This is a genomic window from Halorientalis sp. IM1011 (assembly GCF_001989615.1).
Lineage (GTDB): Archaea > Halobacteriota > Halobacteria > Halobacteriales > Haloarculaceae > Halorientalis.
This window is the reverse complement of sequence record NZ_CP019067.1, coordinates 1,166,131-1,277,460: the sequence shown is the minus strand read 5'-3', so window position 1 is coordinate 1,277,460 and position 111,330 is coordinate 1,166,131. Positions and strand designations below refer to the sequence as shown.

The window sequence follows — 111,330 nt, the reverse complement described above, 5'->3', positions numbered from 1 at the left end:
TCGATCCGGTCGATGACGCGCTGGTAGTCCATGTTAGCGGAAGCGCATGTAGCCGCCCACGGCGACGACGATCACGACGCCGACGCCCACGAGCGACAGCGGGAAGCTGCTGCCGTCGTCGCTCGACTCGGTGACGTCGACCGAGATCCGATAGCGATCCGACAGCAGCGTGTCACCGTCCTCGTCGTCGTACTCGAAGTCCAGCGACAGCGGGTACTCCTTGGGCAAGGCGCCGCTGGCACTGGTGCTGAACGTCATCGTCGCCGACTCTCCGGGTTCGAGTTCGTCGATGTACGCCTCCGAGTCGGAGACGCTGATCGGGCTGTCGGCGAACAGCTTCGCCGAGATGGAGGAGAGCGTCTCGTTTGCCGTGTTGGTCACCTCGACCTCCAGGTTCGTCGAGCCGCCGTTCTCTAAGCTCCCGTTGGCGACGGTGACCGCGAACGCGTCAGAGCCGGGGGTCACGTCCTGCCGGGTGGGGAGGTCGTCGCTCGTCCGCGAGTCGCCGTTGTCGTCGCGGTAGTCGGCGACGAAGGTGAACTGCTTGGGGCCGCTCTCGGCGCTGTCACTGATGTCGACACTGATCTCGAAGTCGGCGCTCGCGCCCGGTTCGAGCGTCCCGACGGAGTACTCGCGGTCGGTGACGTCGAGGTTGGCGTGCTCGCTGGCGAGGCGAACGACCACGTCGCGAGCGGTCCGGTCGCCGTCGTTGGTGATCGTCCCGGAGATGGTCCCGTCTTCACCCACTCGCAGCGAGGAACTGGCGTCGAGGGAGAAGGCCATCTCGGGCAGGGGCCGCACGCCCATCGAGAGGGCCTTCGACTCCTGAGGGACGCCGTCGGCGTCCTCGTAACTCGTCGTCGCACGGAAGGCGTATCGCTGCTGTTCGGCGTCGTCCGATGCGGTGACCGTGTACTCGACGGTCTTTCGCTCGCCGGGCTCCCACTCGCCGGCGTAGCGGGTCCCCGAACTCGACTTGCCGAAGGTGAGATCGGAGTTCAGCGATTCGAGTTTGACGTTCGTGTCACTGGCCGTCTGGGTCCCCGTGTTCTCCATGGTCACCGCGACCGTCCCCGAGGAGCCGATCTGTACGTCGGATTCGGTGTCGACGATCTCGAACTCGGCGTTGTCCTCGACGCGGAGCGTGACCTCGTAGGTGTCGCTCGTGGTCCGCTCGTTGTACACCCGCCGACCCGAGTCTGTCTGAGTGATCTGTGAGTAGTAGCTGTACTCCACGTCGACCTCCATCGTGTAGGTGCCCGGTTCGGCACCGTCGTCGACAGAGATCTCGTAGGGGAGATCCGCCGACTGTTCGCCGGGGAGTTGCCCCACGGTCTGCTCGGCGGTCTCGACGGTCACGGGTGCGTCACCCGCCTGCAGGTCGACCGTCATCCCACGGGCCTTGGTGACCTGCGATTCCAGACCGGAAGCCGAACCCTGATCTATCTCCCCTCGATTGTTGATCTGGAGGGTGAGCTGGGTGTCTTCTCCGGGTGTGACTCTGTTGTCTCCGATGGCGGCCGAAAGCTCGGGGTTACCGGACACGACGAATCCGCCGAGGACCGTCATCGGGACCAGGACCAGTGCGACGACGCCGAGAGCTGCGAGTAGTGACCGTCTCATGCTTGATTGAACGTTCAGTCAGTTAGCGTACTTGATTGAACGTTCATTCAGCACAAGTATCTTTCCATTCAGTAGCGCAACGGTTGCTCAGTTCCGGCGAGCCGAAAGGCTATTCACGGGTGATTGAATATTCAGTCAACAATGGCGAAGCGGACGGATCTGTTCGAGGCGGACCCCGACGACACGCGAGAGGCCATCATGAAGGCGACCTACGAGGCGCTCTCGAAACACGGGTACGCCGACCTGACGATCCAGCGGATCGGCGACGAGTTCGACAAGAGCAAGTCGCTGCTGTATCACCACTACGACAGCAAGGACGCGCTGCTGGTCGACTTTCTCGGATTCATGCTCGAACGAACGGAGGGTGCGATCCCCCTGGAGGAAGCCGACGCCGTGGACGAACGGTTACGGATCGGACTGGATCACGTGTTCACCGAGATCATCGGGGGCAACCGTGAGGAGTTCAACCGGGCCATAACGGAACTGCGCGCCCAGTCCGCACACGACGATTCCTTCTGTGAGCAGTTCACGAAAAACGACCGGTACTTCAAACAGCGAGTCCAGGGCATCCTCGAAGCGGGTATCGAACAGGGTGTCTTTCGCGAGGTCGACACCGAACAGGTCGCGGCGATGATCGTCACCATCATCCAGGGTGCGACCTTTCAGTCGACGACGAGTACCGAACCGGATCTCGAGGCGGTCCGTGCGGAACTGGACGCCTACTTCCAGGCGCGACTCCTCGCCGAGGAGTGAGCCGTCCGATTCGCCGACACCGGTTCACCCCCGTCGCTCCCGCTCTCGTTCGGCCCGCTCTTTCCAGGTCCGTTCCTGTGCCCGCTCGGCGGCGTGGCGCTGTCCGTCCGCCACGACCTCGCGGACCTCGGTCTCGAAGTCCTCGATCTCTTCGAGAAACCCCTCCTGAAAGCTCTCCAGCACGTCGTAGGACCAGCGGTCGTCGTCGATGACGCCGTGGGGGAGATACCGATCCCGAACCGCGTCGGCCAACTCGTCGTACCCACACTCCCGCAACAGCGGTTCGGCCTCCGCCAGGTGGTCCATCGCGTGGCCGGTGTTGTGGTGGAACTCCACGAGGTGTCCATGTGCCCGGTGGAGCCACTCCAGCCCGAGTTCGACCTGGTGTAACGCCGCCCGCTCGTCCTCGCTCAGGTCGGCCCCTGACGGTTCGTCCGTGGTCATGCGTATTGCTACCGTGCCACCATTGTTGAACCTGTCGCGGCTGGCGGACCACAATCCATAGATGCGAGAGGCCCGAGAAACGGGTATGCGCCGCCGCCAGTTCCTCGCAGCGACGGCCGGAGTCGGCCTGCACCCGGTCGCCGTCGCCAGCCCCCGCACGCAGTCCGCGTCGTTCGCCCCGCTTGGCACCCTCGACGTCGAGGGCATCGCGGAGGCCGTCGTCGGTGACGACGATTCCACCGTCTACGCGGCCGTCTCCGACGGGTTCGCCACCCTCGATATCTCCGACCCGACCGCGCCCGCCCTGCTGGCCGAGCGCCGCGACGTGCTCGCCGACCGCGACGGTGGCCCACTCAGTCAGATCTGGGACGTGAAGGTCGACGGCGACCGCCTGCTCGTCGTCGGGCCAGCGAACGGCACGGGGGGCGATCAACTCCGGGCTGCCGTCGTCTACGACGTGAGCGACCCCGCCGCCCCCGAGCTGCTGGGCGTCCACGAGACCGAGTATCCGATCCACAACAGCGACCTCCGGGACGGCGTGGCCTACCTCACCGCCATCGGGACGGACGGAGCCGAACTCGCGACGGTCTCGGCCGATCCCGACCCGGAACGCCTCGGCGGCTGGTCGCTCACCGACCGCGACGAGCGGTGGGCCGACGTGTCATTCGCGCTCGCGAACCTCCACGACGTGTACGTGCAGGACGACCGGGCCTACCTCGCCTTCTGGGACGCCGGCACCTGGATTCTGGACGTGAGCGACCCCGCGAACCCGACGTTCGTCTCGCGAGTGCGGGGCCGATCGGTCGAGAAACTTCGACAATTCGGTGCAAATGGCGCGCAACGCGACGGGCTCCGGCTTCCCGGCAACGATCACTACGTCGCCGTCGACGACAGCGGCGACCTGCTCGGCATCGGCGTCGAGGCCTGGTTCGAGTCCGGTCCGGGCGGGATCGAACTCTACGACGTATCCGACGAGGCGAACCCCGAGCACCTCGCCCGGATCGACCCGCCGCCGATCCCCGAGGACGAGAACGCGAGCTACAGCGAGGGCGTCTGGACGACCGCCCACAACTTCGAGTTCGACGGCGACCGGCTGTACACCTCCTGGTATCAGGGCGGCGTGAAGGTCTTCGACGTGAGCGACCCCGCGAACCCGACCGAGATCGCCGCCTGGCGCGATACCGACGACGCCTGTTTCTGGACCGCCCGGACCGCCGGCGACGTGGTCGTCGCCTCCAGTAGCAGTCAACCACCGAACCTGGACATCGAAGAGCGCCTCTACACGTTCCCGGATCCCGGTGCCGAGGTGACGACACCGACAAGCGAGCGACCAACCACGACCGACGCGAGCGGCCCCGGCTTCGGCGTTCTCGCGGGGCTGGCTGGCCTCGGCGTGGGTGCGTGGCGGTACGGACGGGACTGCTGACGGCGACGGCTACAGCGCGTTCTCCACCGCGCTCGCCACACTCCGGGCCTTCTCGGCCAGTTTCTCGGGCACGTTCCCGGCCTCGACGGCATCGTCGAGTTCGTCGTCGTCGACGCGCTCGACCCGGCCGTCGCCGTGTTTCACCACGTCGACGTGGAGGTCGACGTAGCGGACGGTGTCGGGGAACACCTCCACGGGGGTACAGACGTTGACGTAGGTCCCCTTCCGCCGGTCCTCGGCGTCCCGGTAGACCGTCGCGTACCACCACCGGCCCTCCTTGAACTTCGTGACCGCCACGTCGCCGGCTTCGATGGGTTCGCCGATGGCGTCCAGCGTCCCGCCCGGCGAGAGCTCGCGAGAGACCGTTACGGTCCCGTCGGGATCGTACTCGGCGACCTCGCCCCGGCCGAGGCTGATGTAGCGGCCGTCGGGTTTGCCGTGGCCGATCTCGACCCGATCCCCTTCGCGGGGGCCGAACTGCCGGGTCACCACGTCGAAGGGGAAGTCCGCGTCGTCGCTGGCCGCGGGGCCGCAGACGGCCTCGGCGAAGTCGACGGCGGCGCTGGCGCGGTCGTCGCCGGCCTTGATGCGGTGGTGGCCGGCCATCGTCGGCGCGGCCTCGCGGCGGCGCTCGTCCAGAGCGAAGCGTGACTCCCGGCCGAACCAGAGCCACCTGGTCGCGGTCCCGGCCCAGCGTCGCGCCAGTTTCCCCTCGCCGGGGTCAGGGGCGTCTTCGAGGGACGCATCCAGCGATTCGGCCTGTTCGTTGTAGGTCGCGAGCACGTCGTCGAGCGTGTCGAAGTCGGCGTCGTCGGCGCGGCGACCCCAGCGGACGCCCCACCCCTCGCGGGGATCCGTGGGGATGAGGTCGACCACGTCCGCCGGGCCGCCGCCGCGGGTCGTCTTGCCGCCGCGGACCAGCCGCACCAGTTCGCCCGGGAACCTGATCTCGGTGTCGAGCACCGGCCGATCGGACCCCCAGGGCGGGGTCGGCTCGCGCACCTGGACGCGCAGACGGTCGCCTGTCTCGATCCGGTCCTCGGCCCTGTCGTAGGGGAGAAACCCCTCCCGGTCGCGCGGGCTCCCGTGCTCGGGCCCGCTCCCGAGGTCGACGACCGCGCCGCTGCCCAGCGTCTCGCTCACGCGCCCGTCGAACACCGCGTCCCGCGGCATCGAGTCCCGCCAGCACAACGCGTCCCGACCGGTGTCGGCGAGCAGTCCCGCGAGCGTCTCGACGGCATCGGGGTCGCCGACCACGCCGACGCCCTGTCGGTCGCCGGTCGTCTCGACGCTGGCGTCCGCAGGCGCGAGCGGGAACGACCCCTCGAAGCGGTCACCGATGGCCTCGGAGGCCTGGACGACCGAGATGTCCTCGTGGTCCGCGAAAGCGGCGGTCAGGGCCGTGCTGTAGATGCCGCGAACGCGGACGTTCATAGGGAGTCGGGGTCGGTCGTGAACCGCACCCGGTCGTGGACGGTCGGCCCCAGCGTCAGTTCGACGGTGTCGTCGGTGAGGACGCGGCCCCCCTCGACGTAGACGCCCCAGCCGTCGAACTTCAGATAGCCCCGGAGGTCGTCGGCGTGGGTGTAGAGGTCGACGTACTCGACGTCGTGTTCGACGATCTCGCTGGCGCTGTGGGCGATATCCATGTCCGAGTGGACGGTGTCGAGGCCGTCGAAGAACTCCTCGATGGCGTCGGCCGCGTCGGCCGTCGCGTCGACGACGCGCTCGGAGGCCGCGTCGATCTCGTCGGTCGACAGGCCGGCCTCGCGGAGTGCTCGCTGTGTCCGCTGGTCGAAGTGCATGTCCGGCCGTTGGCGGGCCGGGGTCCTAAAGAATCAGGTTCAGGATCTGTACGAAGATCCCGAAGAACGCACCGAAGGCGACGATCGTCTTCGGATCGATCCGGATGGCGTTGTTGTCCTCGGCGTCGAAGTACCGGACCAGCCCGGCACTCGACATCAGCCCCCCGCCGTCGTTGCTGCTCATACTCGAACGTGGCCGGCCACCCGGCGTAAGTGTTTCGCCTCGCCACTCCCACCTAAACGACCCCGATTATCCGGTAACTTAAATTAGTTCAGATGCGGCAGACAATCCTGACACTCGATAACACGATAGTACGTGACACTGGGGGAAGCGATGACAGACGAGACCACTCACCAGGACGAACGGGACGGGGTACAGGGACTGAACAGGCGGAGTGTGCTGAAAGCGACGTCCGCGGTGGCGGTCGGGACGGTCGGACTCGCCGCGGCGACCGGGACCGCCACGGCCGAGGAGGCCGAAGAGGAGTTCCTCGGGAACTGTCTGGGCGACCTGCCACAGGCACCCGAAGACGCCGCCATCGTCGACCTGACGGGCGAGGGGCTGGCGACCCGCGGCGACCTGCCGTCGGGCGAGGACGAGGTGCTGTTCTACATCCACGGCTGGCTCGAAGACGCCTCCGGCGGCGGCGAGAATCAGGGACAGGCGCTCGCGAACGCGCTCGAAGCCAACGGCTACGACGCGCCGGTCGTCTCGGTCCTCTGGGACTCGAACACGCTCAACTGGTGGGGCGGCAAGGACGCCGCCGAGTCGGCCGGCGAGGAGTTCGCCGACTGGCTCGACGGCTACATGAGTGACAACCCCGACACGACGATCCGCGTCGTCGGCCACTCGCTGGGCGGCCGGGCGTCCTACGCGATGCTCGACGCTCTCGACGGGTCGATCGCGTCGGTGTCGGCCATCGGGGCGGCAAACGACCCCGACACCGTCTGTGAAAACGGTCGGTTCGGCGACGGCATCGCGAGTTCGGCCGACGCGGTGTACAACTTCCACTCGAAGAACGACGACATCGTCTGTAGCGCCTACAAACTCCTCGAATTCACGGAGGGCGTCGGCTGTGTCGGCGCGGAGTGTGACGGCGGCTGGTTCGACGAGGGATCGACGCCGGACACCTACACCGACGTGGACGTCTCCGAGGCCGTGCTGAACCACTGCGACTACTTCCGGCTCGACAGGGGCTGTGTCCCGGAGATCGTCGCCCGGTTCGACGACGGGAGTAGCGGTGACGGGAGTAGCGACGACGAAACGGACGACGGCTGGTGATGAGCGGGTTCCGGCCGGCCTGATCCGGGCCTGTGCCGGCTACTGGATCTCGGCGAGCGTGTCGTGAAACTCCCGCATCGCCCGGTCGGAGACGGTCGACTCGACGAGTTCGATCTCGATGCGCCGGAGGTGTTTGCCGACGGCGCTGGCCGAACAGTCCAGATCGGCCGCGATGTCGTCGTAGGTCGCTCTGCGGGGCGACTCGTAGTAGCCCTTCTCGACGGCGACCAGCAACACTTCGCGCTGGCGCTCGGTGAGCGCGGCGAAGCGGCGGTCGGTCCCCGGGTCGTAGTCGCCGATCCGTTCGATGGTCACGTCGATCTCCTCGCGCGTCGCCGCGATCTGTGCCTGGAGTTGCTCTTTCGCGCCGATCACCGACACCCGCAGGCTGGACGTGGCGGGGTCGACGAACTCCAGGGGAAAGTCCAGATGGGTCGCGTACGATCTGTGGAGTTCGATCAGGTTCCTGATGAGGTCGCTGGGGTGGTAGTGGACCTGGAGCATGACGTGATCGCCGGCGTCGGCGACCCGGTAGTCGATCACCTTGCCGGCGTTCGCGAGGCTCTCGTCGATCCGGTCGCGAGTCGCCTCCGCCTCGTACAGCATCACCGCCGAGCCGTCCGTCAGCAGATCGAGATCCTGTATCGACCTGAGGACGACCCCACACTCCCGGAAGATCACCTCCCCGGGATCGAAGTACCCCCGCTCGGGCGTCAGCGCGTACGTGACGTATCTCACAGTTCGTGTAGTGCGAACCGTTCAATAGTGATTGTCTCCGTTTCGAGGCTCAATACGTCGCCCCGGCCGCCGAGCTTTCGGCAGTGGAAACTCTTATCGGGAACCGAGGGTAACATCCGTCGTAGATCTATGACAGTCACGCTCAAGGACTTCTACGCGGACTGGTGCGGTCCGTGCAAGACCCAGGACCCCATCCTGGAGGAACTGGAGACGGAGTGGGAATCGGTCGAGTTCGAGAAAGTGAACGTCGACGAGGAACAGGACGTGGCCAACGAGTACCAGGTCCGCTCGCTGCCCACCCTCATCGTCGAGAACGACGACGGCATCGTCGACCGGTTCGTGGGCGTCACACAGGCCGGCGACATCGAGGACGCACTCGAGAAAGCCGGCGCATAACTCCGATCCCGCTGTTTTCGGGTCCCCGTTTCAGAGAACCTGCCGCTGGCAGGTGCCACAGAGGTTCTCCTCTTTCACGTCCACCTCGCGGACGGTCGGCGAGAAGTTCATCACGCAGCGTTTGTTGTCGCAGTGTTCCAGTCCGAGCGTGTGGCCGATCTCGTGTACTACCTCCTTGCGCACGCGGTCGGAGAAGATGTTCTCGGCCGAGCGGTTCGAGAAGCCGCCGTCAGAGGAGGTCTGGAGGCGGTAGGTGGAGATGACGCTACCGTTGCCGTCCAGATAGGCGAGTCCGAAGACGTAGTTGCGGCGGCGATAGAAGAGGTCTTTCGGAGTGATGGCGATGTTTTTCTCCCCGGAGCCGACGTGACTCGCGAGTTCGATGAACTCCTCGGCTCGGAACTGGTCCCGGTTGGCGTCGTAGGACCCGTCGGGGACCGACTGGGCGTCGTGGACCGTGACTTCGCAGTCGTAGACGGTCCGCAATCCGGCGGAGGCCTCCCGTTTGACCGGGGCGTCTACCTCGCCGACCGGCACGATGTCGACGTGCATGCCAACGCATATGACCGGCCCACCCATAAACATCCCGCCGTGTCCGACGTTCGTCACGCCGCCCTCGCCGACAGGTTGGCCACCTACGACCGGCTGGTCGAGGTGGGAGTCGGCAACCGCCCCGCCGTCGCCGCCGCCCTCGCGAATCGGGGCTGTGCCGTCACCGCCACCGACGTGCACGACCGCGAGATCCCCGCGAGCGTCGACTTCGTCCGTGACGACGTGACCGACCCCGACCCCACCGTCTACGCCGACGCCGACGCCGTCTACGCCCTGAACCTCCCCCCCGAACTCCACCGACCCACCCGCTCGGTTGCCCGCGACGCCGACGCCGACTTCCTCTTTACCACCCTCGGTGGCGACCCGCCGCTGATCCCGGTGGCCCGTGAGACCCTGCCCGGGACGACGCTGTTCGTGGCCGCGGACGGCCCCGGGTAATGTGGGCCCTGTTCACGGGTGACACGCTTCGTGGCTCGACAGGTCAGAAGCGGTTTTCAACTCGGACCCGTATTGGATCAGTATGCAGGTAGATGCGGTCGTGCTCGACATCGACGGCGTGCTCGTCGACGTCGCCGACTCCTACCGCCGGGCCATCGTCGAGTCTATCGAACACGTCTACGGGGACACGGTCGACCGGGCCGCGATCCAGCAGTTCAAGGACGCCGGTGGGTTCAACAACGACTGGGAACTCACCTACGCCGCGGCGCTGTACGTGCTGGCCACCCAGTACGGACTCGACCGCGATCTGGAGTCGTTCACCGACATGATCGCCGCGACCGGCGGCGGCCTCGACGCCGCCGAGACCGTCGTCGTCAACGCCGTCGGTCCGGCCGAGCGCGAACGCATCTACGAGGCCTGGGACCGCGAGCGCCTGCGCGAGGTCTTCCAGCAACTCTACCTCGGCGGCGATCTCTACCGCGACCTCGAGGACGCGGATCCCGACGCCGACCTCGACACAGAGGGGTTCATCAACGACGAACCGAAACTCGCCGACCCCGAGGCACTCTCCCGGCTCGAGCGCGGTTTCGACGTGGGCGTCCTCACCGGCCGCCCCGCCGCCGAGGCCGATATCGCCCTCGATCGGGTCGGTCTCGAAATCCCGGACGAGCACCGCTTCACGATGGACGACTGGGAAGAGGGGAAACCACACCCGCGCGCGCTGACGACGCTGGCCGAGCGGTTCGGGGCCGAATCCGTCGCCTTCGCCGGCGATACCCTCGACGACGTGCGTACGGCCGTCAACGCCGCCGAGGCCGACCCCGACCGAACCTACTACGGCGTGGGCGTCCTCACTGGCGGCCTCACCGGCGAGTCCGGGCGGGAGAAGTACGAACGCGCGGGCGCGGATCTGGTGATCGACTCGATCAACGATCTGCCCGGTCGGCTGGACTGACGCCGGCAACGTCGGCCGCTCGCACAACGCTTTTCGGAGTCTCGCCGTACCTACGAGTATGCAAATCGCACTGCTGGGCGGCACCGGCGACATCGGCGAGGGACTGGCGCTTCGGTTCGCCTACGACACCGATCACGACGTGGTGATCGGGTCCCGCGAGGCGACCCGCGCCGAGACCAAGGCCCGGGAGTACGAGACGGAACTCGACAGTCGCGGCGTCGAGGTCGAGGTCACAGGCCAGGACAACGCCGAGGCCGCACGCGAGGCCGACGTGGTCGTCCTCGCGGTGCCGGCCTACCACCTCGCCGACACCGTCGACGCCATCGCGGACGAACTGGGCGAGCACACCGTCCTCGTCACCCCCGCCGTCGGGATGAAACGCGACGAGGACGGCTTCCACTACAACCGGCCCGGCGCTGGCAGCGTCACCGCGCTGGCCGCCGAGGCCGCCCCCGAGGACGTGCCCGTCGTCGGCGCGTTCCACAACCTCCCCGCGGGCCGCCTGGCCAACCTGGACGCCGACCTGGGCATCGACACCGCCATCGTCGGCGACGACGCCGACGCCGTCGACACCGTCACCCGCCTGACCGAGGAGATCGAGGGCCTGCGCCCCGTCGACGCCGGCCCGCTCGCCAACGCGGCCGAGATCGAAGCGATCACGCCCCTCCTGATCAACGTCGCCAAGAACAACGAGAAGATGCACGATCTGGGCGTGCGGTTCCAGTGACCGTCGCTGGCTGACTCCTCTTACAGCGACAACTCCACCGGCTCGATCCCCCGCGCGTCGAGATACCGCTCCAGGTGGGGGACGCGCTCGCCGATCTCCTCGGGCCGGTGGGCGTCGGTCCCGACGGTGACCGGCACGTCGTACTCGGCCAGCACGTCCAGGAACGTCGGTGCGGGGTGGAACTCGCCGTACTCGTCGAGGGCGCGGCCGGCGTTGAGTTCGGGGATCGTCGGGGAGTCGGCGAAGGCCTCGGCGACCCGGCGGTAATGATCCTCGGTCGCGATGTCGCGGAGCGCGGGGTTGCGCTCCACGAGGTCGACGTGGGCGGCCACGTCGAACAGTTCGGAGTCGATCAGGGCGACGAGGTGGTCGAAGTAGCGGTCGACGGCGGCCGCGCGGTCGCACTCGGACTGGTCGGCGAAGTAGGGTTCGACGTGGACGTTGACGCCGTCGAGGTAGTGGACGCTCCCGATGGCGTACTGGAAATTGGCTTCGGCCAGAAACTCGCGGATGGCGGCTTCCTCCTCGGGGTGGTAGTCCATCTCGACGCCGTCGTAGATGGCGATGTCGCTCTCCTCGCGGAGCCGGTCGATGGCGTTCCGACGGCGCTCGTAGGTCTCGTCGAGGTTGAACCCGAGCAGGTGTTTCTGCTCTCGGATCTCCTCGCGGGCTGAGACGGTGCAGTGGTCGGCGATCCCCACGCCCGCCAGGCCGGCCTCGGTGGCCGCCCGGACCATCTGGAACAGGAAGCGTCCGTCGGAGTACGTCGAGTGGACGTGATAGTCCCGGTCCATCTAACGTGTGTGCTACCGTCTCGCGCTCTATAACCCCCGGTTGCGTTTCGGCGTTCGATGTCGGCCAGGCCCCTGCCGGCTGACTTTGCGTGTCGAATGGGCGATACCACCACGCATTTTTGACCGGTCCGCGAAGGGACGCCTGTGAACGCGCTCGAACTGTGGATTCGACTGGGGGCGGGCCTCGGGTTGATCCTCGCGAACGGCTTTTTCGTCGCCATCGAGTTCGCCCTGACTCGCGTCCGCCAGTACCCCAAAGCGGAGTTCGACAAATCCGGGTTGCGCCGCGCCTGGGAGATGACCGACGACCTGGAGATCTACCTGACCAGCTGTCAGGTGGGGATCACCGCCTCCTCCATCGCGGTCGGGATCGTCGCCGAACCGGCGCTGGCGGCCATCTTCGAGCCGTACCTCGAAAACACCGCGCTGGCATCCATCGGTGCCGGCGGGATCATCGCCTTCCTGATCATCAACCTCCTGCACCTGACCCACGGCGAACAGACGCCGACCTATCTGGGCGTCGAGCGCACGAAGTTCGTCACCCGCTGGGGTGCGACGCCTCTGTACTGGTTCGCCTGGCTCATCTCGCCGATCATCAAGGTCGGTGACGGCATCGCCAAGTGGACCCTCAAACTCTTCGGCGTCGAGATGACCGGCGCGTGGCTCGAAACCGAAGAGGAGATCATCGAGTCCCGCGCGGACCTGCGCAACCGGCTCGATTACCTGCTCGAACGGGGCGACGTCTCCGAGGAACGCCGCGAGGAGATCAACAACGCCCTTCGGGTCGGCGAAGAACCCATCAGCGACGTCATGACGCCTGTCGAGGACGTGGTCTTCCTCTCGACCGACCTGTCCGTCGCGGAAAATCTGGAGCGCATCGGCTCCAGCCCCCACACCCGCTTCCCGCTGGTCGGCGAGGACCCCGAGGATTTCCTGGGTATCGTCTACGTCCCCTCGGTCATCGACCGGGTCGACGACCTCCGGAACGGCGACGCGGCCTTCGAGGAGATCGCCGCCCCGCCGACGACGATGACCCCCGAGACGATCATCAGCGACGCCGTCGACCAGTTCCAGGCCGAGAGCCAGGAACTCGCGCTGGTCCTCTCGGAGGGCGAGGTCGTCGGCCTGCTCACCGCCACCGACGCGCTGGAAGCCGTGATGGGCGACATCGAGGACCCACTCGACGAGGACGCGGACCTCTCGGCGGAAGGCCGGCGGCAGGACTAGTTCAGTCGAGCCCCGTCACGGGGACAGAACTCGTACTCGTCGGCAGTCGTCTGGAATCCACACTGCGGGCACTCCCGGACGCGACGCTCTGTCTCACCGTTACTACGGTCCCGAAACAGGAAGGGGACGAACGGCAGAAACAGGAAGAACACGAACGTCTCGAAGTACCACCACAGCGCGACGCTGACGAGGAGACTCACGACCAGCCCGGCCGTGGCGGTCACCGTCCGCGAACTCACCATGCCCGTCGAAGGGCCGGCGCGGCGAAAAGGGCCGCGGTCCCGGTCCGCTCGGTCAGTGACGGCGCCCCCTCAATCGCTCGGATTCGACGCCGTGCTCTGTCGGTTGCGTGCACGAAGGCTCGCGATGCTGGCCCAGACGATCGCGCCGCTGACCAGCAGCGCCGCCCCGAAGATGAGGACCATGCTGACCGTGTTCAGGAGGTCGATCCCGAGGGCGTTCCCGAGGTTCTTGCTCGCGACCGCGGCCGACCCCGCCAGGAGCATGGCCGCGAAGTAGGTCGTGATCTCCGATTCGTCGACCAGCGCCGTCGCGCCCGCGCCGATGCGGGCGCCCATCGCGCTCCCGGCCAGCAGCGGCAAGACGATGGAGAGATCGACCGCGCCGGACATGCCGTAGGTGAACGCACCGAAGGCCCCGGAGGCGGTGATCTGGAATACGTCGGTCCCGACGGCGACGGCCGCGGGGACGCCCAGGCCGTACATCATCGCGGGCATGAGCAGGAAGCCACCGCCGACGCCGAGGAACCCGGAGAGGACGCCGATGGCAAGCGCCATGGCGAGGGTCAACCACAGCGACACTTCGGTCCCGCCCTTGAGCGACACCATCGGCGGGAGTTCGATCGCCTGGAGTTTCCGTGCGATCGCGGGTTCCTCGTCGCTCTCGCTTGCGTCGTCCGTGAGCGAGTCACGGAGCATGAGCAGGCCGACCGTCGCCAGCAGGCCGATATACGAGATGCTGACGATCAGGTCGGCGATGCCCAGCGACTTGAGGTGAAAGACCAGTTCCTTCCCGACCTCGATCCCGGCGGTCATCCCCACGATGAACAGCAGGCCGAGTTTGTAGTCGACCTGTCCGTGGTCGCGGTGTCTGAGCGCCGCGATGACGGAGGTCCCGAACACGAACGCCAGGCCGCTCCCGACCGCCGTCGTCGAGTCATAGCCCATGACCAGCAGCGCCGGCGTCACGAGGAAGGAGCCGCCCATGCCGAAGAAACCGAACAGGATGCCGATGAGCAGGCCGAACCCGACGAACGCGGCCAGCTGGGTCGCTGCGATGCCGAACAGTTCCATCGCCACGACTACTCGCCCCCGACGACGCGTTCGAGTCTGTCACTGACCGCCGTCGTGAGTGCCCCGTAGGCCACGTACAGGACCATCGCTTCGGCCAGGACGGCCCCGATGTCGACGAGACCCTGTCCTGCCGCACCGAGGGACTCCAGTCCGATCATGCGTCGATCACCGCCGTCCAGTCACGCGCGTCGTTCATTGACGGTCGCTTCTCACTAACCGATCTATAAGAGTATTGTGGGTCCCGTACAAGATAGAATACGCGTAGGATTGGAATCACGTCGTCGATAATGGGCATAACTTATCGGATATCGAACAGAGGTGGACTGGCGGGTGGCTTCGGTGGATCTATCCGAGGGGGCTTAAACCCACGTCAGTGTCACTACTACACACGTTCGATCGCGCGCACTCACCACCCGGGACGCGGTGAGATGGCCCAGCGGTGACTGGCCTCGGCTCGGAACGGTCGGCGGAACGGTGCCGACTCGAACCGGGTGTAGCGCTGTCGCTGGCGAGTCGTCGTGTCGCGGTCACCGACCGAACAAGGGCTCGTCAGTCGGTGTAGTAGTACTCGCCGTCCTTCTTCTGCTGGCGATCGAGTTGCGAGCCGGGTTTGTTGACCCGCGGACGGCTGGTCCGTTCGTCACGGCGGAAGGTCACGTCGAGGTTGGCGAGGAACTCGTTCATGCCCTCGCGCATCCCCTTGGGCGCGGAGGCGTGGCCGTGCTGGGCGGGTTCGCCGTCGAAGACGAGCAGGCGGTCGGCCAGCAGATCGATCATGTAGATGTCGTGGTCGATGACCAGCGCGGTGGCGTCGTGGATCTCGGTGTAGCGCCGGATCGCGTCGGTCGCCAGCACGCGCTGTTCGACGTCGAGGTGGGCCGACGGCTCGTCGAGCAGGTAGAGGTCGGCGTCCTTCGACAGACAGGCCGCGATGGCGACCCGCTGGCGCTCCCCGCCCGAGAGGTCGGTGAGGTTCTGCTCCATCACCCGGTTCAGCTGGAGCGGTTCGGCGATCTCGGTCTTCCAGTAGGAGGACCCGAAGTCGTCGGTGATCGACCGGAGGAAGGCGTCCACCCGCATGTGCTGGTCGATCTCGATGTACTGGGGCTTATAAGAGATGTCCAGTTCCGCGTCGACCGCACCCGTGTCGGGTTCGAGGCGACCGGCGAGCAACTGGGCGAACGTCGACTTCCCGATCCCGTTGGGGCCGACCACACCGAGGACTTCGCCCTCGTGGATCTGGCCGCTCTCGGCGTCGAGGCTGAACTCCCCGTCGCCGTAGGACTTGGTGAGCTCGGGGTACTCGGCGACGACCTGCCCGCTCGTCACGGTGCGCGGGGCGTGTTCCTCGAACTCGATGGCGTCCTGACGGATCCGCATGTTCTCGTTCTCCAGGTAGCCCGAGAGGTACTCGTTGATCCCGTTACGCACCGACTTCGGCGGCGTGATGATCCCGAACGCGCCCGGGCTCCCGTATGCGAGGTGGATGTTGTCCGCGAGCAGATCGAGGATCGCGAGGTCGTGTTCGACGACGAGCATCGAGCGATCTTCTTCCTCGGCGAGTTCCCGGACGATCCGGGCCGCCGTCACCCGTTGGCCGATGTCGAGGTAGGGCGTGATCTCGTCGAGGAAGTAGAAGTCGGCGTCGCGGGCCAGCGTGGCCGTCATCGCGACGCGCTGGAGTTCACCGCCGGAGATGGAGTCGATGTCCTGATCGAGGACGGCCTCGATGCCGAACCGCTCGACGAGGTCGTCGAGTGCGCCGCGTTCGTCGGTCCGTTCGAGCAGCTCGCGGGTCTTCCCGTCGAACTGGTCGGGGATCTGGTCGACGTACTGGGGCTTGCGCGCGACGGTCACGTCGCCGTCGCGCAGGTCCTCGAGGTAGTCCTGGAGTTCGGTGCCCCGGTACTCCTCCAGAATCCGCTCCCAGTCCGGCTCCTGATTGAACAGCCCGAGGTTGGGGCGCATCTCGTCGGCGAGGATGTGGACGGCGGTGGTCTTCCCGATCCCGTTCGGGCCGAGGATGCCGGTGACCTGCCCCTCTTCGGGCGCGGGGAGGCCGTAGAGGGAGAACGCGTTCTCGCCGTAGCGGTGGACGGGTTCCTCGTCGAGTTCCTGCGGGAGGTTGATGATCTCGATGGCGTCGAAGGGGCACTTCTCGACGCAGATGCCACAGGACTCGCCCAGACAGAGCTCTTCGCTGATCGAGATCTGGTCGGGGCCGCCCTCGTAGAGGTCGGGGTCGTCGTAGCGTTCCTCGCGAGTGACGATGCACTCTTCGCCCGTCCGGTTGGGGGGACAGAAGTTCGCGCACTCGTAGTTACACCGGTCGGGCTGGCATCTATCGAGGTCGACGACGGCGATGCTGTCTTCGGCCATGTTAGAAGGGGAGCGAGGTGTTCGCGGTCAGCAGGACGCCCCAGGAGACGAACCAGAGCGAGAAGGTCATGAAGCCGACGTAGAGGTAGTCCTTCGCTCCGAAGTCGTCGACGTCGACGCCCAGTCCCTTCAGGAGCGGGAACTGGACGAGGATCGCCCCGAGGACGACCAGTAGCGCGGTGTCGTTGGTCGCGGCCGCGTCGACGGACATCCCGGCAGTTACTGCCGAGGACGCGACGGCCGCCCCGATCCCGGCGATCGCGGACAGCGTCGTCACTTTCAGCCCACGGAGGTGGGCTGCCCGCCGTTCGGCCGTGTCCGTTGCCATACCAGTCCCTCCGCCATCGGGCCTCAAAAACCGTTCGTTGTCGGGTCGAGGCGGCCCACCGTCGCCGACCGAGTGTGTCGCGTTCGTCACGGACTGACACACGCCGAGCGGCCGCTACGAGGCGAGATTCGGCCAGTTGCGCCAGTCTGTGCATCAATCTTTATGGCCCCGGCGCGCCACCATCTACGCGATGGCAGAATCCGATGGGGAGACTATCGCGGACCTTCCGCCGAGCGCCAAGCTCGTGTACAAGGTACTCGAGTACAACGGGCCGCTCACCCAGAAGGGGATCGTCGAGGAGTCCATGTTGTCCGCACGTACCGTCCGGTACGCCCTGGAACGGCTCGAAGAGGTGGGGGCCGTCGACGAGGACGTCTACTTCGCCGACGCCCGCCAGAACCTCTACGAGATCGTCGACGACACCGAGGAACAGCCCTCCGAACAGACCGAATCCGCCGTCTCTGACTGACTCGCCGGCCCCGGTCTCCCGACGGTCCTCGCCGTCTGCATCTCTGGGGGTGTGCCGTCGGTTCCGGTCCCGCCGTCGAGCCACTGCTCTACTCCATCGTCGCGCGCGCCACGTCGTTGTCCTTCGACAGAGACCGATCTGTACCGGGCGCACTCACCGCGACAGTGCCGGTCCAGCAGGTAGCGACCCCCCTGGCCCGGTCTCGCCGTCGCGGACTACTCTGTGCTGACTTTCGCCTTCTCGCCCGTCTCTTTGACTCGCTCGACGACCGCGTCGACGTCCTCGCGTTTCTCGCCGGCCGCCGCGCCGAGCAGGGCTCCCACTGCGGCCCCCGTACTCGCCGCGTTGCGACTGAACAACCCACCCACTGCACCGCCGACGGCACCGCCGATAGCTGCGTAGCGAGCACGACCGAGTGCACGTTTGATGCGTCCCATATCGTTACAGACGAGACTCCGTCGGATAAACTTCGCGCCACCACCTTTTTCCCGCTCGGGTGGCCTGCGGCCACCATCTGCTCACGGGCGCATCGCGCCCGTTCGCATGGTATGCGGGAGTGGTTCGAGAGAGCGAAGCTCTCTCGTCATCACGAGGGACTTCGTCCCTCGAACGACTTTCCTCCCGCACTACTCGCAGCAACAACGTGGGCGAAAAAGACCCGCGGCGTCACTTCGTTCCGCCGCGGTGAACCGGTTCCCTCCGGTCACCGGATGCTTGCTTACGACGGGACGACCTGAATCGTCTTCCCGCGGTCGATGGCCTGCTCCAGTTCCTCGGCGATGGCGCTGCCACGCGAGACCTGGATCTCGCCGCCACGGGAGACCGTAGCCGTGAACAGGTACTTCCCGTCGGCCTGGACCTCGACGGTCTCGCCCGAATGCCCCTCCATCGGGACGATGACGTGCCGGGAGGTCACTTCGGGCGTGACGATCTGGCCGGGTTGGCCACCGCCACCGCCGCCACCGCCGCTTCCACCAGCGCCGCCGGATCGCCCGCCGGGTTTCTCCGAGAGCGTGCGCACGTCGATGTCGATGCCCAGCCGATTCTCCACGTCGGAGATGCGGCCGCCGCCCTTCCCGATGACCTGCGAGATGTCGTCGTCCTCGACCCAGACGACCGCGGTGTTGGAGTCCTGCAACTCGACCTCGACGTGGCCGTGGGCGATCGACCGGATCTCGCGTTCGACTTCCTGTTTGGCGATGCGGTCCACGCCCGTCTCGCGGCCGCCGCCGTCACCCTCCTCGCCGATGGGGACGGTGACGACCTGCCGGTTGAAGGTGTAGATCTCGTACTCGGGCTGGTCGGTCTCGAAGTCCCGGATCATGATGACCGGCCGGGCCAGGTCCTCCTCCATCAGCCCCTCGGGCACCTTGACCTCCGTCGTCACGTCGTAGACCTTCTCGACGCGTCCCTCCTCGATGTAGACCACGGTGTCGACGACCTGCGGGATCATCCCCAGCTCGACACGCCCGACCAACCGCTGTAGCGAGTCGATCGCGCGGGTGGCGTGAACGACGCCGATCATCCCGACGCCCGCGAGGCGCATGTCCGCGAAGACCTCGAAGTCGTCCGTTTTGCGGACCTCGTCGTAGATGGTGTAGTCGGGCCGGACCATCAACAGCGAGTCGGCGGTCTTGGCCATCTCGCCGCCCAGCTCCGTGTACTGGGTAATCGACGGCCCCACCTGCAGGTCCCGCGGTTTCTCCATCGTCTTGACGGCGAAGTCGGCGTCGGCGAGGAACTCCGCGACCGCCTGCGCGAAGGTGGACTTCCCGGCCCCGGGCGCACCGGAGATCAGGACGCCGCGCTGGTGGTCGGTGAGCCGCTCGCGGAGTTCGTCGGCGAACTCGTAGTCGTCCAGATCTGTCTTCACGATCGGTCGGACGGCGGTGATCTCGTGGCCGTCGGCGAACGGCGGGCTGGCGATGGCGATCCGCATGTCCCGGAACTGGACGATGGTCATGCCGGGCTCGGAGAGTTCGATGAACCCGTCCGGGCTGGCCCGGGCGCTGTTCTCGATCTCCTGGGCCCACTCCTTGAGTTGGGCTTCGGTCGAGGGCTCGTCGCGGATCTCCTCGTAGTGCATCTCGCCGAGTTCGCCGCGCTTGGCCATCGGCGGGACGCCCGTCTTCAGGTGGAGGCTCATCGTCGTCTCGTCGAGGAACTGCTCGATCGAGAGGTTCTCGACGGCGGTCTCCTCGACGATGGGTTCGACGTACTCCACGTCGATGCCCTTGGCCGTGGCGACCTCGCTCTGGACGATGTCGGAGGTAAAGAGGGTCGCGTCGTGCTCGGCGGCGGTGTCGCGGATGAGGGCGTCGATCTCGCCCTCGCCGGCGTCGCCGATCTCGCCCGCGTCGGGGCGGCGGCCGACGTATTCGATGTCGATCTCCCCCGCGTCGGCCAGGTCCGCGAGCGCCTGGAGTTCGGTCAGTCCGTCCCAGCCGCTGTCGCGGCCCTCGTTGGCCTGTGACTCCAGTTCGCCGACGACGGCCTCGGGTACGTGGATCGTCGCGCCGGCGAATTCGCCGGACTCGACGTGGTCGGACACGCGGCCGTCGATGACGACGCTGGTGTCCGGTACAACGTTCATACCTGCAATAGGAACCGGTTGCCTGATAAGGGTCGTGATGCTGTCGGCGGTCTGGACGGCAGGTCGCCCGACCCAACCGACCGGACACCATCTCGCAGATACACTCACTCCCGCGCGGACCGAACCGTCACTGTGTCAGATCCCGGTCCCGACCCCGACGCCGACCTCGAAAGCCTCCGGACGACCCTCCAGCACGCCCGCGACGACGCACCGCGGGATATCGCGACGACACTCGACGACCTCACCGACGCCCTCGGGCGGCTCGACGCCGACGGGGACGCGCCCACACAGGACGACCTCGAATCCGTGCGCGGGGAACTCGCCCGCCTCGAAGAGTCGACCGAGGGCGACACGCGAAAACAACTCGAACGGGCGAGGGACGAACTCCGAACGGTCCTGAAAGAACGGCTGGCGGGCGAGGGGTCCGGCGAGTCCCGCTAGATCTCCTCGATCTCGAAGTCGGCGGCGTAGTAGTCCAGCGCGAGGACGACGACCGCGCCGACGATCGAGACGCCGAGGAAGGTGATCAGCACGTCCGGCGAGAACCCCACCTCCGCCCGGACCGTCGCGACGGGAGCCCGGAGTGCCCCGACGACCAGCGCGACGAGGAAGGCGAGCGTCACCTCGCGGTTGCGGTTCAGGGCGTACCGGACCGCCCGTGAGATCGTGAACAGGCCGATCAGTCCGCCGCCGATGAAGGTCACGACGATCGTTCCGGGCTCGACGAGCGTGTCCACCGAGCCGCCCGTGACCAGCCCGGCGAGCCCGTTGACGAAGTCCGAGAGCGTCTCGGACAGCCGTGCGTGCTGACCGAGGATCACGAGGATCAGCGACCCGGAGAGCCCGGGGAGGATCATCGCGCTCACGGCGAGCGTCCCGGCGACGAAGACCAGCCCGAGTCCACCCCCGAACAGTTCCTCGGCCTGCCCGGACATCACGAAGGCCAGCAGGAAGCCCGCGACGGCGGCGACGCCGGCACTCACCGTTCGAATCGAGATCGCCCTGAGGAGCACGACCGCCGAGGCTGCGATCAGCCCGAAGAAGAAGCCATAGAGGACGACCGGCGCGCTCTCGTTCAGGACCGTGATGATCCGGGTCACGACGATCACGGCCGTGAGGATCCCCAGCAACAGCGTGAGCAGGAACCAGCCGTCCACGTCGTCGAAGATGGCCTCGGCCCGGCGGACCGAAACCCCACCATCGAGAGGGGTGAGCGCCTTCAGGAAGCCGAGCACTGCCTGCGGCGTGACGGCGGTGATTGCGGTGATGAGTCGCTCGTAGATCCCGACGATCAGTGCGATGGTTCCGCCCGAGACTCCCGGGACGGCGTCGGCGCTCCCCATGAACATCCCGATCAGGTACGTCGACGCCCACTCCCTGAGCGGTGGCACCGACGCCCCGAGTGTCGGCGTCTCGTCGGTCGCGTGGTCCGGCGATGAGGGCATTCACTCGCAGTTTCACGAACAGCGTCAAGTCTCTTGGGAAACCGAGCGGCGGGGGTTTCAAGCGCCCGCTCCTCCTGTCCCCGGGCATGGACGCCATCGCGTTGACCCGGGATCTGGTCGCCATCCCGAGCCACGACTCGGAAGCCGCCGCCGGCGACTACGTCGAGGACTGGCTCCGCGAGCACACCGACGCCGACGTGCGCCGGGACGAGGCCGGAACCGACGAGGGCCGAGGGGGGAACGTGTTCGCCCGCAAGGGATCCGGCGAGACGACGCTCGCGCTGGTCGGCCACCACGACGTGGTGCCGCCGGACGAGTCGCAGGTCGAGGGCGGGGAGAGCGGTGGGACGGAGTCCCACCGAGACGGAGGCGGTGCAACCGCCGGAGCGTACGTGATCGAAGAACGGGAGGGCCGCATCTACGGCCGCGGTACCGCCGACATGAAGGGCGCGCTGGCCGCGGCGATGGTGGCCTTCCGTGATGCTGATCCAGCTTGCGAACTCGTCTTCGCCTCCTTCGTCGGCGAGGAGGTCGGCGGCGTCGGGGCACGCCACGCCATCGACGACGGCTTCGCGCCGGACTACGCCGTCGTCACGGAGGGCTCGACCGGGTATTCGGGCCCCCAGACCACCGACGTGGCCGTCGCCCACAAGGGCCGCCGTGGGAGTACGATCACCGCCAGCGGCGAGGCCGCTCACGCCAGCGAGACCGAGGAGGGCGAGAACGCCATCTACCGCGCGACCGACGCCGTCGGGATCGTCAGGAACCTCGATTTCCCGTCGACCGAGGTACTGGGTCACGACATGCGTGGATCGGTCGCCGTCACCGAGATCGAAGGTGGGTCGGCGATGAACGTACTCCCCGAGCGCTGTGAGCTCACCGTGGACGAGCGCACGGTCCCCGGCGAGCGCGCGCCGCTTTCGCGTGTCGAGGAGGTCACGGGCGTCGAGTGGACCGTCGATCAGGACCTCCCACCGATGGCCTGCGGCGATCCGGACTTCGCCGACGCCGTCCTCGAGGCGGCCGACAGCGCACAGGAGAGCACGCCAGCACACGTCGTCAAGCCCCACGCGACCGACGCCGGGTGGCTGTCCGAGGCGGGGACCGACTGCGTGATCTGTGGCATCGCCGAACCAGGGGAGGCCCATACCGCCGACGAGAGCGCGTCGCTCGCGGTGATCGAGCGCTGTGAACGGATCTATCGGGGGCTGGCCGAATCGCTCTAGAACAGGTCGCTCGGGTCTGCGTCGGTCTGGTCCTTTCGTTCGACCGCGAGCGCCTCCAGGGCCGCGCCGAGGTCGGCCTCGTCGGGGAGGGCGTGGATCTCGCAGGTGAACGCGACGTCCTCGGTCTGGAGCGTCGACTCGATGGTGAACGCGTGGGTCTGGAACGGCCCGAGTTGCTCCGTGATGATCTCGACGAAGGCCATGTTCATGTCGCCGACGTACTCGGGCGGGCTGTGTTCGACGCCGGTCTCGAGGACGTTCGCCCAGCCGTCGATGAACCCGCTTGTCATGACGTTGCCCAGTTCCTCGATGGCGCTCTCGTGCATGCCGGTGAGCCCGTCCTCGTCGGGATCGACGGGCAGCATCTCCTCGGCGATGTTCTCGGCGGAGTCCTCGTCGAAGAGGATGACCAGCGAGCCGCTGGGCGTCCCCTCGAACTCGACGGTCGTCCCGACGTAGTCGCCGTCTTCCAGTTGCGCGGCGATGTCGTCGATGGGCGTGAAGGTGATCCCGGCGGTCTCCGTGCTGGTCTGGATGCCGGTCATCCGGGTCACGCGCTGGGCCGCCGCCTCGGTGCCCTCCTTCGTCAGGTCGCTGAACACCGACAGCTTCTCCAGCGGGATCGACTCGGCTCCCTCGGCACCGTCGTCGAAGCCGAAGAGGTCGTCGTCGGCGGCGGGATCGAACGATCCGGTGTCGTCACCCGTCGAGTCGTCGGCTCCGAAGCCGCCGGCGTCGCCGCTCGCACCGAACGCACCCTCGGCGTCACCGCCGAAGGGATCGTCCGCCGTCGCGTCGGCGTCTTCGCTCCCATCGTCGGCCGCCGGGTCCGCGGTCGCCGGTTCCGCGATCCGCTCTGCGGTCGCGTCCGCTTCGGTCGATTCGTCGCCGGGTTCGACCAGTCCGTCGAGTTCGGCTTCGTCGGTCCCTTCGGCTCCCTCGCGCTCGGTCTCGGCGAAGACGGGGTCGAGCGCCGCACGGTCGGGCGCGAGGTAGATGTCGATGCGGCCCTCGCCCGACCGCCAGGTGATCGAACTCTGGAAGACGAGCGTGCTGTCGGTCTCGGGGCCCGTGGGATCGAGCTGGAGGGTGTCCGCGTCCGGGTCGTCGAGGTACGTCGGCGCGGTCATCGAGAGCCCGGTACGCAGGTGGTCGCCCCAGTCGGTGGTGAACGCGCCCATCATGATGTTGGCCATCTCCTGCAGTCCCGCCGAGGCCATCGCGTCGTCGGCCTCGCCGGGGACCAGCGCGTCGACGACGGCTTCGGTCGCCGGCCGGTCGAACAGGAGGAGGGCGGTCCCGGAGAGCTTCCCCTCGATGTCGAACCGCACGACCTCGTAGCCGCCGCTGTCGATGCGTTCGATGACGTCCTCGTGGTTCACCAGCAGAATCTTGGTCGTCCCGATGGCGGTGCTGGCGGCGGTCATCTCCGTGAGTGCGCCGTTGGCTCGCTCCGTCCCGTCGCGGGTGAGCAGATTCAGTTCCTCCAAGGCGTCGATGTCGATTTTCATCGTTCAGTCCCCGTCCGCGTGAGTCCCGCCGACACTGCCATCGACCGGGTCTGTCAGTGTATCTCGCGAACCACCCCGAATAGCTGTTACGCCGCGATTATCAATGCTTGAACTGGTGTGGGGGTGTCTGCCGGGGAACCAACCCTTTTGCCGCGTCGGCCGAAGGTCCGCGCATGGCAACGGATCAGGCCGAGCATCCGGACGCGTACGAGTCTCTCACAGAGCACGTCCGCCGGATGACCAACGTCGGCAACGCCGCCGGGATCCTCAACTGGGACCAGCAGGTGACGATGCCCGAGGGCGGCACGCCCGCCCGCTCCCAGCAGACCGCCGCGCTGTCGGCGTTGCACCACGAACTGCTCACCGACGACGACCTCGCCGCCTATCTGGACGCGCTGGACGACCAGGAACTGGACGGCGAGCAGGCCGCCGTCGTCCGCGAGGTCCGCCGGGAACACGAGCGCGCGACCCGCGTCGACGGCGATCTGATCGAGGAGATCTCCGAAACCACCTCGAACGCTCTCCCGGTCTGGGAACAGGCCAAGGCAGAGGACGACTGGAGCGAGTTCGCTCCGACCCTCGAACGAATCGTCGAGTTGAAACGCGAACACGCCGCCCAGATCGACCCCGACCGGGACCCCTACGAGGTCCTCTTCGAGGAGTACGAACCCTATCTCGGGATCGACACCGCCGAGCGCATCCTCGAACGCCTCCGTGAGGAACTGGTGCCCCTGATCGAGGATATCGAAGCGAGCGACGCCGATCTCGCCGATCCCTTCGAAGGCACCTTCGACGACGAGACCCAGGAGGAACTCGTCCGGGACGCGCTGGACACGCTCGGCTACGACTGGGATCGGGGCCGACTGGACACAGCTGCCCACCCGTTCTCGATGGGGACGCAGTTCGACGCGCGCGTGACGACGCGGTTCAAGCCCGACGATCCGCTCGATGCACTCGGTTCGACCATCCACGAGTTCGGCCACGCCACCTACACGCTCGGACTCCCGCAGGACGAGTACGGGACGCCGCTGGGTCAGTCCCGCGACCTCTCGGTCCACGAGTCCCAGTCCCGGCTCTGGGAGAACCACGTCGGGCGTTCCCGGCCGTTCTGGGACCTGTTCGGGGAACCGGTGAACGACCACCTCGGGACGGACGTGCGTCCCAGCGAACTGTACGAGGCCGCGAATCGGATCTACCCGGACAACCTCATTCGAGTCGAGGCGGACGAACTCACCTACCACCTCCACATCATCCTCCGGTTCGAGATCGAGCGCGACCTCGTGCGCGGGGATCTGGAGGTCGACGAGATCCCGCAGGTCTGGAACGACAAGATGGAGGAGTATCTCGGGATCCGACCCGACACCGACGCCGAGGGCTGTCTGCAGGACATCCACTGGACCCACGGCAACTTCGGCTACTTCCCGACCTACTCGCTGGGGAGCGTGCTGGCCGCCCAGCTCTTCGCCGCAGCCGAGGACGACCTCGGAACCCTCGACGAGGACATCCGCGCCGGCGAGTTCGACCGGCTCCACGACTGGCTCACCGAGAACGTCCACCGGCACGGCTGTCGGTACACGACCGACGACCTGATCGAGGAGGCCACCGGCCAGGCCTTCACCGCGGACTACTTCGTCGACTACGCCCGCGGGAAGTTCGGCGATCTCTACGATCTGTAGTTCGCCGCAACGTCGGTTCGACCGCACGCTTAACCGCCCCGCCCGCCAAACCCGGATATGAGCGACCTCAATCTCGACCCCACGCAACTGGACCGGTACTCCCGGCACATCATCATGGACGACATCGGGCCGGCCGGACAGAAGGCCCTGCTCGACGCCGACGTGCTGGTGCTCGGGGCCGGCGGGCTGGGCTCGCCGATCATCCAGTACCTCGCGGCCGCGGGCGTCGGCCGCCTCGGCATCGCCGACGACGACGTGGTCGAGCGTTCCAATCTCCAGCGCCAGATCGTCCACGCCGACGCCGACGTGGGACGGTCCAAGGCCGAGAGCGCCGCCGAGTTCGTCGCCGACCTCAACCCGGACGTGACCGTCGACACCCACGAGCTCCGAGTCAGCGCCGAAAACGTCGACGAGTTGATCGCCGACTACGACTTCGTCGTCGACGGCAGCGACAACTTCGAGACGCGCTTCCTGGTCAACGACGCCTGCACGCTCGCCGGCGTCCCCTTCTCCCACGGCGCGATCTACCGCTTCGAGGGCCAGATCACCTCCTTCACCGAGGGTCGGCCCTGCTACCGGTGTCTGTTCCCCGAAGCGCCGCCGGCCGGCGAGATCCCGGACTGCTCGGAGGCCGGCGTCCTCGGCGTGCTCCCCGGCACCGTCGGCTGCATCCAGGCCACCGAGACCGTGAAGTGGATATTGCAGGACGCCGGCCTCGTCCCCGAAGCCGACACGCTGGACGGCCGGATGGTGTTCTACGACGCGATGGACATGACCTTCGAGGAGATCCCCGTCCAGCCCGACCCGGACTGCCCGGTCTGTGGCGACGATCCGGCCATCTCCTCGGTCGCCGACGTGGAGTACGTCGAGACCTGCGCGATCGGCGCGGACTGACCTCCAGATTTCATCTTCTATAATTGGGCGCGTATATTTATGGTGTATTTTCGACAACCTGTAGCCAGTCAGGTGGCCTCCCTTCGATGTCGATCTCATCACCCGAAACTGGACTGCCGGCGTTCGGACTCGCAAAGCCCGGCTACGTCGAGTCGGTGTTCGCGCTGGTGTTCGTCTGGGGTTTCGGCGACGCCGTGTCGACGCTGATCGCGCTCGCCTTCACCGGCGACGTGGGGATGGAGGCCAACCCCTTCGTCCGGCAGTTGCTCGTCGCCCACCCGCTGTTCATGCTCGCGATGAAAGCCGCCGTGGCCGTGATCGTCGGCGTCACGCTGCTGACCTACCGCGACACCATCGAGCAGGTGCCGCTGTGGCGCTCCTGGATCCTCTCCGTTACGGGGCTCGGGACGTTGATCGTCGTTACCAACGTCTACGTCGGACTCGCCGCGCTCTGAATCGCGACCGCTTCCTGCTGGAATCCCACACTCGTCCAGCGCCAGGACCCCACGAACGGTTCTGCCCCACCGAGCGTGACGATCACGTAGGGGTAGTCCGTCCACGTCGCCTGCCGCTCGTCCGTCCGACTCGGTGCCGGCGGCCCCGCCGGGTGTGAGTGGACGAACCCGACGACCTCCCGCCCCGAATCTTCGATGGCCTGCATGTGCGCGAGTTGCTCCTCCGGGTCGATTTCGTAGGCCCGTCTGGGATCGCTCGCGACGTTTTCCGCCCGGCGGTAGCGGTCGGCGTTGCTGGTCTCACTCTCCCCGTTGCCACCCTTTTCGCCCCCCAGAACACCACAGCACTCCTCGGGCGCGCTCTCGCGAGCGTGGGCGATCATCTCGTCGTACACTTCCCGAGTCAGTTCGAGCATCTCAGGCCAGCGCGCCCGGGAACGGCCGGACGACCGAACTCGGCGGCACGTCGAACAGATCGGGGTGGAGACAGGCCGCGAGGTGTTCGAGCGTGTCGACCAGCCGCGGCCCGGGTCGGTTCACGTAGTGGTGGCCGTCCATCGCGAAGACCTGTCCCTCACGGACCGCAGTCAGGTCCTCCCATACCTCGCGGTCGGTCAGGTCCTCACGGTTGCGCTCGGTCTGGTCCAGCCCGAACCCGCAGGGGGCGGCCACCAGCACCTCGGGGTCGTACTCCCGCACCTCGGTGAACTCCCGGGGTTCGGACCGCGCGCCGGGCTCGGCCATGCCGTACTCCCCGCCGGCCATCTCGACCATCTCGGGGATCCAGTGGCCAGCGACCATGACGGGGTCGAGCCAGTCCAGTACCGCCACGCGCGGACGCTCCTCGGCGGCGGCCGTCGTTCGCTCGATCGCCTCGACCCGCTCGCGGAGGTCCGCGACGAGTTCCGTGGCGCGCTCGCTCGTCCCCGTTGCGTCCCCGATCCGTCGGATGTCTGTGAACACGTCGTCGAGACTGTGGGGATCGGTCGTCAGGACGGCGGCGTCGAGGTCGAGCCGTTCGACCGCGTCCCGGACCAGCACCTCGTCGACGGCGCAGACGTCACAGATGCCCTGCGAGACGATCAGGTCGGGGTCCAGTCGCTCCAGCGTGTCGTCGTCGATCGCGTAGACGCCGTCGCCGCTCCCCTCGGCGTCGGCGACCTGTTCGTTGATCTCCCGGCTGCTCGCCTCGGGATCGACCCGCGAGCGGTTGACGGCCGGTTGCTCCGTGGCCGCCGGCGGGTAGTCACACTCGTGGGAGACGCCGATGGGCTCCAGTCCCAGGGCGTAGACGATCTCCGTCGCCGAGGGGAGCAAGGAGACGATGCGCATGGGCCGGCTACGGACGCCACCCTCAAAAATCAGAGGTCCCGGGGGTTGTCGATCGGTTCGTCGACCGCCTCGACGTGGCCGACCACCCACTCCAGCGGGACGAGTTTGGTCCGCTCGCCCACGTCGAGGCGGATCTTGTCCGGTTCGTTCTCGCGATGCTGGTGTTCGATCGGCGGCGCTTCGGCGACGATTCCCTCCGTCGTGTAGCCGTAGACCGTGCTGTCCGGGCCGCCCTCGTAGTAGACCAGATGGTCGCCCTCGACGTACCGGGAGGACCGGCCCACCGCTTCCGCTGTCGCCTGCCCCGACGCGGCGTCCTGTTCGTCGGGATCGACCAGTACCGCCTCCTCTCCCGCGTCCGGTGTCTCGCCGCCGCGGCGCGCGAGTTGTTCTTCGACGACGGCGAACCCCGTCACCTCGGCCACGTCGCGGCCATCGGCCCACTCGGTCAGTGCCGCCGACACTGCGTCGGTCGTCAGGTCCGAGCGCGAGTCGACAGCGAGCGTCGATCGCTCGACGGATCGGTCCCCGCCGGCGGTCTCGTACTCGACGACGAGTCGGAAGGTGACCTGTTCGCCGCGCGAAACGACGTCGATCTCGAACTCACTCCCGGCGATTGAAACCTTGCCCATGCGCGTTCACTCTGCCTCTCCGCAAGGTTCCGCGTTCCGGGTAATAGGGTTCCGGGTCGTATCACATCCGCGAACCTAAATGCTCGGGCGGGCAAGTATCGACGATGACGGCGACCGAGTCCGGGACCTATCGCGTCTACGGGAGCGACCGCGACGAGGGGGAGTTGAGCTTCGTCGAGCGTGGGACTGAACAGCCGACCTACGTCCGGACCGACGGGTACGACGAGCCCCTGGCAGAGGCCGTCGCCGACCTCCGGCCGGGACACCTCGTGGAGGCCACGCTCGACTGGAGCGGGGAACCGGCCGCGATCACCGACCTGACCGTCCTCTCTCGCACCCGCTTGTTCGTCGCCGACGGCACGCCCGACATCTTCGAGCGCGCGAAAGAAACCTTCCGGCAGGCCCGCACCGAGGAGATGCCGATCTATCCGACGGAGACCCACGATACCGACGGCGAGCCCAACGGCGTCCTCTACGTCGTGGCCAAACAGCCCGGCGAGCGGGACCTGTTCGCCGAGTTCTGCGACGGCCGCAAGACCATCGAACCGATGCTCGGGAAGGTCGAAGAGGGCGGCGTCGACCCGCCCTACGAGGTGTTCTGTATCCGTCCCGCGACCGAACCGTTCTTCGTGATCTACATCGCGCTGGACGCTGGCGGCCTGCTCGCCGAGACGCTCCACGACGAGTACGACCCCGAGCAGCCCTGACCGCCCCAAGACCCAAGCCCGTCTCCCGCCTACCCGGTGGCATGTCCGCCCCCGAGGATGTCTACGAACGCATCGAGAACCGCCTCGTGAGCCACGGGCTCTACGTGACCGACCTCGACCGGGGCGATCCCCTGACGATCACCTACGAGACCGTCCACGCGGACGCGGATGCGGACGCGCCCGGCGTCCCCGACCGGGACATCGGCCGCCTCTGTAACGTCCTCCGGGACTTCCGCGAGGAGGGGTGGGACCCGGTCGACCTCCGGGCGGTCGTCACCGACCTCGACGGCGACCGACTCGGTTCGTGGGAGGCCGAGGCCGCGTGGTTCCGGGAACTCGGCCGCGACGAGATCACCGAGACGGAGTTCTCCCAGCGGGTGCTGGAGACCGTCGAGACGGCCTGACTGCGCTCACCGGCAGGGTTAACTGCCGGGCGCTCGCGGACTGTCGGCATGGACGTACCCGTCGTCTGGGAGAACCGCGTGCGCTTCGAGGAGACCGACATGCAGGGCGTCGTCTTCTACGCCAACTACGTCACCTTTCAGGACGAGACCTTCTCCGCCTTCCTCCGGGCGGTCGGCTACAGCTACGAGGACGTCGAGGACGCCGGCTGGGACATGCACGTCGTCAACGTCGACATGGACTACCGCGGGCAGGCCTCCTTCGCCGACGAACTCGTCCACGGCTACCGGATCGAGCGCATCGGCGAGTCGAGCATGACCGGCGAGTACGTCGCCCGCCGCGCCGACGACGGCGAACTCCTCGCCGAGGGGACCGTCACCCACGTCGCCGTCGACGGCGAGACCGACGATCCGACCCGGATCCCCGACGAGTTCCGCGAGGCCGTCGCCGACTTCCAGGAGACACCGCCCGAGAGCTAGCACACCGGTTTCGGGTCGATTCCCAGCCGGTCCAGCCGCTCGACGTACTCCTCGTAGGCCGCCGCGATGGCCTCCTCGGCCGCCGTCGCTGCTCGCTCACACTCGTCGTCGGTCTCGCAGATGTCGTCCAGCAGCGCCAGCCCCGCGTCCCGCCGGTCGTCGACCCCGCTCCGGACCTCCCTGATCAGATCGGCCCGGCGCGCGTCGGCCTCGTTGACGAAGAAGCTGACCGCCTGCAACAGCGTCCGATCCAGCACCAGCGACGCCCCGACCAGCCCGGCCGCCGCCCGCTCGACGTCGCCGTCTTGCCCGCCGACCCCCGTTTCGACGCCGCTCCCGTCGGGGACTTCGTCAAGGTCCGCCGCGAGGCGGTCGGCGTGATCGCTCGCGGTCTCGGCGGCGGACCCGAAGGCGTCGACGGCCCGGTCGTCGTCGGTCGCCTCGGCCCACCGCTGGACGGTGTCGGCGTGGAACAGTTCGGTCGCGGCCAGCACCCCCAGTACGGTGTCGGTGTCGAGTTCGGCACCGGTCGCGGCCAGCAGCGCCTTGTCCGAGCCGAGTCGTTCGAGGGCCGTCCGTTCGTTCTCGCGGACCCGGTCGAGAAACCCCTGTTCGTCCATGCCCTCGAATTGGTGAGCCGGCGGCTTAGCTTCCCGGGCCGGTCAGGACTGCTCGTCGCGTCGTTTATTCCGACTGCCGACTTACCCACGGACATGAGCGACTACCCCGAACCCGAGGTGGCCGTCGAGTCGCGGTCGCCCGCGTGGCTGGCCGACCGCCTGGCCGCGGACGATCCCGTCCGCCTGCTCGACGTGCGCAACCGCGACGAGTTCGAGGACTGGCAGATCGAGGGCCCGTCGGTCGAGGCCACCCTGCTCCCGTACATGCGGTGGCTACAGGCCGACGCACAGGACACCGTCGCCGACCGCGCCGCCGAGATCGACGGGGAGGGCCCGATCACCGTCGTCTGTGGCAAAGGCGAGGCCAGCGCCTACGTCGCCGGCCTGCTCACCGAAGCCGGGATCGACGCGCACAACCTCGCCGAGGGGATGGAGGGCTGGGCACGTGTCCACCGCGCGCTCGAACTCCCATGTGACGCCGCCACCGTCGTCCAGATCCAGCGGCCCGCGAGCGGGTGTTGCTCCTACCTCGTCGTCGTCGACGACGAGGCGGCCGTGATCGACCCGCTCAGAGCGTTCACCGACCGCTACGTCGAGGCGGCCGCCGAACGCGACGCCGCAATCACGACCGTCGTCGACACCCACGTCCACGCCGATCACGTCAGCGGCCTCCGGGAGCTGGCCGCCGAGACCGATGCGACGCCCGTGCTGCCACGCATGAGCGACCAGCGCGGGGTCGAATTCGACACCGAGACGATCATCGACGGCGAGACGCTGACCGTCCGCGACGCGACGCTCCGGGCGGTCCACCTGCCGGGTCACACGACGGGGATGACCGCTTTCACCGTCGGCGACGTGTTGCTCTCGGGGGACAGCCTCTTCGTCGAGTCGGTCGCTCGCCCGGACCTCCAGCGCGGGGAGGGTGGCGCGGAGGCTCTGGCCGCCCAACTGTACGAGTCGCTGACCGAACGGCTGGCCGACTTCCCCGACGACACGCTGGTCGCGCCGGGCCACTACAGCGACGACGCGACGCCTGCCGACGACGGCACCTACGCCGCGAGGCTGGGCGAGTTGCGCGACTGCCTGCCGGTCTTCGGGATGGACAGGGTGGAGTTCACCGCGCGGATCATGCGGGACATGCCGCCCCAGCCGGACAACTTCGAGCGCATCGTCGCCGCCAACCTCGGACTCGAACGGCTGGACGACGACGCGGCCTTCGAGGTCGAACTCGGCCCGAACAACTGCGCGGCCAACCCGTCGCTGGGCGAGTGACGGCACAGAAGATATTTAGGACGAGCGACAGCTTCTTCGGCAACCGGTGATCGACGACGACAGTCGGTCACGGCCCTCCACGGATGTCTCTGGAACGAACCACGCACCTGTTCGTCGGCGTACTGCTCGCTCTCACCCTGTTCTCGGCGTCGGCCGTCACAGCCGCTGGCGCGCCCACACAACCCGCGGGACAGACGACGAATGTGACTGCGGCCAACGGAACGACCACCGACTCGACCATGAACGAGACGGTCGGGAATCTGACCGTCTGGACCGCGCCAGGGGACGACTTTGGGAATTTGACCTCACCGGCGGCCGTGGAGATGGCGAAACGCGAGGACTGGCTGGTCCGGACTCGGACGGTCGCGGAGGGGGATACGCTCCCGTCCGCGCCGGGTGACGCTGTCGTGTTCGGACTGCCCGCACCGGGACTGGTCGAGGCTGTCGGTGCGATGAACGAGAGTGAATCCGACGCGGCGGCGTTCGTCGAGGTCCTCACTCGGTCGGACACCTACGACTTCCGGATGGAACAGACGCCAGACTCGACGACGCCCGAAATGGCACCCAAGGAGCTGAACCTCTCGGCGACGCTGGCCGCCGACGGACTCCGCGTCGTGCCGGACCAACAGAACGGGACGCTGTCGGTCGTATTCCGGACGGATCGGACTGTCGTCGATTACGGGGGTGACCGCGATTTCTCGCCCTCCGACGGCGAGGACTACCGCGTGAACCTCACCGTCACCGACGGAAACGTCACCACCAGCTCGTCGGTCGAGTGGGAGCTGGTCGAGCGTTCAATCGATTTCGACGATCATGGCAGCGAGGGTCCGGTCCCGGTTCGGCTCGGCCAACGATGTACGGTCGTTTCTGGCGAGACTGCGGTCGCACCCGGCACGGAAATCCAGTTGCGCCTGCGTTCGAACGAGACCGGTCCAGTCCGGGCGACGGCGTGGACCACCGTGGACACGGCCCGCCAGTTCGCCACCTGTGTCGACACGACCGGATTCGACCGGAACGCGACGCTGTTCCTTGGGGCCGCCGAGTTCGACCCCGACTACGACCACCCGGTCGTCGACAGGCAGTTCCAGCCAGCCGCGCTCTCGGCCGACATTCGGGGTGTCTGGACCGCCCCGACCGAGCGGTTCGGGGACCTCACGTCGCCGGCTGCGGTTCAAACTGGCAGACGTGATGGTTGGTTGACCCGGAACCGGTCGGTCGCGGTGAACGACACCGTGATGGTCGCCATCAACGCTCCGGACCTGGCGACCCGGATCGAACTGACACGCGGGAACGACTCGGCCACCGAGACGTTCGTCCGGCTGGTGAACCGTTCCTCGGCCTACCACTTCGGGATGGAGCAGACCGAAGATACGACCCTCACCGAGTACGACGAGAAGGAGTTGAACCTCTCGGAGACATTCGCCAAGGGCGCGATCCGTGTCCTGCCCGACCAGCGCAACGGGACACTGTACGTCGCACTCAGGACGGACACCGTCGCTATCAGGTACGGGTCCCGTACCGATCAACCGACCGCTGGCGGCGAGGACTACCACGTGAACTACACGGTCGGAACGGGCTCGAATGCGAACACGTCCACCGTCAGATGGAGCGCCGTCGAGCGGAGGGTGACCTTCGACGACGAGCAGTCCCACGGGATCGTCGTCGACGACCTCGGACAGGAGTGTACGCGTCTCTCTGGGACGACGACCGCAGCGCCCACGACGACGCTCCGGGTCACGCTTCGCTCGCAAGACGGTGTCGTCCAGAGGACCAACCGCACGGCGGTCGATCAGTCCCGCCGATTTGCCGTCTGTGCCGACACGACCGATATTCCGGCCGACGCGGTGCTCTCCCTGTCCGTCGATTCGGTGCCCGACTTCCGGGGTGTTCTCGTCGAGAATCGGACCGGGCCACTACTCGTGTCGGTCGAGAAGGTCACCGACGACCGGGTCGGAATCACGAGCGCTTCCCGCAACACCTCTGGTTTCGTCGTGCTGTACGCCGCGCCCGAGGACGCCTGGGCGCTCACCGATCCGAGTCGACCACCCGACTGTACGCCCACCGAGATCGACCGAACGGTCGCGAACTGGACCCGACTCGCCGAGAGCTACGACCTCTCGCCAGGCTACTATACCGAGTATTTCGACCGTCCCACTATCGAGGACGATCAGGTACTGATCGCCGTTGTTCATCCCAACGAGGACGGGGAGTTCGACCTCGACTTCCCGCCGAACGATCGACCGGTCTGTCACGACGGGGCGCTCGTCGGTACCGCCGTCAACCACTCGACCCCACCGTTCGCGAACGATTCCAAAGGACCGACCAGAACCACCCTGGGGTCGACGACCGGAAGCACCGACACGACCGAAACCGGACAGTCCACCGCGACCGCTCCGACGACCTCTCAAGTGGACGGTCCCGGCTTCGGTGCGCTCGGCACCGTCCTCGCCGTGTTCACGGTCGTGCTGATCGCACGCCGACGGAACTGATCACCACCGATGCAACTGAAACCACTACTTTCAGGACTCGCGCTCGTGGCACTGCTGGCGGCCGTCCTGGCTGGGTCGTCGGTCGCTGCGGCGGCCGGGTCCTCCACGATCGACGTAACACAGTCGACGAACGAGACGGTGACTAACGACACGGCGAACGGGACGACCGCGAACGCGACCGTCGGGAGCCTGACCGTCTGGTCCGCATCGACCGACCGGTTCGCGGAGCTCTCAGCGGTCGCTGCGATTCAGGATGGAATACAGGCGGGGTGGCTGACCCGGGATCGTACGGTCGCGAAGGACGATACGGTCGTGTTCGCGTTGTCGGCACCCGACCTGACAGCGACAGTTGGGGCGGCGAACGCGATCGATCGGGAAAGGGCGTTCGTACAGGCGGTGACCGACTCCGAACGGTACAGCTTCCGCGTAGAGCAGACCGTCGAGTCAACACTGGCCGAGAAGCGGCCGAAGATGTTGAACCTGTCGGCGACGCGGCTCGGCGGCGCGCTACAGGTCACACCGGACGAGCGCAACGGCACGCTGTACGTTGCTCTCCGGACCGACCGGGCCAATTTCGAGACGGAGTACCGGGACGTGGTCTCGGCCCGGACCGGTGACGCATACGTCGTGACCGTCACTGCCGGAAACGTGTCCTCGACAACCAACATAGAGATCGTCGACCCACCGATTTCGTTCGATACCGACGCCGGTTCTGTCGTCCGGTTCGGTATCGAGCGCTGCGGACTCGTGACTGGACATGCCTATCCCGGTGCGGACGTGGAGATCGACGCCAACGTGGTGTCTCCAGAGTCAGGTACGTTTGTGGTGGAAACGACTACCAGGACGACCGAAAACGGTCGATTTGCGGCCTGTGTCAACACGACCGACCTCCCCTCGAACGCGACGCTCCGGCTGACGGCTGACGGGTTCCGTGGTGCGGTGACGGGGGTCATCGGTTCGAGTGAACCGCCGTCCATCTCTCTGGAAGATCAGAACGCGACGAACGGGACCGTAACGGCCGACGTCACCCTCTTCGACCCGGGATTCGTCGCGCTCTATCGTGCGTCGTCGATCGACGCACTCTCCCCCGCGAACGACACAGGAAGGTGCACCTTCCCGCCGTACCTCGACCGTCGCGCCGCCGAGTCGCGGCTCGTCGGCGTGAGCGACCACCTCGGTCCCGGGCAGGATACCGTCTCGGTCGAACTCACGGGAGATCTAAACCGGTCGACTCGACTGCTCGCCCTCGTTCACTACGACCGGGACGACGACGGCCAGTTCGACTATCCGGGTGTCGACTACCCCGAGTGTGTCAGTGGTGGTGACCCGGTCTCCGATACCGCGACGATCTCGCCAGCCGGGCAGTCTCCGTCGGACTCTGGGTCCGCGAACGGGACAGCGTCCGACGCGTCACCGTCGACCGTGACGACCGCCTCGAACACGACCACCGCCGACGGCCCCGGCTTCGGCCCCGCGGTCGCCGTCCTCGCGTTGCTCGCGGCCACGCTGCTGGCACGCCGTCGGTTCTGACCGCAGTCCCTCTCGGCAGTTTCGTTTCCAGCCAGTGCTGAAAAACCACTTCGAGCTAACTCTGGAAACCCGAAGCCCCTCACTGCTAATTCTGGTAGATTTATGCCGGAGGAGCGAATCGTTGGTGCCATGCGACTGCAAGACAAGACGGTGTTCATCACCGGTGCCGGGTCGGGCATCGGGCAGGCCACCTCCCTGCGGTGTGCGGAAGAGGGTGCCTACGTGATCGCGACGGACATCGACGAGGAGAGCGCCGAGGAGACAGCCGAGAAGGTCCAGGACCTCGACACGGGCGGGGCCGAGGCTCACCGCGTCGACGTGACCCAGGCCGACGAGTTTCAGGCGGCCGTCGAGGCCGTCCACGAGGAACACGGACTCGACGTGATGGTCAACAACGCCGGGACGGGCCACCCGCCCGCGGTGATGGAGGACATCAACGAGTCGATGCGTGACTTCGTCATCGACGTGAACCTCAAGGGGGTCTGGAACGGCTGTCACGCCGCGCTCCCGCTCATGAAAGAGCAGGGCCACGGCGCGATCGTCAACGTCGGCTCGCTGGCTTCCGTGTTCGGCCTGCCGCGCAACGCCGCCTACTCGATGACCAAGGGCGCGGTCCTGAACTTCACACGCGCCGTCGCCGCCGAGGCCGGCCGCGACGGCGTCCGGGCAAATACCGTGTGTCCGGGCTTCACCGACACGCCGCTGGTCGAGCAGATGCTCGCCACCTCCGACGATCCCGAGGCCGCCCGCGAGAAGATGGAGGACGGCTACCCGCTCGGCCGACTCGGCGAACCCGAGGAGATCGCCGACGCCATCCTCTTTTTGGCCTCCGAGGAGGCCTCCTGGATCACCGGCGAAGGCCTGCTCGTCGACGGCGGGTACCGCGCCTCCGGCGGCGGATAACGCTGTTCGATCACTCCGGACGCGTGCCGTTCGGATCGAACTCTTTCCCGAAGACGAGGAACACGCCAGTGCCGACCAGTCCGATGGCCGTCGCCACGCCGAAGGCCAGTTCCGGCGAGACGGCGTCGTAGAGGTACCCGCCCACCAGCGCGCTCGGGATGACGAGCGTGTTGCGCAGGAGATAGTACGCACCGGTCACCCGCCCACCGGCGTCCTGTTCTGCTGGTCCGACGATCAGCGCCTTGTGGGCCGGTAGGCCGGCGAATCTGAGCCCCGAGAACGCAAAGAGGAGGCCGAAGACCAGCGGATCGGCGGGTGCGTTGATCAGCAGGACCGGGAATATCGCGTAGACGGAAAAGCCGAGCGCGACGACGGGTTTCAGTCCCACGCGATCGGCCAGCCGTGACATCGGAACCATCGAGAGCAGCGCGACGACCATCTCGACCGCCAGCAGGACGCCGAAGAGCGCGTCGGGCGAGAGGTAGCCGACCACTGGCAGGGTCACGTCGACCGCCCGGAACTCCGTGACGACGATGACGAAGAAGACGTACACCATGCCGTTGGCGAACCGCACGAGCGTATCGCCCGCCAGCAGCGGTGGGAGCGCGGGCGGCATCGACCGCAGATCCTCGGCGACGGCCGAAATTCCCTCGAAGGATTTTCCGACGGTGTCCTCGCTCGCGTCGTAGAGGACGTGCTGGGCGAGCGTCGCGAGCAGTCCGAACGCGGCGGCGACGAGGAGGACGGCTCGAAACCCGAGATCGAACCCGAAGACGGCGATCAGCGTGGCGGCGAGCAGCGGGCCGAGGAGGAAGGCCAGTCGGCGAACAGTTTCGGTACTCGCGAAGCCGGTCGCCAGTCGCTCGGGCGGAACGGCCTGTTTGACCACCGCGAAGGTCGCACCCAGCCCGAAGGACTTCCAGGCCTGCGCGAGGAAGAGGCCGAGGAAGATTCCGACCGGGAGGACGACCCCCTCCACGTCGACGAGTGGCAGTGCGGTCAGGTCGACCGTCACGGTGCCGAACAGGGGTGCGGCCAGCCACACCAGAAACCCGACCGTCGAGGCGAGGCCGAACGCCGTCAGCGCCACCCGCGACCCGATCCGGTCCGAGAGCGCGCCGCCGGGGTAGGGATAGACCGCGCTGATGAGGTTGCCCACCGTCCCGTACAGCCCGATGGCCAGCCCGCCGGCCCCCAGCAGGCTCATGTAGCGGGGGACGTACCGCCCGGTCATCTGGAACCCCAGACTGAACGCGAACATGGCCACCGAGAGGACCAGCACGTCCCGTTCCAGCGCGAAGAACGCCCGGAGCGTCCCCAGGGCGCTCGTGCCCTCGTCGTCGACCCGGCCCTCTCCGGTGGCGTCGGCCATAGACTCGCTTGGAGCGTGCCCGAGTTAAATCCGGATACCGAACGCTACCCTGGGGTACGTTGCCACCCGAAAACAGGTCGGCAGTCGATCGCGGTGTCGGTCGCGGTCCGCCGCCGGGGATTCAGGCTCGCCGGCGGAGAACGAGGGCGGCGACCAGTGCGGCGACGACGGCGGCGACGGGCGTGAACCCGGGGCCGATGCCGCTAGAGGTCGTCGTCTCGTCGGCCGTCTCGGCGTCGGAGGCCGTCTCCGTGGGCGTCGGGCCGCCCGGGCGGATGACCTCGACGGTCGCGCTGTCGGCGAGGTCCTCGGACTCGGCGCGGATCGTGTGTTCGCCGGGGTTCGCGATCCGGATTTCGAGTTCACCGCTGCCGTCGGTCTCGCCGACCTGCTCGCCGTCGAGCGTGACCGGAACCCCCTCCTGTGCCGTTCCGTACTCGTTGGTGAGCGTGACCCGGATGCTGCCGTTCACGAGGATCTGTGCGTCCGAGATGGCCATGTTGAGCGCCTCGGTCTTCCGGATAGTGGCCTCGAGTGACGTGTCCCGTTCGTCCACTTCGAGGGTATCGTTCACCGTCTCGTAGCCTTCTTTGGTGATCTGTACTTCGAGATCGGAGTTGACGGGGACGCTGGCCGTCGCCTCACCGTCCGCCAGCGTCGTGGACTGGTCGGGGATTGCGGGAATCGAGACCGTCGCACCCTGAACCGCCCGCGGCGGATCGTAGTGGCCGTCTCGAACGGTGAACGTCGCCAGCACCGACCCCGTCTGGATGCGGGTCGTGATGCTCACGTCACCGTCCACGTCGAACGTGGTGCTGTTACTGTAGTAGCTCGATTTGAGCGCGCGGAGCCTGTACTCGCCCTGTTCGATGGTGTCGCTCTGGTAGAACCCGTTGGAGTCCGTCCGGGAGTTCACGACGATCTCGCCGTCGTGGAACAGCTGGACGGCGGCCCTGTTGACGGGCACGCCGTTCCCGTCACGCACCTGGATTTCGGCGGTCCCCTTCTCAGCGACGGTGATGGTCACCGACTCCTGGCTGGCGTCACTGATCTCGTAGGGCGTGTTGCGGACGTAATCGTCGCTCTGTACCTCGATGTCGACATCGGCGCCGCGGGGCACGTCCATCAGCGCCTGTCCGTTCGAGGCGGTCGTCGCGGTTCGGTTCCCGCCGTCCCAGTTCGCGGTCAGCGTCGCGCCGCCGACCGCCTGTCCGTCCTCGTTCTCGACCGTCACGGTGACCGTGACGAGATCACTCTGTGTCCGCTCTGCGCTCGCTGTTGTCGGAACAACTGATAACACGACGACAGTCACGAGAAGCAGGGTCGCTATCCGGTTCATGTTCAGTGTGTCGGAACACTTCCATATACGTTTATCGGCTGTTACCGATCGACGCCACCTCGGAGCAGCCGCTGTCCGGGGCGGAACCGCCCTCTCGACCCGCTTCGGGCTATCTCAGCGGGCCGCCGCTGGCACCCGGCGAGCCGTCGTCGAGGTCGGCGATGACGGACTCGACTTCCGCGGTGTCGATGGTCGGGACCGGCCCGTGGATCGTGCGGGTCAGCGCCGCCGCCGCGATCCCGTGGGCCAGCGCGTCGCCCACGTCGTCGCCGGCCAGTCGGCGGCCCAGAAACGCGCCGACGAAGGCGTCGTGTTGTCCGGTCACGTCGACGGCCTCGGTCTCGACGGCGTCGCGCTCGTGGATCGTCGCGTCGTGCCAGACCAGCGCCCCGTGCTCCCCCCGAGTCATCACGACGGTCTCGAAGTCACCCTCGTTTGCCAGCTGGTGGGCCATCTCGGGCGGCTTCCCGGTCTGTTTCAGCACGCGGTTCGCGTCGTCTGTGCTGGTCACGAACACGTCGACGGCCGGGAACAGCCCCGTGATCGTCTCCCGGGCCTCCTCGGTCGACCACAGATCGGACCGGTAGTCCAGCCCCAGCACCGACTTCCCGCCGGCGGCCCGCAACACCGCCTGTGTCGTCTCGACCACGGCTCCGGAGTGGGCCAGCGACTCACCGCTGGCGAACACTGCGCCGGCATCCTGCACCGTATCCATCGGCAACCCGCCCGGCTCGACCGTCTCGATGGACGTCCGCTCGCGGTCGTCGACGGTCGTACTCCCCCGCGGCGTCGACCCGTGTTCGTAGAACGTCAGCCCCTGTCGGCCCTCGTCGCCGTCGACCCAGGTCACGTCGGTCGTGAGTCCGTGGCCGCGCAGCGCCGCGACGGCTCGCCGTCCAAGCGGTGTGTCAGCGAGCTTCGAGATCCACGCCGTGTCGGTCCCCAGTCGACTCGCCGCGACCGCGACGTTGCTCGCTGCACCGGTCGTCCACACGTCGAACTGATCCGCCGTCTCCAGTCGCGCCGTCGGCGGCGGCGACAGCCGCAGAATCGCCTCCCCGAACGTCACCAGCTGTGTCATATCCCCAACATCGGAGTCGGGGGGTTTAATTCGTGTGGTGGGTTCGCACGCCGACACCCCCCGACCGCCCGCCGTCGCGGTCGCCGACAGCGTTCCCGGCCGTCACTCCCGGCCGCCGTGCCCCGGGTAGTCCCGTTCGAACCGGTCTTCGATCTCCCCGTGCTCGAACTCGATGACGACCGGCCGGCCGTGCGGGCAGGCCCAGGGGTTCTCGCAGTCGTCAAGCGCCGAGAGCAGGGACACTACCGACCCCTCCGTCAGCGACGTGTTGCCCGTGATCGAGGGGTAGCAGGCCAGATCCGAGAGCAGGTCGTCGGCGGCCGCGTCGACGGTCTCGGCGGCCGCCGACTCGCCCGTCACGAACGCCGACAGCACCTCCCGGATCAGTTCCGGGCCGGCCGCCTGCGCGACCAGTTCGGGCACGGTCCGAACTTCTACCGTCCTGTCGCCGGTCCGTTCAGCCCTGAACCCCAGCCGTCGCAACGCCGGCTCGTACTCCGTGAACAGTTCGGCCTCGCGGGCGGTGAGCGACAGCTCGACGGGATCGGCCAGCGCCTGACTCGTCGCCCCCTCGGCGAAGCGCTCGCGCAACCGCTCGTAGTTCACCCGCTCGTCGGCCGCGTGCTGGTCGATCAACACCAGCCCGTCGTCGGTCTCGGCCACGAGGTAGGTGTCCCGGTACTGGCCCAGCACGCGCATCGACGGCAGCCGGTCGAACGACTCACGTTCGTCGGTCGCCGCTTCCCCGTCGCCGAGGCGGACCTGGTCGGTCCCCGGTCGGAATCGGCCGTCGCTGGCGTGGCGGTCGGACCGGGCGTCTCCGTCGTCCGCCGACTCCGGATCGACTCGGTGGCCGGGAGTCGGTTCCGCACTCGTTTCGTCGGTTCGCTGCTCGACACCACTGGTTCGGGTCCGCTCGGTGTCGTGGCTCTCGACCGCACCGTCGTCGACTGCTGTGTCGGGCGCAGTCCCGACGTCACCGGCGCGTGACTCCCCGGTCGGTCGCTCCGGGTCCGCGTCCCGCACGTCGTCGGGCCCGATGGGCGAACGGGTCGTGGTCTCCGGTTCTGCGGGGGTGTCGCTGTCGGATTCGCTTCCGTCTCGCCCCGCTGCCCCGTCCGATGCGGACGCTTCGCCCCCTCCATCATCGCGGTCGGGCGCGATCTCGGTCTGTTCGGGCGCGCTCCGGCCGCGGGGGGCCGACGAGCGGATCAGCCCTTCCCGGAGCAGGGCGTTTTCGACGGCGGTGCGGACCTGCTCGGCGACCCCCTCGGCGTCGGCGAAGCGGACCTCCATCTTCCGGGGGTGGACGTTCACGTCCACGGTGTCGGCCGGCAGGGAGAGATCGAGGACGGCGAAGGGGTAGCGGTCGGGCGCGAGCTGGTTGCCGTAGGCCTCGACGACCGCGTCCCTGACCGTCGACGAGCGGACGTACCGGCCGTTGACGTAGGTCGTGACGTACTCGCGGCTGGCCCGATTGGTCTCAGGGTGACTCACCAGCCCCGAGACGCCGTCGAGGGGGCCCTCGGGGAAGTCGTCGGCCGCGTCGTCTCCGTCCTCGTCGTCTCCCTCGCCCGTTTCGCCCCGGTCGACTGCAACCATCCCTTTGGCCACGTCGCGGCCGTAGACCGACAGCACGGCGCTCTGGAGGTTCCCGTCGCCGGTCGTGGCGAACGTCTCGCGGCCGTCGTGTTCGAGCGAGACGGCCACGTCCGGGTTCGCCAGCGCGTAGCTCGTGACGATCGTGTTGACGTGGGCGAACTCCGTCCCGTCCTGTTTGAGGTACTTCCGCCGGGCCGGGACGTTGTAGAACAGGTCCTCTACCTCGATGGTCGTCCCTTCGGGACAGCCCGTGGGTTCGACGCTCGTCACCTCGCCGCCCTCGACGCGGAGTTCGGTTCCCGTCCCGCCCCCACGCGGTCGGGTCTCGATGGTCAGCCGCGAGACCGCGCCGATGGCGTGCAGCGCCTCGCCGCGGAAGCCCAGCGTCGCCACACCGCTCTCGAGGTCCTCGATGTCCCGGATCTTGGAGGTGGTGTGTTCCTCGACGGCTTTCCGGACCTCGTTTTCGGTCATGCCGACGCCGTCGTCGCTGATCCGGATGCCGTCCTTGCCGCCGGACTCCACGGTCACGGACACGCGGGACGCGTCAGCGTCGAGGCTGTTCTCGACGAGTTCCTTCACTACCGAGGCCGGGCGCTCGACGACTTCGCCCGCCGCGATTCGCTCGACGGTCTTCCCGTCGAGTTCCCTGATCGACCCGTCCTCGCTCATTGCACTGGGCTGGTCGTCTCAGCCACTTGAGTATGCCGACAGCGAGGACGACCGAGCACCGCGAGGGAGTCCTCGGAACGAGCGAGCGGGGAACGGCGTGACCCGCGAGCATGCGAAGCGAGGGGGGGTCCGGGACCCTACACGTCTCCCAGCGCTGCGCCGACGACGACCGCGACGGCGCCACCGCCGAGCAGGAGACCGAGGCCAGGAATGTACGACCCCGTCAGGTCGTGGAGTGTCCCGACCAGTACGGGCCCGAGGAAGCCGCCGATCTCGCCGACGGCGAAGACGAGGCCCACGGCGACGCCGGTCAACTCCGGCCCGATCCCCTCCAGGTTCGGCGGGATCGCACGGATCAGCGGCGACAGCCCACCGACGCCGAGGCCGGCGATCACGATGCCAAGCGCCGCGACGGCGGTCGCGCCGCCCGCGATGACGCCCGCGACGCCGACGGCCGCGAGCCCGCCACAGCCGATCACCGCCCCGCGCCGCCTGTCGACCCGATCGGCCAGCGTCGGGATGGCGAGGACGCCGACGACCTTCGCGCCGACCAAAAGCGTCGTCGTCTGGCCCGCCCGGTCGGCCGACAGCCCGCGCGCCTCCAGCACCGTCGGGAGCCAGCCCTGCAACCCGTGGACCAGCGCGAGGTAGACGACGCCGAGGACGACCATCAATCGGAGATCTCGGTGGCCGAGCACCCGCCGGAGGTCCCGACGGACGGAGGCCGACGGAGAGTCGGTGTCATCCGTCCCGTTCCCGCCACCGATCGGCACGACCCGAACGACCGCGAGCCAGACGACCGCATAGATGATGGCGGCGACCCCGCTCCAGAGGAAGAGCGGCCGCCATCCGCCGAGGAGGGGACCGACGACCGGTCGACCGAGGCCGAACGCGCTCGCCGTCCCGACGGCCGCGCCGACCATGTACAGCGAGGAGGGGAGTCCAGTCTCCGAGGGTGGAAAGAGCACGGAGACGAGTTTCGGGAGGCCGAAGGTGATCGCCGTCGCGCCGACGCCAAGGAGCAGGGTGGCCGCCAGCAGGGTGGGAAAGCCGCCGGCGACGCTGCGAGCGATCTGGGCGATTCCGGTCACGACGAGACCAACCGCGAGGCTCCGGGCCGGCCCGATCCGGTCGACCGCGAGGCCCGAGAAGAGGGCGATGGGGATGTAGGTCAGCGGTACCGCGCCGGCGAGCAGGCCTGCCTCGGTGCCCGAGAGGCCGACCTCGGCGATGATCGTCGACAGGTAGGCCGGCAGGCTGAACCACGTGAAGGTGAGCCAGGTGTAACAGAGTGCCCCGGCGACGACGAGGCCGTAGCGACGCGACGTGACCGACGTGGACATTCGACGGATGCTCGGGCCGGCGGGACAAAAGGCCGTCCTATTCGCCGCTTCGGAGTCGGTCCGCCAACAGGTCGAGCAGTTCCCACAGCGCGGCCGTCGGCGATCCGGCGTCGATGGTCGCCGGTTCGTAGTCGTACTCGGCGTCCGAATCCGCCCGCTCCTGAAAGTGAAACCACCCGTCGACGTGCGAGCTCGGTTCGTTGTGGAACCCGCAGTCGTAGCCGCCGTCTTCGCTGTAGTGGATCTTGAACATGGCGTCGAAAGTCGTGCGCGGGCCGGCGACGGACGGATCGGTGGGGTCCGGACGCCGGTCATCGTCGGGCACGTCCGGGTTCGGATGCCAGACGAGCCGAAGCGTCGCCGAATCCGCGGTGCGACCGAAGTGATCGGGATCGAGACGAGTCGTGACCTCGGCGTAGGCTCCTTCGGGCTGTCCCCGTGCGTGGTCGACTGCCGGGTGCTGTTCGAGTTGGCGTCGGAGTTGTCGGAGAATTCGATGTCGCTCGGCACCGGAACCCGACGGCTCGCCGGGCGTCATGCCGACGCCGAACGGGGTGTGGTGTACGTGTCGTAGTGATCCAGGGCGTCCCGGAGAAGCGAGAGCCGATAGCGGGCGTACTCCCAGTCGGACGCGGCTTCGAGTCGCTCACGCGCCGCGTCGGGCGAGCAATCGGCGTCGGCTACGGACACTCGGAGCGCCTCGGGCGAATCGGAGTCGTAGGTCTCTCTGTACTCCTGTAACTCCTCCTGTACGTCGGCCGCCGTCGCGGCGAGTTCCTTCTCGCTTCTCCCGTCGACGAGTTCGCGGATGTCCTGCGATCGGGTGTAGATGGGATCCGGTGCGTATCCCGTACCTTGCTCCGTGGTCGTCGTCGTGAGGACGCCGAGGTCGGCCAGTCGCGTGAGGTGGCTTCGGGCTGTGTTCTCCGAGACCTGTGCCTCCGACGCGATCCAGCCCGCCGTCCGTGGCTCGGAGAGCGTCAGGGCGACGCTTTTCACCCTGTCGAACGCCGACGTGTTTTCGACCCACGTATCGCTCATACCTGTGCTTCGATCTTTAACGCAATAATACTACCCAAGGCGCAAAATAGCAAATTCACGGTGCGGGAAGGGGGCTGGGATTTTCGGCTGGTTCGTTCTCCGACCTGCCCCCGCCGCTTAAGTCCCATCCGCGACAGGCAGGGGTATGCGACTCGAAGGCAAGACGGCGTTCGTCACTGGTGCAGGCTCCGGTCTCGGTCGGGCCGCCGCGGACCGATTCGCGAAAGAGGGCGCGACCATCGTCGCCGCGGACGTAGACACCGAGGGCCTCGACGAGACCGCCGAGCGCGTCGAGGACCTGGGCGGCGAGGTCGCGACACACGAACTCGACGTGCGGGACGGCGACGCCTTCCGGGCGGCCGTCGACGCAGCCGCCGAGGAGTTCGGCCTCGACATTCTCCTGAACAACGCGGGCGTCTCCCACGACCGGATGGACTTCGAGGACATCGACGACGACGAACGCGACCGCGTCCTCGACGTGAACGTCAAGGGCGTCTGGAACGGCTGTCAGGCCGTCCTCCCCCACTTCAGGGAACAGGGCTCGGGAGCCATCGTCAACACGGCCTCGCTGGCGGGGGTCATCGGCGCGCCCCAGTTGACGGGCTACTCGCTGTCGAAGGGCGCGGTCGTGAACTTCACGCGGGCCATCGCCGCGGAGGTCGGCCCCGCCGGCGTCCGGGTCAACGCGGTCTGTCCCGGCGTGACCGACACGCCGATGCCCCGGAAGGGCCAGACCGACGAGGAGTGGGAAGCCCGGAAAGAGGAGATGTCGCGTCACTACCCGCTGAAGCGACTGGGTGAACCGGAAGACGTCGCCAACGCGATGCTGTTTCTCGCGTCGGACGAAGCCGACTGGATCACCGGGCAGGCGCTGGTGATCGACGGCGGCTTCTCCTGCGCCTAGAATTCGGCTTCGAGTTCCGCTTCGCGCTCACCTGCTGCGATCTCGACCTCGAACTCCTCGGCGTCGGCCGGTACGGCCACAGTGAACCGTCCGTCCGCGTCGGTGGTGCCGATCCGTTCGTCGTCGACCGTCACCGTGGCGTTCGCGACGGCCGACCCGTTGGCCGTCACCGAGATCGTCGCGTTCTCACCCGGCGTGACCTCTCCCTCGAACGTCGCGTTCAGGACCGACTCGTCTCCGTCGTCGACCTCGTCATCGTCGTCGGATTCCGTCTCGTTCACCTCGCGCTCGTCGTCGTCCGCGTCCGTCTCGTTCTCGTCGTCTTCCCGTTCGTCGTCACGCTCTGACTCGTCCTCGTCTTCTCGTTCGTCCGCACCCTCCTCGGCTTCGACTTCGCTCTCGTCGCCCTCCTGCTCGAAGGTCACGCGGAGATCGGCCACGTCGTCGCCGGCTTTCACCACGAGCTTGAACTTCTGCTCATCGGGGATGTCGACGGTGACGCGGCCGTCAGCGTCGGTGGTGCCGACCTGCTCGCCGTCGATTTCGACCGTGGCGTTGGCGACGGGGTCGTCGTCACGCGTCACGGCGAGGGTCGCGTTCCCGCCGCGGGTGACATCGTCGTCGTCTTCGAGTTCGACTTCCAGTTCCTCGTCGACGGACTCGATGGGCACGTCCGTGCCGGACTGGCTGACGACCGGTCGGAGGATGTACTTCCCGCTCTTGCCGGCCTTGTGAACCGCGATGTCGAACACGAAGTCCGTCGAGGTGTTCGCGCCGACGGTGAACTCGGAGTTCAACTGCAGCTTCTCGCTGGGCAGTTTCACACGGACCTGTTCCCCGCTGGTCAGCGTCGCGTTCACGTCACTGACGTGCGCGAACACCTTGGTGTACGTGCCGTTGGGGGGCTGGACCGTGGTCAACCGCGTCGCGTTCGCGCCCTGCAGCTGCGTCAGGTCCACCGTTCTGTCGTCGACGGTGTGTTCGGACCACCCGCCTTCGGCCTGCTGGAAGCCGATCTCCGAGATGGTGACGTTCAGGTGCTCGAAGTCACCGATCGCGTTCTCCTCGTCGCTGACGTAGAAGTTCACGCCGCTCTGTACTGCTTGCGTGATCACGACACTACTCGTCCCGCTCGCGGTCGGCGTCCCGTCCGCGGTGTTCGGTTCGCCGTCCGTGGCAGACGGTGTCCCGTTGCCGATGCCGCCGGAACAGCCCGCCAGCACGAGCATGCCGGCGAGCGCCAGCGCTGTGAGTGCTTTCGTTCGCATACCCGTTACTTACCGATAGCGCGAATATCTCTTGTGGCCGTCACGAGAACCAGTGACGTGGTTCCGGGCGGTGGGTGCCGTTGCGACTCGACCCGAATTCCTTCGAGCGGTTCGCACCGCGGAACCCACCGGAAGCGTCTTTTCGCTCGCGCTCGCCCATCCGCCGATGCACGAAGCAGACTTCGGCGTGGCCGGCGAGACGGCCATCGTCACCGGTGCGAGTCAGGGAATCGGCCGATCGATCGCGGAGACGCTCGCGGCGGGCGGTGCCGACGTAGGCATCTGTTCGCGGGAGATGGACCGGGTCGGCCCCGTCGCCGAGGCGATCAACGAGAGCGACGCCGACGGCGAGGCCCTCGCGGTGGAGTGTAACGTCCGCGAGCGCGAGCAGGTCGAGGCGTTCGTCGACGAGGTGGTCGAGGAGTTCGGCGGCCTCGACATCGTGGTCAACAACGCCGGCGGCGAGTTCGTCGCCCCCTTCGAGGACATCTCGCCCAACGGCTTCGACTCCATCCTCGATCTGAACGTGATGGGTACCGTCCACGGGATGCAGGTCGCCGGCGAGGTCATGCGGGAAGAGGGCGGCGGCAAGATCGTCAACATGGCGAGCGTCAACGGCCAGCACCCCGCGCCCAACGAGAGCCACTACGCGACGGCGAAGGCGGGGATCATCCAGCTAACCGAGACCGTCGCGACCGAGTGGGCCGACGACGGCATCCGCGTCAACTGCGTCGCGCCCGGCCTGATCCAGACGCCGGGGGTCGCCGAAACCCTCGGAATCGACAGCGAGGACATGCCGCCCCGGGAGCAGGTCGACCGCCGCATCGGCCACGGCGAGGACATCGCCGACGTGGTGCAGTTCCTGGTCTCGCCGGCCGCCGCGTTCATGACTGGCGAGACGGTCACAGTCAAGGGCGTCCCTCGCCCCGGCAACTCGATGCAACACGATCTGGGCCTGCAATAGACGCTCGCGGCCGACGCCTGCCTCAGGGCGCACTATTATGTTCAATGCCGATCAAGTCTGCCCCGAGTAGCAAACCGTCGGCTCCGCCCGCCGTCTCGCGGATCGACAGGGACAATCGATGGACTGGTACACCGAACCGAGCGACGACGTTACCGAGCGACTGGACACGACGCCGGAGGGGCTCTCCGAGGCCGAGGCCGCCGACCGCCTCGACCGCGAGGGGCGCAACGAACTCGCCGCCGAACAGCGCCGGAGCCCGCTGTGGATCTTCCTCGCGCAGTTTTCGAGCGCGCTCATCTGGGTGCTGATCGGTGCGGTGATCCTCTCGCTGGCCGTCGGCCACGTCGTCGACGCGGTGTTGATCGCCGTCATCCTGCTGGCAAACGGGATCTTCGGTTTCGTCCAGGAGTACCGCGCCGAGCAGAGCCTCGCGGCGCTTTCGGAACTGGCTGCGCCCGAGGTGACCGTCCGCCGGGACGGCACCGAGGGAACCGTCGACGCGACGACGCTGGTGCCCGGCGACGTGGTGGTCTTCTCCCAGGGCGACGTGGTGCCCGCGGACTGTCGCCTCCTCGATACCGACTCGCTGGAGGTCGACGAGGCGGCCCTGACCGGGGAGAGCGTCCCCGTGGCGAAAGACCCTGACCCCGTCGAGGCCGGGACACCCATGGCCGAACGGACCAGTATGGTCTACAAGGGGACGAACGTCACTCGCGGTCGGGGTGTCGCGGTCGTCGTCGAGACCGGCATGGAGACGGCGATGGGCGAGATCGCCACCTCGCTCTTGGCGGCCAAGGACGAGGGGACGCCGCTCCAGCGGGACCTGGACTCGCTGGGCCGGAAACTCGGCGCGGGCGTCGCCGTGCTGTCGGTGCTCGTCGTCGGCCTCCTGCTCGTCGGTGGGACCGAACCGATCCAGGCCGCGCTGACCGCCATTTCACTGGCGGTCGCGGCGGTCCCGGAGGGGCTGCCCGCGGTCGTCACGCTCACGCTGGCGCTGGGCGTCCGCCGGATGGCCGACGAGAACGCACTCGTCAGAACACTGCCAGCCGTCGAGGGGCTCGGCTCGGTCGACGTGGTCTGTACCGACAAGACCGGGACGCTCACCGAGGGCGAGATGCACGCCCGCCGGGCCTGGATCCACGACGAGACCGTCGACCTGGACGACGATGCAGTGGACGAGCGCGTCGCCGACCTCCTCGAAATCGGCGCGCTCTGTAACGACGCGACGCCAGAGGACGGCGACCCCACTGAGGTGGCGCTGGTCAGGGCCGCCGAGGACGCCGGACTCGACGTGGACGAACTGCGCGAGAGCAGACCGCGGACCGACGAACGCCCGTTCTCGGCGGAACGCAAGCGGATGGCGACCGTCCACGACGACGTGGTGTACGTCAAGGGCGCACCGGAGGTCATCCTGGAGCGGGCCGAGCGTATCCAGACCGCAGACGGCCCAGAACCGCTGGACGAGGCCGGTCGCGAGCGGATCCGGGAGCGCATCGAGTCGTTCGCCGGCGACGCGCTCCGGGTGCTGGCCTTCGCCCGCAAGGACGAGACCGAGGGCGACCTCGAGGACGACCTGACCTTCGTCGGTCTGGTGGGGATGATCGACCCCGCCCGCGAGGAGGTCGCCGAGGCCATCGCCGACACCCACCGGGCCGGCATCGACGTGACGATGATCACCGGCGACAACGCCCTCACCGCGGGAGCTATCGCCGAGCGCATCGGCATCGACTCCCCGGTCCTGACCGGGAGCGAGGTCGAGGCGATGGACGACGCCACGCTCCGGGAGCGCGTCGAGGAGGTCAGCGTCTTCGCCCGCGCCGAACCGTCCCACAAGGTGCGGATCCTGAACGCCCTGCAGGCGGCCGGGCACACGGTCGCGATGACCGGCGACGGCGTCAACGACGCGCCCGCGCTGAAACACGCCGACATCGGCATCGCGATGGGGATCCGGGGGACCGACGTTGCCAAGCAGGCCAGCGACGTAATCTTGCTGGACGACAACTACGCGACGATCCGCTCGGCCATCCGGCGCGGGCGGGTGATCTTCGACAACGTCTGGAAGTTCGTCGCCTACCTCCTGAGCGCCAACGCCGCCGAGGTGGCGATTGTATTGCTGGCCTCGCTCTTTGGTTATCTCATCCTCCCGCCGGTCCAGTTGCTCTGGATCAACCTGCTGACCGACGGCCTGCCGGCGCTGGCGCTGGGCACCGATCCGGGCGGGGACGTGATGGCCCGTGACCCGCGGGACAAAGACGCCGGCATCGTCGACCGCTCGATGCTCACCTTCGTCGGCGGTGCCGGGTTGACCATGACGGCGCTGATGCTCGGGCTGATGTTCTACACGCTGGGCGGGGAGCCGAGTCGGACGCCCTACGCCATGACGATGGTCTTCACCGGATTCGTCGTCTTCGAGTTCGCCAAACTGTACGTGGTGCGGTGGACGCGGGACACGCCCCTGCTCTCGAACGGGTGGCTGGCACTGGCGGTCGGGGCCTCGCTCGCGCTCCATCTGGCGGTGCTGTACTCGCCCCTCTCACAGTACTTCGGGACGGTCCCGCTCTCGCTCGCGGACTGGGGCCTGCTCGCCGGCGTCGTCGCCGTCGGCACGCCGATCCTGCTCGCCGTCGGCTGGCTGTCGAAACGGATGGTCGGCGCGGCGGCGACCGAGACGGATCCCACGTCCCGCTGACTACCCCTCCACGACGGTGAGGTTCACCTGGTGGACGCCTTCGAGCGGCCGCAGGCGTCGCACCAGTCGTTCGATCTCGTCGCCGTCCCCGTCGACCGCGACCGATTCGAGACAGAGGTGGTCGCTCAGGTGGACGTGCTGGACCGCGACGATGGTCTCGCCGAACTCGTGCTGGAGCGCAGTCGTATCGTCGGCGGTCCCGGATTCGTGGGATCGTAGAGGACGACGACCGTCCCACTCAGCGTCCCCCGAGGTCCGTCTGTCGGTTGAACTCGGTCACGAACGCCCGGAGCGCGTCTCTGGTCGCCTCGGACCGGCTGTCGTACTCGCCGGCCTCCTCGCACTCGTCGCGCTCGCGCCGGTCTTCGGCTGGGCGGCGGCCCAGACGGGCTACGCGCTTCCGGGACTGGGCCAGCACGCCGGCACGCTCGCCGGGGCGCTACTGGGCACCGCACTTACCCTCTGTCTGGCGCTCGGGGTCGGTCGTCTTCTCGCCACCGGGAATTGACGCCTCGGGTCTGCCCCCTGTCGGCAGTACCCGTCGAGTCGCTCTGTCTGCGTTCGCACCCGTCGACGAGCTAGCAGATCCGGTCTTTGATTACCGTCTCTGTGGTACCGACACGCATGGCAACCAGAGGGCTGATACTGACCGGGATCACGATCGTATTCCTGCTCGTGGTGACGTTCGCCCTCGCACGCGTCGTGGACTGGCGTTCCTACACGCCGTCACCGATGGGGGCTGACGGCGACGGGTACGGCGAAGCCGACCAGGCCCACGAGGAAAAGCCCGGTGGGATCGTTCGGTGGCTCACCACGGTCGATCACAAGGATATCGGCATACTGTACGGCGTCTACGCCGTCGCCGTCTTCGCCGTCGGTGGTCTCATGGCCGTCGTGATGCGCGCTCAGCTTTTCCTGCCTGCGGGCGCGTTGCTCGACGCGACTCTCTACAACGCCTTCCTGACCAGTCACGGGATCTCGATGTTGCTGCTGTTCGGGACGCCCATGCTCGCCGCCTTCGGCAACTACTTCATCCCACTCCTGATCGGGGCCGACGATATGGCGTTCCCGCGGATCAACGCCATCGCGTTCTGGCTGCTCCCGCCCGGCGCACTGCTGGTCTGGGGCGGCTTTCTCATTCCCTCGATCGGCCCCGCCCAGACCTCCTGGGTGATGTACCCACCGCTGTCGGCCGAGCAGCCACAGGCGGGTGCCGACCTGATGATGCTCGGCCTGCACCTCGTCGGGGTTTCCGGGACCATCGGCGCGATCAACTTCATCGCGACCATCTTCACCGAGCGCAGTGAGGACGTCAACTGGGCGAACCTCGACATCTTCTCCTGGACGATGCTCACCCAGTCGGCGCTGATTCTCTTTGCCTTCCCGCTGCTGGGCAGTGCCCTCATCATGCTGCTTCTGGACCGGAACTTCGCCACGACCTTCTTCGCCGTCGATGGCGGTGGGACGATGCTGTGGCAACACCTGTTCTGGTTCTTCGGCCACCCCGAAGTGTACATCCTCGTACTCCCGCCGATGGGACTGGTCAGTTTCATCCTGCCTCGCTTCGCGGGCCGGAAGCTGTTCGGGTTCAAGTTCGTCGTCTACTCCACGCTGGCCATCGGCGTCCTCTCCTTCGGCGTGTGGGCTCACCACATGTTCACGACCGGGATGGACCCGCGGCTCCGGGCCTCGTTCATGGCCGTCTCACTCGCCATCGCGATACCGAGCGCCGTGAAGGTGTTCAACTGGATCACGACGATGTGGAACGGGAAGCTTCGGCTGACGGCTCCGATGCTGTTCTGCATCGGGTTCGTCTCGAACTTCATCCTGGGCGGCGTCACCGGCGTGTTCCTCGCGTCGATCCCCGTCGACATGATCCTCCACGATACCTACTACATCGTGGGGCACTTCCACTACATCGTCATGGGTGCCATCGCCTTCGGTGCCTTCGCCGGCATCTACTACTGGTTCCCGATCTACACGGGCCGGATGTACCAGCGCACGCTGGCGAAGTGGCACTTCTGGCTGTCGATGATCGGCACCAACGTCACGTTCTTCGCCATGCTGGCACTGGGTTATCTCGGCATGCCTCGCCGGTACGCCACCTACGAGCTGGATTCGGCTATCGCGCCGCTTTCCAGTATCACGACGCTCCACCAGGTGGCCACGCTCGGTGCGTTCCTGCTCTTGATCGGCCAGTTGATCTTCGTCTGGAACGTCGTCCAGTCGTGGCTCGAAGGGCCGAAGATCCGTGACGACGATCCGTGGAATCTCCGACAGGACGGTCTGTTCACCCGCGAATTCGACTGGCTCGGAACGAAAATCGATCGACTGCCCGTGACCGACGGCGGAGACGAGGAGTCGGAGACGTCACCACGGAGTGGGCAGGACGGTTAGCCCGGCAAGACGAGGTTCAACAGCGCCACGACCAGTCCGGCCAGTCCCATCCGGGCCGCGGAGACGTACCACCGCTGGCCCGAGATCGAACCCATGTACGCGCCGAAGACGCTCAACACACCGATGCCGAGGACCACGGCAACGGCGGCCGCCTCGACCATCGTCAGGAGATTCTCCGTTCCCGCGACGACGAACGGCGAGAGGGGGACGAGGACACCGATCAGGGGACCGAGGCCGCTCGCGGTGGCGTGGAGCAGGCGCACGCCTCGCTGCTGGCTCTCGATCCGCGTGTCGTCGAGATCGGTGAGCATCGCCCGTTCCATCCGGAGGATCTCGGCGCGGGTCTCGGCGCGTTCGATCTCCCAGACGCTCCAGACCGCGGAGGTGCCGAGGCCGACCGCAGCGCCCAGCCCGATCTTGACGACCGTCAGTCCCTCCGTGACCCCCGAGAGGACCGCGCCGACGACGACGCCGATGCAGGTCAGGGTACCGTCGAACCCGTTGGAGACGAAGTAGCGTCGCGAGATCGACAGCACCTCCTCCTTCCCGAGCAGGCGACGCACGCGCTGGCCGAGTCCCACTGCGATCACCCGTCCTGCTGGGTCGGCCGCTCCTCGACGACTACGTCGCCGCAGGCCACCTCGTCGACGGAGTGGACGGTCCCGCCGAGGTCCTCGACGGTCGACTCGACGGTGTCGTAGTCAAGATCCGCTCCCTCGAGGCTGAGTTTGACGTTCTGGACCTCCCGATCGAGTTCGAGCAGCGAGCCCGTTGCGCCCTCGACGCCGTCGACGGCGGCGATCTCCTCGGTAAACTCGAGCAGCGGCGGTTCGTGCGGTTTCAACACGTCGATGACGAGTCTGCGAACGGCGACCATACCCGACCTGTGGCCCGGACGCACCTAAAGCCCCGAGCCGTCACCCGGGGACGGGCCGCCCTTCGATCCGGGGCACACCTATAGGGCTCCCGGCTCAAAGATCGGGACGATGTTCGATCGGATTCTGGTGCCGACCGACCGCAGCGACCCGGCGCGACGGGCGCTCGCACAGGCCGCCGACCTCGCGGACCGGTACGACGCGACCGTCACCGTCCTCCACGTCGTCGACACGCGGGAACTCGACAGCGACGACGAGGTCGACGAACACACGGAGACGGCCCGCACGGAACTGGTGGCGGCTCTCGACGACCTCGATATCGACCCGACGCCCGAAGCGGCCGTCCGAGCAGGTATCCCGAGCGAGACGATCCTCGACTACGCCGACGAGGTCGGGATCGACCTGATCGTAATGGGGACCCACGGTCGAACCGGCGTGCGCCGGTATCTGCTCGGCAGTGTCACCGAGAAAGTCGTTCGCCTGTCGGATATCCCCGTCCTCAGCGTCCACCCCGCCGAGGTCGACGTGGGGAGTATCCCCTACGAGCGGATTCTGGTACCGACCGACGGCAGCCCCGGGGCCGATCCGGCCGTCGACTGCGCGACCGACATCGCGACGACGTACGACGCGGCGTTGCACGCGGTGTCGGTCGTCGATACGGGTGCGATGGCCGGCGACGTACAGATCGGCGTCATAATCGACCAGCTCCGGGAACACGCCACCGATGCGGTCGAGTCCGTCGCCGACGCCGCACGCGACGCCGGCGTCGCCGAGACGGAGACCGACGTGCTGGAGGGGCGACCGTTCGACGCGATCCGGACCTACGTCGACGAGGCCGATATCGATCTGATCGTGATGGGGACCCACGGCCGGAGCGGGCTGGACCGGTACCTGCTGGGCAGCGTCGCCGAAAAGACCGTCCGGACCGCTCCGGTCCCGGTGCTGACGGTCCGGATGCCCGCCTCGTCAGAGTGAGGTCGGTAGTCCCGACGGCCGCGGCTCAAGCGTCCCCCTCGTGGACCTTCTCCAGCACCGCCGACTCGGCGAGCGAGACCACGCCGGCTTCTTCGAGTGTCTCGGCGAACTCGTCGCTGTCGTAGTAGGCCAGCGCCTCGTCCAATCGGTCGTCGGCGACCTCCTGCAGAACGATCACCGTGTCCTCGCCGTCGGCGGGGCGAAAGGCCTGCGACCCGAGCGAACCGTGGGCTGCCCGCCGATCGGCGTTGTCCTCGTGGTGGCGCTCCCAGGTGTCGTAGTCCTCGATCTCGTGTTTCGCGTGAACCGCCTCGGGGTCAAGCCCCGAGGCTTCTCGTGGTTTAATCGGACACCCCCACGATACCATCGGTCTGATAACCTCGAACGGCGTCGTGGGTCACGGTCGGGGCGTCCACGGCCCCCGATGCCTGCCGTCGCACCTTCCGAACAACGGGAAGGCTGTTGAGAGCAGGCACATTCCAGTCCTGATGCTTCTCGATGCCTTTCACGGCGATATTGACGCTTGCACCACGGTCGCTGTGGTCTTGATGCCCGCACGACCGACACTTGAACCGCTTCTTGTTGCGGTTCGCTCGCTCGGCGTGCCCGCACAGCGGACACCGTTGACTCGTCTTGTACGGGTCAATCCAGCCAGTCGGAATCCCCTCGAACGACGTCTTGTACGACGTATAGAACTGAAGGGCGCGGAACGGGAGGTGGTGCAAGCGTCGGTTCATCCGCGTGCCGTAGTCGATACTGTCGCGCATCTCTTTGAGGTCTTCAAAGACGATACACGGTTTCTCGAACTGACGGCTCCACTCCACGATGTGACGACTCACCTTGTGGAGTCGGTCACGGACGAACCGTTCCTCACGTCCTTCCAACGTGTCGTGCATACTCTGCTTCCCCGCGTTCTGCACGCGCTTCCGCATCGTGAAGTAGCGATGACGCTCGAACTTGATTTCGGGGAAGTCGATGACCAACGTGTCTTCGACGCCAGTCTCGGAGAGCGCGGTGAGAGCCACGTTGTCCTCGTTCACGTCCACGCCGACGACCGTTCGTGAGTCCTGCTTGTCTCGAACGGTCTGCTCGGTGTTGGTAACGTTGACGTGCAACTCGGGGTTGTCGTTGTGGAACAGGGCTTCCGCCGTCCCAATCTTCCACTCGTCGCTTTCGAGTGCGGTTTTGAGAACGTCGAGGTGGGTGTCGTCGCCGTCGAGAACGCCCTTGACGTGCTTGTACGGCTTCGCGCTGATTCGGAACGCCACGTCACCGTCGTCGGTGAGCGACAGGTTGTACCCTTCCTCGTAGTTTGCTCGGAGCGGGTACGCGCCGTCCTTTGTGTGACTGGGCTGGCCGAAGTCGTCGTACTCGTAGTAGTTCTCCATCGTGCCGAGTGCTTTGGCGACGACACGCTGAGTCGTGTTTTTCACGAGGTCGGTGTCGTCGGCCACGCGGTCGGGGATTGCGTCCCAGTCCAAGCCTTGCTTGGCGAGTCGGATGGTTTCGTTGTACACCGAGCGTGCTTCGAGTGTGGCGTCGTATAGCAGACTCTCGTTGTCACTCTGGATGTCGAGTTGGAAGTCCAGCGTCTTAACGAGAGCCTGTGCGTCGGTCATTCTTCGTCTTGTTGGGCGGGTTCTGAGGTTCGGACGACCTTCACGTCGGCCCCACGCCAGCGTTTGGGGACGGTGACGTGGGCACTATTCCCGAACGGTTTGACCTCGCCGTCGAGAACTTCCTCGCCTTCTATTTCGAAACTGTCCGCCATACCTGCGTATATCCTTCGGATATACTTAATTGTGTTGTTGGTGTGGATTCTGTATGATCGAGAAGCGGTCGAACCATACGGTGTACAACGTCAACTACTACTCGGTGTGGTGTCCGAAGTACCGCCACCCGATTCTCGAACCAATCGAGGAATCACTGGAAGTGAGTTTCCGCGACGTGTGTGAGGAGTACGGCTACGAGATACTGTCGTCGTCCGAAAATCTCGATTTTCGGGATCACGAGAGACGGAGTCTTTCGAACGACTCCACATCTCTCCTGACCACGTACACCTGTTCCTTTCCGCCCACCCGAAGCACGCCCCGGGCAAGATTGTGCGAACAGTCAAGAGCATCACGGCGCGGGAGATGTGGGAATAGCACGAACCGTTCTTGGAGGAGTATCTGTGGGGTGGCGGATTTTGGGAGGAATCGTACTACGTTGGGACCGCAGGCGATGTTTCGACCGACACGATTGAGCAGTATATTGAGCGTACGGAACACGTTTAACGGGGCTTACCGCCTTCACCCTCGGGGTCAAGCCCCGAGGCACTCAGCCTGTTCCGCCTGTAGATATAGGCCATACCGACCATCCGGACGGGAGGCCGAAAGAATCGAGGGTCCGAATCGATGACACTCCTGACGTGATGACGGACAAACGCTTATGACAGCCGATACAGTATTGACGACTATGCCAATCGACATCGAGCGGTTCGACGAGGCCAGCGAGGCGGACCTCGACGAACCCACGAACGCCGAGCGAGTGATTCGGTTCCTCCTTCGGAACGACGACAAGGCGTTCACTCCCTCGGAGATCGCGGACGGGACCGGTGTCAAGCGGTCCTCGATGGGAACCGTGTTGCGCCGCCTCGAAGATCGCGATCTCCTCCAGCACAAGGGTGACTACTGGGCGATTGGTGACGAATCTCGGGTCCGCGAGGCGTTCGACTTTCACCGTACACTCGACGATCTGGACGACCGCTTCGGCGCGGAAGACATCGAGGAGTGGCGTGAGTACGCCGCCGATCCGGAATGAGCTACGAGCGCGGCGACGTGGTCGTGGCCGGCGACCCGTTCAAGGACGACGACGCAGCGGGTCGCCCGTTTCTCCTCGTCGATCACGCTGACACACCGTTTCACGGCGAACAATACGTCGCGCTCTCGCTGACGACACGGACGTGGCACGACGAGCGAATCCCGATCGACGACGCCGACTGGATCGCCGGTGGCGCACCCGAATCCAGTTCGATCATGCCGTGGTCGGTGAACTCGATCAAGACCGAGTGGATCGAGTTCCACCAGGGCCGACTGCCCTCGGACCTCGTCGACCGGGCCGTCGACCAACTGATCTCGTACGTGCAGTGACTGGCCCCGCTCACTTCGCGACCGGTGTTTCGTCAAATCCCCCGGACTGACGGCGCGTCCTCACTCTGCCTGGGCTGCTACCCGCCCCAACTCGAACCCGTCGTAATCGTCGCGGGCGATCCGGGCACAGATCTCCCGGTAGTTGTCGAGGCCGCCGGGGAAGGGCGTGAACACCTGCGTCTTCCCGGGGACGTTCGCACCGCGGTACCAGGATTTGGCCTCGGAGAACAGCATGTTCTCGGCCAGCATGTTGGTGTTCTGGACCCACTGCTCCTCCGAGTCCTCACTGGCCTCGATCCGGTCGTAACCCTCGTCGTCCACGTACGCGATGCAGTCGGCGATCCACTCGACGTGCTGTTCGATGGAGAGTGGCATGTTCGTGAGCACGGAAGGACTCTGCGGGCCGGTGATGGTGAACAGGTTCGGGAACCCGTGGGTCATCAGGCCGAGGTAGGTCCGGGGGCCGGCTTCCCACTTCTCTTCGAGGCGCTGATTTCGCCCCTCGATGTCGATCGCGAGGAGCGCGCCCGTCATCGCGTCGAATCCCGTCGCGAAGACGAGCACGTCCAGCTCGTAGTGGTCGTCCGTGGTCCGGATCCCGTCGGTCGTGACCCGATCGATGGGATTCTCGTCCACGTCGACCAGCGATACGTCGTCGCGGTTGTAGGTGCCGTAGTAGTCGTCGTAGTCCATCGGCGGTCGCTTCGCGCCGTAGGGATGGTCGGTCGGGACGAGTGTCTCGGCCGTCTCGGGGTCGTCGACTCGCTCGCGGATCTTCTCGCGGATGAACGCCGAGACCTTCTCGTTGAGCTCTGGATCCGACAGGATCGCTCCGGGCTCGAAGGTGTGGAGGAAGCGAAAGCCGCCCTGCTGCCAGCGCTCTTCGAGAACGTCTTCGATATCCTCGTCGGAGAGGCCGTAGTCGGTCTCGTGTTCGTGGTCGAACGGCATCCCGAGCCGGGAGTCTCTGGCCCGCTCCCAGATGTCGTCGTAGTTCTCGCGGATCTCCGCGTACTCCTCCTCCGATAGCGGGCGGTTCTGGGCCGGCACCGCGTAGTTGGGCGTCCGCTGGAACACCGTCAGATGATCTGCCCGGCCGCCGACCTCGGAGATGAACTGGATGCCCGTCGAGCCGGTGCCGATCACGCCGACGTGCTCGTCTTCGAGGTCGACGCCGTCCTCGGGCCAGCGGGCCGTGTGGTACCACTCGCCCTCGAACTCCTCCAGCCCGTCGAAATCGGGTCGGTAGGGTTTGGAGAGGCAGCCGACCGCCGTGACGAAGTACCGCGTCGTGACCCGCTCGCCGTCGGCCATCTCGACGGTCCACGTTGCCGACTCGTCGTCGTAGGTCGCCGACGTGACCTCCCGCTCGAATTCGATGTTTCGGTGCAGGTCCAGCCGGTCGGCCACCCACTGGAGATACTCCAGAATCTCGGGCTGTTCGGGGTAGCGCTCGCTCCAGGTCCACTCCCGGTGCAGGTCCTCGTCGAAGGAGAAACAGTAGATGTGGCTCTCGCTGTCACAGCGGGCTCCCGGATACGTGTTCCAGTACCAGGTCCCTCCGACCTCGTCGCCTTTCTCGTAGACGCGTACGTCGAGGCCCTGCTCGCGCAGTTTGTGGAGCATGTACAGCCCCGAGAATCCCGCGCCGATCACGACGGCGTCGACGTCGACGTCCCCATCCCCGTTCGTGTCCGCGGCCGCGTCAGACACTGTGTCTCACTGGCCGAACACTACGGTCGACCGCAATTAAAGGCACTCCACCAGAACATCGGCCGTATATGAGTGCTGGCGGACCCCGCGATCGGCCCGGGACTCGATCTCAGCCGTCGTCGCCGTCGAGTTCCGCCTGCCACTCCTGAACTTTCGCCATCAACTCGACCGGCGGCGTCTCGTTCACGTCGAGGTCGGCCAGTTCGTCGAGGATGGTCTCTGCCTCCGGGTCGAGCGCCGCGTCGCTCCCCTCGGTGGCCGCCGCACCGCCGTCGGCCGTCGCCCGCTCGTCGGCCCCCGACGCGCGCTCGAAACTCCCCGAGGAGAGGTCGAAGACGGTCTGGACCGGTTCGCCGCTCCCGCCGCCTTTCGCCTCGATGGCCTCCTCCTCGCGGAGTCGCTCGAGCACGTCCCGCGAGCGGTCGACCACTGGATCCGGGACGCCCGCCAGATCCGCGACGTGGATCCCGTAGGAGCGATCCGTCGGCCCGTCCCGAACAGTGCGAAGGAAGGTCACGTCGCCGTCGCTCTCGTCGGCGGCGACGTGGACGTTCTCGACACGCTCCAGGTGATCCGCCAGCCCGGTCAGTTCGTGGTAGTGCGTGGCAAAGAGGGTCTTCGCCCGGACCTGATTGTGGATGTACTCGGTCGCGGCCCACGCGATGGAGATGCCGTCGTAGGTAGCCGTCCCGCGACCGACCTCGTCCAGAATTACGAGCGACTCGTCGGTCGCCGAGTGCAGGATGTTCGAGAGTTCCTGCATCTCGACCATGAACGTCGACCGGCCCTGCGCCAGCTCGTCGAGCGCGCCCACGCGTGTGAATATCCCGTCGACGAGGCCCACCCGGGCCGATTCCGCGGGGACGAAACTCCCGACCTGCGCCAGCAGCGTGATCAGTGCCGCCTGTCGCATGTAGGTGGACTTCCCGCTCATGTTGGGGCCCGTGACGATCAGGAAGCGCCGGTCGTCGTCCATCGCGAGGTCGTTGGGGACGAACGAGGTGGTCTGCTCGACGACTGGGTGGCGGCCCTGCCGGATCTCTAGCTCTCGGCCCTCGACCAGTTCCGGCCGGGTCCAGTCGTTGCGGACGGCGTGGGTCGCCAGACTCCCGAGGGCGTCGAGTTCCGCGAGCGCCCGCCCCACGTCCTGCAGGAGTTCGGCGCGGTCGGCCACCCGCTCCCGGAGGACCCGAAACAGTTCGTACTCGAGGTCTCCGCGTTGTTCTTCCAGTCGGAGGATCTCGCGTTCTTTCTCCTCCAGTTCGGGGATGGTGAACCGCTCTGAGTTTTTGAGCGTCTTGATGTTCTCGTAGGCCTCGGGCACGTCGTCGGCCTCGCTCTTGCCGACCTGGATGTAGTAGCCGTCGGTCTTGTTCCGGTCGACCTGCAGGTGGGTGATTCCATGCCGCCCCTTCTCCCGCTCGTCCAGGGTCTCGATCCACTCTTTGGCTGACTCGTGGCGCTCGATGATCTCGTCCAGTTCGTCGTCGTAGCCCCGCTGGAACAGCCCGCCCTGTGTGACTGTTCCGGGCGGCTCCTCGGCCAGTGCCGCGTCCAGTTCGGCGGCGAGGTCGGCGGCGGCCTCGCGGTCGGCGTCGGTGACGATTCTCTGTAGCGGCGAGTCTGCCAGCCGACTCGTTTCGTCGATCACGTCGGCCGCCCGGGGCAGGAGGGCGAGCGTCTCGGCCACTCGCAGGAGGTCGGTCGCGTCGGCGCTGCCCGAAGCTGCTCGACTCGCGAGCCGTTCGAGGTCGTACGCGCCGTCTAGCACTTCCCGGAGTTCCTCGCGAGCCATCGCGGCCTCGGCGAGTGCGGCGACCGCCGACTGCCGGCGCTCTAACTCCCGGCGGGACTGCCGCGGCCGGACGAGCCACTGCTGGAGGAGTCGCCCGCCCGCGCTGGTGACGGTGTGGTCGATGGTCGCAAAGAGCGACCCCGACCGGTCGCCCTGCATCGTCTCGGTGAGTTCGAGGTTGCGCTGGGTGGTCGCGTCCAGTTCGACGTGGTCGCTCCCGCTGTAGGTCTGCAGGCGCGTCATCGAGGCCAGCGCGCCCTGCCCGGTCTCCTCGACGTAGGCCAGTACCGCACCGGCCGCCCGGATCGCCCCCTCGTCGTCGGCGATGCCGACGCTCGCCAGTGTATCCTCCCCGAACTGCTCGCGGACGGTGTGGCGGGCCCGCCCCGGTGCGAACGCGTCGGCGGCGTGCAACGTCAGCGTTGCCGTCGTCCGCTCGCGGATCCGATCCAGCAGCGCCTCGTCGGCCCGCACGTCGGGGCCGGGCAACACCTCCGCGGGGTCGAACTTGTACAACTCGGTCGACAGGGCCCCCTCGCGGTCGTCGCCGTCGACGCTGGTCACGAAGAACTGGCCGGTCGTCACGTCCGCGGCGGCGACGCCGTAGCCCTCGCCCTCTCGGACGACGGCCGCGAGATACTGGGCGTCGTCGTCGGGCGTCTCGATCAGCGTCCCCGGTGTCACGATCCGGGCGATCTCCCGTTCGTGGCCGTCGTCGGTCTCGTGCTGGTCGGCGACGGCCACCCGATAGCCCCGCTCGACCAGCGCCGTCAGATAGGGTGTGAGATCGTCGACCGGCACGCCCGCCATCGGATAGGACGAGCCGTGCGAGGACTTCTGGGACACCTTCAGATCGAGTTCGTCGGCGACCGTCTCGGCGTCCTCGTCGAAGAACTCGTAGAAGTCACCGCACTGCATCGCCAGCAGATCCGCCTCCGTCTCCTCCTTGAGGGCGAGAAACTCCCCGACGATACCCGTCGCCTCGGTCATACTCCTCCCTGGGAGCGACACCGGGTAAAACGCTGTGGGTCCGACCGCGACCGGATGGACGATCCGATTCCCGCCAGAAAATTACGAACGCTTTGATATTAAATACCGCAAATAACAGGCAGATATAAACAGTTAACTCATCTCGTTCGTGATGGTTGTTGGAGGGTATCATGGGAGCGGATCGCAATGCGGACGAACGGGGTACAGATGTGGGACGGGTGAACCGGCGACGATTCCTCGGGGCCTCGGGAGCGGCCCTGACGGCGCTCGCTACGGGGGTTGGAACGGCGACGGCGTCGTTCGGATCGGGCGTCACCTCGGAGGATTACACCATCGAGTCCTGGGACGGCACGAAGCTCGAAGCGACGTTTTACACGCCCGATGCCAGCGAGCCACAGCCGGCGGTCCTGATGACGCACGGCTGGGGCGCGTTCCGTGAGTCGCCGCTGACGCTGCCGAAAGCGAAACACCACGCGAAGCAGGGGTACAACGTCCTGACCTACGACTCGCGCGGGTTCGGGGGGTCCGAGGGGACCGTCGGCCTCGACGGCCCCAACGAGGTCAAGGACGCCCAGCGGATGGTCGACTGGCTGGCCAACCGGCCGGAGGTGGCGCTGGACGCCACCGACGACCCGAAGGTCGGGATGGACGGCGTCTCCTACGCCGGGGGCATCCAGCTGTCGGCGGCGGCGGCCGACGACCGGATCGACGCGGTCGTCCCGCGGATCACCTGGAACGACCTGCAGTACTCGCTTGCGCCCAACGGCGTCATCAAGATCGGCTGGTTGTCGGTCCTGCTCGGCCTCGGGGGTATCAGTTCGAGCCTGATCGGCCCGGATACGAACATCGACCCACGGCTGTACGACTGGTACGAGGAGGCCCTGGAGACCAACGAGATTCCGGAGGCGATGCTGGAACTCAACGAACGGCGCTCGTTCCCGTACTTCGACGACTACGACACGCCGACCTTCCTCGTGCAGGGCTGGGACGACTCGCTGTTCAAGCCCATCGAGACCGTCCGGACCTACCGGTCGCTACAGGACAGCGGCGTCGAGTCGCGGCTGGCCTTCTACGAGGGTGGCCACGCCCCCGAGGAGATCACCGTGCCGCTGGACCAGCGCGGGCACATGAACGGGCTGGCGACGACGTGGTTCGACCGCCATCTCAGGGACGAGAGCGCCGACGTGCCCCAATCCTCGACCTACCTCAAACAGCGCGGGGAGTTCCGCACCGAGGACCAGTTCCCGCCCGAGGACACCGAGTTCGTCAGCTACAATCTCGGGGACGCCGCGGTCGACGGGGACGACCGCATCGAGCGATGGAGCTGGTGGTACGACTCGGAGGTCACCTACACCTGGGACGTGCGCGAGAGCGCCGAGTGGTACGGCACGCCACAGGTCGACCTCTCGCTCGACGTACACGGCCCGGAGGCCCGGATCTTCGTGTTCATGCTCCGGAACGGCAACCCGATCAACGGCAACGGCGAAGCCTACCGGGTCGAGGGCTCGGGCGTCTCCCGGGTTTCCTTCGAGTTCCCGACCTTCCAGCGGTTCGTCTCGCCCAGCGACACGTTCGGGCTCGAAATCGGGGTATCCAGTCCCTGGTATCTCGACTCCCGCGAGTCAGAGGGCGTCACGATCCGCCCCGGCGAGTCCAGCGTTCGCCTGCCCCAGCGCCAGCAGTAGGGTACACTGGCGTCGGGACACCAGTTTCGACGATTACGATCTGGCGACCTCCTCGCCGAGAGCGTCCAGTACCGTGAGCGTCCGGTCCACCAGCGCTTCGGTGTCGTCGGCCAGCAGGACCACCGTCGGCTCCGTTCGGTCGTCCCCGTGGTCGACGACCGCGACCGGCGACCCGTCGGCCCGCTCGATGGCTCGCTCGGCCGTCCACTGCTGGATCGTTCCGTCCCCGACCGCTGCGTCGGGGTCTCCCCCCCGATCGACCGTGACGATCTCGCCGTCCAGCGCAGCGAGCGCGGCCTCCACGTCCTCGTCGAATCGCCAACTCACGGCGAACTGCCGGTCGGCGTCGAACTCCCGGCAGGCGAGCAGGACGGCCGCGACACGGCTCGACGCGCCGAACCGAATATCCTGGTTCGACCAGTCGTCCGAACCCGTCTCCGTCATATTGCCTTCGACGGCAGCCACTTCGTCGGGGCGTTCGGCGTAGGGCGTCGCGCCGGCGACGGTCAGTCCGGACTCGGGGACCAGCGGTGAGACGTCGCGATCGACGAGCTCCTCGACGATCGTGGCCACCTCCTCAGCGGTCGGGTCGCGGGCGGCACGGTCACGCAACGCGACCGCGTGGTGGACGCTTCCCGGCCCCTCGCCAACGTCCAGCGGGTAGCGCACGGCCCGCGCGAGCAGGTCGATGCCCGCCTCGACGGCCGTCGTGAGATCCTCCCCGCGAGCGAGGTTGGCCGCGATGGCGCTGGAGAGGGTACACCCCGAGCCGTGGGTCGCGTCGGTCGCGACCCGTGGATGGCGGACCGTCTCGACGGTCTCCTCGGTCACCAGCACGTCCGCGACTCCGTCCCCGTCTGCGCGGTCGACGTGGCCGCCCTTGACCAGCGCGGCGGTCGCCCCGAGATCCAGGAGTGCCTCGCCGACCGCCCGCATGTCTGTCTCGGTCTCGGGTTCGATCCCGGTCAGCACCGCCGCCTCGTCGGCGTTGGGCGTCACGAGCGTCGCCTCGGCGATCAGGTCCTCGTAGGCCGACTCGGCGTCGGGTTCGAGCAACCGGTCGCCCGAGGCCGCGACCATCACCGGATCGACCACGAGGTTCGGGAGGCGGTCGGCATAGCCCGCGACCGTCTCGATCACGTCCGCGGTCGCGAGCATCCCCGTCTTGGCCGCTCCGACCGCGAAGTCGTCGAGGACGGCCGCGATCTGGGCCGCGATCTCCTCGGTCGGCAGCAGGTGGGTCCCCTCGACGCCGCGGGTGTTCTGTGCCGTGACGCTCGTGATCGCGCTCGTCCCGAAGGCGCCACAGGCCTCCATCGTCTTCAGGTCCGCCTGAATGCCCGCACCGCCGCCGGAATCACTGCCCGCAACTGTCAGCACGACCGGCCGGGACTCCGGTGCCGCTCGTCGGTTCATACTCCGAACTCGGCCTGCCACGCACTAATATTACTGTGTTGTACTACCAGCTATATCGCTTTGAGTGTCCGGACCGTTCCCCTTTCCCGTTTCCGGACCCTGGAACGTCTATGTCCGATCAGTCCACACCCGAGCGGATCACCGTCTACTCCGACTACGTCTGCCCGTTCTGTTATCTCGGCCGGCACTCGCTGGGCCAGTACCAGGACGAGCGCGACGACGACCTCGTAATCGACTGGCACCCCTTCGACCTCCGGGCGGGCAAGCGCAACCCCGACGGGAGCATCGACCACGACGTCGACGACGGGAAAGACGAGGACTACTACGAGCAGGCCAAAGAGAACGTCCGCCGGCTCCAGGACGAGTACGACGTGGAGATGGATCTGGAACTCTCCCGTGACATCGACTCGCTGCCCGCCCAGATCGCGTCGGTCCGCGTGCGTGACGAGTACGACTACGACACGTGGCTGGAGTTCGACCGGGCCATCTTCGAGGCGCTCTGGACCGAGAGCCGGGACATCGGCGACCCCGACGTGCTGGCCGACCTCGCCGAGGACGCCGGTGTCGACCCCGAGGAAGTCCGCGCCGCCATCGACGACGAGGACCTCCGCGAGCGCGTCCGCACGCTGTTCGACGACGCGAAGCGACAGGGCGTCTCCGGCGTCCCGACGTTCGCCTACGATAGCCACGCGGCCCGCGGCGCAGTACCACCGGAACAGTTGCGACGGCTGGTCGAAGGAACGTAGCGACGGACTGGTCGTTGCCGGAGAGGGTGAGCGCACGCTCCTTTGACCGTTCCGTTTCTGCCATCGTCTACCGAGAACAGATCGCCCAGCTCTCAGGGTGATGGTTTCGACCCCATACTTCATACTGATGGGAGGAATACCATAGCATACGATGGGCCGCGAGGTCATCGAGGATGTCGAGGACCGCGATGGAACCGGGTCATCCGGCGGAAGATCTACCGCACGGACGACCCTAAGTACCCGAGTGGCTACCGCTACGCGCTCCATTACGGGTACACCGACGGTCGTGGCACCATCCTCCGGTACGACAACGAGAACCAAACGACTGGCCGCCACGAGCGGCACACGCCCGACGGCGTCGAAGCAATCGAGTTCCCGGGGATGCTGGATCTCCGGGACCGTTTCATGACCGAAATCGAGGACTTACCATGACCACGGACACGCTGAAAATCACGTTCGGACAGGCCGACGAACACGACGACGCGGCGCGCGAGCGGCTCCAGCGAGCAGAAGCCGGCGAGCGCGGCGAGGCGATCGAACAGGACGCACGCTTCGTCCTGAATTTCGAGGACTTCGGGGAGGTCGAACGCCTCATGCGAACGTCGAGTCTGACGCTGCTGGAAGCGATCGTGAACGAGCAGCCCGAGAGCATCCGGCAGACTGCCGAGGCTGTCGACCGCGACTACAAGGAAGTCCACCGGAACCTGGAAGAACTGGAAGCGCTCGGCGTTATCGAGTTCGAGGAGGACGGCGCGAGCAAGAAGCCAGTTCTCAGGGGCGGTGCACGAACCCTTGACATCTCGTTCAGCATCGGACACGACGCCGTCGGTCGGCACTCCGGTGCCTCCGCGTGACCGGAGAACTGCTCTCGATTCGCTGATTCCGGGCGCGGTTAGAGATCCCCGTCCTCTGAACTGAGCGGTTCGTCGAGCCGCTGTTCGGTCTCCTCTTCGAGCTTGTACCGCTGGACCTTCTGGGTGGCGCTGCGCGGGAGTTCGTCCACGAAGAAGATCCGGCGTGGGTGGGCGTAGGTCGGGACGTAATCCAGCGTGAACTCCCGGAGATCCTGTTCACTGACGCCCGCACCCTCCGAGAGGACGACGTACGCGACGGGTGCTTCGCCTTTCACCTCGTGTGATGCGCCGACGACGGCGGCTTCCTCCACGTCGGGGTGTTCGTAGAGGGCGTCCTCGACTTCGGCGGGGTAGATGTTCTCCCCGCCGGCGATGATCATGTCGTCGGCGCGGTCGACGATCCAGAAGTAGCCGTCCTCGTCGACGCGGGCGATGTCCTTCGTGTAGAAGTACCCCTCGTCGTCGAACACCTGATCGGTCTTCTCGGGGCGGTTGTAGTACCCCTCGAAGACGTTGGGCCCCCGGATCGCGATCTCGCCCGTGACGCTCTCCTCGTCCTCGAAGTCGATATCGTCGTCGGGGACCGGCTCTAGCTGGTCGGTCGAGACCTTCGTCTCACGGGTCCCGGGATCGACGAGTTTGATCTCCACGTCGTCCAGCACGGGGCCGACACAGCCAGCGGCCTTCCGGACGCCCCGACTCGGCTCGACGGTGCCCGCGGGGGCCGTCTCGGTCATCCCCCAGCCCTCGACCATCGGCACGTCCCACTCCTCCATGATCTCCCGCCGGGTCGCGTCGGCCAGCGGCGCGGCCGCGCAGGTGACCGACTCCAAACTGGAGAGGTCGTACTTCTCGGGGTTCTCGCGGTACTCACGGAACATCATCGTGTACATCGCGGGCACACCCGCGAAGTTGGTCACGTCGTTGTTCCCGATGGCGTCGAGCATCGGTTCCGGTTCCGGCTGGGCGACCAGCACCATCGTCGACCCGCTGTACAGGCCCGACCCGAGCAGGGCGTTCAGCCCGTAGATGTGGAACAGTGGCAGGACGAGCAGGAACGTGTCGTCGGGATCCAGCGGGAGCCCGCCGTTGTCGTAGGCCTCGATGGTCGACAGCAGGTTCTCGTGTGTCAACTGCACACCCTTGGGTTTGCCCGTCGTCCCGCTCGTGTAGGGCTGGACGGCAACGTCCTCGAAGTCCCGATCCACGCCCTCTGCCTCCCGATCGAACGTCTCGTCGTGGTCGGCAATTGCGTGGGAGTAGTTGACGACACCCTCGTCGGTGACGCCCGGCAGGAACAGCGTCCCGACCTCGGCGGCCGCCGCCAGCTCCTGGACCTCGTCGGCCAGAAACGGGGAGCCGAACAGGACGTCGATGCCCGCGTCCTGGATGACGAACGCGAGCGTCTCGGGGTCCATCCGGAGGTTCAGCGGGACCGGAATCGCGCCGGCCTTGAGCGTCCCGAAGTAGCTCTTCGGGAATCGCGGCGTGTTCGGGACGAACAGCCCGACGCGCTCGCCCGGCTCGACGCCGTGCTCGACGAGCATGTTCGCGACCTGGTTTGCTTCGGCCTCTAGCTCGGCGAAACTCGTCTCCAGCCCCTGAAAGACGAACGCGGTTTGCTCCCCGTACCGGGACGCCGCCATCGCCGGCAGGTCCCCCATGTGTGCCAGCTGGTCACCATTGTAATGCTCCATGCCTGTCAACATCTATCTCACACAATATAAACGAGGGGGGACACTCACATGGCTGAGACTGCGACCCTCGCTGTACGGGCGCTGGCCGTCGCAGTCAGAACTCCGCTATCGCTTTCCGCAGATCCTCGCGGGTGTTGACGTTCCGGAGCGAGTCGAGCGTGGCGTGAGTCTCGATCTCGGCTTCGGGGACCGCGACCCAGTCCAGTTCGGCGAGCGCGGCGAACACCGCCCGCTGGTCTCGTGCGAGTGCGGCCTCGCAGGCCGCCACGGTCGCGTCGGTCCGGTAGACCGCCTGCAGGGGTTGATCCCGGCCGTCGACTCGCGGAACTGCGGCGTCGTGTGGGCGGGCCTGCTCGAAGAGGTGGTCGACCAGCCCGGGAGCCACGAAGGGCATATCGCAGGCCACGACGACGGCGAACTCGGATTCGACCGCGCGCAGCCCGGTCAACATCCCCGTCATGGGTCCTCGGTCCGACTCCTCGTCCTCGGCGACGGTTCGCGGGTGGTCGTACCCCGACAGCGCCTCCGCGATGGCCTCGCGTTGCTCGGGGCGGCAGTTGACGACCAGCCGGTCGATTACGGGCGCGAGGCGGTCGGCGACCCGCCGGATCATCGGGGTGCCCGCGAGGTCGGCGACGGCCTTGTCTCCCTCTCCGAACCGGGTGGCGTACCCGCCGGCGACGATCACGCCCGTTCGCATGGCCGGCGGTACGGACCCTCCTCACAAGAAGCCCGCCCCGAACGGGGCACCGCCAGACGGTGGCCATCCGGAGGACATTTCCCGCCCGCAGTGTTGCGGTCGTCCATGGACGCGGCGCTTGGCCCACCCGAGACGATGCAGGACCGGGCCGACGAGCTGACGCCGATGATGTCCCAGTACTTCGAGCTGTGCTCGGCGTACGAGGACTCCCTCGTCCTCTTTCAGGTCGGGGACTTCTACGAGGCCTTCTGCGACGCCGCCGAACGCGTCTCGCGGCTCTGTGAGATCACGCTCACCAAACGCGAGGACTCGACCGGGGAGTACCCGATGGCCGGTATCCCCATCGACAACGCAGAGAGTTACATCGAGACGCTGCTGGACGCGGGCTACCGCGTGGCCGTCGCCGATCAGGTACAGGAGCCCGAGGAGACCACCGGGGTCGTCGACCGCGCGGTCACCCGGATCGTCACGCCCGGGACGCTCACCGAGGACGAACTGCTGCGGACCGACGACAACAACTTCGTCGCCTGCCTCGCTCGCGTCGACGACACCGACGGCCTCGCCCTCCTCGACGTGTCGACGGGCGACTTCTACGTCACCAGCACGACCGACGAGTCAGCGGTCGCCGACGAACTCGGCCGGTTCAGCCCCTCGGAGGCCGTCGTCGGCCCCGACGCTCCCACCGACCCCTTCGATTCGGACTGCATGGTCACCCCGCACGACAGGGCTGCCTTCGAGGGCGATAACCCGAACGAGCTGGTCGCGTCGTACTTCGGTGACCCGGAGACGGTCCTCTCGAACTCCGCGGAGATCCGGGCCTGTGGCGCGTTGCTGGATTACGCTGAATATACGAGAGGCGCAGAGGGGGACGACACCGACGGCGAGCGCGACAGGCTAGACTACCTCAACCACGTCACCCGATACGACCCGCGGGAGTACATGCTGCTGGACCGGGTGGCTCTGGAGAGTCTGGAACTGTTCGAGCGCCGGGCGGTCCACGGCCGTGCGGGGGCGACGCTCGTGGAAGTGCTGGACGAGACTGCCTGTGCGCTGGGAAGTCGCGAACTGAAGGACTGGCTCCGGCGACCGCTGATCGAGCGCGCGGCCATCGAGGCGCGTCACGACGCCGTCGGCGAACTCGCCGGCGACGTACGCACTCGCGAACGCCTCCACGACCTCCTTCGGGACGTATACGACGTGGAGCGGCTGATATCCCGAGTCTCCCGGGCCCGCGCCAACGCCCGCGATCTGCGCTCGCTGAAGGACACCCTCGACGTGGTGCCCGAGATCGAGGCCACACTCGACGACGCCGACTGCGATACCCTCCGGGAGATCCGCGCCGACCTCGATGCCCTCGACGAGATCCGGGATCTGATCGGGCGGGCGATTCGCGAGGAACCACCAATCGAGATCACCGAAGGCGGTGTCATCGCAGAGGGGTACGACGACCGACTGGACGACCTGCGAGAGACCGAACGCTCCGGCAAGGAGTGGATCGACTCGCTGGAAGCTCAGGAGCGTGAACGCACCGGCATCGACTCGCTGAAGGTCGGCCAGAACTCCGTCCACGGCTACTACATCGAAGTCACGAACGCCAACCTCGATTCGGTGCCCGAGGACTACACGCGCCGGCAAACCCTCAAGAACTCAGAGCGGTTCTACACACCGGAACTCAAGGCCCGTGAGGACGAGATCATCCAGGCCGAACAGCGCGCCGACGACCTCGAATACGACCTCTTTCGGGAAGTCCGCGATACAGTGGCCGCCGAATCCGAGCGCGTCCAGGCGCTGGCTGACACGCTCGCCCGTCTGGACGTGCTGGTCTCCTTCGGCACCGTCGCCGCCGAGTACGACTACGCTCGCCCGACGTTCGTCGACGACCCCAGGCAGACGGCGATCGAGGGCGGTCGCCACCCCGTCGTCGAGCGCACCCAGTCGTCGTTCGTCCCCAACGACACCCGCCTCGATGCAGACGAGTTCTTCGCCGTCATCACTGGCCCCAACATGAGCGGGAAGTCGACGTACATGCGCCAGGTGGCGCTGATCCAGTTGCTCGCGCAGGCGGGTTGCTTCGTCCCCGCGGCCGACGCTCGCCTCTCGCTGGTCGATCGGGTGTTCACCCGCGTGGGGGCCAGCGACGACATCGCCGGTGGCAAGTCGACGTTCATGGTCGAGATGACCGAACTCGCCGCGATCCTGGAAAACGCCACGGATAGCTCGCTGATCCTGCTGGACGAGGTCGGGCGGGGCACCAGCACTACCGACGGCCTCGCCATCGCCCGCGCGGTGACCGAACACATCCACGACGAGATCGGCGCGCGAACGCTGTTCGCCACTCACCACCACGAACTCACCGACGCCGCCGACGCGCTCGACGGGGTGTTCAATCTGCACTTCGCTGTCTCCGAGGTTTCCTCGGAGGCCAGTCGGACTGCATCGCAGTCCGACGCTGCGGAGCAGGACGGCCAGGACGTGGTCTTCGACCACGAGATCCGCCAGGGGCCGGCCGCCGCCTCCTACGGCGTGGAAGTCGCCCGCGAGGCCGGCGTGCCCGATAGCGTGGTCGACCGCTCCCGGGAACTGCTCGATGCCGACGAATCGGAGGATTCCCACGACGGAAAGAAGGAAACGAACGGCCACCGACCGGACGCACGGACGAACGGTGCGGCGGCCGAGGCCGGGTCGGGTGCGGACGACCCGGACGCCGCTCTTGCCGAGACCGTCCGCGAGCAGAACCTCGCGACGACGACGCCGATGGAGGCGCTGGCGCTGTTACAGGAGCTACAGAAGCAGGTCGAGGAGTGAGTCAACAGCGCTCCTGCTCGAAGGTGAAGTAGAGGCCGGACCGGGCGTGTTCCTCGACGTAGGGGCGACAGACGACAGTGAGCACGTCCCCGTCGTCGCACTGCCGCGGGTAGTAGTGGTACTCGGTCGTGGCCTCCTGTGCCAGCGGATCGTGGTCGATCTCGGCTCGGGCGACGTAGCGTCGACTCGGCACAACGTCCTCGTAGGTCACGGGATCGGTGGCGTCGTCCATCGACGGCACGTCGACCGTGTCGTAGAATGCTTCGGCGTCCTGGTACGCCGTCCGGTCGTCCCGGAACAGGTGTAGCACGACCAGACGGTGCTCGTCGGTGTAGTTCAGAAACCGGATCGTCAACGCCGGCGGGTCCTCGCCACCGAGCGCCGAACAGCCAGCAGTTCCGACGCCGAGCCCGACGCCGACGAGCCCGCGCCGCAGGATCGCTCGTCTGGAGGGCATACGCTCGCCGTCGGGTGCCGGCGAAAAAATCCTGCCGACTCTACGAGTTCGGATCGGGCTCAAGCGCCACGAACTCCATGCCCTGCTCGGCCAGTAACTCCCGCGCCCGGTCGGTCACCGAGGGCGCGACCAGAATCCCCCGCACGTCGGCGTCGGCGTGGAGATCGCGCTCCAGGGCCTCCACGTACCGGCTGAGTTGGCCCACCGCGTCCGGGCCGACCCGCCTCCGCTTCAACTCCACGACGACCCGCCGCCCCTGCTCGTCCTCGCCGAAGATGTCCACCGCGCCCGCCGGCGTCTCGCGTTCGGTCGCCAGCGGGGAGAACCCAGATTCGACGAGATCCGGATCGTCGAGGATGCGCTCCCGGAGATCCTCCTCGGTGCCTTCGAGAGCGAGATCACTCTCGTCGGTCAGGTCGTAGGCGGTAACCTGCAGGATCTCCTCGAACCGCACGAGCAACTCCTCCTCGGGCGTCGAGCGCAGGCTCTGGAGTTCGAGGCGGCCCTCGGTCAGCCGCGCCGCCTGGGAACAGCCCGGCGGTTGCCAGTTCACTGGCTGGTGGCCCTCGTCGGTGTGGACCAGCGTCGTCCCGTCGGGTTTGCAGACGACGAGCCGGTCGCCCGGGCCGAGGTGGCTCGACGCTCGCCCGTCGTACTCCACAGTACAGGTTCCGAACACCGAGACCACGTCCTCGCGCTCGATGGCCGCGGCGACGGCCGTCTGTGCGCGTGCGGGCGTCGGACTCGCGAGTGCGGTGACGCCGTCCGATCGGCGATCTGACGGGTCCACGTTCGCGTCGCTCCCGGCGGCCGCGTCGTCGGCTGTCGCACTTCCCTCTCCGTGTTCCGTCACTGTCCGGCCGTAGTCGTGGACGGCGGATAAGCGCGTCGGGAGCGATCACGACCGCCAGCCGTCCGGATCCGCGTCCGGGCCGAGGTGGACCGTGCGGTCTTCGAGGTGCCAGGACCGGACTTCGCTGGCCAGGAAGGATCGGGCGGCCGCGGGTGTGAGGCGATCGTCGCGGACCATCGCGAGTGTGGCGGCTTTCAGCCCGGCGACGCGGCCGCGCAGGAACTCCCCGTCCGGTTCGGCGCGGGCGGGATCGACCGAGACGAGTGCGCCGTCACGTGGGCGGACCGTGTCGTGGCCCGGCAGGCCGAACCAGGCCGCGAGGTAGGGCTGGACCGTCCCGTCGCTCGCGACGACGTAGCAGGCGTCGTAGGTCTGCCAGTCGACGTGGGTTTCCAGCAAGTCCGCGAACGACCGGTCGGTAGCCAGCGGTTCCGGTTCGACGGCGGCGGGGTGACCGGTTTCTTCGGTCGGGTCGATCGGTCCGCCCGGCCGGATCGCGGCGAGTGCGGTCGCCAGATGCCACTCGTGGGCTCCCCAGTGGGCGTAGTGGAGGTCGTACCGGCCGTTCGTCCGTTCGTAGGCGACGAGTGCGCGCTGTCCCACAGTGGTCACGGGCCACGATGGCCGCGCTTTCGGACAAAAGGGTCAGGGCTCGACCAGTTCGAGGTCGGCGACGGCGTCGCGAGCGCGCTCGCGGAGGTCGTCGGGTTCGAGGTCGCGCAGGCGATCCAGTCGCGCGTTGGTCTCGGCCTGGGCGGGAGCGAAGCGGTTACAGCCCGCCGGAATGGTCGAGTCGGTGAAGGTCCCGATCTCCTTGGCGCGCTCGGTGATGACGTTCTTGTCCTCGGTCAGGAGCGGCCGGAACACGGGGAGGTCGGTGATCGGATCGGTGACGCTGAGATTCTGGGCGGTCTGGCTCGACTTCTGGCCGACGGCCTCCCCCGTGACGATCCCGGCCGCGCCTTCCTCGAAGGCGACCTCCTCGGCGACCGCGAGACAGAACCGTCGGAAGGCGAGCATCCGCCCCTGTTCGAGATTCTTGGCAAGCAGTTCGACCGTCTCGCCACCTGGGACCACGCGGAGCGGTTCCCGGAAGTTCGGCGCGTACTCCCCGAGCGTCCGGACGGTCTCGACGGCGCGGGCGCGGTGGTCCGGCCCGCCGTACTCCCCGAGATCGACGTACACGGGGAGGACGGGACACCCCTTCCGCATGATCTCGTAGGCCGCCACGGGTGAGTCGATGCCGCCGCTGACCAGCGCGACGACCGGCCGCTGGGTTCCCAGGGGCAGCCCACCCGGCCCCGAGATCTGATCGAGATAGAGGAAGGCGGTGTCCTCGCGGACCTCGACGTTGACCGTGAAATCGGGGTCGTCCAGGTCCACCTCGGGCTCGAACTCGTCCTCGACGGCCTCCCAGATCGCCTGTCCGCCCTCGCGGCCGAGGTCCTCGCTGTCCATCGGGAAGGAGTCGCCCGCGCGACGGGCGTTGACGGCGAAACTGCCCCCGTCGTAGTGGGCGGTCGCGGTTTCGACCATGGCGTCGAGGATCGAGTCGGGGTCGGCGGGCAGCGTGCGGGCCGTGCTGGTCGAGACGACGCCGCAGGCGTCGGCGGCGGCCTCGGCTGCTGCGGTGGGCTCGTCGGTCCACACGAGCGGTCGGGTCGGGCGGCGCTCCACGTCGCCGTCGATCCCGCGGTCGGCGAGCAGCGCCTCGATGTTCTCGACCAGTCGCTTCTCCATCCCGCGACGGACCCGACTGCTCTTGGTGCTCATGTCCCCGTAGCGGACGACGACTGTGTCTGCGCCCGGCGGCTCCATACCGTGGTGGAGACGACTGGGAGGTAAATCCCCTTCGGGGTGGGTCTCCCGGACCGACCGCCGACTTCGGCCCGCCGATCCACGGGGGTGGCACGCGCTCTATCTCGTCATCGTCGACGTGCTGACGCTCCCCCACACCACTGTCGTGACGCTCGTGGACCGCGAGCAGGGCATGTGGCGATTCACTCCCCCGTGATCGCTCGTAACTGCGTCCTGGCGATTCGCTTCGAGGCGTTCAGTGGGACGTTGCCGGTCACCTGGACGTAGACGTTCGACTGCTGGGCGTCGACCGCCGAAATCGTACTGTTCGGCCCGGTCAACTCCGGAACTCCGAACGCCCGGTCGCCGATATCCACGTCCGTCGTGTTGGTTCCCTCAGATCGGTAGGTCTCGCGCTGGGCGTCGAGAAACGTCCGTGCGTCTTCGGGCGACTCGAACACCAGCACGGCGATCTGGAGGTCCGCGCTCCCGTTTTTCAGTTCGAGTACCTGCCCGGACTCCAGTCCCGGCGGTTCCGCGCTCGCGTTCGGGGCACGCGTCCCGTTCTCCTCCCAGCCGACGACCTTGTCCGCCGACAGCAGGTATTCACTCGCCGGTTCGTGGTACTCCGTCCCGTTCTGCGTCGGCGTCTCCTCGCCCGACAGCCCGCTACAGCCCGCGAGCAACAGGAGTATCGCCACCGCACCGACGACAGCGATCGACCGACTTCGACTCTCCATAGGCCACCCTGTCCCGCGGATCGTAAAAACGTGGTCGCCGTATCGCCCGTCGTTGGCCCGTCCGGGATTCAGTCCCGCCACAGTCGGCCGCCGATCCCACCGGCGAGTCCGGCGAGCGCCGCCAGAACGCCCAGCCCCGGCCCCGTTCGCACCGTCGTCTTCGGTGTGGCTCCGGTCGCGGTCGTCGTGGTCCGTTCCACCGCCGGCGTGGATTCGGTTTCGCTCTCCGTCGCCGTCTCGATCGACCCGGTCGCCTCGACCGCGAACGTCGCGGCGACGCCCGCGTGGTCCGAGGGCCACACCTGTACCGTCTCCCCCTCGACCTGGTAGCTGACGCGGTCGTCGGGCTGGTGACCGACGCGACTCGCGGCCGTCGCCGACACGTCGCCGCGGTAGAGGAGGCCGTCGATCCTGCTATCGAGCCGTGAGTCCGTGTTCCGGAGATCCGGCCCTTGACAGCAGGTGAACCCGTCGCGGTCGGGATTCGCCGTCGCGTAGGCGTCCGAGAGCGTCGCCGTCAACTGGTCGTAGGCGGCGGTCTCACCACCGGGCCCGCTGTTGAAGTCGCCGCCGACGATCACTGGCTGATCTGTCGGAAGTCGGTCGAGCAGTTCCTCTGCCTGTCCGGTCCGGAGATCTCCGCTCGTCGACGACAGGTGCGTCGAGACGACCGTGACCGTCTCGTCAGCTACCGTCAGGTCCGCCGCGCAGAACCCGCGCTGGACCGAGAGCCCGCCGATCACCGGAATCCATTCCGGGACGCCGAAGGCCGCATCGTAGGTCCCGTTCGCGCTCGCCGTCGCGTCGAGGTCGCTTCGGACCAGCACGGCGTCCCGGTCGGTGAGGCGCACGTCGACGGTCCCGTCGTCGGTGTCGGCCGGCAGTTCCACGTCGGTCGTGACAGTCGAGGCGACCACCTCGTAGTCCGGTCCCCGCTCGGCCAGTGCCGACTGGACGGCGTCGAGCAGATCGACGACGACCGTCTCCGCAGGGTCCGGGGAGTCCGTCCCGGAATCGCTGGGACGCTGGACGCGCAACGCGGAGGCTTCCTGCAGGGCGACGGCGTCCGGTTGCGTGGCCTCGATCTCCGCCGCAATGGCATCGGCCCGCCTCGTGGCACGGCCGGGATCGAACTCCTCGAGCAGGGTCCCGGTGATCTGCAGCACGTCGTCGCGCGAGCGCGCATCGAACAGTCTGAAGAGGTCGACGCCGAGGTAGAGGTTGCGCGTCAGGACCGTCAGTTCGGCCGCCGACTGAGCCGCGATCCGGGCCGACACGCCGGTGGTTGTGACCGCGCCAGCGCCCAGTCCGGCGATTCCGCCGAGGACGGTCCGTCGGCTGACCGACCTGTCGTCCGCTGGAGGTTCCATATCCGACACGTTCCACACCGACGCTACCTGAAAGTAGGGGCCGAACTGTCGCCAATGAATTCGTCACCGAACCTGAACTGTCGGTACAGCTGTTACTGTGCCGATTGTATCGTGAGCGATCGATCGCTATCGGCGCACCGAAAAATGTGCTGTCGAACTCTTACTTCGCGCGGCCGCGGCCGCTGTTGTTGCTCGGGCGGTTGTGCTCGGTGCCCTTGCCCTTCTGGTCGAGGCCGCGGTTGGACTGCCCGGCGTTGGTCAGGCCGCGGTAGGCCCGGCCACGCTGGGAGTCGTCGCAGATCCAGTTGAGGTCGTCGTCGTTCTCGATCGCGGGGTGGTGGGGATCGACGAGGATGACCTCGAACCACTTCTGGCGGCCGTCCTGGCCGACCGAGTAGGAGTTGAGGACGCGCAGGTTCCGGTACTTCCGGGTGGCGCGCTCCTCGGCGACCCGCTGGAGGTTCTTCCGGCGGGTGATCCGGGTCACGCCCTGGCGCTTCGAGCGCCGGCCGGCCGTGAACCGCTGTTTGCGCGCGCCGCCCTTGCGGATGCTGGCGCGCACGACAACGATGCCCTGCTTGGCCTTGTAGCCGAGCGAGCGGGCCTTGTCCAGTCGAGTGGGGCGCTCGACGCGTTCGAGCGCACCCTGGTCACGCCACTCCTGCTGGCGCTGCCACTGTAGTTCCGCGAGCTGTCCGTCGTCGGGGTCTTCCCACGCCTCTCGGATGTGGGAGTAGAAGCTCCGTGTCATGGGCTATCACCACGGGCGTCGAGTGGTTCAATCCTCCGGCGGCCGGACGGCCCGGCCGCCTGCCCGGGGTCAGAGACCCCGCCGATCACATCCCGTCCTGTGAGCCGGGAGACCATCGGTCTCCACACGGCCGGCAGGTGCCCGCTGGTGCCCGTCGACCAGCGAGTTACCCCTTCTTTCCCGCTCCCGGGGTTAAACACTTCGAACTTCGCCACACGTCCACCGCTGTTCGCATCGTCGACCACCCGAGTCCCGAATCGAGCCGTCGAGGTGGCCCGCCCCGGGCACGAGTTGGGAATGTGGCCGATAATTCGCAAACTGGCGCGAATCTTCTACTGCCGTTCACGTCGAAAACAACGGCCTGCCGTGACTCACGAGTCTGTCAAGTGGACCAACCTTAGCTGCTTTCTCACTCATGGCTTACCATCGACATTTCGTGCGGATGGTTGAAGAATACAGGGGGATGTAGCAGTCGAGCCGAACCCTCGAAGACAGGATTCAGTCTTCTGTCTCGCGATCCATCCGATCGACGTACTTCTCGATTTGGTACGTCCGATCCGTTCGGGGAACTATTGCGACGATTGTCATGATACCGTCGCTTATCTCGTAGATAATCCGGTGGCCGCTGTTCCCGACCTTCTGCCGGTAGAAGTTGTAGCCCCCGGGCGAATCAGTGAGGTACGTCAGATGTTTTTGTGGGACACGTCCAAATTCAAGCCACTGCTCCCATTGCTCGATCTTGTCCCGGATTCTGTCACCTGCTTCACGGTCAGACTCAGCAATCGAAAACAGGTCGTCTTTGACTGAAGGCAGCGTCCGGAACTCGTCTGGCGGTTCCACGGATCAGTCGTCAAACCGCTCGTCGTACTCTTCGAGCATTTCCGACACTGGTTCAGACTCGCCACTCTCCAGTTCGTCAAGCCGGTCGGCAACGGCTTGACCCTCGTCGAATTTCATCGTGTCCTCGCCGTCCTCGGGCGCAGGTTCAGACGAGTCAGTTGCCATCTTATCGGTTCTAACGCTGCGAGCGTAATAAGCGTCTAGTACACTGATCTCAGACCTGTCTTCAATCCTATCTATGGATATTAATAAATAATAATATATACTCAAACTGCTGGTGGATCAAGAACCGATCCAACGAATTGAGCCGGACCTACCCGACTTGTGCTCCGGGTTTGATATAGCGACATACGATTTCGAACCGACTGGGGATCCGATCACTGGGTCCCGCCCTCGACGCCGACAGTGTCGCTGAACTCGTCCAGCGACTCTCAACTGCTCGGTTCCGGTGCGCTCGTCACGTTGGACTCGCCCTCGTTGCTCGCCAGCCAGTCCTCGTAGGCCGACGGCGAGACCACGACCACGTCGGTCCGCATCCGTGAGTGGCCCGTCCCGCACAGTTCGGCGCAGTATCCCCGGTAGGTACCCCGCTCGTGCACGCGCGTGCGAACCGTCGTGTACTGGCCGGGGAAGGCGTCCTTCTTGATCCCCAGTTGTGGGATGTACAGCGAGTGGAGCACGTTGGCCGCCGAGAGTCGGAGCCGTACGGGGCGGTCGGCGGGCATCACGAGCACGCCGCGGGTCGTCACGTTCGCGTCGGGATACCGGAACTGCCAGTCGTACTGGTAGCCCAGCCCGTGGACTGTCTCCATGTCTTCACCACTTTCGTTGGCCGCGGCTGGATCGCCGACCGCGTCCGGCGAGAAGTAGGGTGTGGTGAGGACGACGTACGCGGAGACGCCGACGAACAGCAGGATGATGGCCGTCGCGAGCGTCCAGGTGACCTCCAGATTGGGCGAGTCGATGGTCGGCCGCGGGTCCGGGTTGTCCCGGAAGCGGACGACGGCGTAGATCAGGATCACCTCGACGAACACCGCGAGCGGGAGCGCGACGTACAGCAACTGGGTGTTCAGCTCCCGGATCAGGTTCCGGTTGACCGACTGGGCGGCCGCTGGCGTCGCACAGACGACCGCGAGCGCGGCGACGCCGAGGACCAGCCCTGCGGCCCACCGGGCGTGTCGAGACCCCATCGCGTTCCCTCTCCACGTCGAGTCCCAAAAGCGTCCCTCGACCTCTCGAAATCCACAGAGGTCAGCCCGACGACCGGTCTGTAGCTTTTTGGCCGTGTCCGTGGACGGGTCGCTCATGCCAGCCCGCACAGCCGCCCCCGCCAGCCCCCTTCGACAATGAACCGGGCTCTCGTCGAGTTCGGCGTGCTCTGTGCGCTCGCCATCCTCGTCTGTGGGTTCGTCGGCTACGCCCGCCGGTGTGGTGGCCCACGCGCCGACGGCGGATATCGGGAGCGCTCGCTCCTGAATCCGACCGTCATCCGCGAGGGAGTGGTCCGCTGGACGACGACGACCGATCACAAGGATATCGGGCTGCTCTACATCGCCTTCGGGACGCTGGCCGCGCTCTGGGGCGGCGTCGACGCGATGATGTTGCGGACGGAACTGCTCACGCCCGCCGCCGACGTCTGGTCGGAGGCCACCTACAACGCTCTCTTCACCACCCACGGGGTGACGATGCTGTTTTTCTTCGTCACGCCGGTGTTCTTCGGCATCGGGAACTACTTCATCCCACTCCTGATCGGGGCCGACGACATGGCCTTCCCCCGGATCAACGCCATCGGCTTCTGGCTGCTCCCGCCCTCCCTCCTCATCGCACGGGCTGGGCTCCCCTCGCAGGTCACTGCACAGATCCTGGGGGCGCTCACGTCGGGGCCCCTCGTCGACTTCTTCGGCGTGCTCGAAGAGCCCGGGATCGGCTGGACGCTCTACCCGCCGCTGTCGACGACGGTCGCCAATCCCCAGATCGACCTGTTATTGCTCGGGCTGCACCTCTCGGGTATCGCGTCGACACTCGGGGCGATCAACTTCATCGTCACCATCTTCTACGAACGCGAGACGTCCTGGGCGACCCTCGATATCTTCTCCTGGAGCATGCTCACGACCAGCGGCATCGTCCTCTTTGCCTTCCCCTTGCTTGGAAGCGCCTTGCTCATGCTGCTGGCCGACCGGAATCTGGGGACGACCTTCTACGCCATCTCCGGCGGTGGCCCGATCCTCTGGCAACACCTGTTCTGGTTTTTCGGCCACCCCGAGGTGTACATCCTCTTTTTGCCCGCCACGGGCCTGATGAGCCAGATCCTCCCGAAGTTCGTCGGCCGGAAACTGTTCGGCTTTCGCTTCATCGTCTACTCGACGCTGGCCATCGGCGTCCTCTCCTTCGGGGTCTGGGCCCACCACATGTTCGTGACGAGCATGAACCCGAGATTGTCCGCCTCCTTCATGGCCGTCTCGGTCGCCATCGCCGTCCCCTCTGCGATCAAGGTGTTCAACTGGATCACGACGATCTGGGACGGGAACATCCGGCTGGCCGCGCCGGGACTGCTCTGTATCGGCTCGATCGGCACCTTCGTCGTCGGCGGCGTCACCGGCGTCTTCCTCGCGGCCGTCCCCGTCGACGTGTTCTTCCACGGCACCTACTACGTCGTCGGCCACTTCCACCTCATCACCGTCGGCATCATCCCGATGATGATGATCGCGGCCTCCTACTACTGGTACCCGCTCATCACGGGCCGGTGGTACGACCGGCGACTCGCACGATTTCAGGTCGGCCTGCTGATCGTCGGGTCTGTCGTCACGTTCGGTATCCTGCTCGTGCTGGGCTTTCAGGCGTTGCCGCGGCGGTACGCCAACTACCCGGCCGAGTTCGCGTCGCTCCAGCAGATCGCGACCGTCGGCGGGTACCTGATCGGACTCTCGGCGATCCTGTGGCTCTACAACATGATCTGGTCGTACTGGAACGGGGACCGGGTGGACGACGCCGACGTGTGGGACCTCAAGGCGACCGACCAGTTCTCCCGCGAGTGGCAGTGGCTCGAGGACCGCCTCGACCGGAAGTACGACCTGCCCCCGTCGGAACCCGAGACGGTTCGACCCGCCTACACGACCGAGCCCGAAAAGGGGAGCCCGCACGTCCTGAGCGACCCCCGCGGTCTCGTCCGGTCGGTGCTCGACGACACGCTCTATGGAGCCATCGGCGGGTTGCTCGGGACGCTCGCGATGTCGGGCGTGCTGTTCACCGGCGCGTTCATCGGCGTGTTCGACGTGGCCGCCTTCGCCGAACTCGGCGGGCTGGTCGGGTTCGGCGACGACGCACTCGTCGGCTACCTGACCTTCCTGCTCGGCGGGGTCACGACGTGGGCGATCCTCTTCCGGGCCATCGCGGAGTTCCTCCCTGGCCGGGTCCTCGTCGTCACGGGCCTGTCCTACGCGACGATCATGTCGACCGGGTTCGCCGTCGCGTTCTACACCGGCCAGACCGGGCTGGAACTGGTCGGCTACCTCGGCTTCGTCCTCGTGGCCCACTGGCTCTACGGCCTCGGACTCGCAGGGACGATCCGCTACGCCGAATACCGCCGCACGGTGGGGGACTGAGATGGTCCGGGAGTGGCTGTTGACCTACGGCGTCCCGTTCGTGGGGTCGGTGTTGCTCGCGATCGGTATCGTCGGTGGTGTCATGGGTGGCTACGCGCTCGTCCAGCCCGCCATCGGGTTCTGTGGCGACCCACAGATCACGGTCTACAGCGCCGAGGACACCGAACGGCTCCGCGAGGGGCACACGCCGGCGGGCGGCCCGGAACTCGACCGTCTCCGGATCGCGGAGCTATCGCCGGCCGAACGCCGCGCGGTCCGGGCCGGCATCGAAGCGCCCGGCGAGTCCATCTCCGTCGAAGGCGCGACACCCCACCGGGCGGCGTTCCGTCGGGGCGTCCTCGTGGTCGCCGACGGGCAGGCCCACTACGTGACGCTCGCGACCGAGAACGACTGTACGCAGGTGAGTCCGCTCCTCCTGCCACTGGGGATTGCCGCCGGTCTGCTCGGGATCGTCGGTGTCCTCACGCCGCCGATCTATCGCCGGTATCTGGCCTTCGAGCGCAGCCAGCACGGAGACGGGGAGAGTGAGGGCGGCTAGTCACACCCCCACCGCCGCCCCGACGTACAACACGACCACCAGAAAGAGCCAGACGGCGTCGACGAAGTGCCAGTACAGCGACGCCGTCGCCACAGAGGTGTCCCGTCCAGCGCCGTACGCGCCCCGGAGGGCTCGGCCGAACACCACTGCCAGAACGACGACGCCGAGGAAGACGTGAAATCCGTGGAGTCCGGTCAGGCCGTAGAACGCGCTGCCGAATACACCAGTTTGGAGGCCAAAGCCCTCCACGACGAGCAGTTCGTAGTACTCGTAGGCCTGGCCGGCCAGAAAGACCGCACCGAGCGCGACCGTGACGCCGAGCAGGGCGCGAAACCGGCGCTGGTGCCCCGCCGATAGCGCGTGGTGGGCGTAGTGCAGCGTGACGCTGCTGGCCAGCAGGATGGCGGTGTTCACCAGCACGAGCGATCCCAGTAGATCGGGGAGGTGGGTCGGCGGCCACGCGCCGGCCCGGACGAAGAAGTAGTAGACGAACCCCGCGCCGAACGTCGCCACGTCCGTCCCGAGAAAGCAGACCGTCGCCAGCCGGTAGATCCGGCCGTGGCCGCGGCCGACCCGCTCTCCGAGAAAGGCCTCGACGACCCAGCCGGCCAGTCCCACGCAGAGCCCGACTATGCCCAGGAGTGCAACGGCGGCGGCGACCACCGTCGGGAAGACGTCGGCCGCCGTCGCGAGGACGGCGAGTCCCAGCCCAGCGTACAGCGCGCCCGCGCCGATGGCCGCCACGAACGGCCACCGACTCCGGTGTTCGCCCTCGTGATGCGTCGCGTGCGCAGTCTCGCCCATGGCCCGCCTTCCACGTCGTGCCTGAAAACCGTCGCGTCCGTCGCCGAGCTTGTATATTCTGTCTGAGGGTCGTGGTCGTCGCGGGGATCACTCGGCCACCCACGAGAGCAGTCGATCACGGTTCAAAATGCCCCACACCGAGCCCGCGAACAGGACCAGTAGCGTCACGGCGGTCAGGCGCACGTTCTCCTCGGCCAGCCCCGAACCGGAGACGTTGACCAGGACGTACGCCGGCAGGCGACCGAGAAAGGAGATCGTGACGAGTTTCCAGAGATCGATGTCGGTCAGGCCGCCGACGAAACAGAGGACGTCGTCGGGCAGACCCGGGACGAGGAAGATCAGGAACAGGCTCACTGTCCCGGCTTCGTCGACGAAGCCGTCGAACCGCGCCAGCAGGTCGTCCCGGACGACGCTCGCTACGAAGGGGCGGCCGTACCGGCGCGACAGCCAGAACGCGATGGCACTCCCGATCGTCACGCCGACCATGCTGTAGACGGTTCCGAGGACGCTCCCGAACAGGTAGCCGCTGGCGAAGGCCGTCACCTGCCCCGGGATCGGCGCGACGACGACCTGGATCGCCTGGACGGCGACGAACACGACTGGCGCGAAGACGCCCCACTCCTCGACGAACCGACGGAGCGCTCCGCTGTCCGTGAGGATCGGCAGATACTCCCGAACGAACAGCCAGAGGCCGGCGACCGCGAGGACGAGGAGCGCCGCCGCCGCGACGAAGCGCCGGCGTGCCGCTCGTGACTCGAACACGCTGGTCGATTGCCTCTCGGCCATACGGACACGTCGGATCCATGGCAATTAATTTCGCCGGTTACTACCGACCGCCGGGAATCGCAACCGCGTTTAACTGCGACCCCGCCGTCCCCCGAACCGTCGTATGTCTCCGTCGAGACTCCCGGATCGCCGACGCCTCGCACACTTGGGGACTCGGCTCCTGCAAGCCGGTATGCTGGCGATCCTGGCGGTCGGTCTCTACACCCGCAACGTCGGGATCGTGGTCAACGCCGCCATCGCGTTCGCGACGACGCTGGTCCCTGCGATCATCGAGCGTGACCTCCGGATCGAACTGGACGCGCGGTTCACGCTCTGGATCACGCTCGCGCTCTTTTTGCACACGCTGGGGCTGCTCGGCTTCTACGGCGAGGTCTGGTGGTACGACCGGCTCACGCACACCCTCTCGGCCGCGGTGGTCGCGACCGTCGGCTACGTCGTGGCACGGGCCATCGACGACCACAGCACGGCCGTCGTTCTCACCGACCGGTTCCTGTTCGTCTACGTCCTCGTGTTTACCCTCGGGCTCGGGGTTCTCTGGGAGATTCTCGAGTTCGGGACGGCGCTGGGGGCCCGGCTCCTCGGCTTCGAACCGATCCTCACGCAGTACGGCCTGACGGACACGCTGGGCGACCTGCTCTTCGACACGGTCGGGGCCGTCGTCGCCGCGACGGTCGCGACCGAGCGTGTCTCGTCGGTCGTCGCGTCCCTCCGCCGGGGCCTCGACCGCCACGACGCGGACGACGATACCCCGCTCCGTTCGATCGCACACGAACGCCCGGACGTGGACAGTCTCGACGCGGTGGTGCGGTACGAACGGGCGAACGCGCGCCGTTCGTGGGTGGTGGTCGGCTTCCTCGCACTCGTGACCGTCGGCGCGGTCGCGGCCGGTGCGATCCTGTTCGCCGCTCCCGTCGCGGTGGTGGTCGCGCTCGCGCTCGTTCCCACGGTCGCCTACCGTGACCGGCGGGCGACGCTCCCCTGGCAACTCCTCGTTCTCCCCGCGCTCCCCGTGTTCGGGGGCGTGGCTGCCCAGCCGTGGCTCGCCGCGACACCGCTGATCTACGTCGCGGTCGCCGCGGTCGCGCTCACCGTCGCGGTCGAACTCCACCTCTTCACGGCCGTCCGTATGACGCCCACCTTCGCCGTGCTGTTCGTCGTCGTCGCGACGATGGCGGCCGCCGGCCTCTGGGCCGTGGGTCGCTGGCTCGTCGACCTGACGCTGGGCACGCACCTGTTGCTCGATCCCACCCTGACGAGCGACGAGATCGAGACCCGGCTCATGTGGGAGTTCGTCTACGCCGCCGCCGCGGGCCTGTTCGCCGGCGCCCTGTTCGAGTGGCGGTTCCGGCGAAGCTGACGGCGCACGAACGCGCTCCCGGCCAGTCAGTATCCGCCCGACCAACGTCCGATCGACGAATTCTATATAGCGATATATGATTCATAAGATGGGTTTGCGTCACGCACCAACTGTACTCGAAACTGTCGAACTCGGGCTGGAACGGGCAAAAAGCGGCAGAATCGGACGGTCGGGCTACTCGCGGTGGTCGTCGACGGTCTCGAACCGGCTCTCGGCGACGGCAGCCGCGACCGCGTCGGTATCGACGGTGTCGACGTGGCTGGGGTACTTCCGCTGGAAGTAGCCGACGATGTTCTCCACGTCGCGCGCGAGGAGCTCGCGGCTGTTCTCGTGGTCGGTCGGGACGGCCTGAGGCCAGTCGAAGACGGTCACGCCGTCACCGCCGACGAAGACGTTGTACTCGCTCATATCGGCGTGGACGTATCCCTCGTCGTAGGCAGTCGCCAGTTCCGCGAGGATCAGATCCAGGATGGGGACGACCTGCTCGGGTTCGAGTTTCGTCCGGGAGAGCTCGGTGGCGTCGATCTTCTCCATCACGATGGCGTGGCGGTTCTGATCGATCGGCCGCGGGACGCTCACGTCGGGATAGAGGCTTTCGAGGGCGTCGTACTCCCGTTCTGCGGCCTTGCGCGCGGTGTACTGCCAGGAGACGTGATCCCGGTCGGAGGTGTAGTCGCGCTCTTTCATCACTTCCCGGAAGTTGGTGTACCCTTCGCGGTGGTACTTCAGGGCCAGCGGTTTGTAGGAGCGGACCTCGTACACGTCGCTCTCCTTGCCCACGCCGAGGGGCGAACCGAACTCCTCGACGGTCTCGCGTTCGATGAAGCTGTGCAGCGCGAGCGCGTCGTACCCCTCGAAGGTGAGCTTGAACCCCTGATACTGGATCGTCTTTCGCTCGACCAGTCCCCGGTCCTCACACCGGTCGAGCCGGTAGTCGACGTTCTCCGGCGAGAGCCGCGAGAACTCCGGGAGCTTCCCCCGGGCCACCCACTCCGAGAAGCGCATCCCCTGCTCGATGCCCGAGAGCAGGTGGAAGTCCTCGGGTTCGAGCTCTCGCATTAGCGGAGCGACGTTTTCGACCATTAGGCGTCCGTAGCGGCCCGGTCCGTAAAAGCCCGACGCGTCCGCCCGCTGGCAGTGGTAAATCACATAGTGCTATATCGAATCGTGCGAACTCGCCCGACACAACCGCTTTCCCGACCCGGTGACAAGGGCGGCCATGACCGACCTCGCCGACCGAGAGTGGCGGCTGATCCGCGAGGAGGCCCGCGAGGGGCCGATGAACATGGCGCTGGACGAGATCGCGGCCGAGACCGCCGCCGCGGGTGGCCCGCGCACGGTCAGAGTCTACCAGTGGGAACCCAGCACCCTCTCGCTGGGGTACAACCAGGACTCCGATACTATCGACTGGGAGTACTGCGAGCGCGAGGGAATCACCGTCACCCGGCGACCGACCGGTGGCGGGGGAATTTACCACGACTATCATGGGGACATCTCCTACTCGATCGTCGCGCCGGCCACGGAACTCCCGGGCGATCTGATGGACTGTTACGGACTGCTCTGTGAGCCGATCATGGACGCCTTCGAGGCCATGGGCGTGCCGGCGATCTTCGCCGAGGAGGAGCGCCCGGCCGTCTATCAGCCGGCGTGTTACCTCCGGGAACTCCACCCGGCCCACGACGTGGTGTCGGCCACAGATAGGCGCAAACTCAGCGGCAACGCCCAGTACCGGCGCAAGGACAGCGTCATCCAGCACGGGTCGCTCACCTACGCCGGGCGACCCGAGCGCCACCTCGCCGTCTTCGCGGGCCACGACGTGACCGTCGACGAGTTCGAGGACCGTGTCGGCGCTATCGAGGACTACGCCGATCGCTCTCGCGAGGCGGCCGTCGAGACGCTGACGGACGCGCTCGCGACGTGGGCCGACGCCGAGGCGGGGGCGTGGACCGACGACGAACTCGCCAGGGCGCGGGAACGTGCCGAGACGAAGTATCGATCGGAGGAGTGGGTCAGAGACGGGACGGACCCGATCTGATCGGCGGGGGACTCACTCCGCCGTCAGGGCGTACAGCGGTCCGTTCGGCTCGTTGAAGTAGACGGTCTCGTCCGCGATGGCTACCGACGCGCGGACGCTGCTCCCGACGTCTCTGTTCCAGGCTCTGTCCCCTGTCTCGGTGTCCAGCGCGAGTAGCGAGCCGTCTTCGTCGTTGAACACGACGATGCCGTCGGACGCGGACGGCGGGCCGAGGACGGCCCCGGTCCCGTCGGCCATCCACTTCGTCCGGCCGTCGGTGACGTCGAACGCGACCGGCCGGTACGAGCGCGAGCGCTGGGCGTACACCGCGTCGTTCCCGACCGCGATCCGCTCCGCCTGGAACGGTCCCGGTGCGAACCACCGCGTGCGTCCCTCGGCCAGGTCGAGCGCTACCAGATGGGACTCGCTGAGAGCGAACACGGTGTCGTGGGCGACGGCCGCTGCCGCGACGGGTTCGCCGCCGGAGGCCGCCCACAGGAGCGAGCCGTCGGCAGCGTCGAACGCCTGGAGTGGATTCCGGCCCGCGACGACGACCCCGTCGGCGACTGCGGGTGCCCCGAGCAACGGTTCGCCCACGTCCTCGGACCACAGCACGTCGCCGGATGCGGCGTCGATGGCGTACAATTTGTCGTCGGTCACGTACACCGTGCCCTCGGCGACGGTGCCGCTGCCCTGCCAGATGTTCCCGGAGACGGGGACCGTCCACAGGACGTCGCCGCTCGCCGCGTCGACGCCGCGGAAGTCCTCGGGCGTTCCGAAGGCCACGATGCCGTCCCCGACAGCGGGCCGCGTCGTCCGGGCAGGTTCTCCGTGGACCCACTGCTCGGTGCCGTCGTCGACGGACAGCGCCCTGAGGGAGCGGCCGGCGTAGACGGTGCCGTTCGCGACGACCGGTTGGGTATCGCGGTGGGCGAACTCGACCGCAGACTCGGTCCACGCCGCCGTCGGACTGGATCCGGGGGCGGTGGTCCCGGGATTGTGCGCGCTTCCGCCCGGGTCGTACGCCGCGGCGGGCCAGGACGCGCCGCCGTCGATGGCCGACCGTGCCGTCGGCGAGACCAGTCCGGGGTAGTCCTCGACCACCTCGTCGCCTTCGAAGGTCGTCTCGAAGCGGAACTCCCCCTCCTCGGGCCGGCCGGCTTCCTCGCCGCCGAAGAACTGCGGCTGGAAGGCGAGACTGACGGTCCGTTCCTGCCCGGACGCGAGCAGCAGGGGTCGCCGGCGGTCGATGGACCCCTCCGCCTCGGTGTGGGACAGGGCCACGACGAGCATCGCCTGCCTGGCGCGCTTGCCGGTGTTCTCGACCGTGGCCTCGGTCCGGACCACGATGCCGTCGCCGTCTACCCGTTCGATGCCGTTCACCTGTAACGGGCCGTCGTACTCGGCCAGATTCCCGGTCGGTGACTTCTCGGTGGGTTCCCCACCGTCCGACCCGTCCGAACTGAGCAGCCCCAGACAGCCAGTCAGTCCGGCGAGTGAGACGGCCGTTCCGGCCGCGAGACACCGACGGCGAGTCACTGATTGTCGCTCGTCTTTCACGATTTCGACTCGTCGTATTGGTAATAAAAGATTTCGCTGATATTGAAACGTCGAGTCACCGATAGGGGTCGGCCAGTAGCCGTGGAATCGCGAACCGTTATTGATCTACTCCGCCCGACGATTTCGAGTTCGCTAACAGTATCGAACACCCGAGCGACATGGATCGACACGGACTCAGCCACGCCCGCTGGTGCAGACTCGTCTCGATACACCCGGCGCAGACGGCTCTGTGGATACCGTGCTCGAATCCCGTCGAGACGCCAGTACGTCCACACAGCGATTGGCGGCTCCAGCGGCCATCTCTGTCCTGTTTCGAGGCGCACAGGTGGTCTTCGAATATCCACACAGCCTGTTTTCGGCCGCAAGATACCACTAAGCAGTTCGAATCACCCAATCGTGGTGACCGGCCAGTCCCACGCCAAACTGGCCACGCCACAGGCGCGAAAAGCCAGAAACCACACCGTTGACGTGCGCACAACGCGGTCTGGAGGATCGAAATGTCGATACGAACTTCTCACTCCCGATCGCAGAACCGACGGTGGAATTGCCCACACAGCGGTGCCGTCTTGTGGTTTCCAGAATCCCAGTCGATCCCATCACCGCGGACATGGCTGGGCGCCCAGCGCACCATTGCTATTCCTGCCGGAGCGTCGCTCGTAGGGCTGTGTGGGGGAACCCTGCCTGGCCGGCTGGCCCCGGACTGGGTCGCTCCCTGAGTTCACCACAGCTGTTTCACGACTCGAAATTCCTGTACTTGCGGTCCTGAACCGGCTCTGTGCCGGTGCGAACAGCGGCTGTTTTTCAGGGGGTACAGAGACTGCCACTTGCCGACGATTTCACATCCGAAATAGAGCTCGACGTCGTGTCCTCGCCGGTAAACGATCGGGTATTCACTAACCAGAAAACACTTGATCGACTGACAAGCATGCAGCATGTGCACTATTTCGATCAGCATCCGCGTCTATCGCTGGTCGTTCTCGGCGCCAGTACCATCCTGATCGGATACCTTCTCGACGGTGAACTGTTCCACGGATACTCACTGTCGATCACTGCCGTCCTCCTACATGGTGGGGTATTTGCACTGCTTCTGGCAGGGACCATGACGCTGTGTGGACGGACAGCACTGCCTCCTGATCTCTGTGGTGTCGTGTCTGCACTCCTCGCGTTCGCTGTCCTATATCCACTCGCGGTGGGATTCATCTGGTATAATCTCGTAGTCATGCCCCCGCCGTCCTATGGCGGCGATCCAACACTCGTGAGCATGGCCTGCAACCGACTAGCGTTTCTGCTTGGACTTGCCCCGATCACAGCAGGCGTTGTCGCCGGAGCCTACTTGGCAACACCTCGTGACAAGCGGTTACTAAGAGTCCCACTACTTGCCGTCTTACTCGTCATCGGCGGCCCCACGATGGGCTATTGGGTGGCCGTTCAGGATGGGGCACACAGCGGCTTCGCGATTCTGGTGTACCTTCTGCTCGCAGTGGGTGCCGGCCTTGGAACACTCCCACTCGCGCTCTTCGCAAAGCTCGAATATGACACTTTCAACGATGAACAGGAATCGTAATTGAACAGGGGCTCTTGCTTGGCTCTGTCCCAGTTGTGGTTTCTTAGTCCGAACACAGACCTCTTCCAGTTTGTAGCGTGTCAGCGGAAAGCTGCCTACGAAATTCGTGCATAGAAGGACAGACTCTGTCCTGACCGACTCTCAGCCAGGAACCAGACGCGATCTCTCCCTGCTCAGTGTAGATGCATATTGAGTATGGTTGAGGAGGGAGGGTTAGAGTGCGAGCGGGTTGACCAGATGGTCTGAACCAAGCCCATTTCAGTAAGAACTCCGAGTGGATGAGTATGTCGCACGAAACAAGCTCAGATTTTGGAAGCACTGTTATAGTACTCGTACTTCTTGGAACAATCGGGTATTTGGGTTTGCGAGTGATATCTCCAGTCATCAGGATTAGTGATATCGGAGCAGGAGACCCACTCAGCAGCGGACAGAACTCATTGATTGCAGCCGTATCTCAGATACCCACAATTTATCTCGCTGCTGGATTCTTTGGAGTTGTCCTCTCTGGTCTGTGGTTATTCGCCTACATTTCTGGAGACCGCTAGATGTAACCGAAGTAGAACAGTCCACCTACGACAATCACAAGTAGGACAGCCGCCCAGACTAACCACGACGGTCGCGATGAACGGTGCTGCACAAGTACTGTATTCCCGCAGTTGGAACACTCGCTTGGGTTAGAGCGGTGGACCTTCCCGCACGAACTGCATTCCCATTTCATTGTTTGAATAGATTCTTCGCTCTCTCAGACAAGGGTTTGTACTGCCAGCCGCATCGATGACACGTTAGGTAATCGTCCCCCTCCTGCCGCTTGACGTACGACTGGCAATTTGGGCACGTTCCTTCCTCTGTAGTGGTTTCGTAGTAGTCGCTCTTGAGGGCGCGATAGACCAAAGCTTTGCCCGAGCCGTTAGATATCAGCCAATAAACACAGTTGTCGCCGTCTATCTTTGAATACTCACCACGGCTGCCGCTCAAACTGAACCGTTCCGGAACCTCAATCCAGGCGGGAACATCCTCGGTATATTCTGGTTCTGGGTCCTTCCAGTCCTCCATATGTGTCCAGCCAAGACACTCCATTCCACGGCTCTCAGCTTCTTCTATTGTTCCATCCATCTCCTTGGGGACGGTCCCGCCCATCACTTCGCTCGGACTCATACTTCATCTATGTCAGTTGTAATAGTTAAATGTCCGTACAAACCGCTTCAGGGAGAACGAATGAGCGTCACCATTACTGTTTCAGATGACGGCCACGTCGAAGCGATGCACAACAGCGGTCGCGTCCTGTACGACTTTACGATTGACACAGACAGCGACTCCGTGACCCTAGCCGACGACCTCCTTTGCGGAGACCTCGCGACTATCGGACGCCACGATCTTCCCGACCGTGGCGACGCAGGTGGTTCGCGATGGTTCCTGATGCGAATTTATCTGATTTGGATCCCCGCGAAGCACGTATGGAGATAGTGGGCGTATTGGTGTTGAGAGTAGCAGTCATAGATGATTACACTGAGTCGAACAGTTCGTGATTCGGTTGTGTTTTAGTCCGCAAAGTTCGTTATCAGATACGATGGAAGAGGTTGAGTTAGAGGAGACGATTAAGACGGGAATTGCCCTTCTTTTGATACCGCTCTCCGCGCTGGTTCTCCTCACAAACGAAATCCTGTTTCACCTTAGCGTCCTATCTCGCGTCGATACGGGAATCGTCGGTGAAATCACGTTTGTTCTTGGCTGGTTGCTACTCATCACATCGACGACGTATCTCGCGGTATCACGCTTCATTTGAGGGGCACACGCGGGTGTAGAAATTGAGCCGAAGGTTCACTGTATTGCACACGGCAGTCCTGACTGTTCTCGATCAGGACGAGATCCCGTGGGTGCCACTGGTAGTACTTTCTGAAGTAGGCGATCCACACAGCCGTTCGTGAGTCTCCACATAGCCATTCCGTCCGGTGGTTTTCGGTGGTTGGCCACGTGGTCTCGGTTGTCGGTTGGTCGTGGTGTGTGACGGCGGTAGTGCCCGCCCCCGCGGGCTGGGGTCCCGCGGCTCGCTGCGCGCCGTGGGTGCTTGCGTCGCCGGGGTCACCGACAGACTCGCGGTGCTCGTCTGTCGTGCTCCCGTTCGCTCCCTGCGGTCGCTCACGGGACTCCCCCAGCCCGCGGCCCCGGGCGGTCCCACCCGGCGTGGACTGGTCGGGCAGTCGACGCCACTCCTCTATCGATGTGTCGTGACGGCCCGCACCGCTCGCCGCGTGCCGCCCTCCGCTAACTCACGGCTCACTTCGTTCGCCGTTCGCGTCCCGAGACGTTCGCTTCGCTCACGTCTCGCGTCGCTCGCGACCGACCATTCCGGGCATGCGGCGAGCAAGCTCGCCGTTCCGGGCTAAAATGAATCTGGTCTCGGCGCCAGCATTAAGCGCGTTTTCGGTTGCGCCCCTCGCGGGCGTTTCGCGTTCCAGCGCTTGGTGCCGCCTGCGCTGTCGCGCGCCACAGGGCGGCGCGCGTTCTCGGCGACAGTCGCGCTGGACACGGACCCGCAGTCCGGGCCGGACACGAGAAACGGCTTAAAGCTGGCCGCTCGCTCCGGGCGGACGGCGCGCGGTGCTGGATGGGGGCTCCTGTGCAGGCGCGCTCTCGCTCGCGCCCATAGGGCGCTCGCGAAGGCGCGAGCGAGAGCGCGCAGATGGGTCTGTCGGACGTGACGTCGAGGAAAGCCGCGATGTAGTAGCATCGCGGTGGCGGCGCGTGAGCGCCTTCGGAGCGTACTAACTCCAATGACTTCTAGAAAGACAGTCGTAGATAAGGATTCGGTCGATGCACAGAACGCGAAGTACCCGGACGAGACGCGGTACGCGGTCGAGGACGAGCCCGAGCTCCGGGCGACGGTGGAACTGGAGTCCCAGGCGAAGGTGGACACCAACCATCCCGATGCACGCCCGGAAGGCATGACGCTCGAAGGGGAGGAGACGCACCTGGCGCGGACGATGGAGAAGAAACGGACGCGCCAGCGGTTGGACGACCGGCAACAGTCCAGCCGGGAGCGCCGATCTCGCGAGGTGGCCAGTCGGGGGAGTCACGAGCGACGACAGGCGTTCCAAGAGCGCGCGGCGAGCGTGGCTCCATCACAGGGGTCGACGGATCCCCGGGAGCTGTGTTCCCGGGCGGAACTGGCGAAAATCAACGAGCAGGCGGCCCGGCTGGTCGAGGAGTGCGACGGGTGGTCACGAGCAGCCATCGCGCGGCGGTTGGCGGCGCGGGTCGTCGATGGAGCGGACATCTCACGGGCGGTGCTGGACGTGGTCGAGGGCTGTCAGCGCGAACCCGGGACGGTGGTGCCGATCGCGGCCGTGCCGGAGGTCGACCGAGCGACGGTCAGCCTGGACGGTGAGATCGTCCAGTTGTGGGCGACCGACCACCCGGCCATCGCCCAGTCGGGGTTGATCGCGGACGAGACGGACACGATCAAGTTCACGGTCTGGGAGAAAAGTCGCAAGCGCCCAGTCACAGAGGGTGATCAGGTCGTGCTGCGTGGGGCACAGAAGAGCTGGTACCAGGGCCGGTGCTCGGTCGCAGTCACCGGGTCGACGCTCGTGACGGTCCAGGAGTAGGGCTGGGAGACACCTCCTTTTTTGGACGACCCTTCCACGCCAACCCCACCGCCCCACCCTCCGCTCCCGGCCGCAAGCGGCCGGCAGCCACGACCGACAGTCCCCGTGGACTCAGTGCCCACCATCAACGGTGAGTTTCTCGTAGAGTTCGGTCATCTCCTGGGTCGAGCCTCGGGGGATGTTCAACAATCGCCGATAGTCGGCCATCTCGTCGTCCAACTGCGGCGGAAAGTAGTAGATGGCGAACGCCCGACCCGATTCCGGGAGCTGAACGATGACATCCGTGGCAGGTTCGTCGACGCCGGGAATGGCTGCCAATCGATCTTCGAGCGGGCGTTTTCCGAGCAAGATATCCAGCCACAGTTCCTCCTGGGCGCCGAACATCGGATAGAGCTCGAGGTATACTTGTGGACCGTCCGCCTGGCTGCCTGGAGTGAAATATCCTCGTCGGGGAAACTCCCTCTCAGTGACCTGGGTCGCATACGGTTGGAGTTCCTCCGGGAGTGATCGAAGGACGCAGTAGTCGATGTAGACGCTCTCGTCCTCGAGTACCTCTATCTCCCCATCGAACACTGCTGGTCCCGGTGACTCACAGTCCCGGATCGTCGCCCGAATCTTCGCCCCGCGCGAGAGTCCATCGACCGTCTCCTGCCGGTCACTCAGATATGCATCGGATGCAACCGCCCAACTCCGGTGGTTTGCAACTCTCTCCGCAGCCCCCTCGGGATTCAACTGGATAAGGTTGTGATGCTCTCTCTCCTCGGGGAGAGGATAGACGCGAAATTCGTCCGTGATTGCGTCCATATTGTAGCTCAGAAAGACAGACCAGTTAGTTCCCATGGAACCGAGTGGCAGCGGTCGATTCGCTGTGTTGGTGTGCGGGACTGGCATCACGCTGTGGCGTGTGACCGGTTCCAACAATCGGTATCAGCTGGAAGGGAGCTGCTGGGCTGTGTTCTGCCGGTCGGTGGCGAATCTGCGAACTGCATAGTGGTGATCGCCCCCGTGGGGTGCGGGGCGATCACCCGTCCCGTGTGATCGAAATGGGACATCGTGCACTCGTTGCCTACGAACGACCTGATGGATCGTACAACCTGCACTACAGCCACTGGGGCGCTTGCAACCTCAGACTGAAACACGACATCACGCCCGAGACACCCTTCGGCGGTGACCGAGCGGAGGAGACCCACCAGTTGCTCTGCCGGACGCTCAGAACCAGCACCGACGAGCAGGCAGTCTCGCGGTACGTTCGCGAGGCCAATCTTCTGGCCTCCGAGGTCAACCACAACCCGATGGCCATCGGGCTCACGAAAGACGAGATCGTCACCGAGTACCTCGACTTTCTGCACCACGAGGCGTTCTTCGAAGTCGCCCAGGACTTCGACGTCACGGCCTACCGCACGCACTGGTTCGGGCTGACGTACGACTGCAAGACGGTTACTGACGCACCAACGGTCGGGAACGGCGCGCTCCGGACGGTGCGGTGGGTCGATGGTGAGCCGGTGGGTGACGGTGCTGCTCAGGGTGAGTTCCGGGCGCTGAAAGCCGTCGTCGGCGACATGGTGGATCGCGGCATCTTCACGCCCGACGAGGCGATGGAGTACATGCAGACGATGCTGGAATCATGGGCCGGCCATCGGCATGAACTCCTCGTTCGGACACACTCGCATCGAACACCCACGAACGTGTAGACATCCGTCTCTCTCAACTGACTGTGGTCGGAGACTAACCGATTCCTCAGCAGAAATTCTGCGTCACGTAGACACGCGTCCCCTCCTCGGTTTCGGTGACGTAGACACCGACCCCCTCTCGGTTCCAGCGTGATCGAAGGATGTTCTCCCGATGGCCTGGCGAGTTCATCCACTGGGTGACCACACCCTCGGCCAGTTCGTCGGGTGAGGAGTGATAGACTTCGCCTTGCTTCGTGTCGATTCGCTCCTCGTAATAGGTGTAGAGGATGTTTTCACCCGACCCACGACAGGAATAGTCGAACTTGGCATACCGATCTTCCACCGTCTCACCATTGGGCGCCTCGTGGGCAAAGTACTCGTTGTCGGCCATGTCCTTGGAGTGATAGCGGGCGATCTTCCGGAGGTCGGTATCGAATGAGATCGGCGGCAATCCGTGGTCGTCACGCACGCTATTGATTTCGGCATGAATTCTCTGCTCGAGGTTCGCTCGATCCAGGCCACCCTGCATCTCAGTGTCGTCAGATCCACCAGTGGTGGTGTCATCCGACTCTTGCTGTGGCGTGATGCCACCGATGTCGTCGTGGACCTGTGACGCAGTCGTTGTGTCGTCGTTGACAAGGTTGTACGCGGCGGCATCGAGTGGTGCGACACCGGTCCCGAAAGCGTTCGCGATAAGCACCACAACAATCGCAAAGCCAAGCACGACCATCCCGGTCTGGCTCAGCCATCGTCCCAGGGTCTCAATGCCTGTGTGGAGATGTCGGGACCGTCGGACCAGTCGTAATCCAGGGATTCCAATTGTCCAGCCACAGCTGTGGCACGTGAGGACGGAATCTCCACCCTGTCTCCGGATGTATTGACCACACGATGGACAGGATCGTGGTGAGGCGGGGCCGGGGGCCAGCGTGGTCAGAAGCCATCGCCAGACACGGCTGCACACATCTCGGAGGGGCCGGAGCAGGTAGTGGAGAATATAGCCTCCGATCGCAACGGCTGCGGCAGTGATGACGATCATAGTTACGGCGTTGGTGGTAATCGGTGCGGACCCGGCGACGCGGAGCCCCAGAATGCCGAGCGAAAAGAGTACGGTCAGCGTTGTGACGACCTCCCAGGGCGAGTAGTGATGCCTGCGTCGATGCCGATTACCCATCTTGTCACCACCTTATCGTGTTGAGAAATAAGTTTGCGGGCGTCCATACGAGATTTTCACCGCTCCTGGGCAAACGACGCTGTTTGTAGCTATTATTGGCCCCCGAGGGGTGCGGGGCCACACGCGGTGGTCGCGCTGATTCGAGATGGCGACTAGTGACAACACGACATTCGACGACCGCGAGACGCGTGACGAACAGATGCGAGCGACCATCGACGAGTGGGTCGAGGACCTCACCGACCTCGTCGACGACGCACAGGCCAGCGCGGAGTTCCAGGCGTGGCTGGATGTCCAGAGTCGGTTCCACGACTACTCGCATCGGAATACGCTCTTGATCAAACAGCAGTGTCCGGAGGCGACGAAGGTCGCGGGCTACCGGACTTGGCAGGAAGAGTTCGACAGACACGTCACAGAGGGCGAGTCGGCCATCTGGGTCTGGGCACCGATCATCACGACGCGTTGCCCGGAGTGTGAGAACTCGCCGAGCTACCACGACCAGTCAGACTGTGAGTACGACGAGACACCACCGGAGGAGTGGGACGAGGGGCTGGTCGGGTTCAAGCCCGCACCAGTGTTCGACGTCTCCCAGACCGAAGGTGAGCCGCTCCCGGAGCTCGACACTGAGACGTACGGCGATGGAGCCGACCTGGTCGACGCACTACAGTCGGCTGCGTCCGCTCTCGATGTCGAGGTTCAGATCGTGGCTGAGTCCGACTGGTCCCAGCCGGGTGCCAAGGGTGTCTGTAGTCAGTCAGGACGGGACGAGTGGCCAGTCGTGAAGGCAAAGAATAGAGCGAACGACGCGGATCTGGCGACGACACTGATCCACGAGTACGCACACGCGCTGTTGCACTTTCAGGTCAACGACGACAGCGAACGGGCGAAACGAGAGGTCGAGGCCGAAGCAGTGGCGTACGTCGTCGGTCGGTACTTCGGACTCGATACCCGTAACGCCGCGTTCTACCTGGCGGCGTGGGCTGACGAAGAGACAGACACCATAACTGACCGACTGCAGCGGATCAGTACGACGGCAACGGCGGTTATCGACGCAGTCAACGACCAACTGGGGGACAGCACAACGTAGCGGCGATCACACGCCTCATCGACTTCTGAACCCTGAACAGTATTCACAGGCTGTCATAGAACAATTCCCAGGGTGATTGATTTCGAGAGGTCCGGGAATGAATCGCCTGCTCAGTGTGTCTGAAAACCGACTGTTAGAAACACGCCGTCGTTCAGCACATACTTATAATTAGAGTTTTATTATTAGGTTGTGTCTGACATATCAAATTGGAGAGATAGGAGCATTCTCAAGGAATATTATATAGAGAAGGGCTGGTCAACCAAGGAGATCGCTGAAGCTGCCGATACATCACCTGCCCTAGTTGCAGATTATTTATCACGTAGGAATCTTCTACGAGACGTGGAGACAGTACACCAGACAAGAGACACAGAAAACACAGAAGATACGCATTTTTGTCCGGAATGTGACGAAGAATTCGACAATATGGAGAATTGGTCAGATCACCATCTAGAGGCCCATTTTCTCGGATAATCATATTTGGTCAATTTTTAAGCTGCCAGAAACTCGATTTATTCTCTGTTTACGATTTTCTAAGACCCTGTACTAATCAAATTGAGGGGCGAAGGATCTGTATGTGAACCGTTGTATGTCGCCCTAAGCATACAGCTACGTGTCCATTCTGATCTACTCCAAGCGTCCATGTTTTTGTCTCCCCTCCATGGGCGGAGGGAGCAATGCCCTCAAGAAACGATGAGTTCGGAGGTACCCGAATCCACGACCGATACCACACACGCACAGACAACACCAGACACATCGGTGCCGGAACTGACAGTCGTTGCGTCCGGACCCGCGACGTTCACCCGGCAGGTGAGCGACGACGAGGCGGCGAGTATCCTCGCGGAGCACGACAGTGTTAGCCTGCACATCGAACGGGAGATCCGGTCGGCTGACGCGTTCGAGACAGTCGTCGATCCAATGTTCGACGGGAACGGCCCAACTGTTTGCAAGCCCGTGATCGTCGACGATCTCCTCGCCGATCACGCGATGGACGGCTACCAGCGTGACGGAGCTATCGACGACTGGTCGTTAGAACTCACTGGAACAGCCACTGACTGGAAGCAACTGAGTCTCGATCTCGTTCCCGATCTCCATCGGTGCGACACGGACGAAGCGGCCGCAGTCACCCGACTCTGGAAACTCGCAGCGGATGGGATCACGAACGATGGGGCCGTTCTCGCCGCACTCGATATCGCCGACCAGCACGATCTTGATACTAGACGCGACAGGCTGACTGAGTTACTGACAGAGGCTGAGGACGAAGCGGACTAAGTAGTTCATCAAGCGGGGAGTGATGTGCAAGATACAGAGGCTGGATGCAGCAGGAAACGCAACTCAGCACTCAGTAGGTCTGGATGTGGGCGACGGTGTCCTCGTACTCACTCCCATCTAGATCCTGCAAGAGATTTCCATCGGCGGTGTAGGCTGTCGCATCTCGTTCGACGGCGAGTGCGACGTAGGCAGCGTCGTAGGCCGTGATGTCAACGGCATTCGTAATCTCCGCGATGGGGCCGACCGACCCGAACGAGACGAGTTCGATACCGTAGTTGTCGAGTGAGTTTGCGGCCTCGCGGAGTCGTTCACCATCGTAGTGGCCGCTGTAGTTGAGTGCATTGACCGCCTCGAAGGGCATGAGCGCCGGTGCGCACAGGTCGTGCTTTCCGTTGAGGAAATCGTCGCGGAGTGTGCGGGCCTGTTCGTGATGCTGTTCGGGAATGTACCACTTCACGACAGTGCTGGTGTCGACGACGATGTCCGCCATCAGGTCCGTTCCTCTCCGTATCGGGTGTCGCGGAACTCCCGGATCGTTTCCGCTGTGTTGGTCGTCGCCACCTCGTCGGCGTCGATGGCACTGCTCAATCGCTCGCTGGTCGCAACCGCGTGGGCGATATTCCGCGATTCCAGACTGTGTAGTTCCTCCTCGATGTGGTCACGGAGCACTGCACTCCAGTTTACCTCGTCGTGTTCTTCCATCCGTGCTTTCACCTCGTCGGGGACACGGAAACTGACGCTTCCCATGGTGTATTACATGTACTACTGTAGTATAAGTCCTACGCGGTGCCCAGAGACTGGCTCTAACATTACCATGGCCGGTTTTCGACATCAACAGATGCAGTCGTGTTTCCGGCCAGCAAGCTTCGGGATATGGTCGTGCATACACTCGGCGTATACCAGCATCGCTTCGGCCTGCTCCGCGGTCGCACGCTCCTGCTGGTAGTATGTTCCGTTGCGGTAGTTTTGCCAGAGTTCAACCAGTTCGTCTTTCGTCGACTCTGAGAACACGCCAGCCTGCACACCGTACTCGAAGGTGTCCTCGTGGTTTATCAGATCGGTTGTTTCTGCGAGTTCGCTGTCGACCACATAGAACTGTACCGTCCGCTCGAGCGCGGCGAACGATCCCTCAACCACCAGCGTATGGTGACGGTCGATGTCCCGTAGCGCTCGAATTCCGTCTAAGATGCGACATCCTTTCCGCAACTGCAGAAGCGCTTCGCCCTCGACGTCCAGTCCTGGTTCAATGCTGCCGCGCCGGCTGAACGCCGCCACGGCGGCGCTCAACGCGTCGCTGCAAGGATCCGCATCACTCATCGCCGACCACCTCTTCGGCAGTGGCATCGCCCAACACGACGTCTTTCACGCGTCCCAAAGCGCTGGAATTCTCGATCACTACGCCCTCGGCCAGCACCTCGTCGATCCCATCGTCCGCTTCGCCGTGACTCGCTGCCGACGCCACGGATTCGACCAACACCTCGAACTCGTACCGGTGCCCTTCGTCACCGAATCGCTGCTCACCAAGATCGACGGCGATGTCGGTGGCTGTGCGCCGCGCCTGTAGGAGATCGTCGTCGTTGTCAATCAGTATCCAGACGTCGATGTCGCTGCGACGGTCGGCATCACCGCGTGCGACACTTCCGAACACGACCAGTGCCGAAAACGACGGCACCTCTGTGCGAACCCGTTCGGCAAACGCTCGTACCGGTTCGCGGAATTCATCCTGAGGGAGCGTGAACAGTGGCTCGTCCGGGATCATAACCCGTTCGCGGTTCACGCGCACACGCTTACTGCGTCCACTTTCGTCGACGCGCACGAGTGCCAGCTGCTGGAGCAGGTCGACCGCACGCGACGTCGTCTTCGAGCCGTTATCCGTGATGTCGCGCAGTTGACGCACAGAGAACTCCCTGAATGGATTGCGAATGAGAAGCTCGAGCACGTCCTCCATTGCCTCGTACCGGAACACCTGCTCCTCACCAAACGGGAAGGAGAGGTGCAATCCAACAGACTGGTCACCTCCAGTGCCCATATACACTAAGAGTGTCCGATAACTTGAAAACCATTACGATCTCTGGAATGACGTGGTTCGTGTAGCGTCTCGGGGTCAAGTCGTTCGAGAATCTCCGATCCTCGCGATCCCGAAGACGCCGATTTTCGGACGGCCCAGTGGCACTCGCCCTGTCGGTCACGTCGTTTCGGCAGGTGTTGCTACAATCTGCCCGCTCGTGAGATGCCACCCTCGTAGGAGGCGGTTTGCAGCACCACTGAGACCGCAGTGCGAGCGTGTTGGGTTGTGGCCCCAGAAGGGGTGCGGGGCCACACACAGTGGTCGCGCTGATTCGAGATGGCAACGAGAGACATCTACGCAGATGGCTTCGACGAGGTAACGGCCGGACAGTGTCCGACCGAGGACTGTCCGGAGTGCAATGGACAGATCATCACCGACGCTGGCGAAACACGGTGTGAGCACTGTGGGTTACTCATCGAACGCGCCCGCCTCGATCGACGTGGGCCACGATCCGACGACGAGCAGTATCCGACTGTGCGGACGGGACGGCCGTTGACGAACACGCGCCACGACCGTGGGCTCTCGACGGAGATCGGCCACGAACGTGACGCGCGAGGCAACACGCTCTCGGCGCGGAAACGACGGCAACTGGCGCGGTTGCGACGCGAGCATCGGCGCGGGAAGTGGCAGTCGAAAGCCGAGCGGAATCTGGGCCATGGCTGTACCGAAATCGCGCGCATGGTCGCGGCGCTGGGTCTGGACCGGAGCATCCGTGAGCAGGCGTCGACGCTGTTCCGGACGGCACAGGATGCGGGCCTCCTCCCCGGGCGGGCCATCGAGTCGGTGGCGACGGCCTGTGTGTACACAGCCTGTCGGTGTGCACGCCAGACCCGGACGATCGATGAGTTCGTGGCCGTTTCCCGTGTCGGCCAATCACGAGTGCGGAACGCGTACCTGGTCCTGCAGCGCGAACTCGGGTTGCAGATTCCCCCACAGCAGCCGGCGGCGTTCGTCCCGAAGCTGGCGTCCGCGCTGGATATCTCACCGGAAACGCAGTGTGTCGCGACAGACATCGCCGAGCAGGCCCAGGGGCGTGGTCTTGTGTCGGGCCGACATCCGGCCGGGTTCGCAGCGGGCTGTCTGGCAGTCGCGGCACGTCAACGTGGGATCGACGTCCGGCAGGCTGATCTGGCTGATGCAGCCGACGTCTGTGCAGCCACAGTTCGGGGGCACCGCAATGTGATTTGTGAGCGATTGTTGCAGACGAAATGAGGGGGTTCTGGTCGCGCGTTTTGCTCGGCACGGCAGGCCGTTCAGTCATCTTCGAGTGTCGGCGGTGTGGAACCCCAGTCGACGGGGAGGCCGAGTCGTGTCAGCAGTGTGGGTCGTCGGAGATCGCTCGCTACGAGATCCCCTGACTCGGACAGCGGTGTGCTATTTCTGGGACATCTGGCAGCTATTCGTGGGGTTGTGGCGCGCCCCGATGGGTGGGCGCTCTCGCGAGTGCCCTGATTCGATGAATCCTCTGGAACAGTTGGAGTTCACGACCCGAGTAGCGAAGCGAGCCCAGTACGAAGCCTTCGAGTTCGCGATCAGTGACGACGGCGTCGTGGTACAGAACTGTAGTCACGAAAACCCGGCCGACCACGAGTACCTGGTGACGATCGAGGACGGACTGCCAGCCGCGTGTGAGTGTCCGGCCGATGCTCACCTCGATGGAGCGTGCAAGCATCGGGTTGCGGTGGCCATCCGGGAGCCGGTGTTAGATGCGGCAGTCGCTGGGACGGTTGCAGCGGATGGTGGGACGGCAGTCGAGGATGGGCGTGAGTCGGAGGTGTCCGACGACGACAACGACTGTGACTGTGAGGAGCTCAGAGACGACTTCCCCTGCTGGGAGTGTGTCCGGACAGGGCGGCGGGACCTCCCGGACTAATGTTTGCAGTGGCGGTGGCTCTTCTTTTTGATGTAGACCAGACCACCCACGGCCCACCGCCCCACCCTCCGCTCCGTGCTCGCTTCGCTGCGCGCGCAGCCACGACCGAATTGACAGACCTGGATTTTCCGCTATTGACTCCGGACTAAACTCAATCACTCTTCCTCAAGCAACCGTCGCAGATAGCTGACTGGGTAGATCTCCGTCGCCCCTGGCGTGTCGATCTTGATGTCCCGGGCCGGTGTGTTCTTACTGTAGGTTTTCTCGGCCCGCGGGTCCCCGTCAGCGGGATCATTGAGGGTCTCCAGCACCTCGTGGGCGTCCTTCCGCGTCAGCGTCGCCCAGATCGCCTCTTCGGGGTCGCAGGCAGCCATCTTGTCGTAGTCGGCTGGAATCGCCTCGTGGCTGTCGTTGTTCAACCGCTCGGCCTCACCGACGACCACCACGTTCCCATCAGCATCGAGACCGGCGACGTCTAGCCGACGCCGTTCGACCGATTCGACCTCCGACGCGTCGTCGTCATCACCCATGAACGATGCGGCAGGGGCCTCTCCCTCCTGCAGTTCGTAGTAGGGGACGACCTGCTCGACGGCCGACTCAGGGTCGTCCTCGAACGCGTCGACGAGATACCGCCGGAGCAACTCCACCAGCAGGACGTGCTGGGCGGACTCCTCCAGATCGCCAGCCCCGTGCCCGAACTCGACGCCGCGACTGTAACTCTCGCCGATGACGGTGCGACCCTCGGGCGCCACTGAGTACAGCTTGTGGGGTTCTTTCCCGTGGTCCCGGAGGATGCCCGCATCGACCAGCTCCAGGACGGCGTCGTACTCGATGCCGACGTACTCCCTAAGCCGGAGCATGCTATCGCGGACGAGGTCGTATTCGAGCTCGTCGAAGCGAAGCTGCTGGGCGTTGTACACTGCCTGCAGGAACAGTAGCTGTGTCACCGACCACTCGGAGGTCTCGATCTCCGCGGGCGAGAGCTTCAAACTGATCTCACAGACAGGGACGTCATCGCGGTCGATATCGACGAGTGAGTGACAGCACTCGATGGCATCCCGCATCCCGTCGATCGTCGGATCGTAACGGTTGTCACAGGCCGTACACCGGAGGCTGTGGGCGTCGGCATCGTACGCGACACATTTCGGGAGCCGCTTGGTGTGTGGCAGGAGCGAGTCGATCCGGACGTCCGGATCGGTGATCTCTGCGACCGTCGCGTCCGGGTCGGTCGTCGGGTCCGTGGGTGTCTCGTCGTCCCCATCTTCCTCCGGGGCTGGCACGGAGGCAGCGTCGGCATGCGCCAAGCCAGCCGTCTCTCGCGTCCGGTCACACACTGTCTCGAATGCATCCTCGAAGGCACTGGCTTCGCTGTCGGCTAACGGCTGGTCACCTGCCGGGTGGCCGGCTGGTGGGGACAGCGATTTCCCGAGGAAGGGACGGGGCCGTGGCTCACCAAAGGGTGCGGCGGGCTGGACGAACCACTCCCCGCGCTGGAGTGCGCTGAGCCGCCGAGCCACAGCCTGGGGATCCATGTCCTCGGTGGCGAGTACCTCGGCGAGATCCTCGGTGACCGAGACGTTGCCGACGACGGTCGTAGCCACGTCGTTGAGGGCCTCCAGATAGGTATCGGTCGTCGGATCGGACGATTTCAACTGCTCGGGGAACTGCACACCCAACAGGACGGAGAGCCCGAACGACCGGCCCTGCGACAGCAGTGTATCCATGAGTTCGGTTTCGGCGACGTCGGCGCCTTCCTCTAGGTAGAGGTTGACCAGTGGCAGATGCGCATCCGCGTCGGCAGCTTCGGTCCGGGCTTTCAGCGCCGTCCAGAGATTCGACAGCAACACCAGTGTCAGCGTCCGCTTCATCCGATCCTCCATGCCACCGAAGTCGAAGATGACGACGCGGTCCTCGTTGAGCAGCTCCCCGAAATCGAACGTCGACTCGCCCGCGTCTGGTGTGTGGTTGAACACCGACGCGAGGCGCTCGTCGGTGGCGATCGTGTCGACGCGACCGACGGCCCCACCCAGTACCTTCTGGAAGACCTCGCGGTCGCGCTCGACCAGGTTGCCGAAGTACTCCTCCAGCCCGTCGTTCGTGACGGTTGGTGGGGCTTCCATCTCCATCGTCCGGCGCAGGGATGCATAGAGGTCGTCGTGTCCGTACGTCTCCTCGCCGTGGACGGGGTCGAACAGGGCCTTGACGTGGTTGCGAATGACCTTCGGTGCGTCGACGGCCCGGGTGTACCGGTCGGCGCCCATCAGTCCCTTGAGAATCTCCTCGTACTGCCCGGCTACCCGAGCTGTCGCCTCGTCGTGGGCGATCCCGGCCTCGCGCAGCGCCCGAATATCGAAAAACGACAGGGCCGGCAACACCTCCGTACAGTCGAAGTAGCGGACGTCGTCCAGGTCACCGTGTCGCGCGTAGTGGGCTCGCAGGTACTCTTCGGCAGTGCCCCCACCCTTCGAATCGATGAGGATGTCCAGGCCAGCGGTGGCGTCGACGTTCGTGAGCATCGCCCGCTCGACGAGAATGGACTTGCCCGACCCGGTCTTCCCGCCGACGACGATATGGCGATCTTGCTCCGCTGGCGGGAGCGAGAGTGGCTGTCCGTATGGGTCACGGTCGTGGGTCAGCGGCATACACAACGACATGCCTGGGCCCATGTAGTGGGCCAACAGGTCCGGTGCGGGCAACGACACCCCAGTCCGCTCCCGTGCCCGGGTCCCGAGGGCCCGTTTGCCGTCCGGTGTGAGTCCGTCCCCGCCGAGGAGCGAGAAGTTCGGCAGTTCCGGTGGGCCCACGACGAGCCCACGGCTGGTGGCCGGAACAGTCGGCAGCCGTGTCTGGGGATCCGTGTACGTCGCCGGGTAGACCGTGCGATCGACGAGGTCCTGGAAGATCTGTGAGCCCGGTGGCTGGCGGTTCGCGGGATGGAGTTCGTCGTCCGTCCGGAGATGGCCTCGAACCTCGTGAAACCGAGTGCCGACGTGGCCGAAGACGCTGGTCAGCTCACGCGCTATGCTGTTGGCGACGGCCGGCTCAGTTCGGGTGAGGACGACTGCCCGTGCCGAGAGCAGCAGTGACCGCGTCGGATCGCGGTCCGAGATCGCGTCGATGCGTGCTTGTTCCTCTGGGGATGGCTCGTACGCCCGTTTCTCTTCGCGAGTGCGAGGAAAGATGGCATCGAGGAGCCACTGATTTCCCTCCTGCAGGTCCTGGAGGTAGGAGTGTTGATCGCCCGTCCAGTCGGCGCAGGACCGACAGACAGCCTGGTAGATGACGGGTTCGTCGGCCTCGCGCATCGTTTCGATCAGGGTCGCCAGCGGGACGCGCCGGGATTCACGCCGGTCCTGGTCGCGGTGCTGGCGTGTGGACTGACTGTCGTCGACGATCTCCTCGAAGGGGACCAGCGGTGCCTGCCAGTCGGACCGACGCTTCGCGCGGCCACGATATTCGACGCCTGCAACGTACGGGCGAGCCGGTGTGATTGCCGGATGGGGATGGCAGTCCTGGGGTGTGGTCGCGACCGGCAGTTGTTCGTAGATCTGGCGTGGGTGCCATGCGACCTCCCGCAGTTCGTAGGAGTCCGGGAGCGCCGTTCGGAGCACGTGTTTGACGTCCGGGAGAAAATCCTGGTCGTCCGTCCCGACGAAATACCGGATCTGTGCATCCGAACGGCCGTCACTGACGAGCAGCCACTCGACGTGGGGCCGTTGCACGGAGCGTGTTAGGGTGTGCCAGAGCCCGTCCTGGCTCGCCTCCTGCAACGCCGTGACGAGAATATCGACGCCCTGCGCGACGGTCCGGGGATCCAGCGGCGTATCGGTCGGCCGAATCTCGATATACGGCCGTGTCTGTGGCTCGTCTCGGACTGCTGGCAGCGGCCGGTCAGTTGACCCTGGCCCTGTGGCGGAGTGCTCACTGGTGGTCGAAGCGCCTGCCTGTGCTGTCGTCTGGAGGGATGGGAGGTCCAGTCGCGGGAACACGTACTACCGACCTCGTGGGTTGGTTTCTCTCCTCACCGACTGGATTAAATTGTTTTGGCACTCGTTCAAACTTGGTCGCGAGAAATGTTCCCTGCCCCGCCGTGTGCGAGTCAGGTGAGTACCGTCTTACTCAATCCCGTTCGATCAAGCCGTAGTCGAGAAGTGTCGACCGGAACTCCGATTTATCTGTGAATTCGGACTCTGGCCCTGCCTCGAGGATATGGGCTTCTGAATGCAGCGGGATTGTGGTTGCACTGACGATCGACTTCGACGCCAGATCTGACCCGATCGCCTCGATCAGGATGTCTGTGATATTTTCTGGCGGTTCTTCGATATCGAAGATATACGTGTGGTCCTGAAAGGACGGTTCGGCCGCGAACGTGTCCTTTAGCTGGTCAATGTCGTCTCGCAGTGCGGGTTTAAAGTGATCCTCGACCCGGTACCGCCATACCTCGAACTCTCCCCACGTGGCCGACCAGGAGTGCGCATACGTGTCTTCGATCCTCCAATATGTCGTCAAAGTGGACATCATCAGCTTTGGCTCTTGAGAGGACTTGAACATCCCACATACGAGTTCTTGTTTTTCAGGTTGTTAGTTGCACCGAACCAACTGGTAAATTCCTCTATTGCGTCAGAAATCAGCATCAGGGTCTACCACGCTCCCCAACCTCTGGACAGACGCCATTCTCGTTTTGTTTAGGGCCGTCCCGTCTGATGACCGGACCTTTAACTCGGTCGGACCGGGACTGATTCGTAATGACGACGCCGAGGCGGGTACAGTTCGTCCAGGGACAGGTGGCCTGGATGGTGACGGGACTGTGCCTCCTCGTGATACTCGGTGCGTTGACGCTCGAACTCTTCTTCGTCGTCTCGCTGATCGGCTTTCTCGTCGTCGTCGAACTCACCGCACCGTTCAACGTGACGCCGCGCTGGCGGTCGCGGCTGAAATGGATCGTCGCCGTCGGCCTGCTGGTGTTCGCAGCGGTCGTCGTCAGACGCATCCTCGAGATCCTCCCGCCGGGGGTGGTCGGATGAGCACACCCTGGTACCGACTGGGCTTGGCCGTCTTCGCCGTCGTCGTCGCGACGGCCGTCGTGTTCGCCGGGTCGACTTCGACGGCGGCGTACGCCCCGCACAACCCGTCGTGGGATGGCACGTCGGAACTACGTGCCCAGACCGAATCGGCCGGTGCCGAGTGGGACCTCGCGAGGGCGACTGCAGCCTACGGGTCCGTGGATCCGGACGGGACCGTCGCCGTCGTCCTCTCCCCGGACCGTGAGTACGGGACCGACGAGGCCGCCGCGGTCCGGTCGTTCGTCCGGGACGGGGGAACGCTCGTCGTGGCCGAGGACTACGGTTCCAACGGAAACGAACTCCTCGACGCCGTGAACGCCTCGGCGCGCGTCGACGGCCGGTCGTTGCGCGACGAGCGCAACTACTACCGGTCGCCGGCGCTGGTGGACGCGACCAACGTGTCCGACGAGCTGGCAGCGGACGGCGTCGAGTCGCTCACGCTCAACCACGGCACGGCCGTGCATCCCAACGGGTCGACCGTCCTCGTCGCAACGTCGCCGTACGGCTATCTGGACGGGAACCAAAATGGCGAACTCGACGACAGCGAGTCGCTCCGGTCGCACCCGGTCGCCACGAGCGAATCCGTTGGCGAGGGCCGGGTCGTCGTCGTCGGCGACCCGAG

Annotated in this window: 112 protein-coding genes and 3 pseudogenes (2 of these 115 cut by a window edge); 51 read left to right on the top strand and 64 right to left on the bottom strand. The window is 65.9% G+C overall.

Annotated features, from left to right (window positions below):
- A protein-coding gene (locus BV210_RS06415; protein WP_077205835.1) for an MMPL family transporter crosses the window boundary here: on the bottom strand, positions 1-32 show its 5' end (the start). It extends 2,722 nt beyond the left edge of the window; 32 of the gene's 2,754 nt are visible here — the first part of the coding sequence; it begins with the start codon at positions 30-32; its stop codon lies beyond the left edge, outside the window.
- A gap of 1 nt (position 33) precedes the next feature.
- Positions 34-1,623, bottom strand: coding sequence for a COG1361 S-layer family protein (locus tag BV210_RS06410; protein ID WP_077205834.1), 1,590 nt, complete (start codon positions 1,621-1,623; stop codon positions 34-36).
- A 141-nt stretch (positions 1,624-1,764) separates the two neighbouring features.
- Between BV210_RS06410 and BV210_RS06405 the strand changes: the two genes are divergently transcribed.
- Complete coding sequence (locus BV210_RS06405; RefSeq protein WP_077205833.1) at positions 1,765-2,376, top strand: TetR/AcrR family transcriptional regulator; 612 nt, start codon at positions 1,765-1,767, stop codon at positions 2,374-2,376.
- A 24-nt stretch (positions 2,377-2,400) separates the two neighbouring features.
- Here the strand turns inward: BV210_RS06405 and BV210_RS06400 are convergent, their stop codons facing one another.
- Positions 2,401-2,820 carry a hypothetical protein gene (locus tag BV210_RS06400; RefSeq protein ID WP_077205832.1) on the bottom strand — a complete coding sequence of 140 codons (420 nt, stop codon included), beginning with the start codon at positions 2,818-2,820 and terminating at the stop codon, positions 2,401-2,403.
- Between the two features lie 85 nt (positions 2,821-2,905).
- Between BV210_RS06400 and BV210_RS06395 the strand changes: the two genes are divergently transcribed.
- Positions 2,906-4,246, top strand: coding sequence for an LVIVD repeat-containing protein (locus BV210_RS06395; RefSeq protein ID WP_077205831.1), 1,341 nt, complete (start codon positions 2,906-2,908; stop codon positions 4,244-4,246).
- A gap of 9 nt (positions 4,247-4,255) precedes the next feature.
- Here the strand turns inward: BV210_RS06395 and BV210_RS06390 are convergent, their stop codons facing one another.
- Genes BV210_RS06390 through BV210_RS06380 form a run of 3 tightly spaced genes read right to left on the bottom strand, consistent with a single transcriptional unit; the run spans position 4,256 to position 6,235 of the window.
- Positions 4,256-5,680, bottom strand: a complete 1,425-nt coding sequence (locus BV210_RS06390; protein WP_077205830.1) for a DUF402 domain-containing protein — start codon at positions 5,678-5,680, stop codon at positions 4,256-4,258.
- Positions 5,677-6,051, bottom strand: coding sequence for a hypothetical protein (locus tag BV210_RS06385; RefSeq protein ID WP_077205829.1), 375 nt, complete (start codon positions 6,049-6,051; stop codon positions 5,677-5,679). Before BV210_RS06385 ends, BV210_RS06390 begins: the two co-directional genes overlap by 4 nt.
- 25 nt (positions 6,052-6,076) lie before the next feature.
- Positions 6,077-6,235, bottom strand: a complete 159-nt coding sequence (locus BV210_RS06380) for a preprotein translocase subunit Sec61beta (protein WP_077205828.1) — start codon at positions 6,233-6,235, stop codon at positions 6,077-6,079.
- Between the two features lie 150 nt (positions 6,236-6,385).
- Here BV210_RS06380 and BV210_RS06375 point away from each other — a divergent pair, with 150 nt between their 5' ends.
- The gene (locus BV210_RS06375) at positions 6,386-7,333 is read left to right on the top strand and encodes a triacylglycerol lipase (protein WP_077205827.1); all 948 of its coding nucleotides are present in this window, start codon (positions 6,386-6,388) and stop codon (positions 7,331-7,333) included.
- 39 nt (positions 7,334-7,372) lie between these two features.
- On the opposite strand, the gene BV210_RS06370 is transcribed toward BV210_RS06375, so the two are convergent.
- Entirely contained in the window at positions 7,373-8,071 is a 699-nt protein-coding gene (locus BV210_RS06370) for a helix-turn-helix domain-containing protein (RefSeq protein ID WP_077205826.1), read from the bottom strand.
- A gap of 129 nt (positions 8,072-8,200) precedes the next feature.
- On the opposite strand from BV210_RS06370, the gene BV210_RS06365 reads away from it, so the two are divergent.
- Positions 8,201-8,467, top strand: coding sequence for a thioredoxin domain-containing protein (locus BV210_RS06365; protein WP_077205825.1), 267 nt, complete (start codon positions 8,201-8,203; stop codon positions 8,465-8,467).
- A 30-nt stretch (positions 8,468-8,497) separates the two neighbouring features.
- Here BV210_RS06365 and BV210_RS06360 read toward each other — a convergent pair whose 3' ends face one another.
- Positions 8,498-9,019: an archaemetzincin family Zn-dependent metalloprotease gene (locus BV210_RS06360; protein WP_077205824.1), complete on the bottom strand. Its 522-nt coding sequence runs from the start codon at positions 9,017-9,019 to the stop codon at positions 8,498-8,500.
- 39 nt (positions 9,020-9,058) lie between these two features.
- On the opposite strand from BV210_RS06360, the gene BV210_RS06355 reads away from it, so the two are divergent.
- From BV210_RS06355 to npdG, 3 genes are all read left to right on the top strand, one after another.
- Positions 9,059-9,457: a UPF0146 family protein gene (locus BV210_RS06355; RefSeq protein ID WP_077205823.1), complete on the top strand. Its 399-nt coding sequence runs from the start codon at positions 9,059-9,061 to the stop codon at positions 9,455-9,457.
- A gap of 82 nt (positions 9,458-9,539) precedes the next feature.
- Positions 9,540-10,412 carry a TIGR01548 family HAD-type hydrolase gene (locus tag BV210_RS06350; protein WP_077205822.1) on the top strand — a complete coding sequence of 291 codons (873 nt, stop codon included), beginning with the start codon at positions 9,540-9,542 and terminating at the stop codon, positions 10,410-10,412.
- Between the two features lie 58 nt (positions 10,413-10,470).
- Complete coding sequence (npdG, locus tag BV210_RS06345; protein WP_077205821.1) at positions 10,471-11,139, top strand: NADPH-dependent F420 reductase; 669 nt, start codon at positions 10,471-10,473, stop codon at positions 11,137-11,139.
- Positions 11,140-11,159: 20 nt separating this feature from the next.
- Here the strand turns inward: npdG and BV210_RS06340 are convergent, their stop codons facing one another.
- The gene (locus BV210_RS06340) at positions 11,160-11,933 is read right to left on the bottom strand and encodes a PHP domain-containing protein (protein WP_077205820.1); all 774 of its coding nucleotides are present in this window, start codon (positions 11,931-11,933) and stop codon (positions 11,160-11,162) included.
- A gap of 144 nt (positions 11,934-12,077) precedes the next feature.
- Here BV210_RS06340 and BV210_RS06335 point away from each other — a divergent pair, with 144 nt between their 5' ends.
- Positions 12,078-13,160, top strand: a complete 1,083-nt coding sequence (locus BV210_RS06335) for a hemolysin family protein (RefSeq protein WP_077205819.1) — start codon at positions 12,078-12,080, stop codon at positions 13,158-13,160.
- On the opposite strand, the gene BV210_RS06330 is transcribed toward BV210_RS06335, so the two are convergent.
- The 5 genes from BV210_RS06330 to BV210_RS06315 all read right to left on the bottom strand — a co-directional run bounded on the left by BV210_RS06330 (position 13,157) and on the right by BV210_RS06315 (position 17,180).
- A complete protein-coding gene (locus BV210_RS06330; RefSeq protein WP_077205818.1) occupies positions 13,157-13,402 on the bottom strand; it encodes a hypothetical protein in 246 nt (81 codons plus the stop codon). The genes BV210_RS06335 and BV210_RS06330 overlap by 4 nt on opposite strands.
- A 69-nt stretch (positions 13,403-13,471) precedes the next feature.
- Positions 13,472-14,473 (bottom strand): sulfite exporter TauE/SafE family protein, encoded by a 1,002-nt coding sequence (locus tag BV210_RS06325; protein ID WP_077207992.1) that lies wholly within the window; start codon positions 14,471-14,473, stop codon positions 13,472-13,474.
- A gap of 8 nt (positions 14,474-14,481) precedes the next feature.
- Entirely contained in the window at positions 14,482-14,631 is a 150-nt protein-coding gene (locus BV210_RS20215) for a hypothetical protein (protein ID WP_172824882.1), read from the bottom strand.
- A 391-nt stretch (positions 14,632-15,022) separates the two neighbouring features.
- Positions 15,023-16,852, bottom strand: a complete 1,830-nt coding sequence (locus BV210_RS06320; RefSeq protein WP_077205817.1) for a ribosome biogenesis/translation initiation ATPase RLI — start codon at positions 16,850-16,852, stop codon at positions 15,023-15,025.
- 1 nt (position 16,853) lies between these two features.
- The gene (locus BV210_RS06315; protein ID WP_077205816.1) at positions 16,854-17,180 is read right to left on the bottom strand and encodes a hypothetical protein; all 327 of its coding nucleotides are present in this window, start codon (positions 17,178-17,180) and stop codon (positions 16,854-16,856) included.
- A gap of 190 nt (positions 17,181-17,370) precedes the next feature.
- Between BV210_RS06315 and BV210_RS06310 the strand changes: the two genes are divergently transcribed.
- On the top strand, positions 17,371-17,649 hold the full coding sequence (locus tag BV210_RS06310; protein WP_077205815.1) for a helix-turn-helix domain-containing protein: 279 nt from the start codon (positions 17,371-17,373) through the stop codon (positions 17,647-17,649).
- A gap of 215 nt (positions 17,650-17,864) precedes the next feature.
- Here the strand turns inward: BV210_RS06310 and BV210_RS06305 are convergent, their stop codons facing one another.
- The gene (locus BV210_RS06305) at positions 17,865-18,086 is read right to left on the bottom strand and encodes a glycine zipper 2TM domain-containing protein (RefSeq protein WP_077205814.1); all 222 of its coding nucleotides are present in this window, start codon (positions 18,084-18,086) and stop codon (positions 17,865-17,867) included.
- A 281-nt stretch (positions 18,087-18,367) separates the two neighbouring features.
- On the bottom strand, positions 18,368-20,242 hold the full coding sequence (locus BV210_RS06300; RefSeq protein WP_077205813.1) for a PINc/VapC family ATPase: 1,875 nt from the start codon (positions 20,240-20,242) through the stop codon (positions 18,368-18,370).
- A gap of 132 nt (positions 20,243-20,374) precedes the next feature.
- On the opposite strand from BV210_RS06300, the gene BV210_RS06295 reads away from it, so the two are divergent.
- Entirely contained in the window at positions 20,375-20,683 is a 309-nt protein-coding gene (locus tag BV210_RS06295) for a hypothetical protein (protein ID WP_077205812.1), read from the top strand.
- Here BV210_RS06295 and BV210_RS06290 read toward each other — a convergent pair.
- Positions 20,680-21,687: a DUF368 domain-containing protein gene (locus tag BV210_RS06290; protein ID WP_077205811.1), complete on the bottom strand. Its 1,008-nt coding sequence runs from the start codon at positions 21,685-21,687 to the stop codon at positions 20,680-20,682. The two genes, BV210_RS06295 and BV210_RS06290, sit on opposite strands and share 4 nt — an antisense overlap.
- Before the next feature lie 86 nt (positions 21,688-21,773).
- On the opposite strand from BV210_RS06290, the gene BV210_RS06285 reads away from it, so the two are divergent.
- Positions 21,774-22,913 carry a M20 family metallopeptidase gene (locus BV210_RS06285; protein WP_077205810.1) on the top strand — a complete coding sequence of 380 codons (1,140 nt, stop codon included), beginning with the start codon at positions 21,774-21,776 and terminating at the stop codon, positions 22,911-22,913.
- Here BV210_RS06285 and BV210_RS06280 read toward each other — a convergent pair.
- Positions 22,910-24,424, bottom strand: coding sequence for a chemotaxis protein CheC (locus tag BV210_RS06280; protein ID WP_077205809.1), 1,515 nt, complete (start codon positions 24,422-24,424; stop codon positions 22,910-22,912). The two genes, BV210_RS06285 and BV210_RS06280, sit on opposite strands and share 4 nt — an antisense overlap.
- A gap of 173 nt (positions 24,425-24,597) precedes the next feature.
- On the opposite strand from BV210_RS06280, the gene BV210_RS06275 reads away from it, so the two are divergent.
- From BV210_RS06275 to BV210_RS06265, 3 genes are all read left to right on the top strand, one after another.
- On the top strand, positions 24,598-26,100 hold the full coding sequence (locus BV210_RS06275; RefSeq protein ID WP_077205808.1) for a carboxypeptidase M32: 1,503 nt from the start codon (positions 24,598-24,600) through the stop codon (positions 26,098-26,100).
- A 57-nt stretch (positions 26,101-26,157) separates the two neighbouring features.
- The gene (gene moeB / locus BV210_RS06270; protein WP_077205807.1) at positions 26,158-26,994 is read left to right on the top strand and encodes a molybdopterin-synthase adenylyltransferase MoeB; all 837 of its coding nucleotides are present in this window, start codon (positions 26,158-26,160) and stop codon (positions 26,992-26,994) included.
- 86 nt (positions 26,995-27,080) lie between these two features.
- On the top strand, positions 27,081-27,449 hold the full coding sequence (locus tag BV210_RS06265) for a DUF5658 family protein (RefSeq protein WP_077205806.1): 369 nt from the start codon (positions 27,081-27,083) through the stop codon (positions 27,447-27,449).
- Here BV210_RS06265 and BV210_RS06260 read toward each other — a convergent pair.
- From BV210_RS06260 to BV210_RS06250, 3 genes are read right to left on the bottom strand one after another with little or no spacing between them, the layout of a single operon-like run.
- Positions 27,425-27,865 carry a desampylase gene (locus BV210_RS06260; RefSeq protein ID WP_077205805.1) on the bottom strand — a complete coding sequence of 147 codons (441 nt, stop codon included), beginning with the start codon at positions 27,863-27,865 and terminating at the stop codon, positions 27,425-27,427. The genes BV210_RS06265 and BV210_RS06260 overlap by 25 nt on opposite strands.
- Before the next feature lies 1 nt (position 27,866).
- On the bottom strand, positions 27,867-28,781 hold the full coding sequence (locus BV210_RS06255; RefSeq protein ID WP_077205804.1) for a cobalamin-binding protein: 915 nt from the start codon (positions 28,779-28,781) through the stop codon (positions 27,867-27,869).
- Positions 28,782-28,810: 29 nt separating this feature from the next.
- The gene (locus tag BV210_RS06250; RefSeq protein ID WP_077205803.1) at positions 28,811-29,413 is read right to left on the bottom strand and encodes a hypothetical protein; all 603 of its coding nucleotides are present in this window, start codon (positions 29,411-29,413) and stop codon (positions 28,811-28,813) included.
- Between the two features lie 104 nt (positions 29,414-29,517).
- Here BV210_RS06250 and BV210_RS06245 point away from each other — a divergent pair, with 104 nt between their 5' ends.
- Genes BV210_RS06245 through BV210_RS06235 form a run of 3 tightly spaced genes read left to right on the top strand, consistent with a single transcriptional unit; the run spans position 29,518 to position 31,001 of the window.
- Positions 29,518-30,120 carry a DUF6663 family protein gene (locus BV210_RS06245; RefSeq protein WP_077205802.1) on the top strand — a complete coding sequence of 201 codons (603 nt, stop codon included), beginning with the start codon at positions 29,518-29,520 and terminating at the stop codon, positions 30,118-30,120.
- A 41-nt stretch (positions 30,121-30,161) separates the two neighbouring features.
- Positions 30,162-30,524 (top strand): hypothetical protein, encoded by a 363-nt coding sequence (locus BV210_RS06240; RefSeq protein WP_077205801.1) that lies wholly within the window; start codon positions 30,162-30,164, stop codon positions 30,522-30,524.
- Positions 30,525-30,572: 48 nt separating this feature from the next.
- Positions 30,573-31,001, top strand: coding sequence for a thioesterase family protein (locus tag BV210_RS06235; RefSeq protein ID WP_077205800.1), 429 nt, complete (start codon positions 30,573-30,575; stop codon positions 30,999-31,001).
- On the opposite strand, the gene BV210_RS06230 is transcribed toward BV210_RS06235, so the two are convergent.
- Complete coding sequence (locus tag BV210_RS06230; protein WP_077205799.1) at positions 30,998-31,621, bottom strand: hypothetical protein; 624 nt, start codon at positions 31,619-31,621, stop codon at positions 30,998-31,000. The two genes, BV210_RS06235 and BV210_RS06230, sit on opposite strands and share 4 nt — an antisense overlap.
- A 93-nt stretch (positions 31,622-31,714) precedes the next feature.
- Between BV210_RS06230 and BV210_RS06225 the strand changes: the two genes are divergently transcribed.
- The 4 genes from BV210_RS06225 (at position 31,715) to BV210_RS06210 (ending at position 37,815) form a co-directional block, all read left to right on the top strand.
- A complete protein-coding gene (locus BV210_RS06225; protein WP_077205798.1) occupies positions 31,715-32,893 on the top strand; it encodes an MBL fold metallo-hydrolase in 1,179 nt (392 codons plus the stop codon).
- 83 nt (positions 32,894-32,976) lie between these two features.
- A complete protein-coding gene (locus BV210_RS06220; protein ID WP_077205797.1) occupies positions 32,977-35,382 on the top strand; it encodes a PGF-CTERM sorting domain-containing protein in 2,406 nt (801 codons plus the stop codon).
- A 9-nt stretch (positions 35,383-35,391) separates the two neighbouring features.
- Entirely contained in the window at positions 35,392-36,912 is a 1,521-nt protein-coding gene (locus BV210_RS06215; protein WP_077205796.1) for a PGF-CTERM sorting domain-containing protein, read from the top strand.
- 129 nt (positions 36,913-37,041) lie between these two features.
- Complete coding sequence (locus BV210_RS06210) at positions 37,042-37,815, top strand: SDR family NAD(P)-dependent oxidoreductase (RefSeq protein WP_077205795.1); 774 nt, start codon at positions 37,042-37,044, stop codon at positions 37,813-37,815.
- Between the two features lie 10 nt (positions 37,816-37,825).
- Here BV210_RS06210 and BV210_RS06205 read toward each other — a convergent pair whose 3' ends face one another.
- The 7 genes from BV210_RS06205 to BV210_RS06175 form a co-directional block, all read right to left on the bottom strand.
- Positions 37,826-39,187 (bottom strand): MFS transporter, encoded by a 1,362-nt coding sequence (locus tag BV210_RS06205; protein ID WP_077205794.1) that lies wholly within the window; start codon positions 39,185-39,187, stop codon positions 37,826-37,828.
- A 121-nt stretch (positions 39,188-39,308) separates the two neighbouring features.
- Positions 39,309-40,526 carry a carboxypeptidase-like regulatory domain-containing protein gene (locus tag BV210_RS20580; RefSeq protein ID WP_077205793.1) on the bottom strand — a complete coding sequence of 406 codons (1,218 nt, stop codon included), beginning with the start codon at positions 40,524-40,526 and terminating at the stop codon, positions 39,309-39,311.
- Positions 40,527-40,635: 109 nt separating this feature from the next.
- Positions 40,636-41,607: a sugar kinase gene (locus tag BV210_RS06195; RefSeq protein ID WP_077205792.1), complete on the bottom strand. Its 972-nt coding sequence runs from the start codon at positions 41,605-41,607 to the stop codon at positions 40,636-40,638.
- A 102-nt stretch (positions 41,608-41,709) separates the two neighbouring features.
- On the bottom strand, positions 41,710-43,881 hold the full coding sequence (gene mutL, locus BV210_RS06190; protein WP_077205791.1) for a DNA mismatch repair endonuclease MutL: 2,172 nt from the start codon (positions 43,879-43,881) through the stop codon (positions 41,710-41,712).
- A 137-nt stretch (positions 43,882-44,018) separates the two neighbouring features.
- Complete coding sequence (locus BV210_RS06185; RefSeq protein WP_077205790.1) at positions 44,019-45,224, bottom strand: CynX/NimT family MFS transporter; 1,206 nt, start codon at positions 45,222-45,224, stop codon at positions 44,019-44,021.
- 37 nt (positions 45,225-45,261) lie between these two features.
- Entirely contained in the window at positions 45,262-45,762 is a 501-nt protein-coding gene (locus tag BV210_RS06180; RefSeq protein ID WP_077205789.1) for a hypothetical protein, read from the bottom strand.
- Positions 45,759-46,265, bottom strand: a complete 507-nt coding sequence (locus tag BV210_RS06175) for a transcriptional regulator (RefSeq protein ID WP_077205788.1) — start codon at positions 46,263-46,265, stop codon at positions 45,759-45,761. The genes BV210_RS06180 and BV210_RS06175 overlap by 4 nt, the downstream gene beginning before the upstream one ends.
- 145 nt (positions 46,266-46,410) lie before the next feature.
- On the opposite strand from BV210_RS06175, the gene BV210_RS06170 reads away from it, so the two are divergent.
- A complete protein-coding gene (locus BV210_RS06170) occupies positions 46,411-47,169 on the top strand; it encodes an SDR family NAD(P)-dependent oxidoreductase (RefSeq protein WP_077205787.1) in 759 nt (252 codons plus the stop codon).
- On the opposite strand, the gene BV210_RS06165 is transcribed toward BV210_RS06170, so the two are convergent.
- The gene (locus BV210_RS06165) at positions 47,166-48,437 is read right to left on the bottom strand and encodes a DUF4382 domain-containing protein (RefSeq protein ID WP_077205786.1); all 1,272 of its coding nucleotides are present in this window, start codon (positions 48,435-48,437) and stop codon (positions 47,166-47,168) included. The two genes, BV210_RS06170 and BV210_RS06165, sit on opposite strands and share 4 nt — an antisense overlap.
- A 166-nt stretch (positions 48,438-48,603) precedes the next feature.
- Here BV210_RS06165 and BV210_RS06160 point away from each other — a divergent pair, with 166 nt between their 5' ends.
- Both BV210_RS06160 and BV210_RS06155 read left to right on the top strand, forming a co-directional pair.
- Positions 48,604-49,401, top strand: a complete 798-nt coding sequence (locus BV210_RS06160; RefSeq protein ID WP_077205785.1) for an SDR family NAD(P)-dependent oxidoreductase — start codon at positions 48,604-48,606, stop codon at positions 49,399-49,401.
- Positions 49,402-49,519: 118 nt separating this feature from the next.
- The gene (locus BV210_RS06155; RefSeq protein WP_077205784.1) at positions 49,520-52,093 is read left to right on the top strand and encodes a cation-translocating P-type ATPase; all 2,574 of its coding nucleotides are present in this window, start codon (positions 49,520-49,522) and stop codon (positions 52,091-52,093) included.
- Here BV210_RS06155 and BV210_RS20870 read toward each other — a convergent pair.
- Positions 52,094-52,478, bottom strand: a pseudogene (locus BV210_RS20870) (CopG family ribbon-helix-helix protein).
- Between the two features lie 239 nt (positions 52,479-52,717).
- On the opposite strand from BV210_RS20870, the gene BV210_RS06140 reads away from it, so the two are divergent.
- The gene (locus BV210_RS06140) at positions 52,718-54,490 is read left to right on the top strand and encodes a cbb3-type cytochrome c oxidase subunit I (protein WP_077205783.1); all 1,773 of its coding nucleotides are present in this window, start codon (positions 52,718-52,720) and stop codon (positions 54,488-54,490) included.
- Here BV210_RS06140 and BV210_RS06135 read toward each other — a convergent pair.
- Complete coding sequence (locus BV210_RS06135; protein WP_077207991.1) at positions 54,487-55,071, bottom strand: VIT1/CCC1 transporter family protein; 585 nt, start codon at positions 55,069-55,071, stop codon at positions 54,487-54,489. The two genes, BV210_RS06140 and BV210_RS06135, sit on opposite strands and share 4 nt — an antisense overlap.
- Positions 55,072-55,076: 5 nt before the next feature.
- Positions 55,077-55,367: a DUF211 domain-containing protein gene (locus BV210_RS06130; RefSeq protein WP_077205782.1), complete on the bottom strand. Its 291-nt coding sequence runs from the start codon at positions 55,365-55,367 to the stop codon at positions 55,077-55,079.
- Between the two features lie 109 nt (positions 55,368-55,476).
- Between BV210_RS06130 and BV210_RS06125 the strand changes: the two genes are divergently transcribed.
- Positions 55,477-56,340 (top strand): universal stress protein, encoded by an 864-nt coding sequence (locus BV210_RS06125; RefSeq protein WP_077205781.1) that lies wholly within the window; start codon positions 55,477-55,479, stop codon positions 56,338-56,340.
- 25 nt (positions 56,341-56,365) lie between these two features.
- Here BV210_RS06125 and BV210_RS06120 read toward each other — a convergent pair whose 3' ends face one another.
- From BV210_RS06120 to BV210_RS06110, 3 genes are read right to left on the bottom strand one after another with little or no spacing between them, the layout of a single operon-like run.
- Positions 56,366-56,707: a hypothetical protein gene (locus BV210_RS06120; protein ID WP_077205780.1), complete on the bottom strand. Its 342-nt coding sequence runs from the start codon at positions 56,705-56,707 to the stop codon at positions 56,366-56,368.
- A complete protein-coding gene (locus BV210_RS06115; RefSeq protein ID WP_077205779.1) occupies positions 56,682-57,959 on the bottom strand; it encodes an RNA-guided endonuclease TnpB family protein in 1,278 nt (425 codons plus the stop codon). Before BV210_RS06115 ends, BV210_RS06120 begins: the two co-directional genes overlap by 26 nt.
- Entirely contained in the window at positions 57,956-58,111 is a 156-nt protein-coding gene (locus BV210_RS06110; protein WP_077205778.1) for a DUF2080 family transposase-associated protein, read from the bottom strand. Before BV210_RS06110 ends, BV210_RS06115 begins: the two co-directional genes overlap by 4 nt.
- 53 nt (positions 58,112-58,164) lie before the next feature.
- Between BV210_RS06110 and tnpA the strand changes: the two are divergent.
- The 3 genes and pseudogenes from tnpA to BV210_RS06095 all read left to right on the top strand — a co-directional run bounded on the left by tnpA (position 58,165) and on the right by BV210_RS06095 (position 59,471).
- Positions 58,165-58,616, top strand: a pseudogene (gene tnpA, locus BV210_RS06105) (IS200/IS605 family transposase).
- 181 nt (positions 58,617-58,797) lie between these two features.
- Complete coding sequence (locus BV210_RS06100; RefSeq protein ID WP_077205777.1) at positions 58,798-59,142, top strand: helix-turn-helix domain-containing protein; 345 nt, start codon at positions 58,798-58,800, stop codon at positions 59,140-59,142.
- Positions 59,139-59,471 (top strand): growth inhibitor, encoded by a 333-nt coding sequence (locus BV210_RS06095; RefSeq protein ID WP_077205776.1) that lies wholly within the window; start codon positions 59,139-59,141, stop codon positions 59,469-59,471. The genes BV210_RS06100 and BV210_RS06095 overlap by 4 nt, the downstream gene beginning before the upstream one ends.
- A gap of 60 nt (positions 59,472-59,531) precedes the next feature.
- Here BV210_RS06095 and BV210_RS06090 read toward each other — a convergent pair whose 3' ends face one another.
- A complete protein-coding gene (locus BV210_RS06090) occupies positions 59,532-61,184 on the bottom strand; it encodes an NAD(P)/FAD-dependent oxidoreductase (RefSeq protein WP_077205775.1) in 1,653 nt (550 codons plus the stop codon).
- A 109-nt stretch (positions 61,185-61,293) separates the two neighbouring features.
- The gene (gene mutS, locus BV210_RS06085) at positions 61,294-63,969 is read right to left on the bottom strand and encodes a DNA mismatch repair protein MutS (protein WP_077205774.1); all 2,676 of its coding nucleotides are present in this window, start codon (positions 63,967-63,969) and stop codon (positions 61,294-61,296) included.
- 170 nt (positions 63,970-64,139) lie between these two features.
- Here mutS (BV210_RS06085) and BV210_RS06080 point away from each other — a divergent pair, with 170 nt between their 5' ends.
- Complete coding sequence (locus BV210_RS06080; protein ID WP_084802582.1) at positions 64,140-65,654, top strand: S9 family peptidase; 1,515 nt, start codon at positions 64,140-64,142, stop codon at positions 65,652-65,654.
- Positions 65,655-65,687: 33 nt separating this feature from the next.
- Here the strand turns inward: BV210_RS06080 and thiD are convergent, their stop codons facing one another.
- Positions 65,688-67,070: a bifunctional hydroxymethylpyrimidine kinase/phosphomethylpyrimidine kinase gene (gene thiD / locus BV210_RS06075; protein WP_077205772.1), complete on the bottom strand. Its 1,383-nt coding sequence runs from the start codon at positions 67,068-67,070 to the stop codon at positions 65,688-65,690.
- 110 nt (positions 67,071-67,180) lie between these two features.
- Between thiD and BV210_RS06070 the strand changes: the two genes are divergently transcribed.
- From BV210_RS06070 to BV210_RS06060, 3 genes and pseudogenes are all read left to right on the top strand, one after another.
- Positions 67,181-67,816 carry a DsbA family protein gene (locus tag BV210_RS06070; RefSeq protein WP_077205771.1) on the top strand — a complete coding sequence of 212 codons (636 nt, stop codon included), beginning with the start codon at positions 67,181-67,183 and terminating at the stop codon, positions 67,814-67,816.
- Positions 67,817-67,967: 151 nt separating this feature from the next.
- Positions 67,968-68,248 (top strand): annotated as a pseudogene (locus BV210_RS20565) (DUF6516 family protein).
- On the top strand, positions 68,245-68,670 hold the full coding sequence (locus tag BV210_RS06060) for a transcriptional regulator (RefSeq protein ID WP_077205770.1): 426 nt from the start codon (positions 68,245-68,247) through the stop codon (positions 68,668-68,670). Before BV210_RS20565 ends, BV210_RS06060 begins: the two are co-directional and overlap by 4 nt.
- 38 nt (positions 68,671-68,708) lie before the next feature.
- Here BV210_RS06060 and BV210_RS06055 read toward each other — a convergent pair whose 3' ends face one another.
- Together BV210_RS06055 and BV210_RS06050 are read right to left on the bottom strand one after the other, a co-directional pair.
- On the bottom strand, positions 68,709-70,367 hold the full coding sequence (locus BV210_RS06055; protein WP_077205769.1) for a class I adenylate-forming enzyme family protein: 1,659 nt from the start codon (positions 70,365-70,367) through the stop codon (positions 68,709-68,711).
- A 94-nt stretch (positions 70,368-70,461) separates the two neighbouring features.
- A complete protein-coding gene (locus BV210_RS06050) occupies positions 70,462-71,067 on the bottom strand; it encodes a molybdenum cofactor guanylyltransferase (protein WP_077205768.1) in 606 nt (201 codons plus the stop codon).
- 105 nt (positions 71,068-71,172) lie between these two features.
- On the opposite strand from BV210_RS06050, the gene mutS (BV210_RS06045) reads away from it, so the two are divergent.
- Positions 71,173-73,872: a DNA mismatch repair protein MutS gene (gene mutS, locus BV210_RS06045; RefSeq protein WP_077205767.1), complete on the top strand. Its 2,700-nt coding sequence runs from the start codon at positions 71,173-71,175 to the stop codon at positions 73,870-73,872.
- Position 73,873: 1 nt separating this feature from the next.
- On the opposite strand, the gene BV210_RS06040 is transcribed toward mutS (BV210_RS06045), so the two are convergent.
- The 10 genes from BV210_RS06040 to coxB all read right to left on the bottom strand — a co-directional run bounded on the left by BV210_RS06040 (position 73,874) and on the right by coxB (position 81,870).
- The gene (locus BV210_RS06040; RefSeq protein ID WP_077205766.1) at positions 73,874-74,329 is read right to left on the bottom strand and encodes a hypothetical protein; all 456 of its coding nucleotides are present in this window, start codon (positions 74,327-74,329) and stop codon (positions 73,874-73,876) included.
- 40 nt (positions 74,330-74,369) lie between these two features.
- Positions 74,370-75,119: an endonuclease NucS gene (gene nucS, locus BV210_RS06035; RefSeq protein ID WP_077207989.1), complete on the bottom strand. Its 750-nt coding sequence runs from the start codon at positions 75,117-75,119 to the stop codon at positions 74,370-74,372.
- Positions 75,120-75,227: 108 nt separating this feature from the next.
- Positions 75,228-75,794, bottom strand: a complete 567-nt coding sequence (locus BV210_RS06030) for a DUF6735 family protein (protein ID WP_077205765.1) — start codon at positions 75,792-75,794, stop codon at positions 75,228-75,230.
- A gap of 33 nt (positions 75,795-75,827) precedes the next feature.
- Positions 75,828-77,000: a tRNA sulfurtransferase gene (locus BV210_RS06025; protein WP_077205764.1), complete on the bottom strand. Its 1,173-nt coding sequence runs from the start codon at positions 76,998-77,000 to the stop codon at positions 75,828-75,830.
- Positions 77,001-77,182: 182 nt separating this feature from the next.
- On the bottom strand, positions 77,183-77,719 hold the full coding sequence (locus tag BV210_RS06020; protein ID WP_077205763.1) for a hypothetical protein: 537 nt from the start codon (positions 77,717-77,719) through the stop codon (positions 77,183-77,185).
- 68 nt (positions 77,720-77,787) lie between these two features.
- Complete coding sequence (locus BV210_RS06015; RefSeq protein ID WP_077205762.1) at positions 77,788-79,089, bottom strand: endonuclease/exonuclease/phosphatase family protein; 1,302 nt, start codon at positions 79,087-79,089, stop codon at positions 77,788-77,790.
- Positions 79,090-79,249: 160 nt separating this feature from the next.
- Entirely contained in the window at positions 79,250-79,840 is a 591-nt protein-coding gene (locus tag BV210_RS06010; RefSeq protein ID WP_077205761.1) for a 50S ribosomal protein L15e, read from the bottom strand.
- A gap of 498 nt (positions 79,841-80,338) precedes the next feature.
- Positions 80,339-80,680 carry a type II toxin-antitoxin system RelE/ParE family toxin gene (locus BV210_RS06005; RefSeq protein WP_077205760.1) on the bottom strand — a complete coding sequence of 114 codons (342 nt, stop codon included), beginning with the start codon at positions 80,678-80,680 and terminating at the stop codon, positions 80,339-80,341.
- Positions 80,681-80,683: 3 nt separating this feature from the next.
- Complete coding sequence (locus BV210_RS19780; protein WP_157525886.1) at positions 80,684-80,845, bottom strand: hypothetical protein; 162 nt, start codon at positions 80,843-80,845, stop codon at positions 80,684-80,686.
- Positions 80,846-81,111: 266 nt separating this feature from the next.
- The gene (coxB, locus tag BV210_RS06000; protein WP_077205759.1) at positions 81,112-81,870 is read right to left on the bottom strand and encodes a cytochrome c oxidase subunit II; all 759 of its coding nucleotides are present in this window, start codon (positions 81,868-81,870) and stop codon (positions 81,112-81,114) included.
- A 156-nt stretch (positions 81,871-82,026) separates the two neighbouring features.
- Between coxB and BV210_RS05995 the strand changes: the two genes are divergently transcribed.
- Together BV210_RS05995 and BV210_RS05990 are read left to right on the top strand one after the other, a co-directional pair.
- Entirely contained in the window at positions 82,027-84,282 is a 2,256-nt protein-coding gene (locus BV210_RS05995; protein WP_077205758.1) for a DUF6789 family protein, read from the top strand.
- A 1-nt stretch (position 84,283) separates the two neighbouring features.
- Positions 84,284-84,820: a hypothetical protein gene (locus BV210_RS05990; protein ID WP_077205757.1), complete on the top strand. Its 537-nt coding sequence runs from the start codon at positions 84,284-84,286 to the stop codon at positions 84,818-84,820.
- Here BV210_RS05990 and BV210_RS05985 read toward each other — a convergent pair whose 3' ends face one another.
- Both BV210_RS05985 and BV210_RS05980 read right to left on the bottom strand, forming a co-directional pair.
- Complete coding sequence (locus BV210_RS05985; RefSeq protein ID WP_077205756.1) at positions 84,821-85,624, bottom strand: heme-copper oxidase subunit III; 804 nt, start codon at positions 85,622-85,624, stop codon at positions 84,821-84,823.
- 87 nt (positions 85,625-85,711) lie between these two features.
- Positions 85,712-86,410: a TVP38/TMEM64 family protein gene (locus tag BV210_RS05980; protein ID WP_077205755.1), complete on the bottom strand. Its 699-nt coding sequence runs from the start codon at positions 86,408-86,410 to the stop codon at positions 85,712-85,714.
- 172 nt (positions 86,411-86,582) lie between these two features.
- Between BV210_RS05980 and BV210_RS20560 the strand changes: the two genes are divergently transcribed.
- Positions 86,583-87,767, top strand: coding sequence for a hypothetical protein (locus tag BV210_RS20560; protein WP_077205754.1), 1,185 nt, complete (start codon positions 86,583-86,585; stop codon positions 87,765-87,767).
- A gap of 174 nt (positions 87,768-87,941) precedes the next feature.
- Here BV210_RS20560 and BV210_RS05970 read toward each other — a convergent pair whose 3' ends face one another.
- Positions 87,942-88,850, bottom strand: coding sequence for a serine/threonine-protein kinase RIO2 (locus tag BV210_RS05970; RefSeq protein ID WP_077205753.1), 909 nt, complete (start codon positions 88,848-88,850; stop codon positions 87,942-87,944).
- A 136-nt stretch (positions 88,851-88,986) separates the two neighbouring features.
- Between BV210_RS05970 and BV210_RS05965 the strand changes: the two genes are divergently transcribed.
- Entirely contained in the window at positions 88,987-89,802 is an 816-nt protein-coding gene (locus tag BV210_RS05965) for a biotin/lipoate A/B protein ligase family protein (protein ID WP_077205752.1), read from the top strand.
- A 12-nt stretch (positions 89,803-89,814) separates the two neighbouring features.
- Here BV210_RS05965 and BV210_RS05960 read toward each other — a convergent pair whose 3' ends face one another.
- Positions 89,815-91,341: a PQQ-binding-like beta-propeller repeat protein gene (locus BV210_RS05960; RefSeq protein ID WP_077205751.1), complete on the bottom strand. Its 1,527-nt coding sequence runs from the start codon at positions 91,339-91,341 to the stop codon at positions 89,815-89,817.
- 775 nt (positions 91,342-92,116) lie between these two features.
- Here BV210_RS05960 and BV210_RS05955 point away from each other — a divergent pair.
- Entirely contained in the window at positions 92,117-92,905 is a 789-nt protein-coding gene (locus BV210_RS05955) for a hypothetical protein (RefSeq protein ID WP_157525884.1), read from the top strand.
- A 284-nt stretch (positions 92,906-93,189) separates the two neighbouring features.
- On the top strand, positions 93,190-93,450 hold the full coding sequence (locus tag BV210_RS20210; RefSeq protein WP_172824881.1) for a hypothetical protein: 261 nt from the start codon (positions 93,190-93,192) through the stop codon (positions 93,448-93,450).
- 169 nt (positions 93,451-93,619) lie between these two features.
- Here the strand turns inward: BV210_RS20210 and BV210_RS05950 are convergent, their stop codons facing one another.
- The gene (locus tag BV210_RS05950; RefSeq protein ID WP_077205749.1) at positions 93,620-94,060 is read right to left on the bottom strand and encodes a hypothetical protein; all 441 of its coding nucleotides are present in this window, start codon (positions 94,058-94,060) and stop codon (positions 93,620-93,622) included.
- A 60-nt stretch (positions 94,061-94,120) separates the two neighbouring features.
- Between BV210_RS05950 and BV210_RS05945 the strand changes: the two genes are divergently transcribed.
- The 3 genes from BV210_RS05945 (at position 94,121) to BV210_RS05930 (ending at position 96,510) form a co-directional block, all read left to right on the top strand.
- Positions 94,121-94,369, top strand: coding sequence for a hypothetical protein (locus BV210_RS05945; RefSeq protein WP_077205748.1), 249 nt, complete (start codon positions 94,121-94,123; stop codon positions 94,367-94,369).
- Positions 94,370-94,472: 103 nt separating this feature from the next.
- Complete coding sequence (locus tag BV210_RS05940; RefSeq protein WP_077205747.1) at positions 94,473-94,688, top strand: hypothetical protein; 216 nt, start codon at positions 94,473-94,475, stop codon at positions 94,686-94,688.
- 988 nt (positions 94,689-95,676) lie between these two features.
- A complete protein-coding gene (locus BV210_RS05930; protein ID WP_077205746.1) occupies positions 95,677-96,510 on the top strand; it encodes a hypothetical protein in 834 nt (277 codons plus the stop codon).
- A gap of 111 nt (positions 96,511-96,621) precedes the next feature.
- Here the strand turns inward: BV210_RS05930 and BV210_RS05925 are convergent, their stop codons facing one another.
- Positions 96,622-97,314 (bottom strand): hypothetical protein, encoded by a 693-nt coding sequence (locus BV210_RS05925; protein ID WP_077205745.1) that lies wholly within the window; start codon positions 97,312-97,314, stop codon positions 96,622-96,624.
- A gap of 239 nt (positions 97,315-97,553) precedes the next feature.
- Here BV210_RS05925 and BV210_RS05920 point away from each other — a divergent pair, with 239 nt between their 5' ends.
- Positions 97,554-98,201 (top strand): DUF6735 family protein, encoded by a 648-nt coding sequence (locus BV210_RS05920; RefSeq protein WP_077205744.1) that lies wholly within the window; start codon positions 97,554-97,556, stop codon positions 98,199-98,201.
- 46 nt (positions 98,202-98,247) lie between these two features.
- Here the strand turns inward: BV210_RS05920 and BV210_RS20205 are convergent, their stop codons facing one another.
- Positions 98,248-98,910, bottom strand: coding sequence for a CAP domain-containing protein (locus BV210_RS20205; protein ID WP_172824880.1), 663 nt, complete (start codon positions 98,908-98,910; stop codon positions 98,248-98,250).
- A 586-nt stretch (positions 98,911-99,496) separates the two neighbouring features.
- Here BV210_RS20205 and BV210_RS05910 point away from each other — a divergent pair.
- From BV210_RS05910 to BV210_RS05905, 3 genes are all read left to right on the top strand, one after another.
- Positions 99,497-100,435 (top strand): ImmA/IrrE family metallo-endopeptidase, encoded by a 939-nt coding sequence (locus BV210_RS05910; protein ID WP_077205742.1) that lies wholly within the window; start codon positions 99,497-99,499, stop codon positions 100,433-100,435.
- A 189-nt stretch (positions 100,436-100,624) separates the two neighbouring features.
- Positions 100,625-100,906 (top strand): helix-turn-helix transcriptional regulator, encoded by a 282-nt coding sequence (locus BV210_RS19775; protein WP_157525882.1) that lies wholly within the window; start codon positions 100,625-100,627, stop codon positions 100,904-100,906.
- Between the two features lie 336 nt (positions 100,907-101,242).
- Positions 101,243-101,704: a hypothetical protein gene (locus BV210_RS05905; protein WP_157525880.1), complete on the top strand. Its 462-nt coding sequence runs from the start codon at positions 101,243-101,245 to the stop codon at positions 101,702-101,704.
- Between the two features lie 70 nt (positions 101,705-101,774).
- On the opposite strand, the gene BV210_RS05900 is transcribed toward BV210_RS05905, so the two are convergent.
- The 4 genes from BV210_RS05900 to BV210_RS05885 form a co-directional block, all read right to left on the bottom strand.
- Positions 101,775-102,194: a type II toxin-antitoxin system VapC family toxin gene (locus BV210_RS05900; protein ID WP_077205740.1), complete on the bottom strand. Its 420-nt coding sequence runs from the start codon at positions 102,192-102,194 to the stop codon at positions 101,775-101,777.
- On the bottom strand, positions 102,194-102,451 hold the full coding sequence (locus tag BV210_RS05895) for a hypothetical protein (protein WP_077205739.1): 258 nt from the start codon (positions 102,449-102,451) through the stop codon (positions 102,194-102,196). The genes BV210_RS05900 and BV210_RS05895 overlap by 1 nt, the downstream gene beginning before the upstream one ends.
- Before the next feature lie 84 nt (positions 102,452-102,535).
- Positions 102,536-103,021, bottom strand: a complete 486-nt coding sequence (locus BV210_RS05890) for a hypothetical protein (protein ID WP_077205738.1) — start codon at positions 103,019-103,021, stop codon at positions 102,536-102,538.
- Complete coding sequence (locus tag BV210_RS05885; RefSeq protein WP_077205737.1) at positions 103,014-103,733, bottom strand: nucleotidyltransferase domain-containing protein; 720 nt, start codon at positions 103,731-103,733, stop codon at positions 103,014-103,016. Before BV210_RS05885 ends, BV210_RS05890 begins: the two co-directional genes overlap by 8 nt.
- A 315-nt stretch (positions 103,734-104,048) precedes the next feature.
- On the opposite strand from BV210_RS05885, the gene BV210_RS05880 reads away from it, so the two are divergent.
- Positions 104,049-104,984 carry a transcription initiation factor IIB family protein gene (locus BV210_RS05880; protein ID WP_077205736.1) on the top strand — a complete coding sequence of 312 codons (936 nt, stop codon included), beginning with the start codon at positions 104,049-104,051 and terminating at the stop codon, positions 104,982-104,984.
- Positions 104,985-105,228: 244 nt separating this feature from the next.
- On the top strand, positions 105,229-105,645 hold the full coding sequence (locus tag BV210_RS05875; RefSeq protein WP_077205735.1) for an SWIM zinc finger family protein: 417 nt from the start codon (positions 105,229-105,231) through the stop codon (positions 105,643-105,645).
- Positions 105,646-105,800: 155 nt separating this feature from the next.
- Here BV210_RS05875 and BV210_RS05870 read toward each other — a convergent pair whose 3' ends face one another.
- A complete protein-coding gene (locus BV210_RS05870; protein ID WP_157525878.1) occupies positions 105,801-109,634 on the bottom strand; it encodes an ATP-binding protein in 3,834 nt (1,277 codons plus the stop codon).
- Between the two features lie 130 nt (positions 109,635-109,764).
- Complete coding sequence (locus tag BV210_RS05865) at positions 109,765-110,163, bottom strand: hypothetical protein (protein ID WP_157525876.1); 399 nt, start codon at positions 110,161-110,163, stop codon at positions 109,765-109,767.
- 227 nt (positions 110,164-110,390) lie between these two features.
- On the opposite strand from BV210_RS05865, the gene BV210_RS05860 reads away from it, so the two are divergent.
- Both BV210_RS05860 and BV210_RS05855 read left to right on the top strand, forming a co-directional pair.
- Positions 110,391-110,669, top strand: a complete 279-nt coding sequence (locus BV210_RS05860; RefSeq protein ID WP_077205733.1) for a hypothetical protein — start codon at positions 110,391-110,393, stop codon at positions 110,667-110,669.
- On the top strand, positions 110,666-111,330 hold the 5' portion of the coding sequence (locus tag BV210_RS05855) for a DUF4350 domain-containing protein (RefSeq protein WP_077205732.1). The gene runs 409 nt beyond the window's last position; only the first 665 of its 1,074 coding nucleotides appear in the window; its start codon is at positions 110,666-110,668; its stop codon lies beyond the right edge, outside the window. The genes BV210_RS05860 and BV210_RS05855 overlap by 4 nt, the downstream gene beginning before the upstream one ends.

Coding starts and splice junctions, on each gene's coding strand:
- BV210_RS20560 (WP_077205754.1), top strand. CDS start 86,583: ATGCTGGCGATCCTGGCGGTCGGTCTCTACACCCGCAACGTCGGGATC.
- BV210_RS05970 (WP_077205753.1), bottom strand. CDS start 88,850: ATGGTCGAAAACGTCGCTCCGCTAATGCGAGAGCTCGAACCCGAGGAC.
- npdG (WP_077205821.1), top strand. CDS start 10,471: ATGCAAATCGCACTGCTGGGCGGCACCGGCGACATCGGCGAGGGACTG.
- BV210_RS05985 (WP_077205756.1), bottom strand. CDS start 85,624: ATGGGCGAGACTGCGCACGCGACGCATCACGAGGGCGAACACCGGAGT.
- mutS (WP_077205774.1), bottom strand. CDS start 63,969: ATGACCGAGGCGACGGGTATCGTCGGGGAGTTTCTCGCCCTCAAGGAG.
- BV210_RS05880 (WP_077205736.1), top strand. CDS start 104,049: ATGGCAACGAGAGACATCTACGCAGATGGCTTCGACGAGGTAACGGCC.
- BV210_RS05865 (WP_157525876.1), bottom strand. CDS start 110,163: ATGTCCACTTTGACGACATATTGGAGGATCGAAGACACGTATGCGCAC.
- BV210_RS05930 (WP_077205746.1), top strand. CDS start 95,677: ATGACTTCTAGAAAGACAGTCGTAGATAAGGATTCGGTCGATGCACAG.
- mutS (WP_077205767.1), top strand. CDS start 71,173: ATGGACGCGGCGCTTGGCCCACCCGAGACGATGCAGGACCGGGCCGAC.
- BV210_RS06385 (WP_077205829.1), bottom strand. CDS start 6,051: ATGCACTTCGACCAGCGGACACAGCGAGCACTCCGCGAGGCCGGCCTG.
- BV210_RS06215 (WP_077205796.1), top strand. CDS start 35,392: ATGCAACTGAAACCACTACTTTCAGGACTCGCGCTCGTGGCACTGCTG.
- BV210_RS06305 (WP_077205814.1), bottom strand. CDS start 18,086: ATGGGACGCATCAAACGTGCACTCGGTCGTGCTCGCTACGCAGCTATC.
- BV210_RS06245 (WP_077205802.1), top strand. CDS start 29,518: ATGACGGCGACCGAGTCCGGGACCTATCGCGTCTACGGGAGCGACCGC.
- BV210_RS06160 (WP_077205785.1), top strand. CDS start 48,604: ATGCACGAAGCAGACTTCGGCGTGGCCGGCGAGACGGCCATCGTCACC.
- BV210_RS05910 (WP_077205742.1), top strand. CDS start 99,497: ATGGCGACTAGTGACAACACGACATTCGACGACCGCGAGACGCGTGAC.
- BV210_RS06275 (WP_077205808.1), top strand. CDS start 24,598: ATGGCAACGGATCAGGCCGAGCATCCGGACGCGTACGAGTCTCTCACA.
- BV210_RS06205 (WP_077205794.1), bottom strand. CDS start 39,187: ATGGCCGACGCCACCGGAGAGGGCCGGGTCGACGACGAGGGCACGAGC.
- BV210_RS06140 (WP_077205783.1), top strand. CDS start 52,718: ATGGCAACCAGAGGGCTGATACTGACCGGGATCACGATCGTATTCCTG.
- BV210_RS06325 (WP_077207992.1), bottom strand. CDS start 14,473: ATGGAACTGTTCGGCATCGCAGCGACCCAGCTGGCCGCGTTCGTCGGG.
- moeB (WP_077205807.1), top strand. CDS start 26,158: ATGAGCGACCTCAATCTCGACCCCACGCAACTGGACCGGTACTCCCGG.
- BV210_RS06155 (WP_077205784.1), top strand. CDS start 49,520: ATGGACTGGTACACCGAACCGAGCGACGACGTTACCGAGCGACTGGAC.
- BV210_RS06320 (WP_077205817.1), bottom strand. CDS start 16,852: ATGGCCGAAGACAGCATCGCCGTCGTCGACCTCGATAGATGCCAGCCC.
- BV210_RS05860 (WP_077205733.1), top strand. CDS start 110,391: ATGACGACGCCGAGGCGGGTACAGTTCGTCCAGGGACAGGTGGCCTGG.
- BV210_RS06170 (WP_077205787.1), top strand. CDS start 46,411: ATGCGACTCGAAGGCAAGACGGCGTTCGTCACTGGTGCAGGCTCCGGT.
- BV210_RS06165 (WP_077205786.1), bottom strand. CDS start 48,437: ATGCGAACGAAAGCACTCACAGCGCTGGCGCTCGCCGGCATGCTCGTG.
- mutL (WP_077205791.1), bottom strand. CDS start 43,881: ATGAGCGAGGACGGGTCGATCAGGGAACTCGACGGGAAGACCGTCGAG.
- BV210_RS06380 (WP_077205828.1), bottom strand. CDS start 6,235: ATGAGCAGCAACGACGGCGGGGGGCTGATGTCGAGTGCCGGGCTGGTC.
- BV210_RS20215 (WP_172824882.1), bottom strand. CDS start 14,631: ATGATCGGACTGGAGTCCCTCGGTGCGGCAGGACAGGGTCTCGTCGAC.
- BV210_RS06340 (WP_077205820.1), bottom strand. CDS start 11,933: ATGGACCGGGACTATCACGTCCACTCGACGTACTCCGACGGACGCTTC.
- BV210_RS06265 (WP_077205806.1), top strand. CDS start 27,081: ATGTCGATCTCATCACCCGAAACTGGACTGCCGGCGTTCGGACTCGCA.
- coxB (WP_077205759.1), bottom strand. CDS start 81,870: ATGGGGTCTCGACACGCCCGGTGGGCCGCAGGGCTGGTCCTCGGCGTC.
- BV210_RS05875 (WP_077205735.1), top strand. CDS start 105,229: ATGAATCCTCTGGAACAGTTGGAGTTCACGACCCGAGTAGCGAAGCGA.
- BV210_RS05980 (WP_077205755.1), bottom strand. CDS start 86,410: ATGGCCGAGAGGCAATCGACCAGCGTGTTCGAGTCACGAGCGGCACGC.
- BV210_RS06390 (WP_077205830.1), bottom strand. CDS start 5,680: ATGAACGTCCGCGTTCGCGGCATCTACAGCACGGCCCTGACCGCCGCT.
- BV210_RS06350 (WP_077205822.1), top strand. CDS start 9,540: ATGCAGGTAGATGCGGTCGTGCTCGACATCGACGGCGTGCTCGTCGAC.
- BV210_RS05925 (WP_077205745.1), bottom strand. CDS start 97,314: ATGGACGCAATCACGGACGAATTTCGCGTCTATCCTCTCCCCGAGGAG.
- BV210_RS06395 (WP_077205831.1), top strand. CDS start 2,906: ATGCGCCGCCGCCAGTTCCTCGCAGCGACGGCCGGAGTCGGCCTGCAC.
- BV210_RS05940 (WP_077205747.1), top strand. CDS start 94,473: ATGGAAGAGGTTGAGTTAGAGGAGACGATTAAGACGGGAATTGCCCTT.
- BV210_RS06050 (WP_077205768.1), bottom strand. CDS start 71,067: ATGCGAACGGGCGTGATCGTCGCCGGCGGGTACGCCACCCGGTTCGGA.
- BV210_RS05890 (WP_077205738.1), bottom strand. CDS start 103,021: ATGAGTGATGCGGATCCTTGCAGCGACGCGTTGAGCGCCGCCGTGGCG.
- BV210_RS06055 (WP_077205769.1), bottom strand. CDS start 70,367: ATGGAGCATTACAATGGTGACCAGCTGGCACACATGGGGGACCTGCCG.
- BV210_RS06195 (WP_077205792.1), bottom strand. CDS start 41,607: ATGACACAGCTGGTGACGTTCGGGGAGGCGATTCTGCGGCTGTCGCCG.
- BV210_RS06110 (WP_077205778.1), bottom strand. CDS start 58,111: ATGGCGGACAGTTTCGAAATAGAAGGCGAGGAAGTTCTCGACGGCGAG.
- BV210_RS06255 (WP_077205804.1), bottom strand. CDS start 28,781: ATGCGCATCGTCTCCTTGCTCCCCTCGGCGACGGAGATCGTCTACGCC.
- BV210_RS05920 (WP_077205744.1), top strand. CDS start 97,554: ATGGGACATCGTGCACTCGTTGCCTACGAACGACCTGATGGATCGTAC.
- BV210_RS06405 (WP_077205833.1), top strand. CDS start 1,765: ATGGCGAAGCGGACGGATCTGTTCGAGGCGGACCCCGACGACACGCGA.
- BV210_RS06235 (WP_077205800.1), top strand. CDS start 30,573: ATGGACGTACCCGTCGTCTGGGAGAACCGCGTGCGCTTCGAGGAGACC.
- BV210_RS06210 (WP_077205795.1), top strand. CDS start 37,042: ATGCGACTGCAAGACAAGACGGTGTTCATCACCGGTGCCGGGTCGGGC.
- BV210_RS20205 (WP_172824880.1), bottom strand. CDS start 98,910: ATGGTCGTGCTTGGCTTTGCGATTGTTGTGGTGCTTATCGCGAACGCT.
- BV210_RS06300 (WP_077205813.1), bottom strand. CDS start 20,242: ATGAACGTTGTACCGGACACCAGCGTCGTCATCGACGGCCGCGTGTCC.
- BV210_RS06175 (WP_077205788.1), bottom strand. CDS start 46,265: ATGAGCGATACGTGGGTCGAAAACACGTCGGCGTTCGACAGGGTGAAA.
- BV210_RS06250 (WP_077205803.1), bottom strand. CDS start 29,413: ATGGGCAAGGTTTCAATCGCCGGGAGTGAGTTCGAGATCGACGTCGTT.
- BV210_RS05965 (WP_077205752.1), top strand. CDS start 88,987: ATGACCGACCTCGCCGACCGAGAGTGGCGGCTGATCCGCGAGGAGGCC.
- BV210_RS06015 (WP_077205762.1), bottom strand. CDS start 79,089: ATGGAACCTCCAGCGGACGACAGGTCGGTCAGCCGACGGACCGTCCTC.
- BV210_RS06315 (WP_077205816.1), bottom strand. CDS start 17,180: ATGGCAACGGACACGGCCGAACGGCGGGCAGCCCACCTCCGTGGGCTG.
- BV210_RS06280 (WP_077205809.1), bottom strand. CDS start 24,424: ATGAAAATCGACATCGACGCCTTGGAGGAACTGAATCTGCTCACCCGC.
- BV210_RS06230 (WP_077205799.1), bottom strand. CDS start 31,621: ATGGACGAACAGGGGTTTCTCGACCGGGTCCGCGAGAACGAACGGACG.
- BV210_RS19780 (WP_157525886.1), bottom strand. CDS start 80,845: ATGGCAACTGACTCGTCTGAACCTGCGCCCGAGGACGGCGAGGACACG.
- BV210_RS05945 (WP_077205748.1), top strand. CDS start 94,121: ATGAGCGTCACCATTACTGTTTCAGATGACGGCCACGTCGAAGCGATG.
- BV210_RS06180 (WP_077205789.1), bottom strand. CDS start 45,762: ATGACGCCCGGCGAGCCGTCGGGTTCCGGTGCCGAGCGACATCGAATT.
- BV210_RS20210 (WP_172824881.1), top strand. CDS start 93,190: ATGTCGCACGAAACAAGCTCAGATTTTGGAAGCACTGTTATAGTACTC.
- BV210_RS05900 (WP_077205740.1), bottom strand. CDS start 102,194: ATGGCGGACATCGTCGTCGACACCAGCACTGTCGTGAAGTGGTACATT.
- BV210_RS05895 (WP_077205739.1), bottom strand. CDS start 102,451: ATGGGAAGCGTCAGTTTCCGTGTCCCCGACGAGGTGAAAGCACGGATG.
- BV210_RS06225 (WP_077205798.1), top strand. CDS start 31,715: ATGAGCGACTACCCCGAACCCGAGGTGGCCGTCGAGTCGCGGTCGCCC.
- BV210_RS06010 (WP_077205761.1), bottom strand. CDS start 79,840: ATGACACGGAGCTTCTACTCCCACATCCGAGAGGCGTGGGAAGACCCC.
- BV210_RS05950 (WP_077205749.1), bottom strand. CDS start 94,060: ATGAGTCCGAGCGAAGTGATGGGCGGGACCGTCCCCAAGGAGATGGAT.
- BV210_RS06115 (WP_077205779.1), bottom strand. CDS start 57,959: ATGACCGACGCACAGGCTCTCGTTAAGACGCTGGACTTCCAACTCGAC.
- BV210_RS06080 (WP_084802582.1), top strand. CDS start 64,140: ATGGGAGCGGATCGCAATGCGGACGAACGGGGTACAGATGTGGGACGG.
- BV210_RS06095 (WP_077205776.1), top strand. CDS start 59,139: ATGAGCTACGAGCGCGGCGACGTGGTCGTGGCCGGCGACCCGTTCAAG.
- BV210_RS06025 (WP_077205764.1), bottom strand. CDS start 77,000: ATGGAGCCGCCGGGCGCAGACACAGTCGTCGTCCGCTACGGGGACATG.
- BV210_RS06120 (WP_077205780.1), bottom strand. CDS start 56,707: ATGGTATCGTGGGGGTGTCCGATTAAACCACGAGAAGCCTCGGGGCTT.
- BV210_RS06100 (WP_077205777.1), top strand. CDS start 58,798: ATGCCAATCGACATCGAGCGGTTCGACGAGGCCAGCGAGGCGGACCTC.
- thiD (WP_077205772.1), bottom strand. CDS start 67,070: ATGAACCGACGAGCGGCACCGGAGTCCCGGCCGGTCGTGCTGACAGTT.
- BV210_RS06310 (WP_077205815.1), top strand. CDS start 17,371: ATGGCAGAATCCGATGGGGAGACTATCGCGGACCTTCCGCCGAGCGCC.
- BV210_RS06130 (WP_077205782.1), bottom strand. CDS start 55,367: ATGGTCGCCGTTCGCAGACTCGTCATCGACGTGTTGAAACCGCACGAA.
- BV210_RS06220 (WP_077205797.1), top strand. CDS start 32,977: ATGTCTCTGGAACGAACCACGCACCTGTTCGTCGGCGTACTGCTCGCT.
- BV210_RS06400 (WP_077205832.1), bottom strand. CDS start 2,820: ATGACCACGGACGAACCGTCAGGGGCCGACCTGAGCGAGGACGAGCGG.
- BV210_RS06260 (WP_077205805.1), bottom strand. CDS start 27,865: ATGCTCGAACTGACTCGGGAAGTGTACGACGAGATGATCGCCCACGCT.
- BV210_RS06330 (WP_077205818.1), bottom strand. CDS start 13,402: ATGGTGAGTTCGCGGACGGTGACCGCCACGGCCGGGCTGGTCGTGAGT.
- BV210_RS06375 (WP_077205827.1), top strand. CDS start 6,386: ATGACAGACGAGACCACTCACCAGGACGAACGGGACGGGGTACAGGGA.
- BV210_RS06285 (WP_077205810.1), top strand. CDS start 21,774: ATGGACGCCATCGCGTTGACCCGGGATCTGGTCGCCATCCCGAGCCAC.
- BV210_RS06360 (WP_077205824.1), bottom strand. CDS start 9,019: ATGCACGTCGACATCGTGCCGGTCGGCGAGGTAGACGCCCCGGTCAAA.
- BV210_RS20580 (WP_077205793.1), bottom strand. CDS start 40,526: ATGAACCGGATAGCGACCCTGCTTCTCGTGACTGTCGTCGTGTTATCA.
- BV210_RS06185 (WP_077205790.1), bottom strand. CDS start 45,224: ATGTCCACGTCGGTCACGTCGCGTCGCTACGGCCTCGTCGTCGCCGGG.
- BV210_RS06290 (WP_077205811.1), bottom strand. CDS start 21,687: ATGCCCTCATCGCCGGACCACGCGACCGACGAGACGCCGACACTCGGG.
- BV210_RS05990 (WP_077205757.1), top strand. CDS start 84,284: ATGGTCCGGGAGTGGCTGTTGACCTACGGCGTCCCGTTCGTGGGGTCG.
- BV210_RS06040 (WP_077205766.1), bottom strand. CDS start 74,329: ATGCCCTCCAGACGAGCGATCCTGCGGCGCGGGCTCGTCGGCGTCGGG.
- BV210_RS06410 (WP_077205834.1), bottom strand. CDS start 1,623: ATGAGACGGTCACTACTCGCAGCTCTCGGCGTCGTCGCACTGGTCCTG.
- BV210_RS06365 (WP_077205825.1), top strand. CDS start 8,201: ATGACAGTCACGCTCAAGGACTTCTACGCGGACTGGTGCGGTCCGTGC.
- BV210_RS06020 (WP_077205763.1), bottom strand. CDS start 77,719: ATGGAGAGTCGAAGTCGGTCGATCGCTGTCGTCGGTGCGGTGGCGATA.
- BV210_RS06070 (WP_077205771.1), top strand. CDS start 67,181: ATGTCCGATCAGTCCACACCCGAGCGGATCACCGTCTACTCCGACTAC.
- BV210_RS06125 (WP_077205781.1), top strand. CDS start 55,477: ATGTTCGATCGGATTCTGGTGCCGACCGACCGCAGCGACCCGGCGCGA.
- BV210_RS06240 (WP_077205801.1), top strand. CDS start 30,162: ATGTCCGCCCCCGAGGATGTCTACGAACGCATCGAGAACCGCCTCGTG.
- BV210_RS05885 (WP_077205737.1), bottom strand. CDS start 103,733: ATGGGCACTGGAGGTGACCAGTCTGTTGGATTGCACCTCTCCTTCCCG.
- BV210_RS06060 (WP_077205770.1), top strand. CDS start 68,245: ATGACCACGGACACGCTGAAAATCACGTTCGGACAGGCCGACGAACAC.
- BV210_RS05995 (WP_077205758.1), top strand. CDS start 82,027: ATGAACCGGGCTCTCGTCGAGTTCGGCGTGCTCTGTGCGCTCGCCATC.